This window comes from Bacillus sp. z60-11 (assembly GCF_046464135.1).
GTDB lineage: Bacteria > Bacillota > Bacilli > Bacillales > Bacillaceae > Bacillus > Bacillus sonorensis_A.
In genome coordinates, this window is the sequence record NZ_JBIYSN010000002.1 from 508157 (window position 1) to 593405 (window position 85249).

General features: G+C 45.3%; 97 protein-coding genes, 1 other RNA gene, 1 pseudogene and 2 other annotated features (1 of these 101 only partly in view). Of the genes and pseudogenes, 15 read left to right on the forward strand and 84 right to left on the reverse strand.

The features are described 5' to 3' along the window. The 5 genes from ACINLD_RS09435 to cymR form a co-directional block, all read right to left on the reverse strand. Nucleotides 1–2087, reverse strand: partial view of an ATP-dependent RecD-like DNA helicase gene (locus ACINLD_RS09435; RefSeq protein ID WP_277692935.1) — the 5' portion only. Its footprint begins 286 nt before the window's first position; only the first 2087 of its 2373 coding nucleotides appear in the window; the start codon lies at nt 2085–2087; its stop codon lies beyond the left edge, outside the window. Between the two features lie 70 nt (nt 2088–2157). Beyond that, nucleotides 2158–2808 (reverse strand): tetratricopeptide repeat protein, encoded by a 651-nt coding sequence (locus ACINLD_RS09440; RefSeq protein ID WP_026588069.1) that lies wholly within the window; start codon nt 2806–2808, stop codon nt 2158–2160. Nucleotides 2809–2905: 97 nt separating this feature from the next. Then, the gene (mnmA, locus tag ACINLD_RS09445; RefSeq protein WP_277691269.1) at nt 2906–4024 is read right to left on the reverse strand and encodes a tRNA 2-thiouridine(34) synthase MnmA; all 1119 of its coding nucleotides are present in this window, start codon (nt 4022–4024) and stop codon (nt 2906–2908) included. An 83-nt stretch (nt 4025–4107) separates the two neighbouring features. After that, a complete protein-coding gene (locus tag ACINLD_RS09450) occupies nt 4108–5247 on the reverse strand; it encodes a cysteine desulfurase family protein (protein WP_026588071.1) in 1140 nt (379 codons plus the stop codon). Between the two features lie 19 nt (nt 5248–5266). Then, nucleotides 5267–5683: a cysteine metabolism transcriptional regulator CymR gene (gene cymR, locus ACINLD_RS09455; protein WP_026588072.1), complete on the reverse strand. Its 417-nt coding sequence runs from the start codon at nt 5681–5683 to the stop codon at nt 5267–5269. Between the two features lie 331 nt (nt 5684–6014). Here cymR and ACINLD_RS09460 point away from each other — a divergent pair, with 331 nt between their 5' ends. Continuing rightward, entirely contained in the window at nt 6015–7280 is a 1266-nt protein-coding gene (locus ACINLD_RS09460; protein WP_026588073.1) for a replication-associated recombination protein A, read from the forward strand. 209 nt (nt 7281–7489) lie between these two features. On the opposite strand, the gene ACINLD_RS09465 is transcribed toward ACINLD_RS09460, so the two are convergent. From ACINLD_RS09465 to ACINLD_RS09485, 5 genes are all read right to left on the reverse strand, one after another. After that, nucleotides 7490–8254: a ThiF family adenylyltransferase gene (locus ACINLD_RS09465; RefSeq protein ID WP_077736332.1), complete on the reverse strand. Its 765-nt coding sequence runs from the start codon at nt 8252–8254 to the stop codon at nt 7490–7492. Between the two features lie 145 nt (nt 8255–8399). Next, a non-coding RNA gene (ssrS, locus tag ACINLD_RS09470) (6S RNA) lies at nt 8400–8596 on the reverse strand. A 68-nt stretch (nt 8597–8664) separates the two neighbouring features. Further along, on the reverse strand, nt 8665–10443 hold the full coding sequence (aspS, locus tag ACINLD_RS09475; protein ID WP_026588075.1) for an aspartate--tRNA ligase: 1779 nt from the start codon (nt 10441–10443) through the stop codon (nt 8665–8667). A 14-nt stretch (nt 10444–10457) separates the two neighbouring features. Next, nucleotides 10458–11732, reverse strand: coding sequence for a histidine--tRNA ligase (hisS, locus tag ACINLD_RS09480; protein WP_409444580.1), 1275 nt, complete (start codon nt 11730–11732; stop codon nt 10458–10460). 78 nt (nt 11733–11810) lie between these two features. Further along, nucleotides 11811–12054 (reverse strand) — a binding site (T-box leader). 54 nt (nt 12055–12108) lie between these two features. Then, on the reverse strand, nt 12109–12273 hold the full coding sequence (locus ACINLD_RS09485; protein ID WP_163170565.1) for a YrzK family protein: 165 nt from the start codon (nt 12271–12273) through the stop codon (nt 12109–12111). A gap of 143 nt (nt 12274–12416) precedes the next feature. Between ACINLD_RS09485 and ACINLD_RS09490 the strand changes: the two genes are divergently transcribed. Then, nucleotides 12417–13988, forward strand: a complete 1572-nt coding sequence (locus ACINLD_RS09490; RefSeq protein WP_026588077.1) for an SH3 domain-containing protein — start codon at nt 12417–12419, stop codon at nt 13986–13988. A 25-nt stretch (nt 13989–14013) separates the two neighbouring features. Here ACINLD_RS09490 and dtd read toward each other — a convergent pair whose 3' ends face one another. The 7 genes from dtd to ACINLD_RS09525 form a co-directional block, all read right to left on the reverse strand. Then, a complete protein-coding gene (gene dtd / locus ACINLD_RS09495) occupies nt 14014–14457 on the reverse strand; it encodes a D-aminoacyl-tRNA deacylase (protein WP_026588078.1) in 444 nt (147 codons plus the stop codon). A gap of 12 nt (nt 14458–14469) precedes the next feature. Further along, complete coding sequence (locus ACINLD_RS09500) at nt 14470–16671, reverse strand: RelA/SpoT family protein (RefSeq protein WP_026588079.1); 2202 nt, start codon at nt 16669–16671, stop codon at nt 14470–14472. Nucleotides 16672–16835: 164 nt separating this feature from the next. Beyond that, nucleotides 16836–17348 (reverse strand): adenine phosphoribosyltransferase, encoded by a 513-nt coding sequence (locus ACINLD_RS09505; protein WP_026588080.1) that lies wholly within the window; start codon nt 17346–17348, stop codon nt 16836–16838. Nucleotides 17349–17353: 5 nt separating this feature from the next. Then, complete coding sequence (recJ, locus tag ACINLD_RS09510) at nt 17354–19714, reverse strand: single-stranded-DNA-specific exonuclease RecJ (RefSeq protein WP_409444579.1); 2361 nt, start codon at nt 19712–19714, stop codon at nt 17354–17356. A 53-nt stretch (nt 19715–19767) separates the two neighbouring features. After that, nucleotides 19768–20076 carry a lipopolysaccharide assembly LapA domain-containing protein gene (locus tag ACINLD_RS09515; RefSeq protein WP_026588082.1) on the reverse strand — a complete coding sequence of 103 codons (309 nt, stop codon included), beginning with the start codon at nt 20074–20076 and terminating at the stop codon, nt 19768–19770. 151 nt (nt 20077–20227) lie between these two features. Then, the gene (gene secDF / locus ACINLD_RS09520) at nt 20228–22453 is read right to left on the reverse strand and encodes a protein translocase subunit SecDF (RefSeq protein WP_409444578.1); all 2226 of its coding nucleotides are present in this window, start codon (nt 22451–22453) and stop codon (nt 20228–20230) included. Between the two features lie 38 nt (nt 22454–22491). Then, entirely contained in the window at nt 22492–22788 is a 297-nt protein-coding gene (locus ACINLD_RS09525) for a post-transcriptional regulator (protein ID WP_026588084.1), read from the reverse strand. 116 nt (nt 22789–22904) lie between these two features. Between ACINLD_RS09525 and spoVB the strand changes: the two genes are divergently transcribed. Further along, nucleotides 22905–24458 carry a stage V sporulation protein B gene (spoVB, locus tag ACINLD_RS09530; protein ID WP_026588085.1) on the forward strand — a complete coding sequence of 518 codons (1554 nt, stop codon included), beginning with the start codon at nt 22905–22907 and terminating at the stop codon, nt 24456–24458. Between the two features lie 4 nt (nt 24459–24462). Here spoVB and ACINLD_RS09535 read toward each other — a convergent pair whose 3' ends face one another. Next, a complete protein-coding gene (locus ACINLD_RS09535) occupies nt 24463–25107 on the reverse strand; it encodes a DUF421 domain-containing protein (RefSeq protein ID WP_026588086.1) in 645 nt (214 codons plus the stop codon). Nucleotides 25108–25259: 152 nt separating this feature from the next. Between ACINLD_RS09535 and ACINLD_RS09540 the strand changes: the two genes are divergently transcribed. Next, nucleotides 25260–25643 carry a TIGR04086 family membrane protein gene (locus ACINLD_RS09540; protein ID WP_026588087.1) on the forward strand — a complete coding sequence of 128 codons (384 nt, stop codon included), beginning with the start codon at nt 25260–25262 and terminating at the stop codon, nt 25641–25643. Nucleotides 25644–25713: 70 nt separating this feature from the next. Here the strand turns inward: ACINLD_RS09540 and yajC are convergent, their stop codons facing one another. The 7 genes from yajC to ACINLD_RS09575 form a co-directional block, all read right to left on the reverse strand. After that, nucleotides 25714–25977: a preprotein translocase subunit YajC gene (gene yajC, locus ACINLD_RS09545; protein ID WP_085959518.1), complete on the reverse strand. Its 264-nt coding sequence runs from the start codon at nt 25975–25977 to the stop codon at nt 25714–25716. Nucleotides 25978–26023: 46 nt separating this feature from the next. Continuing rightward, entirely contained in the window at nt 26024–27169 is a 1146-nt protein-coding gene (tgt, locus tag ACINLD_RS09550; protein WP_077736326.1) for a tRNA guanosine(34) transglycosylase Tgt, read from the reverse strand. Between the two features lie 28 nt (nt 27170–27197). Next, the gene (gene queA / locus ACINLD_RS09555; protein ID WP_026588089.1) at nt 27198–28226 is read right to left on the reverse strand and encodes a tRNA preQ1(34) S-adenosylmethionine ribosyltransferase-isomerase QueA; all 1029 of its coding nucleotides are present in this window, start codon (nt 28224–28226) and stop codon (nt 27198–27200) included. Between the two features lie 34 nt (nt 28227–28260). Continuing rightward, on the reverse strand, nt 28261–28461 hold the full coding sequence (locus tag ACINLD_RS09560) for a DUF2905 domain-containing protein (protein ID WP_026588090.1): 201 nt from the start codon (nt 28459–28461) through the stop codon (nt 28261–28263). After that, nucleotides 28454–29458, reverse strand: coding sequence for a Holliday junction branch migration DNA helicase RuvB (ruvB, locus tag ACINLD_RS09565; RefSeq protein ID WP_026588091.1), 1005 nt, complete (start codon nt 29456–29458; stop codon nt 28454–28456). Before ruvB ends, ACINLD_RS09560 begins: the two co-directional genes overlap by 8 nt. Nucleotides 29459–29468: 10 nt before the next feature. Beyond that, the gene (gene ruvA / locus ACINLD_RS09570; protein ID WP_026588092.1) at nt 29469–30074 is read right to left on the reverse strand and encodes a Holliday junction branch migration protein RuvA; all 606 of its coding nucleotides are present in this window, start codon (nt 30072–30074) and stop codon (nt 29469–29471) included. A 130-nt stretch (nt 30075–30204) separates the two neighbouring features. After that, entirely contained in the window at nt 30205–30678 is a 474-nt protein-coding gene (locus ACINLD_RS09575; protein ID WP_026588093.1) for an intercompartmental signaling factor BofC, read from the reverse strand. 310 nt (nt 30679–30988) lie between these two features. On the opposite strand from ACINLD_RS09575, the gene ACINLD_RS09580 reads away from it, so the two are divergent. Next, nucleotides 30989–31627, forward strand: coding sequence for a protein kinase domain-containing protein (locus tag ACINLD_RS09580; protein ID WP_077736324.1), 639 nt, complete (start codon nt 30989–30991; stop codon nt 31625–31627). A gap of 80 nt (nt 31628–31707) precedes the next feature. Further along, nucleotides 31708–31836: a hypothetical protein gene (locus tag ACINLD_RS09585; protein ID WP_256860365.1), complete on the forward strand. Its 129-nt coding sequence runs from the start codon at nt 31708–31710 to the stop codon at nt 31834–31836. A 138-nt stretch (nt 31837–31974) separates the two neighbouring features. Here ACINLD_RS09585 and ACINLD_RS09590 read toward each other — a convergent pair whose 3' ends face one another. The 3 genes from ACINLD_RS09590 to ACINLD_RS09600 form a co-directional block, all read right to left on the reverse strand. After that, the gene (locus tag ACINLD_RS09590) at nt 31975–32154 is read right to left on the reverse strand and encodes a small acid-soluble spore protein H (protein WP_026588095.1); all 180 of its coding nucleotides are present in this window, start codon (nt 32152–32154) and stop codon (nt 31975–31977) included. Between the two features lie 89 nt (nt 32155–32243). Then, nucleotides 32244–32708, reverse strand: a complete 465-nt coding sequence (locus ACINLD_RS09595; protein WP_026588096.1) for a DinB family protein — start codon at nt 32706–32708, stop codon at nt 32244–32246. Nucleotides 32709–32768: 60 nt separating this feature from the next. Further along, nucleotides 32769–33491, reverse strand: coding sequence for a poly-gamma-glutamate hydrolase family protein (locus tag ACINLD_RS09600; protein ID WP_077736322.1), 723 nt, complete (start codon nt 33489–33491; stop codon nt 32769–32771). Nucleotides 33492–33910: 419 nt separating this feature from the next. Here ACINLD_RS09600 and ACINLD_RS09605 point away from each other — a divergent pair, with 419 nt between their 5' ends. After that, nucleotides 33911–34090, forward strand: a complete 180-nt coding sequence (locus ACINLD_RS09605; protein WP_026588098.1) for a hypothetical protein — start codon at nt 33911–33913, stop codon at nt 34088–34090. A gap of 101 nt (nt 34091–34191) precedes the next feature. Here the strand turns inward: ACINLD_RS09605 and ACINLD_RS09610 are convergent, their stop codons facing one another. From ACINLD_RS09610 to nadB, 7 genes are all read right to left on the reverse strand, one after another. After that, nucleotides 34192–34509, reverse strand: coding sequence for a hypothetical protein (locus tag ACINLD_RS09610; protein ID WP_026588099.1), 318 nt, complete (start codon nt 34507–34509; stop codon nt 34192–34194). Between the two features lie 184 nt (nt 34510–34693). Continuing rightward, a complete protein-coding gene (locus ACINLD_RS09615; RefSeq protein WP_077736321.1) occupies nt 34694–35416 on the reverse strand; it encodes a YebC/PmpR family DNA-binding transcriptional regulator in 723 nt (240 codons plus the stop codon). A 114-nt stretch (nt 35417–35530) separates the two neighbouring features. Beyond that, nucleotides 35531–36166 (reverse strand): YhcN/YlaJ family sporulation lipoprotein, encoded by a 636-nt coding sequence (locus ACINLD_RS09620; protein ID WP_077736320.1) that lies wholly within the window; start codon nt 36164–36166, stop codon nt 35531–35533. A gap of 166 nt (nt 36167–36332) precedes the next feature. Continuing rightward, a complete protein-coding gene (safA, locus tag ACINLD_RS09625) occupies nt 36333–37409 on the reverse strand; it encodes a SafA/ExsA family spore coat assembly protein (protein ID WP_026588102.1) in 1077 nt (358 codons plus the stop codon). Nucleotides 37410–37527: 118 nt separating this feature from the next. Continuing rightward, the gene (gene nadA / locus ACINLD_RS09630; protein WP_077736319.1) at nt 37528–38637 is read right to left on the reverse strand and encodes a quinolinate synthase NadA; all 1110 of its coding nucleotides are present in this window, start codon (nt 38635–38637) and stop codon (nt 37528–37530) included. A gap of 20 nt (nt 38638–38657) precedes the next feature. Continuing rightward, nucleotides 38658–39497 carry a carboxylating nicotinate-nucleotide diphosphorylase gene (gene nadC / locus ACINLD_RS09635; protein WP_077736318.1) on the reverse strand — a complete coding sequence of 280 codons (840 nt, stop codon included), beginning with the start codon at nt 39495–39497 and terminating at the stop codon, nt 38658–38660. Beyond that, the gene (gene nadB / locus ACINLD_RS09640; protein ID WP_077736317.1) at nt 39478–41052 is read right to left on the reverse strand and encodes an L-aspartate oxidase; all 1575 of its coding nucleotides are present in this window, start codon (nt 41050–41052) and stop codon (nt 39478–39480) included. Before nadB ends, nadC begins: the two co-directional genes overlap by 20 nt. 98 nt (nt 41053–41150) lie before the next feature. On the opposite strand from nadB, the gene ACINLD_RS09645 reads away from it, so the two are divergent. Then, nucleotides 41151–42329 (forward strand): IscS subfamily cysteine desulfurase, encoded by a 1179-nt coding sequence (locus tag ACINLD_RS09645; protein WP_026588106.1) that lies wholly within the window; start codon nt 41151–41153, stop codon nt 42327–42329. Beyond that, a complete protein-coding gene (locus ACINLD_RS09650) occupies nt 42298–42840 on the forward strand; it encodes a transcription repressor NadR (protein ID WP_026588107.1) in 543 nt (180 codons plus the stop codon). The genes ACINLD_RS09645 and ACINLD_RS09650 overlap by 32 nt, the downstream gene beginning before the upstream one ends. Before the next feature lie 53 nt (nt 42841–42893). On the opposite strand, the gene pheA is transcribed toward ACINLD_RS09650, so the two are convergent. The 9 genes from pheA to ACINLD_RS09695 all read right to left on the reverse strand — a co-directional run bounded on the left by pheA (nt 42894) and on the right by ACINLD_RS09695 (nt 49233). Further along, nucleotides 42894–43745, reverse strand: a complete 852-nt coding sequence (pheA, locus tag ACINLD_RS09655; RefSeq protein ID WP_026588108.1) for a prephenate dehydratase — start codon at nt 43743–43745, stop codon at nt 42894–42896. A gap of 27 nt (nt 43746–43772) precedes the next feature. After that, nucleotides 43773–44216 carry an ACT domain-containing protein gene (locus ACINLD_RS09660; protein ID WP_026588109.1) on the reverse strand — a complete coding sequence of 148 codons (444 nt, stop codon included), beginning with the start codon at nt 44214–44216 and terminating at the stop codon, nt 43773–43775. A gap of 115 nt (nt 44217–44331) precedes the next feature. Beyond that, complete coding sequence (obgE, locus tag ACINLD_RS09665; protein WP_026588110.1) at nt 44332–45618, reverse strand: GTPase ObgE; 1287 nt, start codon at nt 45616–45618, stop codon at nt 44332–44334. 34 nt (nt 45619–45652) lie between these two features. Then, nucleotides 45653–46222, reverse strand: a complete 570-nt coding sequence (locus ACINLD_RS09670; protein WP_026588111.1) for a sporulation initiation phosphotransferase B — start codon at nt 46220–46222, stop codon at nt 45653–45655. A gap of 234 nt (nt 46223–46456) precedes the next feature. Beyond that, entirely contained in the window at nt 46457–46738 is a 282-nt protein-coding gene (gene rpmA / locus ACINLD_RS09675) for a 50S ribosomal protein L27 (protein WP_026588112.1), read from the reverse strand. Between the two features lie 13 nt (nt 46739–46751). Continuing rightward, nucleotides 46752–47093, reverse strand: a complete 342-nt coding sequence (locus ACINLD_RS09680) for a ribosomal-processing cysteine protease Prp (protein WP_026588113.1) — start codon at nt 47091–47093, stop codon at nt 46752–46754. A gap of 12 nt (nt 47094–47105) precedes the next feature. Further along, nucleotides 47106–47414: a 50S ribosomal protein L21 gene (rplU, locus tag ACINLD_RS09685; protein ID WP_006637846.1), complete on the reverse strand. Its 309-nt coding sequence runs from the start codon at nt 47412–47414 to the stop codon at nt 47106–47108. A gap of 12 nt (nt 47415–47426) precedes the next feature. Further along, nucleotides 47427–47502: a sequence feature (ribosomal protein L21 leader region), on the reverse strand. A 77-nt stretch (nt 47503–47579) separates the two neighbouring features. Beyond that, entirely contained in the window at nt 47580–48446 is an 867-nt protein-coding gene (locus ACINLD_RS09690) for a M50 family metallopeptidase (protein ID WP_077736315.1), read from the reverse strand. Beyond that, entirely contained in the window at nt 48439–49233 is a 795-nt protein-coding gene (locus ACINLD_RS09695; protein ID WP_026588115.1) for a M23 family metallopeptidase, read from the reverse strand. The genes ACINLD_RS09690 and ACINLD_RS09695 overlap by 8 nt, the downstream gene beginning before the upstream one ends. A gap of 149 nt (nt 49234–49382) precedes the next feature. Here ACINLD_RS09695 and ACINLD_RS09700 point away from each other — a divergent pair, with 149 nt between their 5' ends. Both ACINLD_RS09700 and ACINLD_RS09705 read left to right on the forward strand, forming a co-directional pair. Then, nucleotides 49383–49820 (forward strand): SRPBCC family protein, encoded by a 438-nt coding sequence (locus tag ACINLD_RS09700; protein ID WP_026588116.1) that lies wholly within the window; start codon nt 49383–49385, stop codon nt 49818–49820. Further along, entirely contained in the window at nt 49820–50158 is a 339-nt protein-coding gene (locus ACINLD_RS09705; RefSeq protein WP_077736314.1) for an ArsR/SmtB family transcription factor, read from the forward strand. Before ACINLD_RS09700 ends, ACINLD_RS09705 begins: the two co-directional genes overlap by 1 nt. Nucleotides 50159–50195: 37 nt before the next feature. Here ACINLD_RS09705 and minD read toward each other — a convergent pair whose 3' ends face one another. The 6 genes and pseudogenes from minD to radC all read right to left on the reverse strand — a co-directional run. Further along, entirely contained in the window at nt 50196–51002 is an 807-nt protein-coding gene (gene minD / locus ACINLD_RS09710; protein ID WP_026588118.1) for a septum site-determining protein MinD, read from the reverse strand. A 2-nt stretch (nt 51003–51004) separates the two neighbouring features. Then, nucleotides 51005–51685 carry a septum site-determining protein MinC gene (minC, locus tag ACINLD_RS09715; RefSeq protein ID WP_026588119.1) on the reverse strand — a complete coding sequence of 227 codons (681 nt, stop codon included), beginning with the start codon at nt 51683–51685 and terminating at the stop codon, nt 51005–51007. Nucleotides 51686–51739: 54 nt separating this feature from the next. Continuing rightward, a complete protein-coding gene (gene mreD, locus ACINLD_RS09720) occupies nt 51740–52258 on the reverse strand; it encodes a rod shape-determining protein MreD (protein ID WP_026588120.1) in 519 nt (172 codons plus the stop codon). Beyond that, nucleotides 52255–53163, reverse strand: coding sequence for a rod shape-determining protein MreC (gene mreC / locus ACINLD_RS09725; RefSeq protein WP_026588121.1), 909 nt, complete (start codon nt 53161–53163; stop codon nt 52255–52257). The genes mreD and mreC overlap by 4 nt, the downstream gene beginning before the upstream one ends. Nucleotides 53164–53193: 30 nt before the next feature. Continuing rightward, nucleotides 53194–54204, reverse strand: a complete 1011-nt coding sequence (locus tag ACINLD_RS09730) for a rod shape-determining protein (protein WP_026588122.1) — start codon at nt 54202–54204, stop codon at nt 53194–53196. Between the two features lie 87 nt (nt 54205–54291). Next, a pseudogene (gene radC, locus ACINLD_RS09735) lies at nt 54292–54594 on the reverse strand (RadC family protein); the annotation flags it as partial. Nucleotides 54595–54806: 212 nt separating this feature from the next. Between radC and ACINLD_RS09740 the strand changes: the two are divergent. Then, nucleotides 54807–55418, forward strand: coding sequence for a hypothetical protein (locus ACINLD_RS09740; RefSeq protein ID WP_075213856.1), 612 nt, complete (start codon nt 54807–54809; stop codon nt 55416–55418). A gap of 94 nt (nt 55419–55512) precedes the next feature. Continuing rightward, nucleotides 55513–55881 carry a YolD-like family protein gene (locus ACINLD_RS09745; RefSeq protein ID WP_081320875.1) on the forward strand — a complete coding sequence of 123 codons (369 nt, stop codon included), beginning with the start codon at nt 55513–55515 and terminating at the stop codon, nt 55879–55881. Nucleotides 55882–56080: 199 nt separating this feature from the next. Here the strand turns inward: ACINLD_RS09745 and ACINLD_RS09750 are convergent, their stop codons facing one another. Beyond that, nucleotides 56081–56617 (reverse strand): hypothetical protein, encoded by a 537-nt coding sequence (locus tag ACINLD_RS09750; RefSeq protein WP_410206979.1) that lies wholly within the window; start codon nt 56615–56617, stop codon nt 56081–56083. A gap of 18 nt (nt 56618–56635) precedes the next feature. Continuing rightward, on the reverse strand, nt 56636–57322 hold the full coding sequence (locus ACINLD_RS09755; RefSeq protein ID WP_059232102.1) for a DUF3800 domain-containing protein: 687 nt from the start codon (nt 57320–57322) through the stop codon (nt 56636–56638). A gap of 266 nt (nt 57323–57588) precedes the next feature. Here ACINLD_RS09755 and ACINLD_RS09760 point away from each other — a divergent pair, with 266 nt between their 5' ends. Both ACINLD_RS09760 and ACINLD_RS09765 read left to right on the forward strand, forming a co-directional pair. Further along, nucleotides 57589–59205, forward strand: a complete 1617-nt coding sequence (locus ACINLD_RS09760) for a ribonuclease YeeF family protein (RefSeq protein WP_161517778.1) — start codon at nt 57589–57591, stop codon at nt 59203–59205. A 10-nt stretch (nt 59206–59215) separates the two neighbouring features. Further along, nucleotides 59216–59497: a hypothetical protein gene (locus tag ACINLD_RS09765; RefSeq protein ID WP_059231662.1), complete on the forward strand. Its 282-nt coding sequence runs from the start codon at nt 59216–59218 to the stop codon at nt 59495–59497. A 101-nt stretch (nt 59498–59598) separates the two neighbouring features. Here the strand turns inward: ACINLD_RS09765 and ACINLD_RS09770 are convergent, their stop codons facing one another. The 32 genes from ACINLD_RS09770 to ACINLD_RS09925 form a co-directional block, all read right to left on the reverse strand. Beyond that, nucleotides 59599–60552 carry a glycoside hydrolase family 25 protein gene (locus ACINLD_RS09770; protein WP_059231663.1) on the reverse strand — a complete coding sequence of 318 codons (954 nt, stop codon included), beginning with the start codon at nt 60550–60552 and terminating at the stop codon, nt 59599–59601. Between the two features lie 47 nt (nt 60553–60599). Continuing rightward, nucleotides 60600–60863: a phage holin gene (locus ACINLD_RS09775; RefSeq protein WP_003185319.1), complete on the reverse strand. Its 264-nt coding sequence runs from the start codon at nt 60861–60863 to the stop codon at nt 60600–60602. Nucleotides 60864–60878: 15 nt separating this feature from the next. Next, on the reverse strand, nt 60879–61148 hold the full coding sequence (locus ACINLD_RS09780; protein WP_059231665.1) for a hemolysin XhlA family protein: 270 nt from the start codon (nt 61146–61148) through the stop codon (nt 60879–60881). Between the two features lie 61 nt (nt 61149–61209). Next, a complete protein-coding gene (locus ACINLD_RS09785; RefSeq protein ID WP_059231667.1) occupies nt 61210–61392 on the reverse strand; it encodes an XkdX family protein in 183 nt (60 codons plus the stop codon). Beyond that, nucleotides 61392–61712, reverse strand: a complete 321-nt coding sequence (locus tag ACINLD_RS09790) for a hypothetical protein (protein ID WP_059231669.1) — start codon at nt 61710–61712, stop codon at nt 61392–61394. The genes ACINLD_RS09785 and ACINLD_RS09790 overlap by 1 nt, the downstream gene beginning before the upstream one ends. 12 nt (nt 61713–61724) lie before the next feature. Next, nucleotides 61725–63074: a phage baseplate upper protein gene (locus ACINLD_RS09795; protein ID WP_059231671.1), complete on the reverse strand. Its 1350-nt coding sequence runs from the start codon at nt 63072–63074 to the stop codon at nt 61725–61727. Nucleotides 63075–63087: 13 nt separating this feature from the next. After that, on the reverse strand, nt 63088–65733 hold the full coding sequence (locus ACINLD_RS09800; RefSeq protein WP_059231673.1) for a peptidase G2 autoproteolytic cleavage domain-containing protein: 2646 nt from the start codon (nt 65731–65733) through the stop codon (nt 63088–63090). Nucleotides 65734–65769: 36 nt separating this feature from the next. Next, nucleotides 65770–67479 carry a phage tail protein gene (locus tag ACINLD_RS09805; RefSeq protein ID WP_059231675.1) on the reverse strand — a complete coding sequence of 570 codons (1710 nt, stop codon included), beginning with the start codon at nt 67477–67479 and terminating at the stop codon, nt 65770–65772. Between the two features lie 12 nt (nt 67480–67491). After that, the gene (locus ACINLD_RS09810) at nt 67492–68328 is read right to left on the reverse strand and encodes a phage tail family protein (RefSeq protein WP_059231676.1); all 837 of its coding nucleotides are present in this window, start codon (nt 68326–68328) and stop codon (nt 67492–67494) included. After that, nucleotides 68328–72218: a phage tail tape measure protein gene (locus tag ACINLD_RS09815; protein ID WP_075213806.1), complete on the reverse strand. Its 3891-nt coding sequence runs from the start codon at nt 72216–72218 to the stop codon at nt 68328–68330. The genes ACINLD_RS09810 and ACINLD_RS09815 overlap by 1 nt, the downstream gene beginning before the upstream one ends. 12 nt (nt 72219–72230) lie before the next feature. Beyond that, nucleotides 72231–72413 carry a hypothetical protein gene (locus ACINLD_RS09820; RefSeq protein WP_059231678.1) on the reverse strand — a complete coding sequence of 61 codons (183 nt, stop codon included), beginning with the start codon at nt 72411–72413 and terminating at the stop codon, nt 72231–72233. Between the two features lie 2 nt (nt 72414–72415). Beyond that, entirely contained in the window at nt 72416–72751 is a 336-nt protein-coding gene (gene gpG, locus ACINLD_RS09825; protein ID WP_059231680.1) for a phage tail assembly chaperone G, read from the reverse strand. A 60-nt stretch (nt 72752–72811) separates the two neighbouring features. Beyond that, nucleotides 72812–73420 (reverse strand): major tail protein, encoded by a 609-nt coding sequence (locus ACINLD_RS09830; RefSeq protein ID WP_059231682.1) that lies wholly within the window; start codon nt 73418–73420, stop codon nt 72812–72814. After that, nucleotides 73420–73800, reverse strand: a complete 381-nt coding sequence (locus tag ACINLD_RS09835; RefSeq protein WP_059231684.1) for a DUF3168 domain-containing protein — start codon at nt 73798–73800, stop codon at nt 73420–73422. The genes ACINLD_RS09830 and ACINLD_RS09835 overlap by 1 nt, the downstream gene beginning before the upstream one ends. Then, nucleotides 73797–74180, reverse strand: coding sequence for an HK97-gp10 family putative phage morphogenesis protein (locus tag ACINLD_RS09840; protein WP_009329205.1), 384 nt, complete (start codon nt 74178–74180; stop codon nt 73797–73799). Before ACINLD_RS09840 ends, ACINLD_RS09835 begins: the two co-directional genes overlap by 4 nt. Beyond that, nucleotides 74173–74547, reverse strand: coding sequence for a phage head closure protein (locus tag ACINLD_RS09845; RefSeq protein WP_059231686.1), 375 nt, complete (start codon nt 74545–74547; stop codon nt 74173–74175). Before ACINLD_RS09845 ends, ACINLD_RS09840 begins: the two co-directional genes overlap by 8 nt. Then, complete coding sequence (locus ACINLD_RS09850; protein ID WP_059231687.1) at nt 74477–74827, reverse strand: head-tail connector protein; 351 nt, start codon at nt 74825–74827, stop codon at nt 74477–74479. The genes ACINLD_RS09845 and ACINLD_RS09850 overlap by 71 nt, the downstream gene beginning before the upstream one ends. A 15-nt stretch (nt 74828–74842) precedes the next feature. After that, nucleotides 74843–75292 carry a collagen-like protein gene (locus tag ACINLD_RS09855; protein ID WP_059231690.1) on the reverse strand — a complete coding sequence of 150 codons (450 nt, stop codon included), beginning with the start codon at nt 75290–75292 and terminating at the stop codon, nt 74843–74845. Between the two features lie 25 nt (nt 75293–75317). Continuing rightward, nucleotides 75318–75611, reverse strand: coding sequence for a hypothetical protein (locus tag ACINLD_RS09860; protein ID WP_059231692.1), 294 nt, complete (start codon nt 75609–75611; stop codon nt 75318–75320). A 16-nt stretch (nt 75612–75627) separates the two neighbouring features. Beyond that, on the reverse strand, nt 75628–76833 hold the full coding sequence (locus tag ACINLD_RS09865; protein ID WP_081376398.1) for a phage major capsid protein: 1206 nt from the start codon (nt 76831–76833) through the stop codon (nt 75628–75630). 39 nt (nt 76834–76872) lie between these two features. Next, nucleotides 76873–77502, reverse strand: a complete 630-nt coding sequence (locus ACINLD_RS09870) for an HK97 family phage prohead protease (RefSeq protein ID WP_075213805.1) — start codon at nt 77500–77502, stop codon at nt 76873–76875. Further along, on the reverse strand, nt 77492–78739 hold the full coding sequence (locus ACINLD_RS09875; protein WP_075213804.1) for a phage portal protein: 1248 nt from the start codon (nt 78737–78739) through the stop codon (nt 77492–77494). The genes ACINLD_RS09870 and ACINLD_RS09875 overlap by 11 nt, the downstream gene beginning before the upstream one ends. A gap of 5 nt (nt 78740–78744) precedes the next feature. Continuing rightward, nucleotides 78745–78915, reverse strand: a complete 171-nt coding sequence (locus tag ACINLD_RS09880) for a hypothetical protein (protein ID WP_165395386.1) — start codon at nt 78913–78915, stop codon at nt 78745–78747. A gap of 11 nt (nt 78916–78926) precedes the next feature. Beyond that, the gene (locus ACINLD_RS09885) at nt 78927–80636 is read right to left on the reverse strand and encodes a terminase large subunit (protein WP_075213803.1); all 1710 of its coding nucleotides are present in this window, start codon (nt 80634–80636) and stop codon (nt 78927–78929) included. After that, nucleotides 80636–81169 (reverse strand): phage terminase small subunit P27 family, encoded by a 534-nt coding sequence (locus ACINLD_RS09890; RefSeq protein ID WP_059231699.1) that lies wholly within the window; start codon nt 81167–81169, stop codon nt 80636–80638. Before ACINLD_RS09890 ends, ACINLD_RS09885 begins: the two co-directional genes overlap by 1 nt. Before the next feature lie 381 nt (nt 81170–81550). Beyond that, nucleotides 81551–81925, reverse strand: a complete 375-nt coding sequence (locus ACINLD_RS09895; RefSeq protein WP_059231703.1) for an HNH endonuclease signature motif containing protein — start codon at nt 81923–81925, stop codon at nt 81551–81553. Between the two features lie 51 nt (nt 81926–81976). Beyond that, nucleotides 81977–82315: a hypothetical protein gene (locus ACINLD_RS09900; RefSeq protein WP_059231705.1), complete on the reverse strand. Its 339-nt coding sequence runs from the start codon at nt 82313–82315 to the stop codon at nt 81977–81979. Between the two features lie 75 nt (nt 82316–82390). Continuing rightward, a complete protein-coding gene (locus ACINLD_RS09905) occupies nt 82391–82864 on the reverse strand; it encodes a hypothetical protein (RefSeq protein WP_003185366.1) in 474 nt (157 codons plus the stop codon). Between the two features lie 244 nt (nt 82865–83108). Further along, nucleotides 83109–83333 carry a spore coat protein CotD gene (gene cotD, locus ACINLD_RS09910; protein WP_075213802.1) on the reverse strand — a complete coding sequence of 75 codons (225 nt, stop codon included), beginning with the start codon at nt 83331–83333 and terminating at the stop codon, nt 83109–83111. A 750-nt stretch (nt 83334–84083) separates the two neighbouring features. Continuing rightward, nucleotides 84084–84464 carry an ArpU family phage packaging/lysis transcriptional regulator gene (locus tag ACINLD_RS09915; RefSeq protein WP_003185369.1) on the reverse strand — a complete coding sequence of 127 codons (381 nt, stop codon included), beginning with the start codon at nt 84462–84464 and terminating at the stop codon, nt 84084–84086. A 112-nt stretch (nt 84465–84576) separates the two neighbouring features. Further along, nucleotides 84577–84768 (reverse strand): hypothetical protein, encoded by a 192-nt coding sequence (locus tag ACINLD_RS09920; protein WP_075213801.1) that lies wholly within the window; start codon nt 84766–84768, stop codon nt 84577–84579. Between the two features lie 14 nt (nt 84769–84782). Beyond that, a partial coding sequence (locus tag ACINLD_RS09925; protein WP_410206980.1) for a putative metallopeptidase occupies nt 84783–85249 on the reverse strand: 467 nt, incomplete at its 5' end.

The following is an 85249-nucleotide window of genomic DNA, read 5'->3' on the forward strand; positions in this document are numbered from 1 at the left end:
TTGACAATGGGAAGAATCACGATCGGGAATTCGCTGCCCTGCGATTTGTGAATCGAGCAGCAATACGCATGTGTAAATTGGTTAAAATCTTTTTTGGTAAATGTGATTTCGTTGCCGTCAAAAGAGATGACCGCCATATCTTCTTTTTCCGTGTTTTCTTTTGCATAAAAGATGGAGACGATCTCGCCCATGTCGCCGTTGAATACATTGTGTTCAGGCTGGTTGACAAGCTGAAGAATTTTATCGCCCGTCCGGTATACGACTTCCCCGAATTTGATTTCTCTGCCCTTCGGTTTCGGCGGATTCAGGATGTTTTGCAGGGTCAAGTTCAATTCATTGATACCGGCCGGTCCTTTGTACATCGGGGCAAGCACTTGAATGTCCCGTGCTGAATACCCTTTTTGCAGCGCATTTTTGACGACTTTTTCTACAACCTCCTTGATCTGCTGTTGGCGGCAGCGGATAAAAGAGCGGTCTTTCGTCGGCGCCGTCAAATTTTTCGGGAGGTAGCCTTTTTTCATTTCATGCGCCATTTCCACAATGGACGACCCTTCGGCCTGCCTGTAAATATCGGTTAGTCTGACAGCCGGGATCACGTTTGATGCGAGCAGGTCTCTCAGCACCTGTCCAGGACCGACGGACGGGAGCTGGTCTTCATCCCCGACCATAATCACCTGTAAATGATCGGGAATCGCTTTAAACAATTGGTTGGCCAGCCATATATCAAGCATGCTCGTTTCATCGATGATGACCAGCTTCCCTTCGATCGGGTTGTCTTCATCATGTGTAAAACCTTCGGCGCCGTTCCAGCCGAGAAGTCTGTGGATCGTGACAGCCGGGAGACCTGTCGACTCGCTCATCCGTTTTGCCGCTCTTCCTGTGGGCGCAGCCAATACAAACGGAAAGGTTTCGTCTTTCTTATAATCAGCGGGATTCAGACTCAAGCCGTGAAGCTCGCTGTACAATTCAACGATTCCTCTGATGACGGTCGTTTTACCCGTGCCGGGGCCGCCTGTTAAAAGCAGCATCGGCGACATCAGCGCCTTTTGTATCGCTTCCTTTTGGCTTGGTGCATATTGAACCTGCATCCGCTCTTCAAGCTCGCCTAAAGCAAGCAGAAATTCAGATTCGGGAAACTGCTCATCGTATTCGGTCTGTTCGGCGATCTTCCGGACTCTTTTGGCAAAGTTTTGTTCAGCGTAGTAAAGCGATGGATAGTAGCATCTGTCGTCTTCTACGAAAAGTTCTTTTTGCTCGCCAAGCGCAATGATTTGATCCGCCACATCCATTTCCGTCACTTTCTCATCGCCTGCCGACTGGTTCAACAGCTTTTGCGTCTCGATGATCAGCTGCTTGGTTTCTATGTACGTATGTCCTTCCTGAAGGCATGCCGCTTCAATCGTATATAAAAGCGCCGCCTTGATCCGTTCGGCATGTTTGCCTGAAATCCCCATTCTTCCGCCTAGTTCATCTGCCTTGATAAAGCCGATGCCTTCCACATCCTTGACAAGCTGGTACGGATTTTCCCGGATTTTATCAAGGGTTTCCGATTCGTATGCCTGGTAAATTTTCATGGAAAGCTGCGGCCCGAAGCCGAATTCACTCAAGGAGATCATAATCTGCTCAAGTCCCTGATGCTGCTGAAGGCTTGAGGCAAGCTTATCCGCCTTTTTTTTGGAGAGCTTTGGCACATCATACAGGACGGCAGCGTCCTCTAAAATTTTATTGATCGCACCCTCTCCAAGCTTTTTGACGATCTCTTCGGCCGTTTTTTTGCCGATGCCTTCAAACAAATCGCTTGCTAAATACTGAATGACGCCTTCTTTTGTCGTGGGAACTTCTTTTTTAAAATGATCCGCTTGAAATTGCAGGCCAAACTTCGGATGGGAGGCGGTTTTTCCGTAAAATGTATAGGTTTCATCTTCAAAGACCGCAGGGAAGTATCCCGTTACTGAAACGCTTTTTTCTTCAAAAGACTCCGATGTTTCCTGCACTTTTACTTTTAGGACGGTGTAGAGGTTTGTTTCATTATGATAAATGACACCCGTTACCGTCCCTTTCAGAAAAGAGGCTTCTTCCATTTGCATTTGCCCGGGATTTTGAGGCTGTTTCACGTTTTTCCCCCCTCCTTTTTAGCTTTGGCCTGACAAGACGGATTCAATCCTCTTCAAGCAGCTGTTTCGCACGTATGCTCAGCATATGGTCAGGCTGGATTTGAATCGCCTTGTTCAGCATGTCAAGCGCTTTTTGGCGATTTTCTTTAAATGCGTAAGCGACCCCTAAATTGTAGAAAGCATCCGCATGGGATGGATCAAGGGCTGTAACCTTAGAAAAAGCCTCAATCGCTTCGTCAAGCATCCCTTCATTAGCAAGGCACATCCCGTATTGAAAGCGCGCTTCATGGTCCGATTCATTCAGCTCGGCCGCCCGTTGCAAATACGGCATCGCAAGCTTCGGCTGCTCAAGTTTCATCAGCGAGGTGCCGAGCATATAAAAGAGATCGCCGTTTTCCATGCCCGTCCGATGTGCTTTTTCAAACATGTCCTTTGCTTCTTGATAACGCTCTTTCATCATATATACATTTCCGGCACCATAATAAGCCGCACCGGCTTTTTCATCAAGGCTGACCGCTCTTTCATAAAATTTGAGCGCCCGATCCAATTCGCCGACCGCTGATAGCAAGTTCGCGAAATTGATGTACGGGACGGGGTCGCCGCTGTTTTCATCAATCGCTTTTGTAAAGGCTTCCGCCGCTTTTTCAAAATCGCCTTTTTGCATGGCTTCAATTCCTGTTTGGTTGTAGTCCAACGCCCTCTCCCTTTCGTCCTCTATTTTAAAAAGGCCGTCGACAGTGTCGACAGCCGTTAAGAGCCCCGGGGCCCTTTATTTTCCCGGAATGCCCTCTTTATACATACCACAGTTGTTGTCCGTCTTTATACACATCGTCAATCGTTCCGCCGCCAAGGCATTCGTCGCCCTTGTAAAAAACGACGGCTTGCCCGGGTGTGACGGCGCGGACAGGCTCTTTAAAGACGATTTCCGCTTCACCTTCTCCGGTCATTCTGACAGTGACTTCGGTATCGGGTTGACGGTAGCGGAATTTAGCTGTGCAGGCGAGTTCAGATTCGCCGCCAAATGCGCCCTCATGTACAAAGCTGACATTTGTCGCCGTAATTTGATCAGAATATAGGAGCGGATTGCTGAAGCCTTGATCAACATATAAAATATTTTTTTCCAGGTCTTTTCCGACGACGAACCAAGGCTCTCCGCTTCCGCCGATACCAAGCCCGTGCCTTTGCCCGATCGTATAGTACATCAAACCGTCATGGCGGCCTTTAACTTCGCCATCCATCGTCCGCATTTCTCCCGGCTGTGCAGGGAGGTATTGGCTGAGAAACGTTTTGAAATTCCGTTCGCCGATAAAGCAGATCCCAGTGCTGTCTTTTTTCGACGCCGTCGCGAGTCCCGCTTCTTTGGCCATTTCCCTGACGCGGCTTTTTTGCAGCTCTCCGATCGGAAACAGCACTTTGCTAAGCTGCTCCTCTGTCAGCTGGTTCAAGAAATAGGTTTGATCTTTATTTTCATCAAGACCTCTCAGCATTTTGACGCGGTTCCCGCTGCGGTCGACTCTCGCGTAGTGGCCTGTGGCGAGGAAATCGGCGCCAAGGGATAAAGCGTGCTCCAAAAAAGCTTTAAATTTAATTTCTTTATTGCACATGACATCGGGATTCGGGGTTCTTCCCGCTTTATATTCATCGAGAAAATATTGGAAGACCTTTTCCCAATATTGTTTTTCAAAGTTTACCGCATAATATGGAATGCCTATTTGATTGCACACTTTAATGACGTCTTCATAATCTTCCGTCGCTGTGCAAAAACCGTTTTCATCTGTGTCATCCCAGTTTTTCATAAAAATTCCGATGACATCATAGCCCTGCTCTTTCAGCAGCAGAGCTGCCACAGATGAGTCTACGCCTCCTGACATCCCCACGACTACGCGTGTATCCTCAGGCCGCTTCGCCATTTCCATCAACTCCAATAAATCAATTCAAAAACTTGTCATTCCAGATCATATCATCATTGCCGCACCTGATGCGAATCTTTAGCTTATGACAAACGCTTGACGATGTCCGCAAGCTCTTTTGCGGCCCGCTTTACCTCAGCTTCCGTATTGCCGAAGCCGAAGCTGATCCGAATCGATGATGTCAGCTGGTCCGCATCCTCGCCAAACATGGCGGAGAGCACATGGGAAGGCAGCACTGATCCGGCGGTGCAGGCCGACCCGCTCGACACCGCAATCCCCGCCATATCCAAGTTGACAAGCAGCGCTTCAACCGATACCCCGGGAAAATATAAATTCAAAATGTGCGGCAGGCTGTGCCGGACACTTCCATTTACAGCAAATGAGACCCCTTCCGTCTCAAGCGTATCGGTGATGATGTCTTTCAATCGACGGTAGAGCGCGCGTTTTTCGTCTCTCTCCTGTTTTGCAAGCGAGACGGCTTCCCTCAGCCCGATAATGCCCGGGACATTTTCCGTTCCGGCACGGCGTTTTCGTTCCTGTTCGCCTCCGAACAGGAGCTGGGTGAGCTTCACATGCTCATTGACGTATAAAAAGCCTGTCCCCTTGGGACCATTCAATTTATGCCCGGAGACAGACATCATATCGATATGGCTCTTTTTTACATCAATCGGCAAAAAGCCGAACGCCTGGACAGCGTCTGTGTGAAACAAGGCTTGATGATCTTTTAAAAGCGCTCCGATTTCTTCAATCGGCTGAATCGTTCCCACTTCATTGTTTCCGTACATCACAGTGACAAGGATGGTGTCGTCGCGCAGCGCCTCTTTGACCTGCTCCGCCGAGATCCGTCCGCTTTTATCCACATCAAGATATGTGACATGAAACCCCATGTCCTCCAGCCTGTTGCATGTATGGAGAACGGCGTGGTGCTCGATCTTGGTTGTAATGATGTGGCGGCCTTCTTTTTCTCTCGCCAGCGCGCTGCCTAAAATCGCCATATTATCGGCTTCTGTCCCGCCGCTCGTAAAAACGATTTCATTGTGATGCGCTCCGATTTCTTCAGCGATCATCGCTCTTGCATCATCAAGCCATTTCCGGCTTTCCCTTCCAAAAGAATGTATGCTTGAAGGGTTTCCGAAGTTTTCCGTTAAGTAAGGCAGCATTTTTTCGACGACGCGCGGGTCAGTCGGAGACGTTGCTGCATGATCTAAATATATCCGTTCCATCCTAGATTACACCTCGATCTTAAATGTAAAACATATAGGCTTCCTGATCGCCTTCCGTGTAGCTTGCCAAATCCTCGAGCGTCGTCGAGTCAAGCACTTCTTTAACGGCGTCGCGGATCTTAATCCACAGCTCGCGCTTGGCCGGCTCCTCATCTTCAAGCACTTCAACGGGGCTGATCGGGCCTTCCAAGACGCGAATGATATCCCCCGCCGTAATCGCCGAAGGATCGTCACCGAGAATATAGCCGCCGTATGCGCCGCGGATGCTTTTCACGAGGCCGGCATTCCGCAATGGTGAAACAAGCTGTTCTAAATAATGTTCTGATAAATCGTTCGTCTGGGCAATGCTTTTCAATGAAGTCGGACCTTCCCCATGCTTTTTGGCAAGCTCAATCATAATCGTCAGCCCGTATCTGCCTTTAGTTGATATTTTCAAAATGAACACCTCTACCCTATAAAAAGTCAAGCTTTCAGCCGGGCTTCATACCGGTGCTTAAAGGGATGCTGCCCCTTTTAGCCGCTATCCGGTCATCAACACGCCCGGCGCTTATATAAGCCCGGGTGTCACACCGGGCATCTGATATGTAAAAAATGCGCTTTGGGACAGGTCTTCCGCCTTGTCCATCTGATAGATTACAGGTTATTATAGCACACTTTATTTAAACTTTCATTTTCAGCCCATATGTTCAGCTTGCCATATTCATTTCTTTTCTAATCGTCTTTTTTCCGTTACTCTATAAAAAGAATACATTCAGGAGAGATTATTCATGAAACCATTGGCATTTCGTATGCGACCGACCAAAATAGAAGACATTCTCGGCCAGGATCATCTCGTAGGAGAAGGAAAAATCATTCACCGGATGGTACAGGCAAAACACCTTTCATCGATGATTTTATACGGCCCTCCGGGAATCGGAAAAACATCGATCGCGACCGCGATTGCCGGAAGCACAAGCATCGCCTTCCGGAAGCTGAACGCCGTGATCAATAACAAAAAAGACATGGAAGCCGTTGCTGCCGAAGCAAAAATGTCCGGGCAGGTGATTTTAATACTGGATGAGGTCCACCGGCTCGACAAAGGCAAGCAGGATTTCCTCCTGCCGTATTTGGAAAACGGCATGATCATCATGATCGGTGCGACAACAGCGAACCCATATCATGCGATCAATCCCGCGATCAGAAGCAGAACGCAGATTTTCGAGCTTCATCCACTGAGTTCCGAACAGATAAAAGCGGCCATCAAACGTGCATTAAGAGACGAACACCGGGGCTTAGGCACATATGACGTCAAAATCGATGAAGAAGCGCTTGACCATTTCGCCGCAGGCTGCGGCGGAGATGTCCGTTCCGCGCTGAACGCTTTGGAGCTTGCCGTCCTGTCCACAAAGGAAAACGGTGAGGGAACGATTCACATCACACTGGACATTGCGGAGGAGTGTCTGCAGAAAAAAAGCTTTACACATGATAAAGATGGCGATGCCCATTATGACGTAATCTCCGCTTTTCAAAAATCGATCAGAGGGTCTGACGTCAACGCCGCTCTCCATTACTTGGCGCGGCTGATTGAGGCGGGGGATTTAGAAAGCCTCGCCCGGCGGCTGCTCGTCATCGCCTATGAAGACATCGGCCTTGCCAGCCCTCAAGCCGGGGGAAGAACGCTCCAGGCGATTCAAACGGCAGAGCGGCTCGGCTTCCCGGAAGCACGCATTCCACTGGCAAACGCCGTGATCGAACTATGTCTGTCGCCCAAGTCAAACTCGGCGATTCTCGCTGTTGACGAGGCTCTTAGCGACATCCGCGCGGGAAAAATCGGCGATGTGCCAAAGCATTTAAAAGACGCGCACTACAAAGGAGCGGCAGAGCTTGGCAGAGGTGTTGATTACAAATACCCGCATGACTACGAAAACGGCTGGGTCGAACAGCAGTACCTGCCCGATCCTCTCAAAAACAAAGTGTATTATCAGCCGAAACAGACAGGGAAGTTTGAACTGGCGTTAAAGCAGATCTACGATAATTTGATGAAAAAGAAATAACAAAAGGCCTGCTGAGTCAGGCCTTTAAATATAGCGGACGGTGTTGCGGGACGCCTATCTCTCCATTTCTTTTATCGATGAACGAAATACTCGTCAAACGCCTCAAAAGATTGGCACTTGGCAAGTACCGTCCAAGTGTGCGCTACGCATTCTGAAGCTTTTCCTCTTAAAATGACAAAAAGAACAGCACCTCTGCTGTCCTTTTTGCTTTATTTATCTTTCACCCTTTTGATCGGAATATCTTTCAAAAGCTCCATGACCACATGGCCGCCCATGATCAAGCCGGCGACGGACGGGACGAAAGCGTTGGAAGACGGCGGCATTTGCGCTTTGCGGATTTTCGCTTCGTCATTGCCCACTTCTTTGCGGACGTCTTCGCGGATGACGATCGGGCTTTCGTCAGAAAACACGACTTTGACACCCTTTGTAATCCCTTCTTTTCTCAGCCTTGTCCGCACCACTTTCGCAATCGGGTCCGTATGCGTTTTTGAAATATCGGCCACCTGAAATCTTGTCGGATCCGTCTTATTGGCCGCACCCATGCTCGAAATGATGCTGATGTTCCGCTTGAGGCACTCTTTCATCAAATGGATCTTATAATGAATCGTATCTGAAGCGTCGATCACATAATCCGGTTCATAAGCAAAAAACTGCTCATACGTCTCTTCGGTATAGAACATTTTTAAAGCGACGACATCGCATTCCGGGTTAATATCGGCGATTCTCGCTTTCATTAAGTCCACTTTCGGCTGCCCGACCGTTGAAAGCAAAGCGGGGAGCTGACGGTTGACATTCGTGATGTCAACGTCATCTTTATCGACCATGACGATCCGGCCGACTCCAGAACGGGCGAGCGCTTCGGCCGCGAATGAGCCGACCCCGCCGATGCCTAAAACGGCAACCGTGCTGTTTTTTAAAATATTCAATCCTTCTTTGCCAATCGCTAATTCATTGCGTGAAAACTGATGTAACAAGAACCTCACTCCATCTTTATATACAATTACCGATAGTATCTTAACACAATCGGGTGATTAAACAAGCAGTCTTTTTCATATTTTTTCGTTCCGTCTCATACATTATCCTATGTATGGCTTAAAAACCGCCTTTTTTCCGCACAAAAAAAGTCCCGATTGTGCCGTTGTCGCATTCCTTCGTTTTGATCCCGCTCTCGGCAGGTGGGTGTTCTGTTCCAAACTTTGCAAGTCCTCTTTAGCACCCGAGTGATAAGAGGCGTTTGCTCCATTTGAAAACGTCGAACTCCCAAGTAAAAAAATGTTCGGTCAAAACTAGGTGTACAACAAACACATCAGGACTTTATTTGTTAAAAATGATATCATACGTCCCTTTGATTTTCAATGGGATGTACAGCCGTATATTTTACAATTTACTGTCGAATTTTGTGTTTAATTTCCAGGTGCAGCTCATCAAGCTGAGCGTTGTCGACCTCGCTTGGCGCTTCGGTCATCAGGCAGCTTGCGCTGGCCGTTTTCGGAAATGCGATCGTATCCCTCAAATTCGTACGGCCGCTGAGCAGCATCACCAGCCTGTCAAGACCGAGCGCAATACCGCCGTGCGGAGGAGCCCCGTATTCAAAAGCCTCGAGCAGGAACCCGAATTGCTCCTTCGCTTCTTCTTCTGAAAAGCCGAGAAGGCCAAACATTTTCTCCTGAACGTCTTTTTCAAAAATACGGATCGAACCGCCGCCAAGTTCATAGCCGTTTAGGACAAGATCGTAAGCCTGCGCCTTCATGTCCTGCGGGTTCGTCTCGATCAGCTTGAGATCCTCCCTGACAGGCATTGTGAACGGGTGGTGCGCGGCATAGTAGCGGCCTTCCTCAGCATCGTACTCAAGAAGCGGCCAGTCGACAACCCATAAGAAGTTAAACAAGCTTTCATCGATCAGGTTCAGCTCTTTACCAAGCTTTAAACGAAGCGCTCCCAGCGCGTCATTGGCGACTTCGAGCTTGTCGGCCACAAAGAGAAGCAGATCCCCATCTGCGGCGTCAAGCGCCTGAACAATCGCCTCCTGTTTTTCGCCGGCAAAAAACTTCGCAATCGGTCCTTTAAGTCCATCCGCTTCTGTTTTCAGCCAAGCCAGCCCTTTTGCTCCATAGTTTGCAGCGAACTCTCCAAGCGCATCGATATCTTTGCGAGAGTAGTTTGCAGCGGCACCTTTAACATTGATCGCTTTGACCGCTCCTCCGTTCGCCACGGCTGAAGCGAACACTTTAAAGTCCGAATCCTTCACTGCTTCTGACACATCCGTCAAAAGCATGCCGAAGCGCGTATCCGGTTTGTCTGAGCCGTATCGGTTCATGGCATCCTCATACGACATTCTAGGAAGCGGAAGCGAGATTTCAATGCCGTGCGTTTCACGCATCACATGCGCCATCATTTCTTCTGAGAGCTTCATGATGTCTTCCTGGCTCATAAACGACATTTCGATATCGATTTGCGTAAACTCAGGCTGACGGTCGGCGCGCAGGTCCTCATCCCTGAAGCAGCGGGCGATTTGATAATAGCGGTCAAACCCTGACACCATCAAGAGCTGCTTAAAGATTTGCGGAGATTGCGGAAGCGCATAAAATTCCCCTTCATGCACACGGCTCGGCACAAGATAGTCGCGCGCGCCTTCTGGCGTGCTTTTTGTTAAAACAGGCGTTTCAATATCAAGAAAGCCGTTGTCATCCAAAAAGCGGCGGACAGCTTTTGTGACGTTATGGCGCATTTTCAGGGAGTTGAACATCTCCGGACGGCGCAAGTCGAGATAGCGGTGCTTCAATCTGATGTCTTCAGATACTTCTGCAGCCTGGTCGCTGATCGCAAAAGGAGGCGTTTTAGCCGCACTCAGCACATCGACGGATTCCGCCTGAATTTCGATCCTTCCGGTTTTCAAGTTCGGATTGACTGTTGCTTCTTCACGGGCAACGACTTTGCCTGTAATGTCAAGCACATATTCGCTGCGGATGCTTTCAGCTGTTTCCAGGGCGTCTTTGGAAACGTCTGGATTAAATACGACCTGCACAATGCCGGTACGGTCTCTCAAATCAATAAAAATCAAGCCTCCGAGATCGCGTCTTTTTTGAACCCATCCTTTTAAAACGACGGATTCTCCGATCGCCTTCTCCGTTATTTCGCCACAATAATACGTTCGTCCAAACAAAGCGGTCCTCTCCTTTAACTTTCAGTGTTTGTTTTCAAAAAACGGATGAATTCATCAAGGCCAATGGCCTGTTGATCTCCTGTTTTCGCATCTTTGACATTCATTTGATTTTGGTTCAGTTCATCCTCGCCTAAAACAGCGATATATTTCGCATTGAGGCGATCGGCGGCTTTAAACTGGCCTTTCATTTTTTTCTGTTCATAGTCGATTTCAGCGGATATCCCCGCTTCTCTCAGTTTATAGAGAAGGGATACGGAATAGTCTTTGGCTTTGTCGCCAAGTGTGACGATATAGCAGTCAATGCCTTCATCCGCTCCGACTTTTACATTTTCAGCATCCAGTGCGGCAAGCAGGCGCTCAATGCTCATCGCAAAGCCGATGCCCGGCGCTTTCGGTCCGCCGAATTCCTCGGTCAGCCCGTCATAGCGCCCTCCGCCGGCAAGCGTCGTGATGGCTCCGAAGCCTTCCGCATCACTCATGATTTCAAAAGCTGTATGGTTGTAGTAGTCAAGTCCTCTGACGAGATTCGGATCCACTTCAAACGAAATCCCGATGTCTGTTAAGTATTGCTGCACTTTTGCAAAATAAGCTTTTGACTCTTCGTTTAAATATTCCAAAATGGACGGCGCCGTTTTCATCAGCTCATGATCTCTGTCCTTTTTGCAGTCTAAAATCCGCAGCGGATTCTGCTTGAGACGCTTTTGGCAGTCGCCGCAAAATTCATCAATGCGCGGTTCGAAGTGATCGATCAGCGCTTCTCTGTGAGCTGCCCGGCTCGTTTTGTCGCCAAGGCTGTTAATGACGAGCTTCAAATTGCGCAGACCAGCTTTTTTGTACACGCTCATCGCCAGCGCAATGACTTCCGCATCAATCGCCGGATCGCTTGAACCGATCGCTTCGATGCCAAATTGATAAAATTGACGGAAGCGTCCGGTCTGCGGCCTTTCATAGCGGAACATCGGGCCGATATAATACAGCTTTGTCGGCTGGACAGGATTTGCAAACAGTTTATTTTCAACAAAAGAACGGACTGCAGAAGCCGTACCCTCGGGACGGAGCGTCAGGCTTCTCCCCTTTTTGTCAGCGAACGTATACATTTCCTTTTGAACGATATCAGTCGATTCTCCCACACCGCGTGAAAATAGCTCTGTATGTTCAAAAATCGGCGTCCGGATTTCTTTATATTGATACGCATGACACGTCTCTCTCGCAATCTTCTCTACATATTGCCAGCGCTCTGATTCTCCGGGGAGGATATCCTGCGTTCCCCTTGGAATATTAAATCCCATTTGTAAAGCCTCCTCTTCAAAATACCTTTTTCTTATATGTAAAATAGAAAAAACCCCCGATCCTACTATAAAACCAATAGTAGGGACGAGAGTTATACCCGTGGTGCCACCCTAGTTGGAACTTTTTACAGTTCCCGCTTTTCTTACCTTTAACGCAGGCTCACGTCCTCCGCCTAATCACCTGTCTTTTTCGACCTTAGTTTTCAGCGGGAAACCTTCGGAGTGTTCATTCGGATAAGATACCGTGCAGACCGCTTTCAGCCCAGGGCGGTTCCTCTCTTTTCACGTACTCTTACCTACTATTCTCCATCTTCAGTTCAACTCATATGTATACCAATTTATATTATAATACGAAGGTTCTGTTTCCATGTCAACCCTAATGACGGTTCTTTTTATTCTTTAGTGATTCTTTTGATGTCAGACCCAGCTCTGTTGCTGTTTCTTCAAGGAAGCCTATGTGCTCGGGATCGGCATCATCCTTAAGATGCAGATTCGCATCCAGCTCATGGATCGCTTTACCCATCCTTTGATTATACCTCATATCGCAACATCCTTTTGCAATCTTTTTTCTATAGTATAAACAAATCATTTTCATTTTATTAAAAAATCTCCAAGGAATATACGATATAAAGAAAGAAGTATTGTTCCAAGTTTCTTACTGAAAGGAGGAGATGGAGAATCAATATGAAAAAAAGCGCAATATTGATCCTGTCGATCATGCTGGCAGCTCCTGCGGCCATTTTCACACCGTCCGGCACCGCGTCGGCGGCGATCGGGGAAGCCGTGATCGCCACCGATGAAATCAACGTCAGAAGCGGTCCGGGATTGAGCCACGAGATCATCAGCGTCGTCAGCCGGAATGAAAGCTATCCGATCCTCGAAGAAAAAGGGGACTGGGTGCAAATCCAGTTGAACAACGGTCAAAAAGGCTGGGTTGTCGATTGGCTGATTCAGAAAAAAGCTCAAAGCTCCGGCGGATCTGAATCCACAAGCGGAAAGGTGACATCTTCCGCATCTGATTTGAGGATCAGAAAAGGGCCCGGCACTTCATATGAAGTCCAAGGCACTTTCCCTCAAGGTGAACAGGCTGATGTATTAAAAATCGATGGAAAATGGATGAAGATTTCCTATCAAAATATAACAGGATGGGTTCATTCCGATTATGTCACACAAGATGGTTCAGAGCAAAAAACAGCTCAATCATCAGGTACAAATACTTCATCTAAAACAGGCACAGTCGGAGTCTCCATTCTAAATGTCCGCAGCGATGCTTCCCATCAAGGAACAATCATCGCTACGCTGAAACGGAACACAGACGTGACGATTATAGATGAACAGCACGGATGGTATGAAATCGAGTTTGACGGGCAAAAGGGCTGGGCAGCAAGCCACTATATTGTAGAGGATCATAAAGAGAACACGGGCGATGGAGAAACAAGCGCCGCATCCGATGCTAAACAGAAAGCCACCATCGTGTACGAAGGAACAAATATTCGCAGCGATGCTTCGACTTCCTCGCCGATTGTCGAACGCGCCGAAAAAGGCGAGTCCTACCCGATTACAGGCGAAAAAGCGGACTGGTATGAAATTACGCTGTCAAACGGTAACACGGCTTATGTCGCCAGCTGGGTCGTTCAGACGTCTGATGGATCAAGTTCAGCGGGAGATTTGGACATCCCTTCACCTCCCTCATCAAAACGTTCGGATTCAAACGGTTCTATCCAAAACAAAACGGTTGTGATTGATGCCGGACATGGCGGACATGACAGCGGAACAATCGGAACGCGGGGGACGCTTGAGAAGAGGCTGACCATAAAAACGGCGAATCTTCTCGCCGCCAAGCTCAAAGCCGATGGGGTTAACGTCTACATGACGCGCAATGACGACACCTTCGTCAGCCTTCAGTCGCGTGTTGCGACCTCTCATTATCGAAATGCCGATGCATTCATCAGCATTCATTATGATAGTATCGCCAATTCATCTGTAAATGGTAACACGGCTTATTACTACAGTACGTCTAAAGATCAGAAGCTGGCCGCAGACGTCCAGTCTGAAATCGAAAAACACTCGCCTCTGAAAAGCCGCGGCGTGTTGTTCGGCGATTATTTTGTGTTGAGGGAAAATCAGCAGCCGGCTGCCCTGTTAGAACTCGGCTATTTAAGCAATCCGCAGGAAGAAGCGGTCGTCAGCACAAACGCTTACCGTGAACGGGTGACGGACGGGATCAGAAGCGGACTTGAACATTATTTCGACTAAAAAAAGCTGCCATTTGGCAGCTTTTTTACGCTTTTGAATCCATGATAAATGTAACCGGGCCGGAGTTCGTCAATTTGACATCCATCATTTCCCCAAACCTGCCCGTTTCGACAGTGACGCCTTTTTCCCGGAGAAGGCTGTTCCACTCTTCGTACAATTGAAGCGCCGTATCCGGCTTCGCCGCCTTAGTAAAATTCGGGCGCCTCCCTTTTTTCGTCTCTCCGTACAGTGTAAATTGAGAGACCGACAAAACCGAGCCTCCAACATCCAATAGAGAAAGATTCATTTTTTCGCCGTCATCCTCAAATATTCGCAGATTGACGAGCTTTTCCGCTAAATATGCGGCATCTTCACTTGTGTCATCATGTGTGACGCCGACAAGCACCATCAAGCCGGCCCCGATCTTGCCGACCGTCTCGCCGTTTACTGAGACGCTTGCCTCTGTCACGCGTTGCACAACCAATTTCATGACCTTTTCCCCCTAATTCATCACCCTGCGTACGGAATAAATGTCTTTGATTTGCTTAATCCGCTCGACCACTTTGTGCAAATGATTGATATTTTGTATGAAAATGGCCATATGAATGGTGGCTACTTTATTGCGGTCCGATTTTCCGGAAACGGATGATATATTCGTTTTCGTTTCGTTTACGGCCTGAAGCACTTCATTCAAGAGCCCGCGGCGGTCGTAGCCGAGGATTTCGATCTCGACATTATATTCCTTTCTCTGCTGCGTCTGCCGTTCATGCTCCCATTCCACCTGAATGAGGCGGTCGAGCGCTTCACTTGTCATCACATTCGGACAGTCTTCGCGGTGAACCGATACACCCCGACCTTTTGTAATGAAACCGACAATCGGATCTCCCGGAACCGGGTTGCAGCATTTGGAAAGCCTGATGAGAAGGTTCTCGACACCTTTCACGCGTACGCCTGCTTCGCGTTTTTTCCCTTGGTAAGGCTTCGATTCGACCGTTACTTCCTGAACGCTTTTCACCTGTTCTTCCTGATCGCGCATCTTCCGCTCTTTTTCTGTCAGACGGTTGGCGACCTGTGCGGCTGTAATCCCGTTATAGCCGACAGCCGCATACATGTCTTCCTCATTGGAAAAATTAAACTTGTCCGCGACCTTTTGAAGATTTTCAGGTGTTAACACATCTTTCACTTCAAAATCCAAGTTCTTAATCTCTTTTTCGACAAGCTCCCTGCCTTTTTCGACATTCTCTTCTCTCCGCTGCTTTTTGAAGAACTGGCGAATTTTATGCTTCGCCTGAGATGTTTGGGCAAGGTTGATCCAGTCCTGACTCGGTCCGTATGAATGCTTAGACGTCAAAATTTCAACGATATCTCCCGTGCGCAGCTTGTAGTCAAGCGTGACCATTTTGCCGTTTACTTTGGCGCCGATCGTTTTGTTGCCGATTTCCGAATGAATGCGGTATGAAAAGTCGATCGGTACAGAGCCTGAGGGAAGCTCAATGACGTCGCCTTTTGGCGTAAAGACGAACACCATGTCGGAAAACAAATCGATCTTAAGAGATTCCATAAATTCTTCGGCATCGGTCGACTCATTTTGGAATTCCAGAATCTCGCGGAACCAAGACAGCTTTTTGTCAAAGCTTGACTCTTCATTCGCGGCCTTGCCTTCTTTGTATGCCCAGTGCGCCGCGATCCCGTATTCGGCGATTTCATGCATGTCAAACGTCCTGATCTGAACCTCCAGCGGATCTCCTTTCGGACCGATGACGGTCGTATGCAGGGATTGGTACATGTTCGGCTTCGGCATCGCAATGTAATCCTTGAACCTGCCAGGCATCGGCTTCCAGCATGTATGGATAATGCCCAGTACCGCGTAGCAGTCCTTAATGCTGTTGACAAGGATCCGCACTGCGAGCAAGTCATAGATTTCGTTGAATTGCTTGTTCTGCATGGCCATTTTTCTGTAGATGCTGTAAATATGCTTCGGCCGTCCGGAGAAGTCGGCTTTAATGTTGACCTCTTCGACGCGGGTTTTGACTTCATTGATGACTTCTTCGACGTACAATTCTCTTTCGGCCCGCTTTTTCTTCATCAAATTGACGATCCGGTAGTACTGCTGCGGATTCAAATACCGCAATGCGGTATCCTCAAGCTCCCACTTTATTTTCGAAATCCCAAGGCGATGAGCCAGCGGAGCAAATATTTCCAGCGTCTCATTTGAAATCCGGCGCTGCTTTTCCTGCGGCAGATGCTTGAGCGTTCTCATATTGTGAAGGCGGTCCGCCAGCTTGATCAAAATGACGCGGATATCCTGAGCCATAGCCACAAACATTTTCCGATGATTTTCCGCCTGTTGTTCTTCCTGTGATTTATATTTAATTTTCCCCAGTTTTGTGACGCCGTCGACAAGCATCGCGACTTCTTCGTTAAACGCTTCTTTTAAATCTTCAAGCGTGACGCTCGTATCCTCCACCACATCGTGAAGAAAACCTCCCGCAATGGTGGCAGGGTCCATTTCCAAATCGACGAGAATGCCCGCCACCTGAATCGGGTGGATGATGTACGGCTCACCTGATTTTCGGTACTGTTCGCGATGCGCGTCTTCCGCATATCGATACGCGTTTTGGATAAAAGCTATATGTTCATCGGAAAGGTAAGACTTTGCCTTTTCAATGACTTGCTCAGCAGTTAATACTTGTTCGTTCGCCATGGAATCACCTTTTTTATATTGAAAACTGTATTGTAATTATTATCAAGAAAAATGTCACAGATGTAAAGAGAAGAAATTGAAAAGGACACACCGGTCCGCAACATTTTAACGAATAGGAAAAAAGCACCCGCTTTTATGAGTGCTTTTTATAGTATAAAATTTGTTTAGTATTGCATCAAGGTTAAAATATCATATCCGTCCAGTTTATTTCTTCCTTCAAGATATGTCAGTTCGATCAGAAAGGCGATTCCGGCAACGACGCCGCCGAGCTCTTCAACAAGCTTGATTGTCGCTTCAATCGTCCCTCCGGTCGCCAAAAGATCGTCTGTGATCAAGACGCGCTGGCCAGGTGAAATGGCATCTTTATGGATGGTCAGGACATCTTTTCCATATTCCAGACCATAGTCGACTTTAATGACTTCCCGCGGCAGTTTGCCTTCTTTGCGGACCGGTGCAAATCCCACGCCAAGAGCGTAAGCAACCGGACAGCCGATGATAAATCCCCTCGCTTCAGGGCCGACGACAAGATCAATCTGTTTTTCTTTCGCATAGGTCACAATTTGATCTGTCGCATAGCGATAGACGTCCCCTTTATCCATCAATGTCGTAATATCTTTAAATTGTACGCCTTCCTTCGGGTAATCCGGCACAATTGTCACATACTTCTTCAAATCCATCTGTTTCATGTCCTCCTCATACTTTCATAAGCTTCAGCGCTTTCGCCCATCAGCTTATTCAGCCACTGTTTGAGCTCGTCCGCCGAAGAATAGACGAGCTTTTGCTCCAATTCAATCAGGCGCTGTTTTTCACGGTAAGTGTCAGATTCTGTTAAATCCCGCTTCGCGGCATCGAATTTAACAGATAAAACACCATTCTCTATTGTAACAAAACCGAGCTCAAAAAACACCTTTGTCATAAAATCAATTGTGTCTTTTGTCCAGCCTTTATGTCTGGCAAGCTCTCCGGCGTATTTTGCTAAGTCAAACGAGCCTCGTTTGAGAAGGAAAGCGTAGTACCATTTGAAATGATCCCTCGTTGGAAACGTCGAGAAAAAATGCTCGTCAGACTGATGAAAAATCAGATAAATCCGCTCAAGCTTTTTGCCTTTTACAGCATGGTCGAACCTCTCAAGCGACTGGGGCGTGTCAATGAAAACCGCATAACGGTTATGTAGATCGAGACGCTTTGCCTCCTCTTCCCCGCTGATGAAGCTCAGCTCATCTGCGAGCTCAGTTCCCGCAAATGTCGTTTTCGTTTCTTCCCGGAAACAAAGGAATATCCGTTTTGCCGGATCAAGCTTTAAGATTTTTTCTTTCCATGAACGCTTTCCCCGGAAGTCAAACAGCTGCCATTCGTTTACGGCCGCATCCTTGATCATGAGCTGCGGCTTTTTTCTGTTATTCCATTCATTGATCGACAATTCGCCGACAATGGAAATGTTTGCGCCGGATACGATTTTTTCTTCGATATCGCCTTTATAGAATCCGACACAATCAAGCTTTGTCCCTTCGTCTGCCAACACGAGCTTTAGGTGATTCTGATTGGCGCCGATTTTTCTCGCCTCATCAATTTTGGCGTCGCTGACAAGGACGAACGGCTTCGGGTTTCCCGTGCCGAACGGAGCCAGCTTGTTCATTTCTGCGATGCTGTCCACCGTAATATCTTCCAATCGGCAGCAAAGGTCGACTTCCTGGACGGGAATGAAGTCTTCCGCTGTTAAAACAGCTTCAGCCTGGCGGTTGATTCGTTCTCTTAATAGCGGAACATCTTCCTGGCTGAGCGTCATTCCGGCCGCCATCGGGTGGCCGCCAAAATGGGGAAGGATATCCCGGCATTCCGAAAGGTTTTGAAACAGGTCAAAGCCTTTAATGCTGCGCGCAGAGCCTTTGGCAATCCCTTTTTCTTCATCAATTCCGAGAACGATGGCCGGCCGGTAAAACCGTTCGACCAGCTTGGAGGCGACGATCCCGACAACGCCCGGATTCCAGCCGGCCCGCGCACAGACGATGACAGACTGGTCCAGACCCTCGTCCTCTATCATTTGGACCGCTTCTTCTGTGATCTGGTTGACGATTTTTTGCCGTTCTTTGTTCAGTGCGTTAATTTCTTCAGCCAGCTCCCCGGCTTCTGTGTCATCTTCTGTGTTTAAAAGATAAACAGCCGGATCAGCCTGAACGATTCGGCCGACGGCATTGATTCGCGGAGCAATTTGAAACCCGATCGTCTCTTCATCCGCGCTTTGAATCTCGGCTCCCGCAATCTTCGCGAGCGCTTTTAAGCCGGGGCGGTTCGTCTTTCTAAACCGGGCCATCCCGAGCTTGGCGATGTGCCTGTTTTCATCATGAAGCGGCACAAGATCGGCAATCGTTCCGATCGCACAAAGATCAAGAAGGTCCTCAGGAATGTCGCCGTTCAAAGCATGGGCAAGCTTAAATGCGACCCCGACGCCGGCCAGCTCTTTGAAAGGATAGCTGCATCCGGGCTGCTTCGGATGAATGATCGCATAGGCGTCAGGCAAAACCGGACCAGGCTCATGGTGATCGGTAATAATCAAGTCGATGCCGAGCTCTTTTGCGACCTCTGCTTCGTGAACACCGGCAATCCCCGTATCCACCGTGACAATCAGTGAATAGCCCTGTTCCTTTATATGCCGGAATGCGGCTTCATTCGGGCCGTAGCCTTCTTTAAAGCGGTCAGGTATATAAAAATCGGCTTGAGCTGAATATTTTTTTAAGATCTGCAGGAGGACAGTCGTGCTTGTCACACCGTCCGCATCATAATCTCCATAAATCATAATCTTTTCATTTTCTGAAATGGCCTGTTTGATTCGCTGTACAGCTTTCTCCATATCTTTAAGCAGATAAGGATCATAAAAGACAGCATCTTTGCCGTACAAAAATGAAGCTGCTTTGTCTGCTGTATCGTAGCCTCTCATGACAAGCAACGAGGCGGCAAGGGGAGTGATACCCAACTGTTCGGAGAGCAGCTCCACCTTTTCTTTGTCGGGTGTTTTCACATCCCAACGCATTTTTGACGCTAACATAAATTCACCCCTCAACCACCCTATTATACTAGAGCGGCCTGAGGGGATTCAATTTATTTCGTATATCTTTCATCCTTTTGTTCTGCTGATGCAGGCTCTTCAGAATCTGAATGTTGCAGTTTTTCCATTTCCTCCTTTTTGAGCGTCCTGAGCTCTTTTTTCAGCCTCATGATCTGAAAAGCGCCTGCTGAACCGATAATCAGCGCTCCCATCAAAACAGATACCAAAATAACGAGAATCAAGGGCCATTCAGCTGTGCCAAAGAGAAAATCGACCGTGACAGGCTCGACATTGATGACCGCGAAAACAGCAACAATCAGAGTAAAAATAAGTGCAGAAATTAATGTCCATTGTTTGTTCATGATTAGTCTCTCCATTCGCATAATTGTCTAGGCGTTATTTTCCCGCCATGCTCCAATTTTAAACAAAAAGGCGCCGAGCAGGAAGCAGGCGCGTGAAAAAATCTGATTTTCACTAAAAAAAACTGCCCGGCCTATCCCGGGCAGTTCAGATCTATTCTTCTTCCAGCTTCGCTTTAGGCTTTTTCAGCTCGCGGCCTTTCCAGATCAGCCATAATTGAGCTGCGATATAGAGCGAAGAATACACACCGCTCAATAGACCGACCAGCAGTGCGACAGAGAAGTTCGTAATCGATGCAGCGCCGAAAACGAGGAGCGCAATCACGACGATGACAACGGTCAAAACCGTATTAATCGAACGCGTAAAGGTTTGCTGCAAGCTTAAATTCACGATATGAGACAAATCGCTGAATGTCTTCGGTTTGCGCTTTTTGACATGCTCCCTGATCCTGTCGAACGTAACGATCGTATCGTTGATCGAATAACCGATAATCGTCAATACAGCGGCAATAAAGGTGATATCCACCTCAAGCCTTGTGATGCTGAAGACGGCGATAATGAAAAATGCGTCGTACAGCAATGAAGCAATGGCCGCAATCGCCATCTTGTACTCGAAGCGGATCGATACATACAAGATGATGCCGAGGGCAGCGATCGCCACAGCGAAAAGCGCATTTCGCGCCAGCTCTTTTCCGACAACCGGCGAAACGGTGCTGACATTCGGCTCCATTCCATACTTGTCTTTAAAATAATCTTTCACTTCTGCAATTTTTTTCTGGTTCGGAACACCGACGAACCTGGCGACACCGCGGTGGTCACCATCCCCTGAAAGAACGATCGAATCGGCGGTGAGCCCGACTTCCTCAAAGTCCTTTTGGAGCTGTTCGCTCGTCAGCTTATGGTCGCTTTGGACTTCGATCCTTGCTCCGCTGGAGAAATCAATCCCCAGATTCAGCCTGAATACAAGGAGAATGACCATTCCGGCAGCTAAAATGATTCCGGAGAAAGCGAAAAACCATTTTCGTTTTCCGACAAAATCCCATTTTTCAAACGGTGTCGGCGGCTCGGTATTTTCGTCCGTTTTGTTGATGTCCAAGATATCTTTTTTACGGACGCCGAACCAGCCTTTTTTCCGGTCGAGCCAGCGGCTTTCGACCAATAAACCGAGCAAAAATCTCGATAGGAAAACGGCCGTGACAAAGCTTGTCAAGATCGACAGAATCAGCATTGTCGCAAACCCTTTGACAGAGCTTGTTCCAAAGATAAACAGAACGATTCCGGCAAGCATCGTTGTGATGTTGGCGTCAAAAATCGTCGCAAACGATCTTCTGTTCCCTGATCTGAAAGCCGAGCGGACCGATTTGCCGAGCTTCAGCTCTTCTTTGATCCGTTCGTAGGTAATGATATTGGCATCAACGGCCATACCTACACCTAATATGAGCGCCGCTATTCCCGGAAGGGTGAGGACGGCGTTCATCCAGTCAAATATCTGCAGGGTGATGTAAATGTAGACGGAAAGCGTGATAATCGCGACTAACCCAGGCAGACGATAGTAAAGAAGCATAAATAAGAAAATAATAGCGATTCCGATGACTCCGGCAAACACCGTATCGTTTAAAGCCTGTTCCCCAAACTGCGCACCGACGGATGTCGAGTATTTTTCAACGAGCTTGACAGGAAGGGCTCCGGCATTCAAAATGCTTGCCATGTCTTTCGCTTCCTGAACTGTGAAATTCCCTTCGATCATGACGTCAGACGTATTCAGCACCTGGCTGACATTCGGGGCTGAAATGTATTTATGGTCCGCTTTTTGCGATTCTTTTTTGTAAGAATCGCCTTTTTTGTAGTCAAGCCAAATGACAAGCTGATTGCTCGGCTTCATATCGAGCACTTTTTTAGTGACTTCCCCGAATTTATCCGCATCCTTCAGCTTGATCGTCACGATCGGCTCGTTCGTATCTGGTTTAAAAGACTGTTTGGCGCCGTTTTCCACAAGGTCTGAGCCGTTTAAAAGCTCCTTGTCATTCGTGTCTCTGAATGAGAGCTGCGCCTGTGTGGATAAAATTTCCCGCGCCCTGTTCTGGTTGTCAACGCCTGCGAGCTGCACCCTGATCCGGTTGTTGCCTTCAATCTGGATGTTCGGCTCGCTGACCCCCAATACATTGGCCCGGCGATTGAGCGCTTCAACGGTGCTGACGAGCGCATCCCTGTCAATTTTATCCCCTTTTTTGGCAGGCTGGACTTCATACAAGACCTCAAAACCGCCTTGAAGGTCAAGGCCAAGGCTGATGTTGTCGGCAGCCGGCTTCGTAAACAATCCCAGTCCCGTACCGATCAACAGAACGGTAACGAAAAACGCAATCAAGCGTCCTTTTTTCATTATGTATTTCCTCCTTAAATCAACCAAAAAATCGACGGTTACTTCAGCAGCTCATCGAGCATATCCTGCCCTTCTGGGCTGTCGAGTAAATTAGACGTTTTAAACGATTCGACGGTTGCATAGTTCATAAATTCGCCAATTTTCACAGTTAAAATATCATCGGCCAGCTGGTGAATTTGAACATCCTTCTTGTTCTTCCATTTCTTATTCAATAAGTATGACCATAATTCCTTTATTTCAATATCATCATAACCAAGGACCATGAACTCTTCCGTTTTGCTGAGAAGAAACGGTTTCAGATGATCCTTGTACAGATCGGCCGGATGTTTGTCCATGCTAAAGCCACGCTCCTTTCACATTTTTTCAGAGAAACTTGTCATGCTTGGACGATGTATGCGCATATCTTATTGTATATGATTAAAGGTTGTTTGAGAAGGCAGGGGACTAAGAAATGACCAAGCAGACGTTTTTAAAAGGCACGCTCATCTTGATAGCAGCAGGTTTGATTACAAGAATGCTCGGCTTTATCAACCGGATTGTCATCGCCAGATTCATCGGCGAAGAAGGCGTAGGGCTGTATATGATGGCGGCGCCGACCTTTTTTCTGGCGGTGACCCTCACCCAATTCGGCCTTCCCGTCGCCATCAGCAAACTCGTGGCTGAAGCGGAGGCCCGCGGCGATCACAGAAAAACAAAGCAGATTTTGGTGATGTCTCTTGCGATCACGGGCACGCTCAGCGCCCTTATCACACCGGTGTTCCTTATTTATGCGCCGCTGATGGCCGAAACGCTTTTAACGGATGAACGAACGCTGTATCCGCTTTTGGCGGTGACACCGGTCGTTCCGATCATCGCCGTTTCCAGCGTGCTGCGGGGCTATTTTCAAGGCAAGCAGAATATGAGGCCGCTCGCCGTATCCCAAGTGCTTGAACAAATCGTCCGGATATCGCTTGTCGCGGTCTGCACAACTGCCTTTTTGCCGCTCGGAATCGAATACGCCGCAGCAGGCGCGATGCTGTCCTCCGTTTTTGGAGAGCTTGTTTCACTGCTTTATTTGTTTATCGCCTTTAAATATAAAAAGAAAATCCGCATTCGCAAACGCTTTTTTAAGTCGCTGATATCCGGACGAACAACTTTTTTCGAGCTGATGAGCGTCTCGCTCCCGACAACAGGCAGCCGGTTTATCGGCAACTTGTCATGGTTTTTTGAACCGATCGTCGTTGCGCAAAGTTTGGCGATTGCCGGAGTCGCCGCTTCGGCTGCAACGGGCCAATACGGGGAGCTGACCGGTTTTGCCATGACCCTTCTCACCCTGCCAAGCTTTATTACGTATTCGCTGTCAACTGCCCTTGTTCCGGCCATCAGCGAAGGCATCGAACAGAAAAAAATGCAGGTTGTTGAATACCGGTTAGAACAGGCGATGCGGCTCTGCCTTTTAAGCGGCGGAATTTCCGTTGTCGTTTTGTTTTCCTATGCGGATGAGCTTGTCAGCGTGATGTACGGTTCTTCAAATGCCGCGATTTATGTCAAAGTGATGGCCCCGTTTTTCTTGTTTTATTATTTTCAGGGCCCGCTTCAAGCCGTATTGCAGGCTTTAAACCTGGCCGGGGCGGCCATGATGAACAGCCTTGTCGGCGCCCTTGTGAAAACGGGTCTGATATTCGTGCTCGCTTCACGCCCGTCGCTCGGCATTATGGGGGCGGCTCTGGCGATTGTAACAGGCATGATCCTTGTGACGATGCTGCATGCGGCAACGGTCAGCAAAGTGCTCCCCATCAGCATCAATTTAAAGGAATATGTGCTGTCCTTTGCTGTCATTTTCATTTCGGGCTGGGTAAGCCTCTGGATGAAGCAGCACCTCTTCATCGAGCACGCCGAACCGATCCGCCTCTTTTACTGCGTGCTGGCGACAAGCTGTCTGTACGTATTCCTTTTGGTCGCTTTCAGGCTCATCAAAAAAGAAGAAATCCAGCGTTTTCCTTTGTTCGGCCGCTGGATTTCCTAACGCTTTATATTTCGTCCTTGAGATCAATAAAGAAAGAACCTTTGTGATACGCGCAGAACGATATCTCGGACAGGTCGCGGTGGCCTCTTTCGGCAAGCTTTTGTTCAAGCCACTCCTGATTTTTGCCGATCCGCTGCAAATGGTCTTTCTGAACGATTCCATCGACGATCAGCGGCAGTTCAATCCGGTGATTCGTCCGGTCTTTGGTAAACACCGACAGCTTGCCCGTCGGCTCCAAAATCGCATAGGAAACATCTGCAATGCGCTCGATGTTCTTTTCTCTCAGCTGGGTCAGCAAGTCATCAAAATTATAGCGCTGGGTTCTCATTGCCTGCTCATCGATTTTCCCGCGATCAATGATAATCGTCGGTTTTCCATCGAGAAGGTGGCGGATTTTTTGGTTTTTCAATGATAAATAAGCAAAAAAAACTTGAATCAATGTTAAGACAAAAATCGGAACGAGCGTATGCAATAGGTGATCATCGTGATCCTCTATGGCCAGCACCGCTATTTCAGCGATCATAATAAAAACGACAAGATCCAATATGCTTAATTCTCCTATTTCTCTTTTTCCCATGAAGCGAAACAAGATGAAAATGACCGCATACAAAAAGACCGTCCGAAAAATAAGAGCAAATATTTCCTCCATAACGGCCGCCTCCTTCCGCTTGAACCTCTATTCATAGCCTTTGTTAAAACAGGGCTTTTATGTACAAAAAGCTCGGAACAGCTAGTCTATTTGCCGGACAGGCAGAATACATTTAAAGAGGAGGCCATCTATTTTTAGAGAGGAGGTTCTTGATGAACGAGCCAAAGCAAATCGGCAAGGGGATTTTATACAGTCTGGTCGTCATTTTCGCCTTGATGTTTGCGGGAAGCCTGCTGATTTCACTGCTCTTGACATGGACATCGCTCACCGAAAGCTCATTCGGCTGGTTGATTACCGCTATATCCTTTATTACACTGTTCATCGGCGGGTTTGTTTCCGGAGGAAAGGCGAAGGAAAAAGGGTGGCTGATCGGAGCTTTGACAGCTCTCTGCTTCTCGCTGACAGTGCTGCTGTTTCAATATCTCGGGTTCGGAGAAGCTTTCAACCTCAAACAGCTTCTGTATCATGCAGGGTTTATGGGTGTCAGCATGATCGGGGGGATTTTCGGGGTCAATCTCCACGGAAGCCGGGCATAGACCGAAAAATGAGGGAGCGGATCAATCCGCTCCCTCATTTTTGTTCGCTTATGTAATAAGCAGCTGCCGGCTATTCGGCTGACGCCTCTCGAATCGCGCGGCGATCGAATGTCAGACGTGTATTGTCGCCTGTTTTGATGACAACCTTGCTTTCGTCAATTGAATCAACAATACCGTGCAGGCCGCCGATCGTTACGACTTTATCTCCTTTTTTCAGCTCCTCCTGCATCTGGCGGACAGCTTTCTGCTGCTTCTGCTGAGGACGGATCAACAGGAAATAAAGAACCGCAAACATTAAAATAATCGGAAGTAATGTTCCAAGCATCTCCATTATTTTTTCACCCCTTTCAAATGAAATATCGCTGGTTTTCGTTTATGTGTCAGAAACTTTTAGCGTTTGGTTTATTAAAACCGTAGCGTTCAAAAAACTCTTCCCGGAAATCACCTAAACGATCTTCACGAATGGCATCTCTGACTTGCCCCATTAATTTTAACAGAAAATAAAGATTATGATAAGAAGTTAAACGAATTCCAAACGTTTCATTGCAGCGGATTAAATGTCTGATATACGCCCGTGAATAGTTTCGGCACGTATAGCAGTCACAGTGGTCATCAATCGGCCTGAAATCCTTTTCATACTTGGCGTTTTTGACGACGAGGCGGCCTTCGCTCGTCATGAGCGTGCCATTTCTGGCAATTCTCGTCGGCAGCACGCAGTCAAACATGTCGACACCGCGGATCGCGCCGTCAATGAGTGAATCCGGTGAACCGACACCCATCAAATAGCGCGGTTTATCCGCAGGAAGCAAAGGAGTCGTAAACTCCAGCACGCGGTTCATGACATCCTTCGGTTCTCCGACTGAAAGTCCACCTATAGCATAGCCCGGGAAATCGAGCGAAATCAAGTCTTTCGCACTCTGTTTCCGCAAATCTTCATATTCGCCGCCTTGAACGATCCCAAAGAGCCCCTGCTCATCAGGGCGCTTGTGGGCTGCAAGGCACCTTTCCGCCCAGCGGCTTGTCCGTTCAACAGACCTTTTCATGTAGTCGTATTCCGCCGGATATGGCGGACATTCATCAAACGCCATCATAATATCGGAGCCGAGGGCGTTTTGGATATCCATCGCTTTTTCAGGCGATAAAAACAGCTTGTCTCCGTTTAGATGATTGCGGAAGTGAACGCCTTCCTCTTCAATTTTGCGGAATTCGCTTAGAGAAAACACCTGGAAGCCGCCTGAATCGGTCAGAATCGCGCGATCCCAATTCATAAACTTGTGAAGGCCGCCCGCTTCCTTGACGATTTCATGGCCTGGTCTCAGCCAAAGGTGATAGGTGTTGCTTAAAATAATGCCGGCGCCCATCTCTTTCAGCTCTTCCGGAGCCATTGTTTTGACGGTGGCCAGTGTCCCTACCGGCATGAATGCCGGTGTATCAAAGGAGCCGTGGGGGGTGTGGACTTTCCCCAGCCTTGCTCCTGTTTGTTTGCATGTTTTTATGAACTCATAACGTATCGGTTGCTGCGACAAATGATGAGCCCTCCAATCTTTTTGTACTTTATTTGATCAGCATCGCATCTCCAAAGCTGAAGAAGCGGTATTCGTGCTCGACCGCGGTGCGGTAGGCGGAAAGCACGTTCTCCCGGCCCGCAAGCGCGCTGACAAGCATTATCAGGGAAGATTTCGGGAGATGAAAGTTCGTAATCATCCCGTCTATCGCCCGGAATGTATAGCCGGGATATATAAAGATCGATGTCCAGCCTCTCGCTTCCCTGAAACGACCGTCATTCTCGGAAGCGATCGTCTCGAGCGTCCTCGTTGATGTCGTTCCGACGGAAATGATCCTTCCCCCGCTCTGTTTGATTCGATTCAGGGCTTCGGCTGTCTCTTCCGTCATTTCATAAAACTCCGCATGCATATCGTGTTCCTCAACATTTTCCGCACTGACGGGCCGGAAAGTTCCCAATCCGACATGTAGGGTGATGAAGGCGATGTGCACGCCTTTTTCCTTCAGCGCGTCAAGAATCTCTTCCGTAAAATGAAGTCCTGCCGTCGGCGCCGCGGCTGAGCCTTGTTTTTTGGAGTAGACCGTCTGATAGCGCTCCTTGTCATCAAGCTGTTCTTTGATGTAAGGAGGCAGCGGCATTTCTCCCAGAGATTCGAGGACTTCGTAAAAAATCCCTTTATAGCGGAATTCTATTTTTCGTCCTCCGTGGTCAAGTTCTTCTGTACAGACCGCCGTCAGCCGACCGTCGCCGAACGTAAGAACGGTTCCCCGCTTCACCCGTTTCGCCGGTTTGACAAGCGTTTCCCACACGTCGCCTTCCTCCTGCTTCAAAAGAAGCACCTCAACCTTTGCACCCGTTTCCTCTTTCACTCCGAACAAACGGGCCGGCAAAACCCTTGTATCGTTCAGGACGATACAGTCGCCGGCTTCCAAAAAATCAAGGATGTGCTTAAATGTACTGTGGGTGATATCGCCCGTTTCTTTATCCAGCACCATCAGCCTTGAAGCATCCCGTTCTTTTAAAGGAACCTGGGCGATCAGGCGTTCAGGCAGGTCAAAATCAAATAAATCAACTTTCATTTTTTTCACCTTATTCTATCTATATACTTTGGTCTCATTTCATCCGTCCGAAGATCGAAAACAATAAGGACAGGATGATGCTGATGACAATGCATGTAACAACTGGAAAGAAAAATGTAACGTTTCCTTTTTTCACAAAAATGTCTCCCGGAAGCTTGCCGATGACTTGCATGAATAAACCAATGCCAAAAATGACCGCGCCTAAAATCATCAAAAGCTTTGGAAACTCAGTCATGGTTTGGAACCTCCATTTTAAAATGGCTGTAGACATCCGGCGTTACAATCCGCCCCCGCGGTGTTCTTTGAATAAAGCCGATTTGCAGAAGGTACGGCTCGTAAACGTCCTCAATCGTATGGGACTCCTCCCCGATCGTCGCCGAGATCGTATCGATGCCGACGGGGCCGCCGCCGAATTTTTCGATCATCCCCATTAACAGCTTGCGGTCGATATGATCGAGCCCGAGCTTGTCGACTTGAAGGCGCTCAAGTGCATCAAGGGCTACTTCCTCTGTGATGGAGCTGTTTCCAAGAACCTGGGCAAAATCCCTGACCCTTCTCAGCAGCCTGTTGGCGATCCGCGGCGTTCCTCTTGAACGCCGCGCGATTTCCAAAGAGGAAAGCCTGTCGATGTCAATCTCGAACAGCTCGGCTGTTCTGACGACGATTTCTGACAGCTCATCCCGGGTGTAATACTCAAGCCTTGACAATACACCGAATCTGTCTCTGAGAGGCGCGGTCAAGAGTCCGACTCTGGTCGTCGCGCCGACGAGTGTAAAAGGCGGCAGATCAAGCCTGACAGAACGGGCTGACGGCCCTTTGCCGATGACGATATCAAGGCAGAAATCCTCCATCGCCGGGTACAGTACCTCTTCAATCGAACGGTGCAGACGGTGGATTTCGTCAATAAATAAAACGTCACCGGGTTCGAGGGCGGTCAAAATCGCCGCCAAATCGCCGGGGCGTTCGATTGCAGGTCCTGACGTCGTGCGGAAATTGACCCCCATTTCATTGGCGATGATGGCGGCAAGGGTCGTTTTCCCCAATCCGGGAGGGCCGTATAGCAAGACGTGGTCCAAGGTCTCCTCCCGCATTTTCGCGGCTTCGATGAAGACCCTGAGATTGTCTTTGACTTTTTCCTGGCCGATGTACTGCGCCAGTTTTTGCGGACGCAGGCTTTGCTCAATCGCTGATTCATGGTTGTCTAGTTCACTTGATACGAGCCGCTCATCCATGAACATCACCTTACTTTAATAATTTTTGTAATGCTTTTTTAACATATTGATCTGTTGAAAGCGCCTCTTCCTTTTTCAGGTGAGGCTGAACTTTTTTAATCTCGCGGTCTGAGTAGCCGAGCGCCTGCAACGCTTCAAGCGCTTCCCCTAGAGCGGTCTTAGCTTCATGGGCTTCTTCCCGCTCTTCGTGGTTGAAAAGACTTGCCGCCGCTTCAGGAATGGCATCAGCCAATTTGCCTTTCAAATCGAGGATGATCTGTCTGGCGGTTTTTTTCCCCACTCCGGGGAACTTCACCAAAAACGCTTCATCTTCATTCTCGATCGCTTCAATCACCGCACCCGGATCACCGGAAGCAAGGATCGCAAGCGCACCTTTCGGGCCGATGCCCGTTACATTCAGCAATTTTGTAAACAGCATTTTTTCTTCCCGTGTCGAAAAGCCGTACAAAGCAGCTGTATCTTCTCTCACATAGTGATATGTATAAATCGTTTCCTCGCTGTTTTCTTTATAGATAAACGGATTAGGCGTATAAATTTGATAGCCGATTCCGCCGTTCTCAATGACAATATACTGGGGCGACACATAATCAATGGTGCCCTTTACGAATTCGATCAACGTTCATTCACCTCTTTGACTGCTCTTCATTGTAACATAAAACAGGCAAAGCTAGAATGAAAAAGTTAACATATGTTCGCTCTAGTCATAACAGGACGTTTTTTTTCACCCTAAAAAAGACATAACAGCGTCATGTCTTCATATCTTTCATAATTCCCGATGATTTTACGGCTTCAATGACATGCTGAAATTCATGTTTCGTCCGATAGGGAATCCCTTTGCGCAGGTCATCCGCCATTCGGCTCTCAAGCCGCTTTATATCAATCTGAAAAAACGATTGAATCGGCTCTGACAAAACGCCGGGACGGCCGTGAAAAGTCGATATGACGCCATCCTCCGTCACCCCGATATAGCCGTTTGTTTTGCTTAAAGGAGAGATGTCATCCACCTGCTTGCGAAACAGCATGAACCCTTTTTTTTGATCAACAAGCTGCCATCCTTTATATGCGGCTTTTACATCTTCCACCTTACCGAGCGGCTCTTCCTTGTTTTCAATGCCAACATCCCCGTCTAAATACACCTTTTCAAACTGAATGTGCACCCTGTCCTGCTCCTTTGCCTCCGATGCCGATCTTCCTGCAGCTTCCTGCTGAAAACTGAACATAACGGTAAACACCAGGGTGACAAACAAACTGATTCTCTTCCATAATTTCAGGCTGTCCACACATATCACCTTCTTTTTTGCCTTCAAGATATTACCCTTAGTTTGACCAACGCTTGCAAAAATTAGTCGTCTGCATGCGTTTCCTGTTCAAGCCCCGGGGGATGCAGGATACAATGATTTTACAGACCGATGACAATGATTACATTTTAAAGCCAATGGAGAAGATGTGAAGCATTTAGGATGCAAAGCCGCCCGTTCTCATGTATAAAAGCAGTATAGAGTTTCTTTTTAAAAAGAAGGTGGACTCAGCGTGACAAAGGCGAAAAGATATTCAGAAGCAGTAATCTACGATACGAAAAAGCGGTTTAACAAGCTTGTCCAAAAGCCCGATGATTTAGAATTGATCGGGAAGGGACGAAGCGCATACGTTTTTAAGCTGACAGAGTGCGGGAGAGACATGGCGCTGAAAGTCTTTTTCCCAGAATTTACAGACATCGCTCAAAAGGAAGCGGAGATCTATCAAAAACTGGCTGATTCCCTGTATTATCCTGATATTTATGAAACAGGGCATTCATATATATTAATGGAATATATTAAAGGACATACTTTTTACGAATGTTTAAATCAAGGCATCCCTATCGAGGAAGAGATGATCCGGGAAGTGGACCGCGCTTTGCATTATGCCCGGCAGCAGGGATTAAACCCTTCCGACATTCACCTTAGAAACCTGATTCTGACCCCGTCCGGAGCGGTAAAGGTCATCGATGTCGCCAGATTTCGGCAAACAAAGGAATGCAGGCAGTGGGATGATCTGAAAACAGCCTATCGATATTATAAAAAGAGAAAGTTCCCGCAAAAACTCCCTAAATTATGGATGGAAATGATTGCGTTTCTTTATAAAAAAAACTGGCTCCAAAAACGTTGGGACGCCAGAAAAAATAAAATTTGACCGATAAAGCGAACTCATGAAACTTCAAGGAATATTCCTCGTATGAAGAAATAACACTCTCCTGAAAGGAGCATTCGAGATTGAGATTAAAAAAGAAAAAACGGCGGGAACATGCCGAATCGGATTATTGGTTTCTGCTTGATCTGATCGAGCCTTTATATTATGTGCTGAGATTCGCATTCAGAGGCATTGTGAAATTCATTAATTAACACGTCCCCGCTAAAGCGCTTTTTAGCTGAGCAACAAATACACCGCAGATGTGACGAGGCAAAAATAGCGGCTTTTCCGCTTATATCAGCGAATAAAAAAATCCCCTTTCAAGAAAAGGGGATCGCTTTGTTTCGTTTTTATTGCTCCTGTAGGTTTGCAAGCGGTACTTCCTGTTCGTTCTCAGGCTGTCCGAGCGGATAGATTCTGGCCGTTCCGTTTTGCTGATCGACATGCTGAATATAAATCGGCCGGCCGTTGTAAGTGACATCGACCATCACCGGAGATTCAACGATCTCTTGGGCGCGCTGTGTATTCATCATAAAATCCTCCTTTAGATTTATACATAATGTGCGCTCCCTCTTGCTTTCATATTCATATTGGCCGGTTTTTCAGGACACACTCGCGGTCAGCGAAGCTTGACGTATAAAGGCAGGTCGGTATGCCCCATTTCGCGCACATACACAAATAGGTTGCCCTTATGGTGAATCTCATGGCCAACGGCAAGCTGGACGAGCTGTTCAGCAGCCACTTTACGGCCGAACATCTTGGTCAAGTCAATTTCACGATCCAATTCCTCATCTGTAAACGATTCAAGCAATTGTTTCGTTTTTTCCGTATACGCTTGCGCCAGCTCGGCAAGGCTTGTCTCAGGGTCTTCCAATTTCCTTTTAAAGCCTTCCGGGGTTCCTTCCTTGGCTGTCAAAGCAAATCGATAAAATGAATGCAGCATATGTGTGATGAGATCTCTGGCTGACATTGAAGTTTCGGTCGGTTTGTAATCCATGTGTTCATCATCAATCTTTTGAATCAGCTCTTCTGTGACACTGCGATGTGATAAAAATTCCTGAACGATACGGTCTTTGCGCTCCACCTTCTCATTCCCCCTTTATGTTGATACAGTTTTAGAATAACATCTTTTACCTGAATGTTTTCAACATTTGTCTTCCAAAACTTTTCGAACCGCTTTGACATACCTGTAGAACTTTCTTGTTTTTGTTTCTTCCCTGTCCTGATAATCAAAGTCTTCAAAAAATGCTTTTCGTTGCGCCGTGCTGATTTCCAGCTGCACACTCATGCCTGAGCTGCTTTCATTGTTGATGTTCTCAGTATCCGTTCCGGCAAATCTACCGTCTACTTCGACCAGCTCTGCGGAAAAATCATATTTTTTAAGCGATCTGACGATGGCTTTGGCGAGCTTTCTGTCGGTGCCGCCCACCAATGTGTGCCGACGATCGCCTGAATAGCCGTGAAAAGCGATCGTATAACGGTGTTCTTTTATTTTTTGCAATGCGAGCGGCTCGTCAAAATTTGTGCTTGTGATATGCAGATCTGAATTATTCTCATCCTTTTTTCCTTCGAATAAATAAGTCGAGTAATCATCGTTAAAAGCGCGGACAAGCTCGCTGACCCCGCCTTCGATTCTCCCGCCGTGGGGTGAAAAGATTAAGCACCTGCTTCCCGCTTCTTCATGATAATCGATATCATATCCGCCATTTTCATGCTTTTGCAGTTCCTTGAAACTGGCATATTTGTCACCGGCCTGGCGCTGATATTCCTCCCTGGCCGTTTTTTCAGTCCACCTGTATACACCATTTATCATCACAACCAGAATCACCAAATAGATGAATCCTTTTATGACTACATTCTTCCTCATGTTTACTTCCCCTTTTGCTTCATGTATTGCCAAATGAAAAAAGCATGTCGGTCATGCTGAACTGTTCAAGTGTTTTTGACTTTTTTGTGACACAGTTATTTTACGCTTTACATATGACGCATTCAATTATGAATAAGTTTGATAAAAAATAAAAATTTAAAATTTTTTTATTAAACAATACTTTTTCTTTAGTGTTAAAGATAGATAAAACTTAAGAAGAAAATCTCATAAGAAAATTCGGAAAAAGGCCGTTTTTTCTGTCGTAAGCCCATTCCGTTCGGAAACGAGGAGCGTTTTACCACAATCAGGGTATACGGTTTGATAAAAGTGTGTCCGTCCGTTGTATGCTGAAGTTCTATTTCCTTTTTTTATTTCTTCTGTTATCCTATAACCGATAATAAAAGTGCAGGTGAACGATATTGGAAACAGAGTATGAAACAAAAGGCTATGACACGACAACCGTTTATGACTACAACCAGTACCCCGATGTCCACCACGGCCGTTGCGATAATTGCGACTACACGCTTTTTAAGAGCTCGGTCAAGGACGGGCAATTTTTGCGCGAATGCCGGCGCTGCGGCATGAAAAAAAGCATTTAAAGCAAACCGCTTCCTGAAGATCAGGGAACCCTTCATATGTATAAAAAGTTGCCGGCAATGCGATGAAGCTTTGCCGGCAAAATGGATTTCATTGTCAATTTCTACGCGTCTTTATTTTGGCTGGTGATGATACCGTTAACCGAATTGCCGATCTTTTCACTGATTTCAGCATTCAGGCTGTTGACATTTTGAATGTATTCGTTGATGATATTTTGCATCGCTTGGTTGAACTCTGTGTTTTCGTTTGATGAAAAATTAGTTACATCGATACCGCTGTTCTTTTGGACCAATTCATTAACGGATTGGCCAAAACCGCTGACAAGGCTGTTGATTTTTTCAATGACTTGAGCGACTTCCTGGTCTTGCTGGTTTGTGTTCAAAGCTGAGAACGGCTGCTGATTTTGCTGCTGTTCAGACATATCACATTCCTCCTCTCTATTTACTCTTTCACAATATATGTTTTAAGAAACAACTTGTTTCCGCAGCTGTTTGACCCGTCTGCTAAATGGTTGACGACATAGAAAAAGGACGCCGGGGGGCGTCCTTCAAAATCCCAAAACGGCTTTTAGTTTTGGGATTTTGTCATTTCATTTGACTCACGCTTTAATGAACGTTTGTATACACTTCCTGGACATCATCGTCATCTTCAAGCACATCGACGAGTTTTTCGATTTTTTCTTGAACCGTTTCATCCACTTCGGCATAGGTTTGCGGGATCATCGTAATTTCCGCTGTAGCGGGTTTGTAGCCTTTGCTTTCCAATCCCTTTTTCACTTCTTCAAACTGCTCCGGCTCGGTATAAATTTCAAACAGCTCATCGCTCGTTTCGAGCTCCTCCGCGCCTATATCAATCACTTCAAGCATGAATTCTTCTTCATCTGTTTCAAGATCTTCGCGCTCGATGGCGATGTATCCTTTGCGGTCAAACATATAAGAGACACAGCCCGTTTCTCCCAGGCTTCCCCCGTTTTTGCTGAAGGCGGTCCGGACGCTGGTCGCCGTCCGGTTTTTATTATCGGTCAGACATTTGACCATGACGGCAACACCGCCTGGCCCGTAGCCTTCATACGAAATTTCTTCATAGCTGTTTCCGTCTTGGCTGCCTGAGGCTTTTTTGATGGCGCGTTCGATGTTGTCGTTCGGCATGTTTGCACCTTTAGCTTTATCGATGACGAGACGCAGGCTCGCGTTTGCTTCAGGGTCAGAACCTCCCTCTTTTGCGGCTACATAAATTTCTTTGGCGAGTTTCATGAAAATTTTGCCCCGTTTTGCATCCTGGGCATTTTTCCGTCTCTGAATATTTTTCCATTTAGAATGGCCAGCCATATCTTTCTACCTCCAAAAAAATTCTCGTCTCTATGTACCACTTTATACGGTTTTAGCTGCATTTGTAAAGAAAATGGCAAAATGGCCGGGAAAAACCCGGCCATTATAGAAATGTCATTGATTCCGCAAGCGGTTCACATGATCATTCGTTGTGTTTCCGCGGTCTCTTACGTTCTGTGGATCGTCGTTCATTTCACGCAGCCTTGTGAATGTGCCGTTGTCTGCAGCAATTTGAACCGTTCGGTCTCCGGCATACCTTTTAGCGATTTGTCTCATTTGATTTCTGTCGGCATCTGACAGGTTTTTATCAGCCCGCACCGCGATGATGACTGTTTCATCGGTTACGACCGCCTGGCTTTCGTCGATATTATTCATTTGATTAATACGCTTCGTGATGTTTCTCGAGATTTTACGGTTTTGCGGTTTATCATATCCCGTGTTTAGTGTCCCCACTAAATGGTTGTGATAGTTCATGTCTCCCCGGCTGTACGTTCCGTCTCCCGTCGGAACGGGGTTGCCGTTTCGATTTGTCACATTTGTTGTGCCGTTTCTCCCGTTCATGTTTTCAAGCATATCCGTTACAGGCCCGTCATTATCAAAACCGTCATTACGATCTGCGTCATTGGAATAATATCCGATTGGACGGGCATTATTATCGTATCGATTATCCATGGCATTGTTCGTTCCGCAGGCTGAAAGACCGGCTGTCAAAAGCAAAATACCCGAAAACATTTTCAGCTTCTTATCCAATGGTAGAACCCCCCGTGAAAACCGCAGTTTTTGAGCATTACGCTCGCTTTTAGGATGTACGCAAAAAGGAGAGCCTACCCTTGACAGTTATAGACAGCTTGACATTCGGGCATTTTTAGAAAATGCATGAAAAAAGGAACGATATATCATCGTCCCGCATGTTTGATCAGTCCTCGTCATCTTCCGGCCTGTTAAACATTTGACCTCCCGCCGGCTGCTGGTATCCTCCCATGCCGTACGGACTTCCCATCTGCTGCATTGGCGGCATTTGGCCATATGGGACACCTCCTGGGAATCCTCCCGGATATTGGCCGGGTCCGCAGCCGCAGTCATCCTTTCCTGTATGCGCCATGTTCGGATCTCCGGCATGACCTAGATTAGGCGGTGCATACCCTGGGAATGGCTGATACGATGGCATGTAGGCCGGTGCGTTCATCGGCTGGTGATGGTATCCGTGATGGCCGGCATTGTCATGGCCCATGTTATCATGACCCATATTGTCATCACCGTCATATTCGGCCGGTGATACATAGCCCGGCTGCTGCTGCGGCATGTAAGGCATTTGTTGAGCAGGATATGGATACCATGGATAGCACAAACCTGTGCCTGGAAGTACAGGTGAAACAGGGATTAAGCACCCCGGATGATACGGATACGGAAATGGTTGGTGATATGCAGGTGCAACATTCGGCATCCCGTGATACTTGTTTTCTTCTGCTCCGCCGACTTGTGACGGCTGCGGGATATTTGGATAGTTGACGTTTTCCATATGACTCTCCTCCTCATTTGTCCATGGCATATTCATGTTGGGCCCTTCCTCGTGATGTCCGTACGGTTTCGGAGGTACAAACGGCTGATGAAGCTGATTGACATTTTGATAAAAGTTGGAAATATCACCCTCAGGCATGCTTGACTGGCCGCCTATATTGGTATTGGGTACAGGCGGAACATAAGGAACCGAAGGCTTTTCTTTCGGTTTCGTATCTTCCACATCAAGCTTGACTTTAGGCTTTTCTTTTGCAAATGGATGTTCCTGCTTTTTCGGAAATTCCTTCCGTATACTGGGCTGCTCCTCTTTTTTAACCGGCACTCCCCCTGACGGCACTTTTATTTTCATGCCGGGCATGATCAGATCTGGATTGCTGAGCTGCGAGTTCAGTTTTTTCAGTTCTTGAAAGTCCACTTCATATCGTTCTGCTATTTTTTCAAGAGTGTCGCCCTTTTGGACAATATGAATTTTCAACGTTTTCCCCTCCTATGCAAAAACGTGAACGAACGCATGAGAATAACAAATATGTTTCCTCACAAATTTATGCAGAGACAGGAGGGGTTATGATAAAAACTTGTTCTTTTTGAAAAAGTTAGCTGATGCTGAGCATTCGGTTCAAAGCGGTGACGGCATCTTCTGCGATGTCTTTTTCAACTTTGATGACTCCCGTCGGTTCACCTTTGTCAATTTGTTCCAACGACCATAATAAATGGGGAAGATCGATTCTGTTCATCGTCAAACACGGACACATGTCCGGATTAAGTGATTCAATCTGTTTGTCGGGATGCTCATTGATGATTCTCTGGACGAGATTCATTTCTGTTCCGATCGCCCACTTGCTTCCAGGCTCCGCTGCATTGATCGTGTCGATAATTTTTTTAGTGGAACCGCTGTAATCGCTGTTCGTCACGACTTCATGAGTGCATTCCGGATGTACGATGATATTGATCTCCGGATCGCGTCGTTTGACATTTTGGATATTTCTTACTGTGAATTTCTCGTGAACTGAGCAGTGGCCCTTCCACAAGATGATTTTCACGTCCTGTATATCACCTTCATACATCAGCTTTTCCGCTATCGGGTCCCATACCGCCATCTGTGTGAGCGGAATGCCCAGTTCATATGCTGTGTTTCGCCCGAGATGCTGATCCGGCAGAAATAAAATCCGTTCCTTTTGCGCGAGTGCCCATGTTAACATGCGGGTTGCGTTTGAGGATGTGACCGTTGCCCCGCCGTTTCTTCCCGTAAAGGCTTTAATCTCAGCCGTAGAATTGACATATGTCAGCGGAATGATCGTATCGCCGAACAATTGTGTCAGCTGCTCCCAAGCCCTGTTTGTCTGCTGCATATTCGCCATATCCGCCATCGAACAGCCGGCTCTCATATCAGGCAAAACGACAACTTGTTCATCTAATGTGAGCATATCGGCTGTTTCCGCCATAAAATGTACGCCGCAAAACGCGATATATTCCGCTTTTGTGTTTTGCTGTGCAACTTGAGCAAGCTGAAGCGAATCCCCTGTAGCATCGGCAAAGCGAATCACTTCGTCTTTTTGATAATGGTGGCCTGGAATGAACAGCCTTTCTCCGTATGTCTTTTTGATCCGCAAAATTCTCTGCACCATTTCTTCTTCCGGCAACTCTTTATAATGATCCGGCATCATGCCCGCATTCTGATCGTTAATCAAGTTTAAAATAGACATCGTTCCCTCTCCAATCCCGTTTATTTTTTCAGATCAACATTCATGCTGAAATCCAGACTTTTCGCCGAGTGTGTCAAATAGCCCAGCGATATATAATGCACCCCTGTTCCCCTGTAAGAAGGGAGATTTTCATATGTGATGCCGCCGGAAGCTTCCGTTATGATTCCGGCAGGCGTCATTTCCGCAAATGCTTTTACCGTTTCCGGCGGACAGTTGTCAAACATAATAATATCCGCTCCGGCTTCGATCGCTTCTTTAAGCTCGTTTTCAGATTCGATCTCCACTTCAACTTTCACCATATGTCCGCAGGCTGCCCGCGCTTTTTCGACCGCTTGAGAAATCGAGCCGCAAGCAGCGATATGGTTGTCTTTAATCATGATGCCGCCGTCCAGTCCAAAGCGGTGATTGGCGCCTCCGCCTGTTTGGACAGCGTATTTTTCAAGCATGCGAAGCCCGGGTGTCGTTTTTCGCGTATCACAAATTCTAATGCCTGGGTCATTCAGCTTGATGACAGATTGATTTGTTAATGTGGCAATGCCCGACATTCGTTGGATGAGGTTGAGCACAACCCGTTCACCGGTCAAAAGCGAAGCGGCCGAACCTTTAAGATGGGCGATCACCTCCCCTTTTTCGACCGGTTCTCCATCTTTTTTCAAAAGATCGATGGCTATCGATTCATTGATGAGATGAAAACCTTCCCTTATCACCATTTCCCCTGCAAACAAGCCGCTTTCTTTCGCTGTTATCAAGGCTTCACATTGCTGATTTTCGTCAAAAACAGCCTGGGAGGTGAGGTCTCCCCAGCCGATGTCCTCTTTAAAAAATTCTCCGAGCATTTGTCTAAGCTTGAACTGCTGCATCCTTCACAATCCCTTCATTTTCTATAATCTCGACATCGCCTTTTACATGAATGATTTGTTTCCCTTTCCAGTTTTTATCATCTGCCGCCGGAAAATCTGAGCGGAAATGCCCTCCCCTGCTTTCTGTCCGCAGCAAGGCAGAAGCTGTCATCAGTTTAGCGGTCTGCCATAGATGGGTCAGGGTAAGCTGAGATTTTGTGATTTCTTTCACATTTACCGTTTGAACAGGCAGCTGCTCAAGCCGATCTTTCACCTTCCGCAGTTCATCTGCCTTACGCACGATGGAGACGTGATCTGTCATCCATTTTTGAATGTCTTTTACATCACACAAAGGTACGGTAAATGTGATGTCTTCAGGTAAAGGTGCTTTTCCGCAGGCAAAGACCGCCTGCTTCCGGCTTTTGATCCGCTCTGCCGCTCTTTGACCAAACACAATACATTCCAGCAGGGAATTGCTTGCCAGCCGGTTGGCCCCGTGAAAACCCGTACAAGCGGCTTCTCCGATGACAAAAAGGTTTGGCACAGACGTTTCTCCCCACCTATCGACAGAGACGCCACCCATTAAAAAATGCATGCCCGGTGAGACCGGAATCCGTCCGTTTTCAATGGGAACCCCCGCCTCCTCACAAATCGAAGTCACCGTTGGAAAACGCCACCGGAAATCCGGAATATGACGGATATCCAAAAATACGCGGCTTCCATCCGCTAATGTTTCATGAATCGTTCTTGAGACAACATCCCTCGGCGCCAAGTCCTTTAAGGGATGAACACCGTCCATCACCTGCCGCCCGCTTTCATCTGTCAAAACGGCTCCTTCCCCGCGCACAGCCTCAGAGACAAGCCCGTGCGCCCGCCCGTTTTTCACAAGCAGTGTGGGGTGAAATTGAACGAACTCCAAATCAGCCAGCTCGGCACCCGCCCGATATGCGAGAGAAAGTCCGTCGCTTGTCACTGAGCGGTTATTCGTATGCACTTGAAAAAGATGCCCGCATCCTCCCGTCGCCAACACCACATAGTCGGCTTTTCTGAGAACGGCCTTTCCGCTGCTGTCTTTTGTCCAGACGCCTCGACAGCGGCCGTCTTCAATCCACAAGTCCGCTGCGGTTTCGTATTCTTTCAGGGTGACATGACCGCCGAGCTGTCTGATTAAATGACGGATCAGCATCCGCCCCGTCGCATCTCCGCCGGCATGCAAAATCCGGTTCACCGAATGTGCGCCTTCTTTTCCGAGACGGAGCCTTCCCTTTTCATCTGTATCAAAAGGGAAATTCTGCTTGATTAGCTCCGCGATAAGCCGCTGTCCGTCTCTAATGGTATCATTGACTGTTTCAATGTGATTGTGGCCGCAGCCGGCGTATAATGTGTCTTCCGCATGTGCAGATCCTGAGTCATACGGTAATGTGGATGAAGCAATCCCCCCCTGTGCGAGTGTTGAATTGCTGTCACTGACCGACTCTTTTGTCACCACCATCACTTCATATGACGGCGGCATCGCCGCAGCAAAAGACAGAGCAGCCGCACCTGCCCCGACAACAATGATCGTCTGATGAGACATGATGACTCCTCCTGTAAATTTACATGTGTCTTGACACCTATATTTACATATCGATACAATAAACTCAAGTATTTTTTAAAGAATGGGAGACTTGAGTTGTGATTTATCTTGATTATGCAGCGACAACACCGATGTCAAAGGATGCTCTGCAAGCGTTCGAAAAACTGAGCACTCATCTTTACGGCAATTCAAGCAGCCTGCACGATGCCGGAGGAAAGGCGGACAGCATATTACGACACTGCCGAAACAGACTGGCGGCATTGATTTCAGGTGAACCTGAAGGTGTTTATTTTACAAGCGGCGGCACCGAATCTAATTTTTTGGCGATCCACTCGATTTTGAACGGACTCCCTGCCGATAAACGGCATTTCCTGATGACAGAAATGGAACATCAATCGATCCATATTTTAAAACGGCATCTTGACATGCTTGGATTTGAGGTGAGCTTGGTGAAGCCAAATGCCGCCGGGATCATCACCATCGACATCCTAAAACAGCATCTGCGGCCGGATACAGGTCTTGTTTCCATCCAGCACGCGAATTCCGAAACAGGCGTCATCCAGCCGCTGGCTGAGCTCTCTTCCTATTTGCATGACCGCGGTGTGCTTTTGCATAGCGACTGTGTTCAGACATTTGGCAAAATCCCTGTTCATGCTGCTCAGCTTGGAATCGATGCATTGTCTGTGTCAAGTCATAAAGTATACGGCCCTAAAGGAACGGGAGCGGTCTATATCCGGCCCGGTGTGAATTGGAAGCCGGTCTATCCCGGTACATTACATGAGAATGGTTTTCGAAGCGGCACAGTCAATGTTCCCGCCATCGGGGCTTTTATCACGGCTGCTGAAGAAACAGCCGGCAAAATGAATGCTGTTTTTGAGAAGCAACAGATGCTGCGGAGCCATTTTTTGCGGGGAGCAAAAGAACGGAGCCTGCCGCTTTCCCTTGCCGTTCCCGAATCGGCCGACTCAGAGGTGCTTCCGCATATTCTGGGTTGTTTTTTTCATTCCTTTGAAGGACAATATGTTATGTTGGAATGTAATCGGCGCGGAATCTGCATATCAACCGGAAGCGCATGTTCTGCCGGCTATCATGAGCCGTCAAACACGATGAACGCCCTTCAGGTTCCGAGGGAGCTGGCGCTTCAATTCATCCGGATTTCCTTCGGATGTGACACAACCAAGGAACACATTGCGAAACTGTTGAATGTATTGACAGATATGAATCATGAGAAAGGAGACCAACGGATTGACAGACGGATTAAAACTTATGGGAACTGAGCGGCGCAACAAGCTGCTTGCCTGGCTTAAGGCATCGGAGGCTCCGTTAACGGGAAGCGAGCTCGCCAAAAAAGCTTCTGTTTCCCGACAGGTCATCGTACAAGACATTTCGTTGTTAAAAGCGAAGAATGAACCGATTATTGCAACAAGCCAAGGGTATATGTACCTGCGCTCCGCAGCCGGAGAAAAACAGCCGGTGCAGCGGATCATCGCCTGTGATCACCGCCCTGAAAAAACAGAAGAAGAGTTGAACTTGATCGTTGATTTTGGCGTCTCAGTCAAGGATGTCACAATTGAACATCCGGTCTACGGCGATTTGACGGCATCCATCAGGGTGAGCACGAGAAAAGAAGTCTCAGACTTTGTCAAAAAAATATCCTCCACAAATGCCGCTTACTTGTCACAGCTGACAAACGGCATCCATCTCCACACATTGGAGGCGAATGAAGAGGAAAAAATCGATCAGGCTTGCGAGGCCCTCAAAAAAGCGGGTATCCTCATTTCCGAATAAGACAGGAAACAAAACAAGGTCCTTTGCCCGTAGGCAAAGGACCTTGTCTATTCTCATAACTGATATGCATTGTAAGCCCCGAGCATTTTCACTTTGCATCCCAAAGCCTCAAGCTCAGCTATGGCGCCCGGAATCAGGACGTCGTCTAAAGCCATTTCGATATCTATGATAAAGAAATAATTTCCAAGTCCGGTTTTCGTCGGACGGGATTCAATTTTGGAAAGATTCAAATTTCTCCACGCAAAAGCTGATAGTACTTGATGGAGCGCCCCTGATCTGTCTGAAGGCAGGGTCACCATAAGCGTTGTTTTCGGCCTTGGCTTAAGCTCTGGATTGACTTGAATGGAAGCGTGCGGATCGGGATTGAGCATCACAAACCTTGTATGGTTATATTCATAATCATGGATATCCCGTTTCACGATTTCCAATTGATAGGTTTCAGCAGCCATTTCATTGGCGATCACCCCGATGTTTTCCTCCGGATGTTCATTCACATATTTTGCCGCTGCTCCTGTAGATGTTGCATATTCAAACGGAATAGCATCAAACCGGCTGTGCAAAAATTTATGGCATTGTGCAATCGCATGAGAATGGGAATAAACCTTTTGAATATCCTCCCACGTCTCTTTTCTTGAAGGATGCACAAGCAGATGCTGGCGGATCGGCGCGGTGATTTCCCCGACAATGTAAAGAGGCTGTTCATGAATTAAGTAATCGATTGTCAGATTCACCGAACCTTCGATCGCGTTTTCCAGCGGGACAACAGCCAGATCGATGTCACCGTTCATGGCTGCATCCATACAGGCTGGTATTGTGCGGAATGCCTGCTGTTTAGCTCCCGCAAAACAGGAGCAAACAGCAAGGTGTGTAAATGTTGCTTCTGGACCTAAATAACCAACTTTCATACTCATGATAGATAACATTCTCTCCCTTTAAGCGCCCGAACCGAGTATTTCGACCTTTTCCACGAATTCCAGCTTTCTTAATTTGTTCATCAGCAAATCAACATTTTCATCCATTCCCCTCGTGCTGATGGACAATGTGACATTGGCTCTTCCCTGAAGGGGAATGGTCTGGTGAATCGACAGCACATTGCAGCCTGATTCGGCGACAACCTGAAGCAGATGGGACAGTGTCCCCGAACGGTCTTCCAAATGAAAAAAAAGCGTGATGATCTGTTCTTTAACCATTGTATAAAAGGGAAAGACGGCATCTCTGTACTTGTAAAAAGCGCTTCTGCTCAGATCAACCTTTTGAACCGCTTCAGCAACAGATTCGGCCTTCTTCCTTTCAATCAGCTTTTTCACTTCAAGTGTTTTCCTCATTGCCTCCGGCAGCACGTCTTCCCTGACAAGATAAAAGGTCTCCTCTTTCACTGGTCCTTCTCTCCTTTAAAAACCGGTTTCCATAATCAATCGATCGATTTGAAAGGAAAAACGCTTCCTTTCATCTAAAATTCGGAGAGCCTGCCGGGCAAACTCTCCGAGTCGATCAGTCGATAAATTCAAATTCAAACTCAAGCAGGCGGATCGTATCCCCATCCTTGGCGCCGCGCGCCCGTAACGCGTCATCAACTCCCATACCGCGAAGCTGTCTGGCAAAGCGCTTAACAGACTCGTCTCTTGAGAAATCCGTCATTTTGAACAAGCGCTCCAGCTTGGCGCCGCTCAAAACAAAGGTGCCGTCAGGATCACGGGTGATCTCAAACGGTGCTTCTTCCTCTTCAAGCTTATACACGACCTTGTTTTCGGCCAGTTCCTCTTCGTCATAAAGCGGGAACTCCGGCGTTGTTTCCAAACGGTTGGCAATCTCAAACAGCAGATCTCTTAAGCCTTGTCTTGTGACTGCACTGATCGGAAAAACAGGATGGTCGTCAGTCAGCTTTTCTTGAAAAGCCTTCAGGTTGTCTTCCGCTTCCGGCATGTCCATTTTGTTGGCGACGATAATCTGCGGACGTTCGGTCAGCCTTAAATTATACTGCTCAAGCTCCTTATTGATGGTCATGTAGTCCTCGTAAGGATCGCGGCCTTCAAGACCCGACATGTCAATGACATGGACGATGACGCGCGTTCTCTCAACGTGCCTCAAGAATTGGTGGCCGAGGCCCACTCCTTCATGCGCCCCTTCGATCAGTCCCGGAAGATCGGCCATCACAAAGCTCCGTCCGTCCTCTGTTTCTACCATGCCGAGGTTCGGGGCAAGCGTTGTAAAGTGATAGTCGGCGATCTTTGGCTTCGCTGAAGAAACGACGGACAAGAGGGTCGATTTTCCCACGCTAGGGAAACCGACAAGCCCGACATCGGCTAAAACTTTCAACTCCAGTACAATATAGCGCTCTGTGCCTGGTTCGCCGTTTTCAGACAGCTGCGGCGCCGGATTTGCCGGTGTCGCAAAACGGGTGTTGCCTCGTCCGCCGCGCCCGCCTTTTGCGATGACCGCTTCCTGTCCATGCTCGGTTAAATCGGCGAGAACCTGCTTTGTGTCATCATCGATGACAACGGTGCCCGGCGGTACTTTCACCACCATATCATCGGCATTTCTGCCATGCTGATTTTTTGACATGCCGTGCTCTCCGCGGTCCGCTTTAAAATGTCTTTGATACCTGAAATCCATCAGCGTGCTGAGACCTTCGTCGACTTTAAACACGACGTCTCCGCCTTTACCGCCGTCTCCGCCCGCAGGCCCCCCTTTAGGGACATATTTTTCGCGGCGGAAAGCAACCATTCCGTTGCCTCCGTCCCCGCCTTTAACATATACTTTTACCTGATCAACAAACATAACGTCCTCCGTTCTATTCCTAAAAAACCGCGCTTTACCGAATATGAATTTCTGCTATGCAATCCCGGTCCGATATATCAAACCGTTTGATGATATAATCATCGGCATGTGAATCGTGAAACCCTTTGAAATCGGCCAGCCGCGTCAACATACCGTGAAAATCGAGATAGATGACGAGCGGCCCGTCCGTCTGCAATGTGACCGACAGATGATTGTCGCCGCCCTTCATAGCGGAATCGTCAAAAATCCGGAACAGCTTTCTGACGAGAACGACCAGCTTTTCTTCATAGGCAGACAAATCCCTGACTTCACCGATCACCTCATATTCAAGCGTCAGCGAATGAGCCTTCCAGTTAAATGTGAGCAGCTCATAAGCAAAGCGCGGTATTTTAAGATTTGAAAGCTTTGATTCATGCTGAGCTTCTATGACCACTTCCTCGATGATTTCAAAGACGCGGTCATATTTCTTTAATGTTAGATTTCCTTTAATCAATTGCAGTTTATTCATCCAGTCGTGTCTTGAATGGCTGAGCAAGTGAATCAGCTCATGTGTCAAAGCCTTATCATCCGTATTATTTTCATGTTTTTTCGACATTTCTTCCATTTTGGCACTCCCAATCGTTAGTTCTCTCTTTTAGGAGTCTGATTCAGTTTGTACTTTGAATTATAACAGAGAAGACAGTATAAATGAAACACGTTTATATACTTAACGAAGCAGAATCGGCGCGGAATCCCCGGCGCTTTGGCGTCCGCCGGGCGGGTGTTTTCACGATTCAAAAGGGAAATTTTCACACTATGTAAAAAACTCCGGTCAGAACGACCGGAGTTTCGTTTAAAGTTAGGCTACAGGATATACGCTCACTTTTTTGCGGTCACGGCCGAAACGTTCGAATTTAACCGTTCCGTCGACTTTCGCAAATAGAGTGTCATCTCCGCCGCGGCCCACGTTTTCACCTGGGTAAATTTTCGTTCCGCGTTGACGGTAAAGGATTGAACCGCCTGTTACGAATTGACCGTCGGCACGTTTAGCACCAAGGCGCTTCGCCTCAGAGTCACGTCCGTTCTTTGTAGAACCTACTCCTTTTTTAGAAGCGAAAAACTGAAGATCTAGTCTTAGCATGGTAGCTCACCTCCTATTTGTTTTTCGTCGTTACTTTTAAGTAACCTTTGTAATCCCGTTCGATCGTTTCAAGGGAAACGACCATGCCTTCAAGAAGCAGCTGGGCTTTTTTCAAAGCCTCCTGATCCGCGTCATCCGGGAATTTGAAGGATAAAAATCCTCCGTCTCCCCCGAGGTCGACAACCGGTTCAATGCCTGTCAGCTTCATGACCGCATTCACCGCTCCAAAGGCGACAGCCGATGCTCCCGCACAAACGAGATCCTGTCCATGTTCAGCAAAATTCGCATGACCCGACATTTCAAAAGACTGAATGCTTTTGTTCGATCGGGATCTTGTAATCGTTGCTTGAATCATATCTGACACGCCTTAAGCGTTGATTTTTTCAATGACAACTTTAGTGTAAGGCTGACGATGACCTTGTTTTTTATGTTGGTTTTTCTTCGGCTTGTACTTAAATACGGTAATCTTTTTAGCGCGGCCTTGTTTTTCAACTTTGCCTGTCACCGTAGCACCTTCAACCGTCGGGTTGCCAACTTTCACGTTTTCACCGCCGACAAACAATACGTTGTCAAAAGTAACTGTTTCGCCGGCTTCAGCAGCAAGCTTTTCAACGTATACAGTTTGACCTTCTTCAACTTTGATTTGTTTTCCGCCTGTTTGAATAATTGCGTACATCTCTGCACCTCCTAATAAACTAAGACTCGCCAATCACAGGGGGCTTTGAAAAGCGCTTAACACCTGTGCTGAGCGGTTGTAGCACGGGTGCTACATCCATAACATTAAAAACTATATCAAAGAATAGTCCCAATGTCAATGTCTTTTAGGATCGATGCGAGATCGTCAGTAGACAAGCAAGAGCTCTTCCATCGAACATGTCGTCCGTTTATCGGCGAAATAAGCGTGCAGAACTTCGTTTTCATCCAGCTGGCTCAGCTGGTCGCCGTCTTTCTCAATGATGATGGGGTGTTTGCAGCCCCTTTTGAACCTGAGCATGACCTCATAGACATTTTCATCGGCGCGGGCGGTGATCGGCGACAGCCGGCGCACTTCCCGCTCTTTCCCATAGTAGCGTTCAAGCAAAAAACGGATATGTGCATAATGCCGGTTTCGGTATTCCTTATATAAAGACACAGCCAAAAATAAAAGCAGCACCCAGGCGCTCAGCTGAAACGGGGAGATGAGTAAAATGACAGCGAATAAAGTCGCACAGCAAAAACAAGACGCCAACAAGTTCAGCCGCTGTGCTTTTTGATATGGAGCGTATTTGGAAAACAACAAAAACAGCAGTTTTCCCCCGTCAAGCGGCCAGATGGGAAAGAGATTAATCAGGAGGATCGTCATGTTGTAAAATGTAAATATCTCAAACATGTGAGGGCTGATCCACGAAGCGTTCGCCAAAAGCCAAGCTGCAAATTGAAGCCAAATATGCTGCAGCGGGCCCGCCGCAATGACGGCGAGCTCTTCTTTTAACGGTCTGTTGCCGTGTTCGTCAACTTCTAAAGTTCCTCCAAAGGGCAGCAAAAAAATGCCTTTCATTCTCCATGAAAAATAAACGGCGGCTGCGGCATGGCCAAGCTCGTGGATGAAAATAATGATCATTAAACATAGCAGTGCTTTAATATGCCCGGTCATCAAGCCGAGCGCCGTCACAAACCACAAGAGCGGATGAATATGAAGCTTTGTGACGAGCTCTGTCCATTTACTCAAATGTAATCACCTGGATCGGATCGACAAATTCGTCTCCCTTTTTTATCGCAAAGTAATAGACGCCTTTATCATCTTTATTCTGTTCAATCGTTCCGAGCTTCGCTCCTTTGTCAACAAAGTCATATAAGGCGACATCCGCTTTTTTCAGCTGCCCGTAATACGTATAGCTGTTATCCGCGTGCTGCATGACAACGGTCAGGCCGGTATCAGGGTTTTTGTCCACTTCAATAACATAACCCTCTTTCATGCTCCTGATGGCTTCTTCTTCTGTTTCCACCTTAATCCCCTGTCCGGAAAATTTCTCCTGAACCTTTCCCATAGCAGGCGTAGCCAAATCTTTGTTGACCTCTACTTGTCCGGCCTTTTTGCTGCTTTTTGGCTGAAACAGGGCGAGCGGATGTCCGAATTTCGCCTCATACCAATCTTTTAAAGCCGCAAACTGAAACTCTTCGGTGAACACCTGTCCGATTGCCGGTTTGATCTGTTTTAAAGGTTCGAAATGTCCTTTGTAGGCGATAGCGGATACAAGAACGAGGCATGCCGCCAGAAGGCATTTGATGATTAGCGCATCGGCTTTGACGAGCGGATGTTTACCGTTTATCAAAAGCGAATTTCCTTGTGGGGCAGAGGATTCTCCGTTGGTTTCATCGTCGGCAAAGGCTGGCCAGAGAGGCGGCTGCCTGGTCTCATCTTTTTTATGTTCCGGTCGCCCCAGCGGTTTTCCCGGTGTTTTTTTCTTGCGTTTTCTCGCGATTCTTTTACGAATCTCATCTGCTCTGTGGCTCATCACCCTCATCCTTTACATTCAGGTTGGTTTGTACCATTCATATGCCTTGTCCACGGCAGTTATGACGACAACATTGACATAAAACCATAAGGTGTTATATCATACAAAATGAAACCTTTTGGTTTTATTTTATGAATGGAGGTCGGATCATGAAGGAAAACAATCAAGGCAAAGTGCCTGATATACATAAAAAAGCCGTATTTCAAGCGCCGATACAAAAGGTGTGGGAAGCTGTAGCCACAAGTGAAGGGATTGCAGACTGGTTTATGCCAAACGATTTCCGGCCGGAAGTCGGCCATGAATTTACCCTGCAGTCGCCGTTCGGGCCTTCCCCGTGCAAAGTGATTGAACTTGAAGCGCCGCACCGCCTTTCTTTCACCTGGGATACCTCAGGCTGGGTCGTGTCATTTGAACTGAAAGAGACACCGGATGGCAATACGGAATTTACCTTGATACACTCAGGATGGGGAGATCCGGAAGAAACGGTTGTGAAAGCGGGAGACAAGCAAACGGATGTCCGCAACAGAATGAACGGCGGCTGGGAAAACATCGTCAATCAAAAGCTTCGTCAGGCAGTTGAAAACTAGTGTCGACACCTGCACAAAAACACGATGTATTTCAAGCCGTTTCCGACCCTACCCGCAGAAAGCTGATGAAGCTTCTTGCCGATCAGGAATTGCCGATTACTGATATCAGCAGTCATTTTCCGATCACCAGGACCGCCGTCAGCAAGCATCTGCGGATTTTAGCCGAGGCTCGGCTTGTCAGCGGACGCAAAGTCGGCCGGGAAAAGCTGTACAAGCTGCAGCCCGAGCCGCTTAGCGAATTGCAGGAATGGCTCGCTTATTTCGACCGCTACTGGGACAACAAACTTTCAATGCTGAAATATAAGGTCGAAAACAGCGACAAAAAAGATAATCTATGAAAAAAAGCAATCTCAGACTGATGAGATTGCTTTTTTGCTAGGCGCGCACACCGAAAAACGATTTAATTTTAGCAAATACGCCTTTACTCTCTTCTTCAAATGACTGTAAAGGCACGGATTCGCCCAACACGCGGCGGGCGATGTTCCGGTATGCGATGGAAGCTTTATTATTCGGGTCCATGACAACGGGCTCTCCATTGTTAGACGCTTTAATGACTTGGTCGTCATCCGCGACAATGCCGATCAGTTCGATCGACAAGTGCTGGATCACTTCGTCGACATCCAATGTATCGCCGTTTTTCATTAAATGGTTGCGGATGCGATTGACAATCAGCCGCGGCGGTTCAATATTTTCTTCTTTTTCAAGAAGACCGATGATCCGATCGGCATCACGAACCGCGGATATTTCCGGCGTAGTCACGACAATCGCCTTGTCCGCGCCTGATACTGCATTTTTATATCCTTGCTCAATCCCCGCCGGACAATCGATGATGATGTAATCAAAGTCCTGTTTCAGCTGTGTGATCAGTTGGATCATCTGTTCAGGCAAAACAGCCGATTTATCGCTAGTCTGCGCCGCCGGCAGCAGGTAAAGCAGATCGTCAAAACGTTTATCCTTGACAAGCGCCTGATGGATCTTGCATCTTTCTTCAACAACATCCACCAGATCGTATATGATTCTATTTTCAAGGCCCATGACGACATCCAGATTGCGCAGGCCGATATCTGTATCAACAAGACAGACCCGCTTCCCTAAAATGGCCAAGGCGGTGCCCAGATTGGCGGATGTCGTCGTTTTTCCTACTCCGCCCTTCCCCGAGGTTATTACGATAGCTTCACCCAATTTTACATTCCTCCCTCAAGCCTTGTTAAACTAGGTCTTAAATGAGCTAATTGTTGAAGGCGGTCAATGACCATATTCTCGTTTTCATCTAAATAAGCACATTCCATGTCGTTCCCTTCTTGGATGTGGTCTGGGGAGCGATTGAGCACATGATTGATACGCAATTGCGTCGGTCTCATGTCCGAAGCCGCAATAACAGCTCGTGTATTTCCATTAAAGCCGGCATGGGCAATCCCTCTTAATGAGCCGAGAATAAAAATATTCCCTCCGGCCTTCACCATTCCTCCCGGGTTCACATCCCCAATGAGAAGCAAATCGCCTTCCGTTTCCAGCACCTGCCCTGAACGGACAATTTTAGCGACGGAAATGATCTCGCTTTCCGCTTTCAAACGGTTTGCTTCTTTCTTGGTCATCACTTCACTTTCAATGGAGTGGATAAACAGGTTTTGTTTCTCAGTGATCACTTCGGTTAGCAGTTCTTCTTGTTCCTTTGTGACATAGCGGTAGCCGAGCTTAATGAGAACACTGATTTTCTGGCCTTTTCCATCCATATAATGTTCGAGTGACAGCATATCCTGAAGACCGTATAGTAATTCTTCAAAAGAGCATGTGTCATCAAGATGAAGCGTCAGTCCATTTTTCGTTCCTTTAATTGTTACGTATTGCTGCTTTTGGGTCTTCACGGTGTTCACCTCAACATCATACTCATTTCGACATCGGCTCATAAAATCCTTTTTTTACTCTTCCCTAAGCTCTTTCTTAAGACTGGTAAAAAACACTTTAAACGGATAAACGAGCAGCATCGCGACAACAGCGTTCAGCCCAAGCGTAGGCAGAAGCCGTCCTAGCACAAATTGATAAAACGGCATGATTTCCGGACGAATCAGCATCTGCACACCGTATTGGTAAAACTCAAGCACTGAGACGGCGAGCACCGAAATAAAGATGACGACAAACGCGTTCGTCTGCAACACTTTAAATGCTTTTGACGATAAATAGCAAATACCGGCAAAACCGAACATATACACACCTAAAAGGTCTGTATAGTTAATATCATATAACAGTCCGAAAATAAATCCATATGTAATGGCAAAAGGCTGATTAACATAAGCCGTCATAAACACTAAAACAAGCAGCAGAAAACGCGGAATCAGCTGCTGATCTTCCGTCACGAAAGGCAGCCTGATAAAATCCGCATACATGCTGTCAGATACCAAAACAAACATCATGATAACGGGAAGAAGGAAACGTTTCACGAACCTTCCTCCTCATCATCCATCTTGTCGACATCAACCGTATCAAGCGTCCGGTCAACGACAATCACATTGTCAAGATTATACAAATCAGCAGCAGGCTCAACATAAGCGATTTTCGTTAAGCCGTAGGAATCGGGTTCAACCTCTGTCACCTTTCCGATCGTCAAACCTTTCGGAAAAACGCCGCCTGCACCGGAGGTTTCCACCAGATCTCCTTTTTTCACTTCCCTTTCCGCATCAGGTTCAATAATTTCCATCGAAAGCGCCTTTTTGTCGGAATCATATCCGTTGATGATTCCGTTTACTGTCTTCTTGCCTTTCTTTGCGGAGATGACGGTGGAAATTCTGTTGTTTCTGTCAGTAGCACTTAACAGCTGAACAGTGGAAGTGAAGTTGTTCACTTTCGTGCTTTTGATTTTCCCGATCAGGTTTCCGGTTTCATCTGTTACCGCCATATCCTTTTCAACACCGTGTTTTGAACCTTTGTTGATTTTGATCAGGTTCCACCACTCATACTTGTCGGGGTTTCTGGCAATAACCGTAGCCAAAATCGGCGTGTAGTCTTTGATAGACTTCAGATGGCCAAGTTCTTCTCTTAAAGACTTATTTTCATTTTCCAGCTCCTGAAGCTTTGCTTCATACTGTGTTTGGCCGTCCAGCTTCTTCCGCAGGCGTTCATTCTCTTTATACGTGTTTTTCAGGTCCTCTACATTTTCAAAGAAGTCCGCGACAAATTGGGCGGGTGTATGAAAAATGTTTTGGAATACACCAGTTGTATCGCCAATGAATTTTTCGGGCCAAGTTGCATTCCGGTCTTTTTTTAACGAAAATCCAATCATTGCCACTAAAATGATGATACAAAGGAGTAAAAGCATCAACCGTTTATTTGTAAAAAACTGCGGCATGATTATACACCTCTTCTGTTTCCTGTGTCCTTAGTTTTTGCCTTTAAATAGATGGATTTGTTCAAGTGCCTTTCCTGTTCCGATCGCTACACAGTCAAGAGGGTCTTCCGCAATTAAAACCGGCATTTTCGTTTCTTCGCTGATGACTTTGTCCAAATGGCGAAGAAGGGCGCCGCCGCCTGTCAGAACAATTCCGCGGTCCATGATATCAGCCGCAAGCTCAGGAGGTGTTTTTTCGAGCGTGTTTTTCACAGCGTCGACGATTGCAGCCACGGTGTCGCGCAATGCCGTCGTGATTTCTTTTTCGGTGATTTCAATCGTTTTCGGCAGTCCCGTCAAAAGGTCGCGGCCGCGGATTTCCATGCTTTCTCCGTTTTCAGATGCTTCAGCAGAACCGATTTCAAGCTTGATGGCTTCCGCTGTACGGTCACCGATCATCAAGTTATATGTTTTTCTGATATAAGTTATGATTGCATCGTCCATTTCATCTCCGGCAACGCGGATAGACTGGGATGTGACAATTCCGCCGAGGGAGATGATCGCAACTTCTGTCGTTCCTCCGCCGATGTCGACGACCATGCTTCCCGTCGGCTCCCAAACTGGAAGGTTCGCACCGATCGCCGCGGCAAACGGCTCCTCAATCGGGTATGCATCCCTCGCTCCGGCCTGGCGCGTGGCGTCAATGACCGCACGCTGCTCGACGGCTGTTATGCCTGAAGGCACACAGACCATGACATACGGCTTTCTTGCAAACAATCCTTTGTTTTTCACAGCTTTTCCAATATAATGTTTCATCATCGTAGCTGTCGTTTCATAATCAGCGATGACGCCGTCCTTCATCGGGCGGAGTGCCACAACATTGCCAGGAGTCCGTCCGATCATGTTTTTCGCGTCGTTTCCGACTGCAACAATTTGCTTTGTGTCTGTTTGAAGCGCAACGACAGAAGGTTCTCTGACGACAATTCCTTTTCCTTTAACAAAAACAAGCGTATTCGCTGTTCCTAAATCTATTCCAAGGTCTCTCGCACCAATTCCAAACATTTGTATGTATCTTCCTTTCTTAAAACAAAATTCCCAAGCAAAAACCCATAAATTCTATTATAGCTTAATTTAATGAAAAAAAAAGTGTTACAAATATCCTTTTTCTTTTAAGCTCACAAATTTTTGATCGCCGATGACAATGTGGTCGAGCAATTCGATTCCAAGCAGCCGGCCGCACTCATTCAGACGCTTTGTTACATCTATGTCTTCGCGGCTTGGAGCCGGATCTCCGGACGGATGGTTGTGGACGCAGATGAAAGAAGCGGCGGAGCGCTTCAACGCCTCTTTAAACACTTCCCTTGGGTGGACAATCGAAGAATTCAGACTCCCGATAAAAACGGTGCGTCTATGAATGACTTGGTTTTTTGTGTTCAGGTAGAGGCATGTAAAGTAGACATAAACAGCAAAAATTTGATAACCCTAATGTTAGACGGTGTTAATCGGGAGATCGTTTCAGTTTTTTTTCATCTTCTTAAAATGTTCTATAGAAAGTGTAGCATAAATGCTTTGCCCAAGAATACCGATGCCCACATGCTGGAAACCTCCCCTCACTTGTTTTAAAATGTAAATGTTCGTTTTAAAACAAGAGGGGGATTTTTTTTATGAAGAACTTTATTTTTTTATTATCCATTTTTCTTTTATCCTTCACTTTATCCGCGTGCAGCAGTGAAAATACGTCTTCTGAAGAAAAAGAGACAAGAAACGCTGAGAGTGAAGACAATAACATCCAAACAAATAACATTGAGAGTAGCCAAAAAGCATTTAATTTCAGCCTTGAAGAGTTTGCACAGGCATACAATGAAAAAGCTGAGGAAATTGAAAACGATGAAGAAATGAACTCTCCTATGCTCAATCGAATTATTTTTGATGATATTGGGGATTTTGAATATGACGAATATAAAAATATCTATACAAGAGAGCTAATAAGTGAAAGTGATGAATCCGGTAGCAGTTTTACTTTGAATGCATGGTATGATAACGATCAAAATTTCAACGGTTTAAATTTATCCACTTTTGGCTCAGATAATATGGCATCCGATATGGGCCTCTTTAATACACTCGTAGTTTTTCAAATTTTAGGAATTGATATTGGACATCTAAATGACCTTTTAAAAAGCGATCAAGATATGTTGGATATAGAAGATGGGGATTACTCTGTCCATCTGGCCAAACTTCCAGATACAGCAGTAATAATAAAAATCGAACCGAAATAAACCCTTCTCTTAAAGAAGGGTTTTTAAAGGATTATTTTTCTTGTTGAACACAGAACAAACGTTCCTTTATAATCATCTCAAGGAGATGAACACCATGGAAGATGACAACTTAAAAGATCGGGGATCAATCAAATGGACAGCTATGATGCTTCCGGAGCATGTCAACCTGATCCGCGAATTAGAAAGCAGCCAAAACAAAGTGAAAAGGCCGGTTCTTGACATGTCTCAGATCGAAGATATGGAAATGATCATAAGTGAAGCAATGGAGTTTAATAATCCAGTTCAGTTTTCGGTATTTAAGCCGCTGCCAATGCTTAACGGATCGGAAACCGGAGAGATCTTTCAAATAGAGGGCCATATCCATTACATAAATCAGCTGAAGAAAACTTTCCATGTTGTGGATTCAAAAAGAGACACCAATCTCATTAAATTTGAGGATGTTGTTGACATAGAAATTAGGTAAGCACATATGATAAGAGGGCTTCATTTAATACAAATTATTTAAGGTTTTAAACCAAAACAGAATGGGAATACTTTAAATGAATCCCATCCTGGAATTAAATAAGTGGACAATGTTGTACGGTCTGTTGACAACAGATTACTTCTGTAGTAATTTAAATGTAGCTCATCTGCCACGAGTAGAAGGAGTTCCTGAAGACGTCTTAAAAAGGCGTCTTTTGCTTTTCATATTTCTCAAATTTCTTCAGCTTTTTTCTTAACTGATGCTCCCTTTCTAAATAAAAGGAAGTAATTAATAAATTGTAGGTCTCTCTCTCTTCTATTACAATTAAGAACCTTACTTCTGGGAGTAGTAAATGCCATCTAACATAATTTTTCCATTCTTCCGGCCAAACTTTTATGTACTTGTAACAACCTGTATTATAATAATAATGATCAATCATTACTCTAATCCATTCAATTCTTTCGCATCTTCTCAGATCCGGTTCCCTGTCATTAGGGTCTTTCGCTGAGCTTGTATTAACTGAGGTAATATGAAAGAAAGTTTGAATTTTGCCTTCGATTTCTGGATTTCTTCTATATTGAACTTGTTTAGCTAAGAACAATGGTTTAGAATACACAAAATCCCTTAAAAATATCTTATACAAATATTCTTCATATTTTGACCAATTCCCGTTAAAATGACCGAGCTCAATGATTTCAGGTAATAAACTTTTATCAAATTCTTCTGTTGTCTCCAAATTAATCACCCGTTTCTTCTATTGAGGATCCCAAACAAACAAGTTGAATTTTTCAGCAAACAAAGAGGATTTTGTTCTCAGATTAGAGCCACTTTTTCTTTTAATAAGTTCCACTAATCTAAGCTTTGCTTCACTTCCATATAGATCTCTATTTTCATAGCCAATTGCCCCGATAATCAAATCAACCAATTGTAATATTTGGCTTTCTTCAGACCTTATTAACTGAGCTTTTGTTATGTTAACTTGGGAAAAATCATAAATAGACCTACTTAGATACTCTCTAAGTTTATGGATTTTTTTTGCCCCGTTGGTATCTTTAATATCAATGTAAATATGTGTATCAATTTGAGCTATAACAGGTTTAAGCATAAAATAATACATTTTGTAATACCACTCATCATGGGTCTGATCAAAAACCTCGTGATTTAGATTTTTTTTATTTGGGATGACTAGCCCTCTGAAATTCATATCTGAATCTCTAAAAAAATAATCAATTAATTCGGCATAAAATTCATATTTAGCTGGAGAAACCTTAGTCCATTTTATTTCTGCAGATCTGCTTAAACCATGCTTTAATTTTATTGCTTTTATATGATCTGAAGCTATCTTAACACGGTCTCTATGTATTCTTATGGCACCTAGAACCATGGCCTTCTGGTTATCGTTTTCAAGATGACAACTTTCATCACAATATATATTAAACAAGGGCGGACCTCCTGGATTTAGAAAAATGCTTTACTGGTAATTATATCATGGTTTTCCATCTCCGAAAACCAATTAAAATCTTTTAAGCTATTAAAGCCTCTAAAAAATCAAGATCAGATTATCCTCAAAAACAAAAAAAATTTAGGTTTTTAGACCTAATCAATAAGATTCATTTTCATGGATGAACAGGATTTATCACCCAATTGTTTTCCGTATAGTGGTAAAATCTATACTGATTGTAACCAAAAGGATTAGAGGAGAATGCCATGAAGACTCTAGATGTTCAGGCGTTACACAATGCAATTGATCAAACGCTGGAACAATTAAAACAACAATCAGACGAATTTGCTAAAGTCAAAAAAGCCGTTGAGGGCATAACATCACTTGATGATGCTTTAAAAGGAAAAGGCGGCAACGCGATCCGCGCGTTTTATAAGGAATGCCACACCCCTTTTCTACAGTTCTATGATACTTTCATAGAGGAATACAGTTCTACGCTGAAGAAAATGAAAAGCGCACTGAATTCCTTGGAACCCAACCATAACGGATTTATTTCACAGTCCTTTCTTGAACACGAGCTGGAGAATGGCTTAAATGCGGCCGACCGCACAACAAAACATTTGGTTTCTAAGGCCAACGCGACAATCGCAAAAGTCAGCCATATCGTCGATTTACCGGATTTGAATGACAGCGGTTTTCATGAACAGAATCAGAAAGCATTAAAGGAAATCAGCACGACTCTTGAAAAGCTGCATGCGTTTGACCGCGAGCAAACAAACGTGCTCAAAACGGCCGAAAACGACCTTGAGACGATGCAGAGATACATGGCGCGGCTCGAAAAGATGTATACCGGCCCCAAAATTGAAATCACCAGTTATCAAAAAGGTGCGATTTTAAAGCCGGATGAGATGGATAACCTGAGTGGAAATCAAGAAACAGCGATGGGTACCATGTTGAAAAAAGTCGGAGACAAAGAAGATGCCGAAATTAACACTCTCGCCGACCCAGATCGATTAAAAAAATTGGCTACGCAAAAGGTTTCCACCAAAGAGTACACTCAAGAGGAATTGAATAAACTTAAAAAAGATTATAGAGTATTTAACGATACGCTTTACCGGGCATACATAGATGGTGATACAATCGTCAAGATAGAACCCGCCTACACCCTTCCAGAGAATGTGGAAAAAAGCGACTTTGCTAAATATTTCGATACAGCGATGGAATTTACAGGTGTGTATGATGCAGTAAGAGCAGCGTTTGGATACGACCTTGCGACAGGCGAAATCGTTAAAGATAGTGGTGACCGTTTGATGGCCGGATTGAGTGTCACACCTTTCGGAAAGGCATTTAAGTACGGAAAGCGCGGCTTCAAGTTATTTAAAGGTGAAGAAGCGGGAAAGAAAGTTGCGAAGGTAGAGAGAAGTACGAAAAAAGCAGCAAAGGCTAAGGTTCACACTCCCGAAAGTATACGCAAAAATCTCAATGATGATATTTTAGATGTTATGGAGAAAAACGAAGGTCATTTAATTAAAAAGCATCTTGGAAAATCAAATGAAGATTTAATCAAACGGGCTAATAAAGAAGGTGTTGATTCAACAACTTTCACCAACAAAAAAACGGCAACAAAAGCAGCACAACAAGGTATAAGAAAACATGCAAAAGAAATTTCTGAATGGCTTAATAATCCGGATTCAAATCCTAGGTTAGTGATTAATACCAAACACGATTTTGAAATCGGTAAGGGTGTTTCAACAAAAAACCAGGGATCCTCCGCTTCAAAACAAGTAACGTATGGATTAAAGAACTCAAGAATTATTCTTAAAAAAGATAGTTCAATGGAAAATGGATATAAAATTGTGACAGGTTTTCCTGTTGTAAAGTAAGGTGATAAGAATGAGTGAAGAATTCACATTAGATAAATTTAAATATTTTTTGGAATGTTATTTTAATCCTAGTATGGATTACTCTGATATTACAGATTTAGCAGAGGAATACAGAAAAGATGAAAGTGTTTTAAATATAAAGAAGTTCCTTTATGAACTTCTTGAGATAAAAAATAAAGAACAATGGAATGCAGCCAATATTGTAATAAGAGAACATGGAATGAGAAATCTAAATCAAGAGCAAATAAAACAAATGGTTAATTCGCTAATCAGAGTTTTAAACAGAAGTTGATAAGGATTTATCCCCCTTTTTAAGGGGGATTTTTTACTACTTCAATAACGCTTCAAGTTTCGCCTTTGTCTTTGGTCCGTAAATACCATCGGCAAACAGTCTTATTTAACACGGATCTTTTGTCCAGCATAAATCTTGTTTGCATTCTTGATGCCATTCCAATTCTGCAGCGTCTTGATTGATGTGTTGAATCTTTTGGAGATTCCGGATAAAGTATCGCCGGATTTGATTGTGTAATACTGTTTTTTATTCGATGCTGTTGAAGCACTGCTGCTAATCTTTAATTTTTGGCCAACATAAATTTTATTAGGATCTTTAATATTATTCAAACTCTGAAGAGCTTTGACAGTCGTGTTGTATTTCTTCGCGATAACTGAAAGTGCATCCCCTTTTTTAACAGTGTAAACTGTCTCCGTTTTAACTGGCTTTTTGTTTGAAACAGGTTTTACAGTAGCAGCTTTTTCAGTTGTCACGGCTACCTGAGCCCGTAACCCGTCACGATAACAAATATTCATATCAACATTCCCAGAAATACCGGCGACCCTTCCACAATCAGAATACTGCCAGATATCTGCATGACGGCCAAGTGTGTTGTTATAACGAGCAACCCATAATGCAAATGGCTTCAGCTTGGATTCGTCAAGGCAATTCTCAAGGAAAGACTTACCGCTGTATATCATGGCGAAGTAACCAGCTTTTTCAACTTCCCGTAAAAAGGCCACTGCTGCGTCTGTCAAAACTGATTTACTGACATTCCGCTGATTAACTTCAAGATCAAGCACAAGCGGATACGTGAGATGGACCTTATTTGCAACTGACAAAAAGAACCTGGCCTCTGCCAATGCTTCTGACTTGGAACCGAATCTTGCAAAGTGGTAGGCTCCCGTTTTAATCCCCACAGCGTTAGCACCTGAAACATTCGTTTCAAATTTATTGTCCTGTAATGTTGTCCCTTCTGTTGCTTTGATAAAAGCGAATTTAATACCGTCCCCCGCAACTTTCTTCCAATTGATATTACCTTGCCAGTGTGATACGTCGATTCCTTTGATTCCCATTATTAAAATCCTCCTTTAAATTATTAAAAGGCTGCCAGCCGGCAACCTCATTTTGTTAATCCTTTTTGCTTTAAAACTTCTTTTTGCTGCTTACCTTTACCGGTGACATAGTTGTTTTTATACCAAGCGACCAAAGACGTAATGATGGTGAATGCCGCAGAGCCGGCCAAATACAAGGCGTCGGCCAGCGTATTGACCTGGTCCTCGCTGATCGGCAAAGCTGCCTTTCCAAACATAATCAAAGTCTGGTTTACCAATGCAATAAAAAGAAGCACCGTCCGGACGACCGTGCCTTTGTCTAAGTTTTTCATATCGTGTTTTCCTCCTTATTTCTGCAGTAGATTATAAAAAACAGCGATTGCGCCGCCAATAATGCCGGTGCTGACAGCTGTAATGATCGCGCCGGTGATGCTGCGCTTGATCCAAGTTGTGTTTTCCTCGATCTTGTTCAGCTTTTCATTGATAGAAATGATCTGCTGATCATGACGGTCAGTCGTTCTTTCGAGGGAAGTGATCCGCTGATCCTGTGTTTTTTGATCTGCTTTGATCTCTGCGATTTCTTTTTGTAAAACATCATAATCATTCGGTTGTGTCATGTCCTGAAATCCTCCTGTCTCACATCGTTTTCACCTCCTTTGAGGCAAAATAAAAACACCCTTATTGGGCGCTTGTCATTCCTAAATCCACACAGACGGCGGGTTTGTCATAACTCCTTCCCGTTATCTGTTCATACTCTGTCGGGGTGATCCAGTCGATTTTTACATACTCTCGCATCTCATCATCCGTGTAACACCCCCAATCATAGAATTGTTTGATATCTGCAAGCGCGGGATATTTCATTATGCCCCACCCCCTTTTAACGCTTCAACATCGGCCTGAAGGCGTGCAATTTGCAATGAGAGCAAGGCATTTTGTTTTTTCAACAGATCGGTTATGTCTGGCTCAGGCTCCGGAGGCAGCAAGCTTTCAATGTATTCTTTTGTAGCCGTCTCCTTCCACACCTTTTCGTCCGGAAAAAACTTCGGAAGATATAAACCCGGGTCAAATGGAATGTCTGTCCATCCATCCGGAATTTCATAGTTCCCTTGATCATCAGGCTGAATGATATCATTATCAATCAACAAGAACGTCTCTTTGTCATATTTGAAAATATTTTTCATGACTTATCTCTCCTATAGGGGAATAATTTCGTCCAAACCATAAGAAGTTATGTTCTCGGACTTATCAGCGATTTGCCCCTCCAGCCTCATATTTCCGTTTGTTTCGATATACAATTTGGACATCCCTGTTGTACCGAATATAGGAACAAGTCTACTGCGGAGCTGGTCAGGTCTATAAGAAGCTGGTAGCGTCCCAAAAATCACGCCTCTATTGGTGATAATCTCGCCTTTTAAACACAGAAAACTGCCAACCACCGCACACATAACTTTTCTAACCCCATGTTTCGCGCCGTTTTTTAAAGGAACTTCAGTCCAGGCAGGCTTTAGATCATTTGAAGTTGGAATCATGCTAAAGTCTGTCCAACCTAGACTATGATACCAATGACGAATGTAGATTCTCGGGTCCTTCGAATTTCCTGCTGGAAAGAAAACTTGGGCAAACCGATATTGAGTTGATTTCACATTTAAAATACCGCCATATGAACTCGGGTATCCTGTGGCTTCATTAGCTAAAAGCGGAAAAGTTGAGATTCCATCAGGATAATTATCTCCCTCATAAGAAGCATCTTGAAATGCTGAATCATTAATGAGTGTAACCTGCTTTGTCGTTACTTGATGAGGGTTCGACTGATTATTGATATGAGACTTAGCCCGGGACTCCGCCTCATTCCATTTATCCCGCTCCGCTGCCGTGATATGAATATCCGTATTTTTAGCATGAATGTCTGTGTATTCCTTTGCGCTTACTGCCGCTTTGTCAGTGTATTCTTTCGCGCTCGCTTCAGCTTTGTCCGTGTATTCCTTGGCATTCGCTTCAGCCTTATTTGCCTTTTCCGTCGCCCCGTCTTTTGTTTCAATATTTTCAAACTCCGCAAATTTTGCTTTAATCTCATCAAGAGTTTGACTGATCTCCGCCACCGTTTCGTTAATGCCAGACCGGAGCGTTTCAAAATCGTCAATATAGTACTCCGCAACAGGCACGATGTTTTGATCTTCAAGAGTTTTCTCGATGTGGAAGGTAAAAAAGACCGTCGCAAGCGCCTGACCATTCGTATAATAAAGCTTGATTTCGGCCTTAACTTGGCCGTAATGCTTGAGTTCTTCGTCAGACAACACATATTCGGCTTTCCCGTTTACCTTGTCCGTCAGCGTCAGGCTGCGTTTATAAAACGAATCATCCGCATATAGAAGGACAATTTTGGCATCTACGGCCGAAAGGGGCAATGGAACGCCGTCTTTTGTAAAAGAAAAGGACAGCTTTGCGCTGCCCGTATCCTGGGTGAAAAATTGGATATTGGTTGATTGTGCGCTCGATTTCCGCGCGTTTATATCAAGTGATATACCACCTTGTTTATAAATCATCAATGAGCCTCCTTTACAGCTGCGGATACATAAAGACCAGGGCGACACCATATCCTTTTTGATGAGAGTAAGGCTGCTTAATACGCATCACATAAAAGCCTGTTCCGTCTTCTGATTTAGTGCCAATGCCGCCTGTGGGCACGATGCTGTCTCCTGCCTGGGCCGTATCATCAATCCTGACATAGACCTGGCCGACCAGCCCCACAACATGCCACTCGTCCCGCTCTTCCCGCGGAATATATTCTACATCCGGATCGTAATGTGGATTTTCTTTCGGAACGAGTTCTTTTTGAATTACCACATTACCGTCTTTGTCTTCTGATTCAACGTCGATTTCTTCATAGATGATCCCGCCGAACTCATTTCTTAAATAGCGATCATTCCAATAAAAAGCTGCGCCGCCCATAATGACGCCGGCCGTCTCTGAAATAACGCCTAAAACCTTTTCACCTTTTTCTGCTTTCCGGATTTTATCGCCGTCCAATGTTACCAGGTAACCGGATTCAATCTTGCTGCCATCTTTGGATTCAAAGTATTCAGCCAGGTCCTTTAAGTCAGAAACACTTTCAATACGACCGGTGCCTAAAACATTCCCAGCCTTAGCGTTTATCTCTATCTTTTTATTTGAAGCCGATGGACTCCCGGTGCCGTATCCAAGCGCCACCGTATAGCTCTTATTGTTAATGACAGCTTGTGAGGATAAAATTGTTCGGGATACTCCATCCCCCTCAATCCTGACATTATTTGATGCTCCGATGACAGACCGGCTTCCGTCTTTTGTTGCGGTCGATCTTTCAGAAGAACCGATCACCACATTCCGCGTGCCCTGTGCCTTACATCCGCCGGTTGATCCGATAACAGCTGAAGCCTCTCCGGAAGCGACAGGATCACCGGAAGAAGCCGCAAGAAACCCAGTCTCTGATGTCGCATATCCTGAAGTTGTGGCAACCCTCGTCCCGCCTTTTAAGTTGTTTGGCACATATTTATACTTTTGGCCTTTAATCATCGCCGCGTAATCATAACCCTCTGCATAAACACCCACAATATTGGCTTGGCTGTTTGGTGAGGTGATACCATAAGCACCCTTGTCCCCTGTCATGATCCCATTGTTGATATTAACGTTATATACTCCCCCACCAATCACAATGCCGCTTTTAGCAGATTTATAGAACGTGAAGTTTGAAATGTTGACATTATCAGTCCGCTGGTTGCCGCCAAAAAGACGGATATCCGCTTCAGCTTTTTTAAACCCGCGTACTTGAATCCCATTGAGTGAGATGTTTCGGCTGCGATATTGCAATGCGATTGCCGGATAGTTTTTATAATCGTATGAAGGATCACCGATAGCTGTAAAGCCGCTTACCACGACATTTTTATAGGCAGAAATGACAAGCGCACGCGGTGAAAGGTCTTTATACAAGGAATTAAATACCGGTTCAATCGCCGTACAATCTGTTAATGTGACACCGTAAGCTGTCGTGCTTTCAGGGTCAGATGCTAAATGATGGCCGATGTGACGGATATCGTAGGATCGCACATCGCGATAAGACACATGACCGATAACATGGACATTTTGAGCAGCCGGCCATTTGGCATGAGCTTTTACCTCCACGCCCCTGACGTTTCCTTCAGAATAGCAATTCAGTATCCAGGCGTGCTTTGAACCGTCGTCAATTTCAATACCGTTGGAATTGGACTCCCCCTGTTTATGAGCTTTGCCGCTTGGATAAACACAATGTGAATTGGAGATGAAAATATATTCACTGTAATGTGTGGTAATCCCGTCATCCCCATATCCATAGGCAACACAATTATCAAGCCATATATAACGGCTCCCGTTCTTCGTATAATCGGTTGTTGGCAAATGATCATAAGTAGGAGCTGTAATATCAAAACCGTGCAGCCCTGGGTTTATCGCCTCAACATCTTTCACCCAGCCATATTTCACATTGGCAAGTGTTAAGCAGCTGGAATGTTGCCCGCCAGTCGCCCGAACTCCGCCTTGTCTATTCGGGTTCCAATCAAGCGACATCCCCTGCACAAAAATATTTCTATTCCCCTTCTCATAGTCTGCATTTGTAATCACCCATTCACTGGCGGGCGTATCCTCATGAAGCTTGATGGTCGTGATACCTTTTCCCTTTCCATTCAAGTACGTCCAGGATGGGAGCTTGATGCCTTTCACAATATAAGTCCCGGCACTTAACTCAATTCGCACCCGGCCATTCCCTAATGCCTTTTTGAAAGCCTCGGTGCTGTCGGTTTTCCCGTCCGGAACGGCCCCAAAGTCATCAACATACACAGTCCGCTTTATTTTTTGAGCAAGCCTATTAAATTCTAAATCTAGCCGGTCTTTCAAGGTTTGCGCGATTTCTCCTTCAGTTGTCACCCGGGCGTCCACTACTTCTTTGACATCTGAACCGTCGTGATTTGTGACCAGGTTGGCAAAGCGCGCTGATAAATTTTTAAGACGGTTTCCAACAGTAAAGCCGCCATGGTCAATTTGTTCCGACGTATGGGCGGCTTTGATAGATTCATGGCGTTTTAAATTATATTCGTGTTCATTTAATGTGTTTTCTATGTTCTGAATATCAGATCTTAACTGGGCTTGATGACGGGAATTTCTCGTATGATCATAATCTTTTATTAGCCGAATCAATTTTGCTCACTCCTTTTTTGGCAAAATTAAAAACGCCTACCTGAGCGTTTTGAAAAGCTGGTCAATATATCGTTTTTGATCCCTTAGTTTCTTGGCCTGATTGACTGCAATATCCTGAATATCTTTTCTGAAATTCGCGAACATCAATTTTGGGCTGCTGTATGGGTTCAACGGGTTGTACTGAATTGAAATCAGCCGAACATCGTCTTCAAACATGATCCCTGATGCCGTAACAGCCAAGACATGGATGGTGTCGCCTTTCCAGAAATCTTGCTCGATCTCTAAAAGCTTCGGCTCATAGATTTTTTGGAAATCTGCTTCAATAGTCAATTCAGGATATGGATTCACATGTTTTTTTAATGCAGAAATCATACTGCTGGCTTTTTTTATGGTTTCATCTTTAATTGGATCGGCCCAGCGCGGCAGGCCTTCGAGTAAAAACTTTTTCTCATCCGGATGTACGTATAAGATCGGCTCAAATTCATATTGTGGTTTTTTACTGTCGGTGCTGCTCTTCTTCAACGCCCCGTAACCCCAGGCGCGCGTTGTACAATTTTGCGAGTTTGTCTTAATAGAAATACCTGGCATGTTATAGCGCGAATCTAAAGTAAAATTGATTTTTTGTCCAATTTTCTTATAAACAAGGATTTTATAATTATCAACATCCAGCTCAGGACCGTAATCCGAAATGATTTTATCCACCAATTCCGTGGAATTTCCGTCACCAAAGTTTTCTTGTTCGGCACTCGGAAAGTCACTCGCTGGAGCTTTTAATACATATTTGAATGGCGTCCCTTTTAATGCGATATCAAAAGCCTCTTTGATTGTCATTTTTTTAGACACCGTTTCAGTCACATAATTGTTGATCAGCAGGACCGAGAAAATATGGCTGGCCGAAACAGTTTTCCTCAACACATTATTTTCTTGCCGTATTTCAACGTTTGTAATGTAATACTTTTGATGATTAAATTTCCGTTCATCCAGAAAAAGAATGTTATCGATCACCAATAGATCAAATTCAATGGCATTTTCCTGCGTTTTGGTGATTGTAAATGTAAAACTCTTCTTCCCCGTCGTATCGTCCGTCAGATCGAGCGAGACGCCCGTTATTTCAACCACATTCTTTCCGTCTCCTGCTAGTACATGCAGCTGTGGAAAATCAACATCCGTAGGCAAATTTTGATTAAGCGGAACGTCTTTCCCATCATATTCTTTGCTTGGTACCTCCGGCGTCGGTATCGGTGTTTCAGGTTCATCTGGTTCGTTCGGTACCACATCCATAGAATCATATTGGGTTAGATTATAAGTTTGAATGAGATTATTCAATTTTGTTGCGTAATTTGGGTCAGTCGCATAACCAGCTTTTACAAGCGCAGCGGTTGCCTTTTTATAATCTTTTTCTCCGACCACAGCTTTATAGTGATTAGGATCCCAGCTTGTTCCGTTCACATACAACTTGGCTAAATCCTGAAATGATTGATACCAAGACGGATACTTTCGGAACTTGGCTTGTACACGGGTGGCATTTCCGCTCTTATCATATTCAGTCGTCCACATGAGGACATATTGGCCGTTATAAGTACCCTTAATACCAAATAAGTTTTTCCCTTTCTGGGCCAGTTCACTTTTACCCCATCCGCTCTCTAAGCAAGCTTGAGCAATAATGAGAGACGCGAGAATATCATACTTTTTATAGACTCTTTGGGCGTCTGGTGCAATTTCCTTGATAAAATCTGTGTTTGCCATTTTGCATGCTCCTTACGCGTAGTAGAAACGGGTATCGAATATGATTTCAAAATCATTGGTATTCTGGATTTCAAAATCATTCATACCTATATCGAGTCCCGGGAGCCTGCCGGATGTTTTGATAGGTGTTTTATTGATCACCGTGTATTGCTTAATAAAAGAAACGCGCTGTGATTTTTTTAATTCCTGTTCAATTTTCAGTTTCTCACCATTTGTATGGTTGATGATCGTCACATTTTTTCCGACCGCCCATAAGGTCACATTGTAGTCATGTTCAAGAGGATTGATATAGGCGTCCCCAGTGTTATAAACCTGAAACCTCTTTCGATTTTTGAACCTGTATTCCAGATCATCTCGCATTTGAATGTTCATGCCTGGGCTCCAGTATTCCCCGTGAAAATTCTGTTTTGTCAAAGACGTAAATTTTGATTCAGCCAGGCCGGTGACGTTATTAAATTCCACAGTAAAAGAAGTTTGGTTTTTCTGTTTGTCTTTCTGTATGCTGAAATTACCGTCACACGTAACGAAAAAACGGAGGTTAGGCAATAGATCAGTTGAAATATAATAAGGGAACGGCTTCACCAAAAGCGCATAAATTTCTCGCCTGTACTGATAAAAATTTTCTGCGATGATCGAATTTAATAGAATTTCCACCTTGATAGATCGCTCTTTAAAAACAACATCGCGGGGATGCTGCGGCAAAACAAGACCGTTGATCCTCGGTATCTTCACTGTTTCCCGTTCAATGGCCGGTGAATCAGGCGTAAAACTCAGCAACTTAAAATGGGGGAGCAAACTTGATAAGCTCTGTTCCCCCAGGCCATTATTAAAATCTAAATAAAGATTCATCAGGTTCGTCTCACCCCACTCTGATAAGCATTTTGATCATATCGGTCTAAACTCTTCCTATCCAAAATCCTGCCGTCACCTTGTTCAAAAACGATTTCCGCCACTTGTTTTCCATCAATATTGACAGGCGCCGGATAAATTCTAATTGGCCCGCCCGTGGCCGCCGGCTCTGGTTGTCCTCCAAACGATAAACCATTAGAAAGAAGCGTAATGAGAGCATCAAGCTTCTGATTCAAAGAAGGTGTATCAACTTCATTTCGGACAACTAACTCCGAACGCAAGGACAGCAGCTCATCAGCCGCACCTTTTATGTTGTAAGCCATTTTATTGATCTCCTGTTTGAGTGACAGGTTGGCTCCTTGCCCTAACGCCTGGGCGCTTCGTTTTGCGCGCGCGACCGTTTTGCTTATCCCTATCGCGAATCCGTCTGTAAAGTTGTTACCTTCAGCCATACTCTTTTTCGCAGGGGAATGAGAATCAATAGACTTTTTCAATGCTGATAATGCAGATTTACCAAGATTCCAAGCTGCTTTAAAAAGCGAGTTGCTGCCGATTCCGCCCTCAATTCCTCTGACAAATCCAGAGACAAAATCAGATCCCACACTACTGGTTTTCACACTTTTCAATCCAGATTTCGCCTTGTTTGATACCTTCGAACCGGCATTGTAAGACGCGGTTTGCTGACTCATCAACCCTTTGGTCAAGTCCATACCGGCTTTTTTACCGCCCCCGCCGTCAGTTGTCTGACCTAGACGACCGGACACGTTTTTTGAAAGGCTTGCTGCAGTATTATTGTTTTTAGGCTTTGTGGAACTTAAACCGGCATTGTGCTGATCACCTTTTTCTTTACCGGCTGCACGTGCCGCCCCGCTGTTTTTAGATAGCTCGCTGTTCACCGATTGGCGGAGCACGCTGCTGGATTGTTTATTAATCCCGAGCGTGTTTCTTAAACCGAGAGCAAAAGCATTTCCTTTTTCCATTCCAAACTGCTTCGGCTGCATCTTCCCTTGGCTTAATCCCTGATTGGCTCCTTTACCAATGAGACTCCCTGTTTCCTGGGCCTGTCCTAATGTACTGCTCAAACCAAGAGTGAATGCCGATCCTTTTTCTCGTCCAGCCTGTTCAGCTTTTTCATTGCCGCCGTTCATTTTTTCAAGGACGTTTTGGATCGCTTCGTCTGCTTTTGCCTGGGCTTCCTGTTCTGAATTACCAAGACCAATATAAAAATCCTCAAGTGCCTGTTTAGTGGTTTTGATGGCTTCCTCTTTACTTGCCCCGATGCTATCCATAAATTTGATCTGTTTTTGAGCCCATCGCTCTTGATATTCAGCATCTAACTCATCCATAGAAGTCACTATTCCCAAAGAATTAGTGTAATATTTCTTTTGTCTCTCAAGAGCCTTCCCGGTTTCCAGGTCAAGCAATTTTCCGTTCTTGGACATCTTTGAAAAAAGCGCGCGCAGATTTTTTTCATAAGAAGCAGTATTTTCGGCAAGGGTGTTATGATAGTCCGCTGAACTTTTTTGCAAGAGAGCTTCTAACGCTTCAGCCTTGAGATAACCTTGTGCATGCAACTGATTTAGAACCTTGTTCCGATATTCATAATCTTCTTTCGCGGCTTTTTTGCCATCATCGTAGACTTTTTTAATCTTGTCGTTGTATTCTTTTGCTTGCTTGAAAGAGAGCTTTCCTTGCTGCTCTGTCACCGCTTTTTGCATGGCAAGAGCTTCTTTTTGATTGGCCGCAAATTTGCTGGTCGATTCTTCGAAATAAGAAATGATCTCGTTAAGTCTTCGTTGCTGAGCATCATTCATTTTCGATGAGACAAGGCCGGTTTCTTTTTGGAGCTGTTCCAGTTCCTTTACTTTTTCCCTTGCCTCCTGGATATCGTGATCAATATTACCGACCATTTTATCAACGATTTTTTCCCCGGCCTTTTGAGTGTTTTTATCCGTATCATCCAGCAGGCCATTAATAACGACTAAAGCATCTTTTTTCAGCATCTGAAGTTGCTGCACCAGCTCATCCCGCATTTTAGAATACGTTTCAACTAATTTTGCAGCCATCTTATCAGCCTGCTCCCCGGAAACGCGGGTGAGTTCAAAAAGTTGGACCTCTGCCTTTTCTCTCAAATCCACATACGAGCCGGCAGCTTTTTGTGTCGCCTTTGAAACTCCTTCACCAAAAAGCAAAGCCTTTTCCCTGGCCTCTTCCTGCTTCTTTTTCATGTTTTCGGTTTGTTCGGAAACGGCATACATGGCGACTCCTAAAGCACCCAATAAAGCCGTTCCTCCGACAAAAGCCAAGCCCACAGGACCAGTAAAAGCTAACAGAGCGCCGACTCCTGCCGTTAGTGTAGCGACAGCCGTCGTCACGCCTAATACTCCCGCAGTAAGAACCGCAGTTTTTCCAATGGTTGCTTGTGTGCCTTTATCCAGGTTGTTAAACATGGTAAGAAGGGCGGAACCTTTATCCGCAAGGTCACCGATTGAAGGAAGAAGTCCCTCGGTTAACGCAATTTTCGCGCCTTCCATAGCCGACTGAAATTTTGTGATGCTTCCTTGAGCATTATCAAGCATGGTATCTGCCATCTTTTTGGCTGCGCCGTCGGATTCTTTCAGCTTTTTCGTATTTTCTCCAAGCGCTTTCGAACCTTTTTGAAGAAGGACAGCCCAATGTTTATAGGCTTCAGCACCGACAATCGTTTTCAGAGTTGCAGCCTGCTGCTCTTTGGTCATGCCTTTCATGCCCTTTTCCATTTCTGCGATGACTTCAGGCATGCTTTTCATATTTCCGGCAGCGTCAAAAAATTCAAAACCAAGTCGATCAATTTCTTTTTGTGCCTTCCTGGCAGGAGTTGCGAGACGGATCAGGGACGTACCAAAAGCTTGACCTGCAATAGTACCCTGTAAGCCGGCATCACCAAACGCCATGATGGCAGCGGCTGATTCTTCCATGCCCCAGCCGAGAGAGTTCGCATTTGGTGCCAGGAACTTCATCGCCTCGCCCATTTGCTCAACATTGGTATTGGCGTTGGATGCTGCATAGGCTATCACATCGGCAGCATGCGCCGATTCTTCGGCCTTTAATGCAAAGGCGGACATGATGTTTGATGTAATATCCGCAGCTGTTCCAAGTTCAAGCTGTCCGGCCGCAGCAAGGCTTAACATGCCAGGCATAGCCCCGTAAATCTCATTGGTTTTAAATCCAGTCATCGCAAGGAAGTTCTGTGCTTCTGCAGCTTGGCTGGCTGTGAAAGACGTGCTGGCGCCAAGTTCTTTCGCTTGCTCCGTTAACTTGGCGAGGTCTTTCGCGGTGCCGCCGGAAATCGCCTGCACTTTACTCATTTGCTTTTCAAAATCCATGCCAACTTGAACCGCATCTTTTAAAGGAAGGACCAAACCACCAAAGGCAATACCCGATGTCATGGCGATAGATGAACCGACATTCCTCATTGTGCTGCCGACTGCATTCATTCTTTGGCCCATTCTGTGGATGGTGGCAGAAGCGCGCCTAGATTCATCCTCCAGCCTTTTGATCCTCTGCGTGGTCTGCGTCAAAGCATTTTGCGTTTTATTCATTTCAGCTGTCGCATAGTTCAGCCGCCGAGCCAGCATCTGAGTTTCTTGAGCATCTTTACCCTTTTTAATAGCTGAATCCGCATAAGCCCGCTCAAGAGCTTTTACTTTCTGCTTATGAATGTCCAACTGCCGGCTGAGTGTTTTCGATTTTTCTTGAGACGTCCTTAATTCATTGCCCCATACGCCTACAGCTGTACGGTTCTTTTCGAATTCAGATTTGACGTTCTTCATCTGCTGAGCAACAGCACGCATTTCCGTTCTGAATTGGTTCGAGTTTGAATACAGTCTGACTTTTATGTCCTTAGCCAATCGGTCACCCCCTTACCCGAGCACCTGGTCAATGTAAAGGCGCTTTTCTTCTTTCTCTCCTGCTGGCTTACCACCGGCTTCTTTTCGGCGTGCCAGGCGCCGCAGGTGATAAAGAATGTCCATTTCATCAATCTGGTTTTGTGTATAGCCGATTTCTTCTAACGCGTTGTACATGTCAATGACAGCGTCAGACAAATTTACTTCCCCGGCTCTTCACCGTCTTTTGGATCAGGGTTTAAAATCTGACTGGCCTCAGCGATATTTCCTAAAACGTAGTTTGCTGTGCCGTAAATTGTTCTCGTGACCAGCCTCGCATCAATGCCATTTTCAAACTCATCAACTGAGAATTTATTCCCAAATGCATCACAAACAAATTCAATTTGTTTTTCAGTGAAAATGCGCTCAGCATCAGTTGACTCAATATCCTCTGTGATCTCGGCCGCTTCCCGGAACAGCTTTCCTGAAATGAAATTTGGTGTGACAAACTTTTTGTTTTTACCATTGATTCTGAGATTGATTGAAATAGGATCCATCTTGATTCCTCCCTGTTTTTGAACAATAAAAAAGAGCGCCTATGAGCGCTCCAAAATTCTTTATTTACCTAAGCCAATTGCTTCGGTTTTAGTATCTGTTGCAAAAGCAGAACCATCATATACAACTTGGTTAAACCAGCCTTCGCCATTAAAAGTGTCACTGTCTTCTGCTTGAGCTTTCCAGCGTCTTTTTCCTTTTGGATTTTGCAACGGCATAAATCCAACCTTAAACTTCGCACTTTCTGGGTCAGCCTTGTCTTCTGTCGTTTTCGATTCAATAGCCATTAATTCAGGCAGCCCTTTAAGAAACCAATAATACCGGTAACCGCCGGTTGATTTCTTCGCTCTGAAGCCGAAAGCCAGATGAATTGCCTTGTCTTCAGCACTTGCAAAGGAAACTCCATTCTCTTCCGTATGGCCGTAAATTTTATTCTGCAATTTTAAAGGTAGATCGGCCATTTCAGCTTCTAAATCAATGTCACCCATACTATTAAAAATGTCATAGACACCATTATCAGCCCAGAATTTTGTTTGCTCTGATTTAGGATCTACCTTTATGCTTACTGCACCCGGAATTTTTATAGGTGTACCGTACTTCAAACTCTCTTCATCGTCTTGGATGACTTCCGCACAGTGAAACATATCCAAACCATAAATTGTTTGTCCCATTACTTTTCCTCCTTAAAAAAAGCTTTCTTATATCGCATTGCTTTGTGAAAAACCTTGTCCGCCTCTTCGTATAAATCTTGTGAATCATACCGGCGGTATCCAATCGATTTCATAAGCTGATCAATTTCTTTCGCGATTTTGGTTTCTTTATTAACCGTATTTGAATTAGTAAAAATGCTGATCTGAAAGCGAGCCTCCGAGGATCGTGCCTGATTATCGGCATATGAATCATCAGCATTTTTCAATTCTGTATATATGACTCTTGGGTATGCATTAACATCTGAAGCGACTCTATTATGAAAGCCGCCTGCCACCAGTTCTTTTAATGAAAAATCGTTGACCAGGGCAGCGCTCAATTCTGCTTTTGCATCAAAACTCATTTGATTGGAGCTGTTAGAATGCGGGCCATTACTTCCACAGCTGACGCCTCCCCTTCATCCCTGCCTTTTTCGATAAAAGGATACGGTGGCATTTTTGATGTTCCATACTCCAAGAATCTGGCCCGATAAGCGACTTTTTTATTGGGTCCAATTGAAACGAACTTTTCTGCGCCTTTAGATTCCCTGGCCTTTGAAACCGTAATGTTATCAGCTATATGGGGCTGATTTTTATCGCTTCGATTAACATTTTGTCGCTGGTGCTGCGCGATAATTTCCCCGCCGGCTTGCAAAGCCACATCTTCCGCCTTTTCCACGTCCTCACCGATTCTTTCAAAATATCGATCTAGGTCGGCCAGCCCTTCAAAGTTCATTTCAGCCATTGAGCCCCACCTCCTGGCACATAATTTCAAGCCACTTTTTTGAATCTTCAGGATCGTTAAAGTCAAGGATGTCAAAGGCTCGGAAAATCGGTTCACCCTTTTCAATTGTGCCGATCTGTTCAACGATTCTCATATCGCGTTGAATATCTTGCCGAAACCGAATGGTGATCTTTTTAGGCGATTTAACGCCCCATGCCCCCGCAATCATAGATTCATTGTTTCCGAGAGAGCTAACCCCCTCCACAGCGCCCCACACGGTGAATAAATCAATATAAGTTTCGGTCCAGTTCAACTCTTCATCCTGAATCTCGGTCTTCTTTTGAAAGGTCAGGCGGTGCCGCAGATCGCTGGTCCTCTTTTTCTTCATCTTCCTGCACCTCATCATCCGTATAACGCAGTTGCGTCAATAGATTTTCAACAGTAAAAGGGATGGACGAGCCGGTTGTCCCTGACTCATACATCCCTCTGTTTTCGTACCAATGCTGGACAAGCATTTTGACCACAATTTCAAATTGTGGGTTCCCATCAACAAACCGCCCAATAGCATTGACAATATAGCTTTTCGCTGCCGCAATAAATTGCGATAACATTTGATCATCTTCAGAGTGGTCTAGGCGGAGATAGTTTTTCATATCCACCAAATTCATGATGGTTCACCCGCCTTATTCTTGTAGCTCATTGTTCGCGGAATCGTCAGAGCCTGCCACTTTTTCTCTCAACTCATCAATTTGAGATTGAAGACTATCAAACATGGCCTTTACTTCGCTGTTTAAGTTATCCGGCATGACGCTGCCAGTACCAATGTTTTTACTTCTGACAACATTTTCACCAAGCATTTCGTGGGTGATGCTCCCGTCTTCAATGACAGCCGGATCACCTTTCTCACCTTTGGGTCCTGGCTCTCCCTGTGGGCCTTGTGGGCCGGTATCTCCTTTGTCCCCTTTTGGCCCTTGTGGTCCCTGGGGCCCTGGTTCCCCCTGCATCCCTTTAATGTATAAAGGGTTGTCTTCACTGTTATTCTTCAAATAGACAGCTGTTACAGGCTTACCTGTGCCGTCATCCTCTGCGGAAGTGTAAACGCCATTACTTTGGTTTAAAAATTGTTCTGCCATTTTTCATCATCCTTTGCTTGAAATTTTATTCAGTGCCAGATGAACCCTCTAACTCTTTCAGCTTGGCTTCGATATCGGTAAAACGCTTCAAGATAGTCGAGTTCAAATGCTCTTCCATTACACTGCCGGTACCGATGTTGTTACTTCGAACGGATTTGTCATCGAGCATTTCATGAGTCACGCGGATATTTGATCCGTCCCCGCCTAAAGTAACTTCCTGACCGTCCTTTATGACTTTTCCGCCATTAATCTCTAAAACACCGCCTATGACTGTTCGATCCCCGCCATCGGTGTTATAGTTTTTTGTTACATGTGACATCAAGGCTTCCTCCTTATTATTTTGCTGCCTCTTCAAGTGTTAACTGACCATATACGGCCGCTTCAGAGTCCCATAGTTTGACATCTTCGCGTTCAATAGCGCGCACTTTTGTTGTGTTGGTTTCGAATGCACCGGCACCCACATCCGTGGAAGCGATAGACTGCTGTTGGCGGTCGAACAAGACAATTGCCTCTTTCAGATCCCCGACGATCACAGGTGCTTTTCCTGATTTTGTTTTCAGCACTCTGTTAGAAACGACAACAACCCGGCGGCCAAACAGCATTTTTTGTGTTGGCTCAGTCGGGTTGTCTTTAAGAAGATAACGGCCGTCACCATCTTTCAAATTATCAAGGTAATCAAAACCGTCCTGGTTCGTCATAATGATAGCGTTTGGTGAAATCGCAGGATCAAGGGTTACATTAAGGGTTTTCTTAATGGCATCTAACCCTTTAAAATCAACTTTTTTCAGTTTTTCAAGAGCTGCAAGAATAAGAGCATTACGGGTTGTGATCGACTTTTTGGCGAACCACTTTGCCACATAGTTCATAATTGCTTGGTCTGTATCTTGAAGCAATGTATTTGAAAGAGGCAAGATTCCAGCATAATCAACAATGTTGTAGGATAGCTTGCTGAATTTCGGCTGATCTGTTTCTTGAATTTCATCCATTTCTTCAAGAACCGCAAACGGAGTCATGTCGCTGTTTTTCTCGAGCATTCTTGTTCCTGAACGTGTTGCAACCGGTTCTACTGTCACGTATTGTTCAAGCTGGTGTTCCTGCTCCCGCTTTAATTCTTTAATAGTTCTGGAAATATCTTCAGGAATTAAAATGCCGCCGTCTTCCTCATTTTTACCGGACATAGCTCTAAATTCAGGGCTTTCAAGTAAGTCACGTTCTTCCTCAGTCAGACGCTTACCACGAATTGATTTAACAAAGACAGAAGTAAATTCTTTTTGTCTTTCTTCCTTGTCTTCATTTCCGTTTGATCGATTTTGCAAATCGCTCCCCAATTTTGAACCAAAATTATCTTCCGGTAATTCCGGAACAGCAAGAGAACGGCCTTCCGCCAATAATTCAATTTGATTTTTTAAGGTCTTGGCCTCGTCAAGAAGCGTACGAGCCTCTTCGGCATTTCCCTCCTGCAGCTTTTGATCAGCTTCTTTTTTCTTTTCCGTAAATTGTTGTCTCAATTCAATTTCTTTTTTGCTCATTTGCATTGGCATAAATCGTTTCCTCCTTGTTTTTAGACACAAAAAAGACCTCTATTCAGGGAGAATAAGGTCTAATAGTTCTAGTTCCATTTTTAAATTGTCATCCGGCAACTTCCGGGCTTCTTTGAGCAGCTCCACTTTCTCCAAACTCCGTGATCCGACGACTGCCTCCGTGTCGTTATAGGCCGGGGTGGTGACAAGTGAAATATCATATATGCGATGGATTTTATTGATCCGTCTTTCATAAATGTCTTCCTCATCATTAAAACGCCATTCATCAGCATCCGCCTCATTGTGATTTAAGGAAAAAGCAAAAGAACACTGGTTTATGACACCGCTTCTTATATTCGCCATTAAATCACGCGCGTATGACGTGTCTGACGGCTTAAAACGGAATTTGAGACCTATGTTGTCCGCTTCTAATTCGAGCCGCCCTGTGTCCCCTGAGACGGTATTTCGGGCCAATGGGTAATCTTGCCGATGATTAAATAATGCAATAACATTTGAAAGATCAGCCGAATCCAAAGCGTTCCGGCTAATAATTTCCTTAAACCATCCCCCAAGCCGTTCAGACCACTTTTCAAATTTCAGTGCATATCCTTCCACAAATTCGCTTTCGCCTTCACCCTCAGAACGAACTTCAATAGGTGTGGTTAACTGCCGAATCTCTTTATCCTTCATCCTTTTTGTCACCTCCCTTCAGGGCACCGCCAGCTTTAAGCCGCTGGTATTCCTCCATAAAGTCCAGAAAAACATAGTTTAAGCTGGACATGTATTTTTCTCCGTATTCAATCGGATTCCGCTCAATTAATGCCCTGATTTCGTTTTTATTTAAGGCGCCGATTTCATGGAGTATTTTCAAATATTCGGCCTGTGTCTTGCTGTCTCCGCGCAGCTCACTATCAATGTTGAATTTCACATAGTGGCCGGATTCCGTTTCATGGTCCATAAAGAGCTTAATGTTAAGCTCCTGTTCGAAATTAATAATCCACGGCTGGAGAGTGTTTCTCACATATTCAATGGATTGGTGTTCGATATTTGAGAATGTAGCCTTATCCAGCTCATTAAGCTTGTGCAAAGGTACTTTGTAAATCATCGATATTTGGGCCTTATTGAATTTCATCGATTCCACGAATTGGGCCTCTTGCAGCGGCATGGCGATGGGTTGATATTCAAGACCGTTGTCGATAATCGCGATATTTTCACCTTGATTGACTCGTTTCCATTCTTTACGTACATTTTCTTTCGGCTTCTCATCTAAAAAAGCAGGAACCTTTAAGATCCCGCGCGGCGTTGCCTCGTTTTTATACAGCTTCGCATTATATTTTGTTGCGGCGGCCTGAGCTCCAATGTGTTCGCGAACGACGCCGATAGGTGATTTTCCTTGTATGCCGTCAGTGGAAAGGCCTTTGAAATGTAATACCTCATGCTCAAAAAGTTCCACTGTCTGCCCATTGAGAACAGTTTGATACCACAGCATGCCCGTTTTTGGATGAACAAAGGCATTTGTAGCGTCCGGCCGTAATGGATACAAGCCTTTTGGATAGCCATTGGCTCCAAACTCAATGTATGAGTAGCCATTCCCCCAAGTCAAAACATGAGTCATCATGAGTTTTTTCCAGGTGAACGCGGTCATGTAAGGGTTTGGCCGAGCATAGACAACATAGGCAGCCGGATGACTCGGCTTTCGCTCGATCCCGCTTTCTAATTTTTGATAGGTGTGAATTGGTAGCTTGGCGATGTCATCAGATAATACATTCACACAGGCAAAAACATCCGGCTGCACAAGCGAATTTCTTTCATTCACTTTTTCGCCGCTCGCAGTCTGCCTGCCGCCGAATAAATTTAAAAACAAATCGTTGAAGCCGTTGATATCCTTGGAGTCGGATCGTTTCTCAAACACCCGATCAATTAGCAATTATTTCACCTCCCTTTCTTGGTCAGGAGATAGGCATAGAACATAAAAAATACACCCGTCAGAATCAGACCGATGTTCGTATTGAGTCTATATGCAGCTGCAAGGATAAAGGCGGCCCCCACCACAAACAGCAGATCATTTAAAATTAAAAGCAGAAAGGCCAGGAATTTTTTCATTCTCTCACATCCTAAAAGCTGAAATTATCAGACATGAAATGTGCATTCAGGTCTACTTTTTGGTTTGTTTCGTGATACATCGCCCTGGCGTATGCATTAATGACAGCCGCAGCCGGATCGATTCTTTGCGGAGATTTTGCTTTATCAAGCATGATATTCTCCTGAGGATCAATTTTCATGATCGCATTATTGATCGCCCAATTCAAAACCGGGTCATCCCCGTGAACAACTTTGCCGTCATACACTTTTTGACGAAAGTCTTTTGTCGGCAAAGATAGATGATTGATTCTTTGTGGAATCTCCACCATGGTATGGCCTTTGGATTCAAGCCGTTGAGCCAAATGCAAGGCATTCCATTTGTCATATGCGGTTTCCTGTGGCCGGAATCGATGCTTGTAAATAAATTCAATGATCCATTTTTCAACTATTTGATAATCAACGGCGTCTCCAGCCGTATAAGTGATGTAGCCCATCTCTTTCCACAGATTATACGGCACTTTATCCGTTGCCATTTTTTCTTTTGCGCGCCCTTCAGGCATGAAGGAATGTTGTCCGACATAATAGATTCCATCAAGAACACCAACCCAGCCAACTGATGTTAAGTCGGTAGTCATGGACAAATCCAGCCCAAGATATACGGCCATGTTTTCCAGATCAGGAATTTCACCGCTGCACGCGCGCCATTTTGACATTTTCATATAGCCGTTATCCTTTTGATCAACCCATCGGTTCATATTCTTGGTAAGGAAGCTGCGCATTTTTTCTGGAACTTCGAGCGCAACCTTTAAGGCAGAGCGTAGTGACTCCATACCTTCCGGATACGTTGCAACAATAGGGTTGGCTTTAATCCAGTTTGATTCGTCTTTTATGTCGTCATCAGGATCGAGTTCGCAGATCATGACAAAATAGTCATCGTTTTCTGTGTCAGCATCAGGATCGAGAATCTTGCTTGTATATTGGTATTCCTTAAAACATGGCCGCTCCATGTTGAACCCGGCTGTCGTGATGATTGCCATTAATGGGCTGCGCCGGGCGACCATACCACTGTCAAGCACATCATAAATCTCGCTGGTTTCATGTGCATGGTATTCATCCACAATTCCCAATGACGGGTTTTTACCGTCTCCGAGCTTTCGGGCTTCGCGGGAAAGGGGCTGGATAATTGAGTTCGTTTTATACTTTTTTACCCGGCCATTTGCAGATGTATATTTTCCTTCAAGGATCGGAGCATGCTGCAGCTGTTCAAGAATCGCCTGGTAAACTTCGTCTGACTGCTCCCGGGACCATCCAGCAATAAACACCCGGTGTTTTTCGGTGGTCGGGAACACTTCATAAGAAGCCATGAGCGCAAGAAATTGCGACTTCGCATTCTTACGAGCCAGTTGAATATAGACCTTTCGGAACCGGCGGGCGCCGTTTTCCTTTTTAAAAAAGCCGTATACATTGGCCGCAATAAAAAGCTGAAAGTCCGTCAGCTCAATCGGCTCACCCGCAAGTATACCCTCAACATGTCTGAACTGCCGCGCCCATTCGTAAAAATCTAGCACTGCTTCAGCGTCATAGTAAAAGGGGCAATCCGGGTCTGCTAACGCCTCAACATCTTTAAAAAATCGCTGCACAGCCCATCTATGCTTTTGACAAGCCTTAATCTCACCGGAAAGTATTTTTTCGCAATAGGCCCATACACGCTCAATCAGAATTTCAGCGGTGACCTCTTGCATTACATCCGGCCCCCAAACCGCTCTTCCTCTTTTGATTTCGGCTTGTCGTCATCCTTTTTAGGAATAACGAGCTTGCAGCGCGAGGAAATGGTTAAGCCCAAATCACTGGAAGCCTGCCGACATTGTTTGAATAGTTTATCTTGATTGATAAGCAAGTCCGAATACGCTTCATTAACTACCGTTTTTTCTTTTTCCCCCACGACATTTCCCTGTGCGTCCTTATCTTTGACGATTATTGTTTTCATTGGCCCTTGCTCAAGCAGCTGGTCCGTCACCTGAAGGTAAAGTTTCCGTGAATATAAAAAACGGGCGAGCGCATCAACATCTAAATTCGTCATAATTCCAATGTTTTTCAGCTCATCCGCTATTTTTTTGAACTCTCTTTTTAAGTCTTTCGGTAAATAAGAAGGCGCCTTTACTTTGTCACTTGGCGCCTTAATCTCCTGCTTTCTTCGTTCCTCAATCTCCTGTTTTGTCAGGTTTTTCTTACCTTTCACAAGCAATAAGTCAACTGGTTGCCTTGGTCTTGCCATTCCCTCACCTCCTTCCGAAATTTCATTTAGGGAATTTTTCAAAATGTGGAGGGGAGCGCGGTCTCCGGCGAATCCTTTCCAGAGATTTAAGGGCGGGGGGTCTCCATTTCCTCCCGCAGCTGCAGCATGGCCGTTTCTAATTCCTCTCGAGCTTGCGTATATTTTTGTTTGTATACGTCAATTCCCTTTTGAGCTTGTGCTTTAAGACGTAGTACAGTCAGCTTCTTTACCTTCTGTTGCATGCGCCTGATCGTCTCGTTTGTGTAGCAGGACGTGTATTCAGTCTGACACCGTGGGCACTTGATGTAATGCTGCCGCACCCCGTTGTCATACTTCCTAACTTTCGAACATCCTTTTATATGGAACTTGGTTCCACAGTGATCACATACGCAGGTTTGATGTTCTGTTGCCAAAGCCTCCATCCTCCTTCGCGGTCTTCCTACTGTGGCAGGGCGCACACAGCGGCTGCCAGTTGGAAGAATCCCAAAATAGTTTTTTATCCCCTTTATGCGGTGTGATATGGTCAACAACTGTCGCGGGAACCCGTCTGCCTTCCTTCATGCAGGAAAGACAGAAAGGATGCTTCGACAGGTACCCCTGTCTTGCCTTCCGCCATTTGCTGTCATACCCCCGGCGGGCAGCTGACTCACGGTATTGATCATAGACTGGCTTTTCTCTCTTGTGCTGTTCACAGAAACCTTCCCGGGTGAGAGTCGGACAGCCTGGTTCATTACAAGGTTTCAATGGTCCTTGCATATTATCCCTCCAAATAAAAAACGCCCTCCCGTTTGGGAAAGCGCTAATAGTTTAAGATTCAAATTGTTTTGGAATAGGTTCTCTTCTAAGTAACTCCCAATCTTTATTTAACTTCCGATTCTCCACATCATAAGAAGTGATAGTTACTATTTCAAACTTTTTGACTTTATCTAAATGTTGTTTGCCTATTTCAAACAGCCATTCATGAATGTCCTTTGTTTTCAAAGGATCTCTTAAAGCATCATTTCCACCTAATTTTGATGATCCATCCGCTGCTATTGCAGAGTATGTTACACGCAGTTCAAACAAGATTTGCTCATCTTTTTTTAAATAAATACCTTCATAGGCGTCGTGTCGAGGACTAATTTCATATTCTACATTTGCACTCAATTTCCCACCTCCCTACTACCAAATTATAGGCGAAAAGATAGGCTAATGAAACCATATGCGAAATTTGTCGAACGATTATTTTTCGGACATATCTTTCTCTTTTCTTGCCTTGATTAACTCAAATGTTTTTAAAACTGAAACAGCTATGTTCCTATTTCTTCTATCAACGGCAACTATGTAAAGGATACAAATAATGGTGACTCCAGCAAAAACTAAACCCATCCACTTGTGCTCATTAGATTTAAAGAACATTGTGAGGTACACTGCCAATAAAGGGATAAATGCAGGAACATATTTTGAATGGTCTTTGATATTCTCTATATGAGAAAATCTTGAAATAGCATACTCCAAACATTCGATGTCCAACTTATAAATAAGAGATTGCCGTTCCTTGTAGTAATTCATATCCTTTCCAAATCGAAATTCTTCAAGAAAGTAGGCAAGTAATTCTTTTTCTGATTTTGTATAGATCACTTCCTCTAATTCTTTTAATTTCTCTTTATTTATCTTCTTGCCAGTATTGCTTTTCTGTTTTTTCTTTTTACTCAACTTTCTACTCACCCCCTGATTTTATCGGGAATGAACTGTTATCTTTAATAAAATGCAAAATTTGTCGAACGAATACTCTTTGATATTCTTCTAATCCAGGTCACACTCAGAGGCTCCCTTTGCCGTCAATCGTTTTATCTAAGATTCACTGGACCCGGTTTACAGAGAACATAAAAAAGCACCCTTCATTTGGGTGCTATATATGATGATGCACTGTAAACCATACAGACATTGTTTAATCCCACTAGTTACAACATGGTTTACCACAATGAGTATGAGAGTGTGTAACAGGATCGTAACTAGAATAAGTGTGTGGATATTGATGCACATGCTGGAAATGCTTATGATGCACATTTGTTACATGCTGCGGATGAATATGCGGCACAATTGTTTTAGAAAAAGTATGAGTTTGACAACAATTAGTCGGGTGTACAATTGGCGGCATCATATTTGGTTTGCAATGAAACATGACTAAGCTCCCCTTTCATTCATTTATCATATTCATTATTAAACTATGATAAACAGTGTATACATGTACCATTACAATCACCCATATTTGTCCGATCGAGTACTATCCACAGCCTAAATCAAAAAAAGTATCCTCAAAAATTTTTTAAGGATACTTAAACTGAAAGGAGAGAAGTAAATATATTTATTATTATGATTTCGATCCATATTTGCAGCTTGTCTATTCGAATTCATTCAAAAAAACAAGAAGCATCCTTCAGGATACCTCTTGAAAAAAGGGGTAATTCTCGATGTATTTTATTTTATGCAATAAATTTAAAAAAATAAACTTGTCTACTCGCTTAATACCATAATACTCGATAGTCCAGTCTTGGACTGTCCTCTTATCTTAGTTGTACAATTCCTCCTTACGCTAAACGCTTATTCAAATTTGCGCCTTACACATACTTCGGGAGGAAGCCAAGCATTGTAAGGCAGCATGTCCAAAAAACATACTTCATATAATCTCCCGATACCAAAGCCGCAAGACTAGCGCGATCCGGCTCAGAATGCTCCTCCCGTTTGGCTTCATTCTTCATCGCCTTAATTTGAGTATCCGAATTCACCTTGATAAGGGAATGGTGCGTATCCCGTTATTCCTTGATAAGTAAATCTTATCGACAAATTACGCATAAAAATTCCCCCTCTTTATCCCCCCGATTATCGGAAAAATGTCGGGATTTTGTCGGGTTTTTCTCGATGAAAAAAGCACTCAGATAATTCCGAGTGCTGTTGCAATACGGCAGATTGCCCGCTGCTTTATTTCATAATAGGTATCCTTTTTCATGCCGAGTTCCATATAAATATTGATGTCTTTCACCCTGGCAGCCGTCAGGTATTTCTTTTCGATAATTAAACGTTCCTCATCGTCCAAGCTGTTTTGTAAAGCCCGTTCCATCTGTTTGACTTTGAGTTCATTAACGGTAAATGAATCCCGGAGGGAAGGGAAAATGTTTATGCCGGCAGACGAACATTCTTTTTTATTCTCTAATTGGACTTTAAGAGCGCGGTAATTTTTCAGTTCTTTGATGACTATTTTTCGAACGGCTTTTTCATCCACATCATCGAGAAAAGATAGCTGTTCTTTTGACATCCTTTCCCTCCGTTCGTTCATTTTTCTTTTTCCCATTCCTGGATCCGTCTTTCTGCAATCTCCATCCAGACGAATGGAGCAGCAAGAATGAGGATTCCTATAATTAGATAAATCATAACTCCTCCTTATTGGCGCTCGTTACCTTCTCAAGCTTTCTAAAATCATCTGAATTTATAGCAACATTTTGGATACCACAGAAGGCACAATGAATTTCATCCGGGTACTCAGGCCTTTCGACAAATGTCCATTCCTCGCAATCTTCACAATAGTATCCATATAATTCTTCTTTGTTCACTTCCATCATTCCGTCGCCTCCCATCATTTCACCCTTTGAAGTCTATTCACATCATCAATATTCATTTGATAGTCAGCCTCACGGACGGCTGCAGCAAATGATTCAATACCTTTTTCCCAAAGGCCATGGCGCTCAATGATTTCCGAAAACTCTTCAACGTCATGCTCGCGGATTCCCCAACTGTCAGGATCTTCTGCGGGCCCGTACATAGTAACCCATTTGCTTGAATCATTCGGATCTGGTTCCTCCCATTCCGCGCGGGTAAAATGACAAAGCTCATGATCGACCAGGGCGGCGCGCTGCTCATGGTTCATCGTCTTCCAGGCTTCTTTATTGATGAATACAAAAAGCATGTAATCGGTCATATGACGCTCAAAGGCCGTGCATTTTTTCGCCTTCCCAGCCCACTTGCTGCTACCTTCCCGGATGTAAAAACCGATGTGTTCCTTTGCATCTTTTAAATGTGGGTGATGTTTATCAATTAAACTTT

Bases quoted from the DNA above. Each gene is read 5' to 3' on its own strand.
- mnmA (WP_277691269.1), bottom strand. From the start codon at position 4,024: ATGGCGAAGCGGCCTGAGGATACACGCGTAGTCGTGGGGATGTCAGGA.
- ACINLD_RS09450 (WP_026588071.1), bottom strand. From the start codon at position 5,247: ATGGAACGGATATATTTAGATCATGCAGCAACGTCTCCGACTGACCCG.
- ACINLD_RS09460 (WP_026588073.1), top strand. From the start codon at position 6,015: ATGAAACCATTGGCATTTCGTATGCGACCGACCAAAATAGAAGACATT.
- hisS (WP_409444580.1), bottom strand. From the start codon at position 11,732: ATGGGATTTAATATTCCAAGGGGAACGCAGGATATCCTCCCCGGAGAA.
- ACINLD_RS09485 (WP_163170565.1), bottom strand. From the start codon at position 12,273: ATGAGGTATAATCAAAGGATGGGTAAAGCGATCCATGAGCTGGATGCG.
- ACINLD_RS09490 (WP_026588077.1), top strand. From the start codon at position 12,417: ATGAAAAAAAGCGCAATATTGATCCTGTCGATCATGCTGGCAGCTCCT.
- dtd (WP_026588078.1), bottom strand. From the start codon at position 14,457: ATGAAATTGGTTGTGCAACGCGTGACAGAGGCAAGCGTCTCAGTAAAC.
- ACINLD_RS09500 (WP_026588079.1), bottom strand. From the start codon at position 16,671: ATGGCGAACGAACAAGTATTAACTGCTGAGCAAGTCATTGAAAAGGCA.
- ACINLD_RS09505 (WP_026588080.1), bottom strand. From the start codon at position 17,348: ATGGATTTGAAGAAGTATGTGACAATTGTGCCGGATTACCCGAAGGAA.
- recJ (WP_409444579.1), bottom strand. From the start codon at position 19,714: ATGTTAGCGTCAAAAATGCGTTGGGATGTGAAAACACCCGACAAAGAA.
- ACINLD_RS09515 (WP_026588082.1), bottom strand. From the start codon at position 20,076: ATGAACAAACAATGGACATTAATTTCTGCACTTATTTTTACTCTGATT.
- secDF (WP_409444578.1), bottom strand. From the start codon at position 22,453: ATGAAAAAAGGACGCTTGATTGCGTTTTTCGTTACCGTTCTGTTGATC.
- ACINLD_RS09525 (WP_026588084.1), bottom strand. From the start codon at position 22,788: ATGGACAAACATCCGGCCGATCTGTACAAGGATCATCTGAAACCGTTT.
- spoVB (WP_026588085.1), top strand. From the start codon at position 22,905: ATGACCAAGCAGACGTTTTTAAAAGGCACGCTCATCTTGATAGCAGCA.
- ACINLD_RS09535 (WP_026588086.1), bottom strand. From the start codon at position 25,107: ATGGAGGAAATATTTGCTCTTATTTTTCGGACGGTCTTTTTGTATGCG.
- ACINLD_RS09540 (WP_026588087.1), top strand. From the start codon at position 25,260: ATGAACGAGCCAAAGCAAATCGGCAAGGGGATTTTATACAGTCTGGTC.
- queA (WP_026588089.1), bottom strand. From the start codon at position 28,226: ATGAAAGTTGATTTATTTGATTTTGACCTGCCTGAACGCCTGATCGCC.
- ACINLD_RS09560 (WP_026588090.1), bottom strand. From the start codon at position 28,461: ATGACTGAGTTTCCAAAGCTTTTGATGATTTTAGGCGCGGTCATTTTT.
- ruvB (WP_026588091.1), bottom strand. From the start codon at position 29,458: ATGGATGAGCGGCTCGTATCAAGTGAACTAGACAACCATGAATCAGCG.
- ACINLD_RS09575 (WP_026588093.1), bottom strand. From the start codon at position 30,678: ATGTTCAGTTTTCAGCAGGAAGCTGCAGGAAGATCGGCATCGGAGGCA.
- ACINLD_RS09590 (WP_026588095.1), bottom strand. From the start codon at position 32,154: ATGAATACACAGCGCGCCCAAGAGATCGTTGAATCTCCGGTGATGGTC.
- ACINLD_RS09600 (WP_077736322.1), bottom strand. From the start codon at position 33,491: ATGAGGAAGAATGTAGTCATAAAAGGATTCATCTATTTGGTGATTCTG.
- ACINLD_RS09610 (WP_026588099.1), bottom strand. From the start codon at position 34,509: ATGTCTGAACAGCAGCAAAATCAGCAGCCGTTCTCAGCTTTGAACACA.
- ACINLD_RS09615 (WP_077736321.1), bottom strand. From the start codon at position 35,416: ATGGCTGGCCATTCTAAATGGAAAAATATTCAGAGACGGAAAAATGCC.
- nadA (WP_077736319.1), bottom strand. From the start codon at position 38,637: ATGTCTATTTTAAACTTGATTAACGATCAGAATGCGGGCATGATGCCG.
- nadC (WP_077736318.1), bottom strand. From the start codon at position 39,497: ATGCAGCAGTTCAAGCTTAGACAAATGCTCGGAGAATTTTTTAAAGAG.
- nadB (WP_077736317.1), bottom strand. From the start codon at position 41,052: ATGTCTCATCAGACGATCATTGTTGTCGGGGCAGGTGCGGCTGCTCTG.
- pheA (WP_026588108.1), bottom strand. From the start codon at position 43,745: ATGAAAGTTGGTTATTTAGGTCCAGAAGCAACATTTACACACCTTGCT.
- obgE (WP_026588110.1), bottom strand. From the start codon at position 45,618: ATGTTTGTTGATCAGGTAAAAGTATATGTTAAAGGCGGGGACGGAGGC.
- ACINLD_RS09670 (WP_026588111.1), bottom strand. From the start codon at position 46,222: ATGGAAGAAATGTCGAAAAAACATGAAAATAATACGGATGATAAGGCT.
- rpmA (WP_026588112.1), bottom strand. From the start codon at position 46,738: ATGCTAAGACTAGATCTTCAGTTTTTCGCTTCTAAAAAAGGAGTAGGT.
- ACINLD_RS09680 (WP_026588113.1), bottom strand. From the start codon at position 47,093: ATGATTCAAGCAACGATTACAAGATCCCGATCGAACAAAAGCATTCAG.
- rplU (WP_006637846.1), bottom strand. From the start codon at position 47,414: ATGTACGCAATTATTCAAACAGGCGGAAAACAAATCAAAGTTGAAGAA.
- ACINLD_RS09695 (WP_026588115.1), bottom strand. From the start codon at position 49,233: ATGAGCCACAGAGCAGATGAGATTCGTAAAAGAATCGCGAGAAAACGC.
- ACINLD_RS09700 (WP_026588116.1), top strand. From the start codon at position 49,383: ATGAAGGAAAACAATCAAGGCAAAGTGCCTGATATACATAAAAAAGCC.
- mreC (WP_026588121.1), bottom strand. From the start codon at position 53,163: ATGCCGCAGTTTTTTACAAATAAACGGTTGATGCTTTTACTCCTTTGT.
- ACINLD_RS09730 (WP_026588122.1), bottom strand. From the start codon at position 54,204: ATGTTTGGAATTGGTGCGAGAGACCTTGGAATAGATTTAGGAACAGCG.
- ACINLD_RS09740 (WP_075213856.1), top strand. From the start codon at position 54,807: ATGAAGAACTTTATTTTTTTATTATCCATTTTTCTTTTATCCTTCACT.
- ACINLD_RS09745 (WP_081320875.1), top strand. From the start codon at position 55,513: ATGGAAGATGACAACTTAAAAGATCGGGGATCAATCAAATGGACAGCT.
- ACINLD_RS09760 (WP_161517778.1), top strand. From the start codon at position 57,589: ATGAAGACTCTAGATGTTCAGGCGTTACACAATGCAATTGATCAAACG.
- ACINLD_RS09765 (WP_059231662.1), top strand. From the start codon at position 59,216: ATGAGTGAAGAATTCACATTAGATAAATTTAAATATTTTTTGGAATGT.
- ACINLD_RS09770 (WP_059231663.1), bottom strand. From the start codon at position 60,552: ATGGGAATCAAAGGAATCGACGTATCACACTGGCAAGGTAATATCAAT.
- ACINLD_RS09775 (WP_003185319.1), bottom strand. From the start codon at position 60,863: ATGAAAAACTTAGACAAAGGCACGGTCGTCCGGACGGTGCTTCTTTTT.
- ACINLD_RS09780 (WP_059231665.1), bottom strand. From the start codon at position 61,148: ATGACACAACCGAATGATTATGATGTTTTACAAAAAGAAATCGCAGAG.
- ACINLD_RS09785 (WP_059231667.1), bottom strand. From the start codon at position 61,392: ATGAAATATCCCGCGCTTGCAGATATCAAACAATTCTATGATTGGGGG.
- ACINLD_RS09790 (WP_059231669.1), bottom strand. From the start codon at position 61,712: ATGAAAAATATTTTCAAATATGACAAAGAGACGTTCTTGTTGATTGAT.
- ACINLD_RS09795 (WP_059231671.1), bottom strand. From the start codon at position 63,074: ATGATTTATAAACAAGGTGGTATATCACTTGATATAAACGCGCGGAAA.
- ACINLD_RS09805 (WP_059231675.1), bottom strand. From the start codon at position 67,479: ATGGCAAACACAGATTTTATCAAGGAAATTGCACCAGACGCCCAAAGA.
- ACINLD_RS09810 (WP_059231676.1), bottom strand. From the start codon at position 68,328: ATGAATCTTTATTTAGATTTTAATAATGGCCTGGGGGAACAGAGCTTA.
- gpG (WP_059231680.1), bottom strand. From the start codon at position 72,751: ATGGATCCTATTTCAATCAATCTCAGAATCAATGGTAAAAACAAAAAG.
- ACINLD_RS09830 (WP_059231682.1), bottom strand. From the start codon at position 73,420: ATGGGACAAACAATTTATGGTTTGGATATGTTTCACTGTGCGGAAGTC.
- ACINLD_RS09835 (WP_059231684.1), bottom strand. From the start codon at position 73,800: ATGAGTTTTGATGCAAAAGCAGAATTGAGCGCTGCCCTGGTCAACGAT.
- ACINLD_RS09840 (WP_009329205.1), bottom strand. From the start codon at position 74,180: ATGGCTGAAATGAACTTTGAAGGGCTGGCCGACCTAGATCGATATTTT.
- ACINLD_RS09845 (WP_059231686.1), bottom strand. From the start codon at position 74,547: ATGAAGAAAAAGAGGACCAGCGATCTGCGGCACCGCCTGACCTTTCAA.
- ACINLD_RS09850 (WP_059231687.1), bottom strand. From the start codon at position 74,827: ATGAATTTGGTGGATATGAAAAACTATCTCCGCCTAGACCACTCTGAA.
- ACINLD_RS09855 (WP_059231690.1), bottom strand. From the start codon at position 75,292: ATGGCAGAACAATTTTTAAACCAAAGTAATGGCGTTTACACTTCCGCA.
- ACINLD_RS09860 (WP_059231692.1), bottom strand. From the start codon at position 75,611: ATGTCACATGTAACAAAAAACTATAACACCGATGGCGGGGATCGAACA.
- ACINLD_RS09865 (WP_081376398.1), bottom strand. From the start codon at position 76,833: ATGCCAATGCAAATGAGCAAAAAAGAAATTGAATTGAGACAACAATTT.
- ACINLD_RS09870 (WP_075213805.1), bottom strand. From the start codon at position 77,502: ATGAAGGATAAAGAGATTCGGCAGTTAACCACACCTATTGAAGTTCGT.
- ACINLD_RS09880 (WP_165395386.1), bottom strand. From the start codon at position 78,915: ATGAAAAAATTCCTGGCCTTTCTGCTTTTAATTTTAAATGATCTGCTG.
- ACINLD_RS09885 (WP_075213803.1), bottom strand. From the start codon at position 80,636: ATGCAAGAGGTCACCGCTGAAATTCTGATTGAGCGTGTATGGGCCTAT.
- ACINLD_RS09890 (WP_059231699.1), bottom strand. From the start codon at position 81,169: ATGGCAAGACCAAGGCAACCAGTTGACTTATTGCTTGTGAAAGGTAAG.
- ACINLD_RS09895 (WP_059231703.1), bottom strand. From the start codon at position 81,925: ATGCAAGGACCATTGAAACCTTGTAATGAACCAGGCTGTCCGACTCTC.
- cotD (WP_075213802.1), bottom strand. From the start codon at position 83,333: ATGTTTCATTGCAAACCAAATATGATGCCGCCAATTGTACACCCGACT.
- ACINLD_RS09915 (WP_003185369.1), bottom strand. From the start codon at position 84,464: ATGTCAAAAGAACAGCTATCTTTTCTCGATGATGTGGATGAAAAAGCC.
- ACINLD_RS09920 (WP_075213801.1), bottom strand. From the start codon at position 84,768: ATGATGGAAGTGAACAAAGAAGAATTATATGGATACTATTGTGAAGAT.